This is a genomic window from Lentzea tibetensis (assembly GCF_007845675.1).
Taxonomy (GTDB): Bacteria; Actinomycetota; Actinomycetes; order Mycobacteriales; family Pseudonocardiaceae; genus Lentzea; species Lentzea tibetensis.
Genome location: NZ_VOBR01000004.1, coordinates 310,832 through 422,073, shown reverse-complemented (window position 1 = coordinate 422,073; position 111,242 = coordinate 310,832). Strand labels below are relative to the sequence as shown.

The 111,242-nt window shown below is 69.4% G+C and carries 117 protein-coding genes and 2 pseudogenes (1 of these 119 cut by a window edge); 44 read left to right on the top strand and 75 right to left on the bottom strand.

The genetic code is table 11. The features are described from left to right. Together purM and purF are read right to left on the bottom strand one after the other, a co-directional pair. Positions 1–58, bottom strand: partial view of a phosphoribosylformylglycinamidine cyclo-ligase gene (purM, locus tag FKR81_RS08420; protein WP_146350346.1) — the start only. The gene continues 998 nt to the left of window position 1, outside the view; 58 of the gene's 1,056 nt are visible here — the first part of the coding sequence; the start codon lies at positions 56–58; its stop codon lies beyond the left edge, outside the window. Positions 59–78: 20 nt separating this feature from the next. Then, positions 79–1,584: an amidophosphoribosyltransferase gene (gene purF, locus FKR81_RS08415; RefSeq protein WP_146350345.1), complete on the bottom strand. Its 1,506-nt coding sequence runs from the start codon at positions 1,582–1,584 to the stop codon at positions 79–81. Positions 1,585–1,865: 281 nt separating this feature from the next. On the opposite strand from purF, the gene FKR81_RS43400 reads away from it, so the two are divergent. Further along, complete coding sequence (locus tag FKR81_RS43400; protein ID WP_186762841.1) at positions 1,866–3,710, top strand: ATP-binding protein; 1,845 nt, start codon at positions 1,866–1,868, stop codon at positions 3,708–3,710. After that, on the top strand, positions 3,664–4,119 hold the full coding sequence (locus FKR81_RS08410) for a helix-turn-helix transcriptional regulator (RefSeq protein ID WP_186762840.1): 456 nt from the start codon (positions 3,664–3,666) through the stop codon (positions 4,117–4,119). The genes FKR81_RS43400 and FKR81_RS08410 overlap by 47 nt, the downstream gene beginning before the upstream one ends. 3 nt (positions 4,120–4,122) lie before the next feature. Here FKR81_RS08410 and FKR81_RS08405 read toward each other — a convergent pair whose 3' ends face one another. Continuing rightward, positions 4,123–4,437, bottom strand: a complete 315-nt coding sequence (locus FKR81_RS08405) for a hypothetical protein (protein WP_146350343.1) — start codon at positions 4,435–4,437, stop codon at positions 4,123–4,125. Then, positions 4,437–5,183 carry a maleylpyruvate isomerase N-terminal domain-containing protein gene (locus tag FKR81_RS08400; protein WP_235921388.1) on the bottom strand — a complete coding sequence of 249 codons (747 nt, stop codon included), beginning with the start codon at positions 5,181–5,183 and terminating at the stop codon, positions 4,437–4,439. The genes FKR81_RS08405 and FKR81_RS08400 overlap by 1 nt, the downstream gene beginning before the upstream one ends. 95 nt (positions 5,184–5,278) lie before the next feature. Between FKR81_RS08400 and FKR81_RS08395 the strand changes: the two genes are divergently transcribed. Together FKR81_RS08395 and FKR81_RS08390 are read left to right on the top strand one after the other, a co-directional pair. Beyond that, positions 5,279–5,602, top strand: a complete 324-nt coding sequence (locus FKR81_RS08395) for a type VII secretion target (protein WP_146350342.1) — start codon at positions 5,279–5,281, stop codon at positions 5,600–5,602. Then, complete coding sequence (locus tag FKR81_RS08390) at positions 5,599–7,647, top strand: alpha/beta hydrolase (protein ID WP_146350341.1); 2,049 nt, start codon at positions 5,599–5,601, stop codon at positions 7,645–7,647. Before FKR81_RS08395 ends, FKR81_RS08390 begins: the two co-directional genes overlap by 4 nt. Here the strand turns inward: FKR81_RS08390 and FKR81_RS08385 are convergent. After that, entirely contained in the window at positions 7,644–8,021 is a 378-nt protein-coding gene (locus FKR81_RS08385) for a sterol carrier family protein (protein ID WP_146350340.1), read from the bottom strand. The two genes, FKR81_RS08390 and FKR81_RS08385, sit on opposite strands and share 4 nt — an antisense overlap. Positions 8,022–8,078: 57 nt before the next feature. Between FKR81_RS08385 and FKR81_RS08380 the strand changes: the two genes are divergently transcribed. Further along, positions 8,079–8,462 carry a hypothetical protein gene (locus tag FKR81_RS08380; protein WP_146350339.1) on the top strand — a complete coding sequence of 128 codons (384 nt, stop codon included), beginning with the start codon at positions 8,079–8,081 and terminating at the stop codon, positions 8,460–8,462. Here FKR81_RS08380 and FKR81_RS08375 read toward each other — a convergent pair. The 5 genes from FKR81_RS08375 to FKR81_RS08355 form a co-directional block, all read right to left on the bottom strand. Continuing rightward, the gene (locus tag FKR81_RS08375; RefSeq protein WP_146350338.1) at positions 8,457–10,106 is read right to left on the bottom strand and encodes a glycosyl hydrolase family 28-related protein; all 1,650 of its coding nucleotides are present in this window, start codon (positions 10,104–10,106) and stop codon (positions 8,457–8,459) included. The genes FKR81_RS08380 and FKR81_RS08375 overlap by 6 nt on opposite strands. Before the next feature lie 107 nt (positions 10,107–10,213). Beyond that, positions 10,214–11,017, bottom strand: coding sequence for an ESX secretion-associated protein EspG (locus tag FKR81_RS08370; protein WP_146350337.1), 804 nt, complete (start codon positions 11,015–11,017; stop codon positions 10,214–10,216). Next, positions 11,014–12,270, bottom strand: a complete 1,257-nt coding sequence (locus FKR81_RS08365; protein WP_146350336.1) for a PPE domain-containing protein — start codon at positions 12,268–12,270, stop codon at positions 11,014–11,016. Before FKR81_RS08365 ends, FKR81_RS08370 begins: the two co-directional genes overlap by 4 nt. 15 nt (positions 12,271–12,285) lie before the next feature. Then, entirely contained in the window at positions 12,286–12,654 is a 369-nt protein-coding gene (locus FKR81_RS08360) for a PE domain-containing protein (protein ID WP_146350335.1), read from the bottom strand. 103 nt (positions 12,655–12,757) lie between these two features. After that, the gene (locus tag FKR81_RS08355) at positions 12,758–13,330 is read right to left on the bottom strand and encodes a DUF3558 domain-containing protein (RefSeq protein ID WP_146350334.1); all 573 of its coding nucleotides are present in this window, start codon (positions 13,328–13,330) and stop codon (positions 12,758–12,760) included. A gap of 150 nt (positions 13,331–13,480) precedes the next feature. Between FKR81_RS08355 and FKR81_RS08350 the strand changes: the two genes are divergently transcribed. Next, the gene (locus FKR81_RS08350) at positions 13,481–16,132 is read left to right on the top strand and encodes a glycosyl hydrolase 2 galactose-binding domain-containing protein (RefSeq protein WP_146350333.1); all 2,652 of its coding nucleotides are present in this window, start codon (positions 13,481–13,483) and stop codon (positions 16,130–16,132) included. A gap of 132 nt (positions 16,133–16,264) precedes the next feature. Beyond that, positions 16,265–18,241 (top strand): beta-glucosidase family protein, encoded by a 1,977-nt coding sequence (locus FKR81_RS08345; protein ID WP_146350332.1) that lies wholly within the window; start codon positions 16,265–16,267, stop codon positions 18,239–18,241. Here the strand turns inward: FKR81_RS08345 and FKR81_RS08340 are convergent. The 3 genes from FKR81_RS08340 to FKR81_RS08330 form a co-directional block, all read right to left on the bottom strand. Then, positions 18,207–20,027 (bottom strand): glycoside hydrolase family 15 protein, encoded by a 1,821-nt coding sequence (locus FKR81_RS08340; protein ID WP_146350331.1) that lies wholly within the window; start codon positions 20,025–20,027, stop codon positions 18,207–18,209. The genes FKR81_RS08345 and FKR81_RS08340 overlap by 35 nt on opposite strands. A gap of 20 nt (positions 20,028–20,047) precedes the next feature. Then, complete coding sequence (locus tag FKR81_RS08335; protein WP_186762839.1) at positions 20,048–22,213, bottom strand: putative bifunctional diguanylate cyclase/phosphodiesterase; 2,166 nt, start codon at positions 22,211–22,213, stop codon at positions 20,048–20,050. 61 nt (positions 22,214–22,274) lie between these two features. Beyond that, positions 22,275–23,087, bottom strand: coding sequence for an SAM-dependent methyltransferase (locus tag FKR81_RS08330; protein WP_146350330.1), 813 nt, complete (start codon positions 23,085–23,087; stop codon positions 22,275–22,277). 92 nt (positions 23,088–23,179) lie between these two features. On the opposite strand from FKR81_RS08330, the gene FKR81_RS08325 reads away from it, so the two are divergent. After that, complete coding sequence (locus FKR81_RS08325) at positions 23,180–24,091, top strand: hypothetical protein (protein ID WP_146350329.1); 912 nt, start codon at positions 23,180–23,182, stop codon at positions 24,089–24,091. 893 nt (positions 24,092–24,984) lie between these two features. On the opposite strand, the gene FKR81_RS08315 is transcribed toward FKR81_RS08325, so the two are convergent. Continuing rightward, positions 24,985–25,878 carry a LysR family transcriptional regulator gene (locus FKR81_RS08315; protein ID WP_146350328.1) on the bottom strand — a complete coding sequence of 298 codons (894 nt, stop codon included), beginning with the start codon at positions 25,876–25,878 and terminating at the stop codon, positions 24,985–24,987. Positions 25,879–25,954: 76 nt separating this feature from the next. On the opposite strand from FKR81_RS08315, the gene FKR81_RS08310 reads away from it, so the two are divergent. Further along, entirely contained in the window at positions 25,955–26,794 is an 840-nt protein-coding gene (locus FKR81_RS08310; protein WP_146350327.1) for an aldo/keto reductase, read from the top strand. A 42-nt stretch (positions 26,795–26,836) separates the two neighbouring features. Beyond that, positions 26,837–27,646, top strand: coding sequence for a lysozyme (locus tag FKR81_RS08305; RefSeq protein WP_146350326.1), 810 nt, complete (start codon positions 26,837–26,839; stop codon positions 27,644–27,646). Between the two features lie 20 nt (positions 27,647–27,666). Here FKR81_RS08305 and purL read toward each other — a convergent pair whose 3' ends face one another. Genes purL through purS form a run of 3 tightly spaced genes read right to left on the bottom strand, consistent with a single transcriptional unit; the run spans position 27,667 to position 30,826 of the window. Next, on the bottom strand, positions 27,667–29,922 hold the full coding sequence (purL, locus tag FKR81_RS08300) for a phosphoribosylformylglycinamidine synthase subunit PurL (protein ID WP_146350325.1): 2,256 nt from the start codon (positions 29,920–29,922) through the stop codon (positions 27,667–27,669). After that, positions 29,919–30,590, bottom strand: a complete 672-nt coding sequence (gene purQ / locus FKR81_RS08295) for a phosphoribosylformylglycinamidine synthase subunit PurQ (RefSeq protein ID WP_146350324.1) — start codon at positions 30,588–30,590, stop codon at positions 29,919–29,921. The genes purL and purQ overlap by 4 nt, the downstream gene beginning before the upstream one ends. Then, positions 30,587–30,826: a phosphoribosylformylglycinamidine synthase subunit PurS gene (gene purS / locus FKR81_RS08290; protein ID WP_146350323.1), complete on the bottom strand. Its 240-nt coding sequence runs from the start codon at positions 30,824–30,826 to the stop codon at positions 30,587–30,589. Before purS ends, purQ begins: the two co-directional genes overlap by 4 nt. Before the next feature lie 216 nt (positions 30,827–31,042). On the opposite strand from purS, the gene FKR81_RS08285 reads away from it, so the two are divergent. Next, complete coding sequence (locus tag FKR81_RS08285; protein ID WP_146350322.1) at positions 31,043–32,026, top strand: NAD-dependent epimerase/dehydratase family protein; 984 nt, start codon at positions 31,043–31,045, stop codon at positions 32,024–32,026. Here FKR81_RS08285 and FKR81_RS08280 read toward each other — a convergent pair whose 3' ends face one another. Further along, complete coding sequence (locus FKR81_RS08280) at positions 32,027–33,136, bottom strand: trypsin-like serine peptidase (protein ID WP_146350321.1); 1,110 nt, start codon at positions 33,134–33,136, stop codon at positions 32,027–32,029. 100 nt (positions 33,137–33,236) lie between these two features. Here FKR81_RS08280 and FKR81_RS08275 point away from each other — a divergent pair, with 100 nt between their 5' ends. Further along, positions 33,237–33,863, top strand: a complete 627-nt coding sequence (locus FKR81_RS08275; RefSeq protein WP_146350320.1) for an MBL fold metallo-hydrolase — start codon at positions 33,237–33,239, stop codon at positions 33,861–33,863. Here the strand turns inward: FKR81_RS08275 and FKR81_RS08270 are convergent. Beyond that, the gene (locus FKR81_RS08270; protein ID WP_186762837.1) at positions 33,826–34,470 is read right to left on the bottom strand and encodes a polysaccharide deacetylase family protein; all 645 of its coding nucleotides are present in this window, start codon (positions 34,468–34,470) and stop codon (positions 33,826–33,828) included. The genes FKR81_RS08275 and FKR81_RS08270 overlap by 38 nt on opposite strands. A gap of 50 nt (positions 34,471–34,520) precedes the next feature. Next, entirely contained in the window at positions 34,521–35,390 is an 870-nt protein-coding gene (locus FKR81_RS08265) for a phosphoribosylaminoimidazolesuccinocarboxamide synthase (RefSeq protein ID WP_146350319.1), read from the bottom strand. Between the two features lie 57 nt (positions 35,391–35,447). Between FKR81_RS08265 and FKR81_RS08260 the strand changes: the two genes are divergently transcribed. Further along, positions 35,448–35,867, top strand: a complete 420-nt coding sequence (locus FKR81_RS08260; protein ID WP_146350318.1) for a hypothetical protein — start codon at positions 35,448–35,450, stop codon at positions 35,865–35,867. Positions 35,868–36,175: 308 nt separating this feature from the next. Here FKR81_RS08260 and FKR81_RS08255 read toward each other — a convergent pair whose 3' ends face one another. From FKR81_RS08255 to FKR81_RS08225, 7 genes are read right to left on the bottom strand one after another with little or no spacing between them, the layout of a single operon-like run. Continuing rightward, the gene (locus FKR81_RS08255) at positions 36,176–36,979 is read right to left on the bottom strand and encodes an MOSC domain-containing protein (RefSeq protein WP_222598197.1); all 804 of its coding nucleotides are present in this window, start codon (positions 36,977–36,979) and stop codon (positions 36,176–36,178) included. After that, complete coding sequence (gene purB / locus FKR81_RS08250) at positions 36,976–38,403, bottom strand: adenylosuccinate lyase (protein WP_146350317.1); 1,428 nt, start codon at positions 38,401–38,403, stop codon at positions 36,976–36,978. Before purB ends, FKR81_RS08255 begins: the two co-directional genes overlap by 4 nt. Before the next feature lie 9 nt (positions 38,404–38,412). Continuing rightward, complete coding sequence (locus FKR81_RS08245; protein ID WP_146350316.1) at positions 38,413–39,150, bottom strand: hypothetical protein; 738 nt, start codon at positions 39,148–39,150, stop codon at positions 38,413–38,415. After that, the gene (locus FKR81_RS08240; protein ID WP_146350315.1) at positions 39,147–39,683 is read right to left on the bottom strand and encodes an RNA polymerase sigma factor; all 537 of its coding nucleotides are present in this window, start codon (positions 39,681–39,683) and stop codon (positions 39,147–39,149) included. The genes FKR81_RS08245 and FKR81_RS08240 overlap by 4 nt, the downstream gene beginning before the upstream one ends. Positions 39,684–39,740: 57 nt before the next feature. Next, the gene (locus FKR81_RS08235) at positions 39,741–40,322 is read right to left on the bottom strand and encodes a TetR/AcrR family transcriptional regulator (RefSeq protein WP_146350314.1); all 582 of its coding nucleotides are present in this window, start codon (positions 40,320–40,322) and stop codon (positions 39,741–39,743) included. A gap of 29 nt (positions 40,323–40,351) precedes the next feature. Next, positions 40,352–41,038, bottom strand: coding sequence for a hypothetical protein (locus FKR81_RS08230; RefSeq protein ID WP_146350313.1), 687 nt, complete (start codon positions 41,036–41,038; stop codon positions 40,352–40,354). A gap of 17 nt (positions 41,039–41,055) precedes the next feature. Further along, positions 41,056–41,574, bottom strand: a complete 519-nt coding sequence (locus FKR81_RS08225; RefSeq protein ID WP_146350312.1) for a SigE family RNA polymerase sigma factor — start codon at positions 41,572–41,574, stop codon at positions 41,056–41,058. A gap of 119 nt (positions 41,575–41,693) precedes the next feature. Between FKR81_RS08225 and FKR81_RS08220 the strand changes: the two genes are divergently transcribed. After that, positions 41,694–42,692: a threonine aldolase family protein gene (locus FKR81_RS08220; protein WP_146350428.1), complete on the top strand. Its 999-nt coding sequence runs from the start codon at positions 41,694–41,696 to the stop codon at positions 42,690–42,692. Between the two features lies 1 nt (position 42,693). Next, entirely contained in the window at positions 42,694–43,290 is a 597-nt protein-coding gene (locus FKR81_RS08215) for an HAD-IA family hydrolase (protein WP_186762836.1), read from the top strand. Here the strand turns inward: FKR81_RS08215 and FKR81_RS08210 are convergent. From FKR81_RS08210 to FKR81_RS08155, 13 genes are all read right to left on the bottom strand, one after another. Then, positions 43,207–43,965: a potassium channel family protein gene (locus FKR81_RS08210; RefSeq protein ID WP_235921387.1), complete on the bottom strand. Its 759-nt coding sequence runs from the start codon at positions 43,963–43,965 to the stop codon at positions 43,207–43,209. The genes FKR81_RS08215 and FKR81_RS08210 overlap by 84 nt on opposite strands. A 40-nt stretch (positions 43,966–44,005) precedes the next feature. Next, positions 44,006–44,155, bottom strand: coding sequence for a hypothetical protein (locus FKR81_RS43395; RefSeq protein ID WP_186762835.1), 150 nt, complete (start codon positions 44,153–44,155; stop codon positions 44,006–44,008). 83 nt (positions 44,156–44,238) lie between these two features. Beyond that, a complete protein-coding gene (locus FKR81_RS08205; protein ID WP_146350311.1) occupies positions 44,239–45,372 on the bottom strand; it encodes a pyridoxal phosphate-dependent aminotransferase in 1,134 nt (377 codons plus the stop codon). A 199-nt stretch (positions 45,373–45,571) separates the two neighbouring features. Further along, on the bottom strand, positions 45,572–46,741 hold the full coding sequence (locus FKR81_RS08200; RefSeq protein WP_146350310.1) for a transglycosylase SLT domain-containing protein: 1,170 nt from the start codon (positions 46,739–46,741) through the stop codon (positions 45,572–45,574). A 4-nt stretch (positions 46,742–46,745) separates the two neighbouring features. Beyond that, positions 46,746–47,051: a hypothetical protein gene (locus tag FKR81_RS08195; protein ID WP_146350309.1), complete on the bottom strand. Its 306-nt coding sequence runs from the start codon at positions 47,049–47,051 to the stop codon at positions 46,746–46,748. A 21-nt stretch (positions 47,052–47,072) separates the two neighbouring features. Then, complete coding sequence (locus tag FKR81_RS08190) at positions 47,073–47,576, bottom strand: ESX secretion-associated protein EspG (protein ID WP_146350308.1); 504 nt, start codon at positions 47,574–47,576, stop codon at positions 47,073–47,075. 89 nt (positions 47,577–47,665) lie between these two features. After that, complete coding sequence (locus tag FKR81_RS08185; protein WP_146350307.1) at positions 47,666–48,421, bottom strand: ESX secretion-associated protein EspG; 756 nt, start codon at positions 48,419–48,421, stop codon at positions 47,666–47,668. 5 nt (positions 48,422–48,426) lie between these two features. Beyond that, positions 48,427–49,668 (bottom strand): hypothetical protein, encoded by a 1,242-nt coding sequence (locus FKR81_RS08180; RefSeq protein WP_146350306.1) that lies wholly within the window; start codon positions 49,666–49,668, stop codon positions 48,427–48,429. 9 nt (positions 49,669–49,677) lie between these two features. Then, positions 49,678–50,232 (bottom strand): DUF3558 domain-containing protein, encoded by a 555-nt coding sequence (locus FKR81_RS08175; protein WP_222598196.1) that lies wholly within the window; start codon positions 50,230–50,232, stop codon positions 49,678–49,680. Positions 50,233–50,257: 25 nt separating this feature from the next. After that, positions 50,258–50,707: a hypothetical protein gene (locus tag FKR81_RS08170; protein ID WP_146350304.1), complete on the bottom strand. Its 450-nt coding sequence runs from the start codon at positions 50,705–50,707 to the stop codon at positions 50,258–50,260. Positions 50,708–50,866: 159 nt separating this feature from the next. Continuing rightward, entirely contained in the window at positions 50,867–52,126 is a 1,260-nt protein-coding gene (gene purD / locus FKR81_RS08165) for a phosphoribosylamine--glycine ligase (protein ID WP_146350303.1), read from the bottom strand. A 20-nt stretch (positions 52,127–52,146) separates the two neighbouring features. Beyond that, positions 52,147–53,121 carry a TAXI family TRAP transporter solute-binding subunit gene (locus tag FKR81_RS08160; RefSeq protein WP_146350302.1) on the bottom strand — a complete coding sequence of 325 codons (975 nt, stop codon included), beginning with the start codon at positions 53,119–53,121 and terminating at the stop codon, positions 52,147–52,149. Further along, positions 53,114–55,075: a TRAP transporter permease gene (locus tag FKR81_RS08155; RefSeq protein ID WP_235921386.1), complete on the bottom strand. Its 1,962-nt coding sequence runs from the start codon at positions 55,073–55,075 to the stop codon at positions 53,114–53,116. Before FKR81_RS08155 ends, FKR81_RS08160 begins: the two co-directional genes overlap by 8 nt. A gap of 78 nt (positions 55,076–55,153) precedes the next feature. On the opposite strand from FKR81_RS08155, the gene FKR81_RS08150 reads away from it, so the two are divergent. Further along, a complete protein-coding gene (locus FKR81_RS08150) occupies positions 55,154–56,743 on the top strand; it encodes a Na+/H+ antiporter (RefSeq protein ID WP_328593133.1) in 1,590 nt (529 codons plus the stop codon). A 68-nt stretch (positions 56,744–56,811) separates the two neighbouring features. Continuing rightward, on the top strand, positions 56,812–57,879 hold the full coding sequence (locus tag FKR81_RS08145; RefSeq protein ID WP_146350301.1) for a glycerophosphodiester phosphodiesterase: 1,068 nt from the start codon (positions 56,812–56,814) through the stop codon (positions 57,877–57,879). Here the strand turns inward: FKR81_RS08145 and FKR81_RS08140 are convergent. Continuing rightward, on the bottom strand, positions 57,818–58,321 hold the full coding sequence (locus FKR81_RS08140; RefSeq protein WP_186762834.1) for a class I SAM-dependent methyltransferase: 504 nt from the start codon (positions 58,319–58,321) through the stop codon (positions 57,818–57,820). The two genes, FKR81_RS08145 and FKR81_RS08140, sit on opposite strands and share 62 nt — an antisense overlap. Here FKR81_RS08140 and FKR81_RS43390 point away from each other — a divergent pair. From FKR81_RS43390 to FKR81_RS08130, 3 genes are read left to right on the top strand one after another with little or no spacing between them, the layout of a single operon-like run. Beyond that, a complete protein-coding gene (locus FKR81_RS43390; RefSeq protein WP_186762833.1) occupies positions 58,313–58,474 on the top strand; it encodes a hypothetical protein in 162 nt (53 codons plus the stop codon). The two genes, FKR81_RS08140 and FKR81_RS43390, sit on opposite strands and share 9 nt — an antisense overlap. Positions 58,475–58,505: 31 nt before the next feature. Beyond that, positions 58,506–58,949 carry a hypothetical protein gene (locus FKR81_RS08135; protein ID WP_146350299.1) on the top strand — a complete coding sequence of 148 codons (444 nt, stop codon included), beginning with the start codon at positions 58,506–58,508 and terminating at the stop codon, positions 58,947–58,949. After that, the gene (locus FKR81_RS08130) at positions 58,939–61,437 is read left to right on the top strand and encodes a M48 family metalloprotease (RefSeq protein ID WP_146350298.1); all 2,499 of its coding nucleotides are present in this window, start codon (positions 58,939–58,941) and stop codon (positions 61,435–61,437) included. The genes FKR81_RS08135 and FKR81_RS08130 overlap by 11 nt, the downstream gene beginning before the upstream one ends. Here the strand turns inward: FKR81_RS08130 and FKR81_RS08125 are convergent. The 6 genes from FKR81_RS08125 to FKR81_RS08100 all read right to left on the bottom strand — a co-directional run bounded on the left by FKR81_RS08125 (position 61,430) and on the right by FKR81_RS08100 (position 66,458). Further along, positions 61,430–62,566 carry an LLM class flavin-dependent oxidoreductase gene (locus FKR81_RS08125; RefSeq protein WP_146350297.1) on the bottom strand — a complete coding sequence of 379 codons (1,137 nt, stop codon included), beginning with the start codon at positions 62,564–62,566 and terminating at the stop codon, positions 61,430–61,432. The genes FKR81_RS08130 and FKR81_RS08125 overlap by 8 nt on opposite strands. Then, complete coding sequence (locus FKR81_RS08120; RefSeq protein WP_146350296.1) at positions 62,563–63,510, bottom strand: ABC transporter substrate-binding protein; 948 nt, start codon at positions 63,508–63,510, stop codon at positions 62,563–62,565. The genes FKR81_RS08125 and FKR81_RS08120 overlap by 4 nt, the downstream gene beginning before the upstream one ends. Continuing rightward, positions 63,494–64,195 carry an ABC transporter ATP-binding protein gene (locus tag FKR81_RS08115; protein WP_146350295.1) on the bottom strand — a complete coding sequence of 234 codons (702 nt, stop codon included), beginning with the start codon at positions 64,193–64,195 and terminating at the stop codon, positions 63,494–63,496. Before FKR81_RS08115 ends, FKR81_RS08120 begins: the two co-directional genes overlap by 17 nt. Continuing rightward, on the bottom strand, positions 64,180–64,986 hold the full coding sequence (locus FKR81_RS08110) for an ABC transporter permease (protein ID WP_146350294.1): 807 nt from the start codon (positions 64,984–64,986) through the stop codon (positions 64,180–64,182). The genes FKR81_RS08115 and FKR81_RS08110 overlap by 16 nt, the downstream gene beginning before the upstream one ends. A gap of 36 nt (positions 64,987–65,022) precedes the next feature. After that, positions 65,023–65,103, bottom strand: coding sequence for a putative leader peptide (locus FKR81_RS45950; RefSeq protein ID WP_146350423.1), 81 nt, complete (start codon positions 65,101–65,103; stop codon positions 65,023–65,025). A 65-nt stretch (positions 65,104–65,168) separates the two neighbouring features. Further along, the gene (locus FKR81_RS08100; RefSeq protein WP_146350293.1) at positions 65,169–66,458 is read right to left on the bottom strand and encodes an adenylosuccinate synthase; all 1,290 of its coding nucleotides are present in this window, start codon (positions 66,456–66,458) and stop codon (positions 65,169–65,171) included. 62 nt (positions 66,459–66,520) lie between these two features. Here FKR81_RS08100 and FKR81_RS08095 point away from each other — a divergent pair, with 62 nt between their 5' ends. The 3 genes from FKR81_RS08095 to FKR81_RS08085 all read left to right on the top strand — a co-directional run bounded on the left by FKR81_RS08095 (position 66,521) and on the right by FKR81_RS08085 (position 68,159). Beyond that, positions 66,521–67,186 carry a hypothetical protein gene (locus tag FKR81_RS08095; protein ID WP_407936507.1) on the top strand — a complete coding sequence of 222 codons (666 nt, stop codon included), beginning with the start codon at positions 66,521–66,523 and terminating at the stop codon, positions 67,184–67,186. A gap of 95 nt (positions 67,187–67,281) precedes the next feature. After that, positions 67,282–67,911 (top strand): HNH endonuclease family protein, encoded by a 630-nt coding sequence (locus FKR81_RS08090; RefSeq protein ID WP_186762848.1) that lies wholly within the window; start codon positions 67,282–67,284, stop codon positions 67,909–67,911. Further along, positions 67,911–68,159 (top strand): hypothetical protein, encoded by a 249-nt coding sequence (locus tag FKR81_RS08085; RefSeq protein WP_146350292.1) that lies wholly within the window; start codon positions 67,911–67,913, stop codon positions 68,157–68,159. The genes FKR81_RS08090 and FKR81_RS08085 overlap by 1 nt, the downstream gene beginning before the upstream one ends. Here FKR81_RS08085 and FKR81_RS08080 read toward each other — a convergent pair. From FKR81_RS08080 to FKR81_RS45605, 3 genes are all read right to left on the bottom strand, one after another. Next, entirely contained in the window at positions 68,140–69,222 is a 1,083-nt protein-coding gene (locus FKR81_RS08080) for an FUSC family protein (RefSeq protein ID WP_146350291.1), read from the bottom strand. The genes FKR81_RS08085 and FKR81_RS08080 overlap by 20 nt on opposite strands. Positions 69,223–69,608: 386 nt before the next feature. Further along, the gene (locus FKR81_RS08075) at positions 69,609–70,025 is read right to left on the bottom strand and encodes a DUF3151 domain-containing protein (protein ID WP_186762831.1); all 417 of its coding nucleotides are present in this window, start codon (positions 70,023–70,025) and stop codon (positions 69,609–69,611) included. Positions 70,026–70,052: 27 nt separating this feature from the next. Beyond that, the gene (locus FKR81_RS45605; protein WP_268891540.1) at positions 70,053–70,187 is read right to left on the bottom strand and encodes a hypothetical protein; all 135 of its coding nucleotides are present in this window, start codon (positions 70,185–70,187) and stop codon (positions 70,053–70,055) included. Between the two features lie 88 nt (positions 70,188–70,275). Between FKR81_RS45605 and FKR81_RS08070 the strand changes: the two genes are divergently transcribed. Next, complete coding sequence (locus tag FKR81_RS08070; RefSeq protein WP_146350289.1) at positions 70,276–71,391, top strand: hypothetical protein; 1,116 nt, start codon at positions 70,276–70,278, stop codon at positions 71,389–71,391. Positions 71,392–71,436: 45 nt separating this feature from the next. On the opposite strand, the gene fbaA is transcribed toward FKR81_RS08070, so the two are convergent. Together fbaA and FKR81_RS08060 are read right to left on the bottom strand one after the other, a co-directional pair. After that, positions 71,437–72,471 (bottom strand): class II fructose-bisphosphate aldolase, encoded by a 1,035-nt coding sequence (gene fbaA, locus FKR81_RS08065; RefSeq protein WP_146350288.1) that lies wholly within the window; start codon positions 72,469–72,471, stop codon positions 71,437–71,439. Positions 72,472–72,516: 45 nt separating this feature from the next. Continuing rightward, the gene (locus FKR81_RS08060; protein ID WP_146350287.1) at positions 72,517–73,305 is read right to left on the bottom strand and encodes an LLM class F420-dependent oxidoreductase; all 789 of its coding nucleotides are present in this window, start codon (positions 73,303–73,305) and stop codon (positions 72,517–72,519) included. 36 nt (positions 73,306–73,341) lie between these two features. On the opposite strand from FKR81_RS08060, the gene FKR81_RS08055 reads away from it, so the two are divergent. The 8 genes from FKR81_RS08055 (at position 73,342) to FKR81_RS08020 (ending at position 80,022) form a co-directional block, all read left to right on the top strand. Beyond that, a complete protein-coding gene (locus tag FKR81_RS08055) occupies positions 73,342–74,256 on the top strand; it encodes an aldo/keto reductase (RefSeq protein ID WP_146350286.1) in 915 nt (304 codons plus the stop codon). Positions 74,257–74,300: 44 nt separating this feature from the next. Beyond that, a complete protein-coding gene (locus tag FKR81_RS08050) occupies positions 74,301–75,155 on the top strand; it encodes an SDR family oxidoreductase (protein WP_146350285.1) in 855 nt (284 codons plus the stop codon). A 42-nt stretch (positions 75,156–75,197) separates the two neighbouring features. Then, complete coding sequence (locus FKR81_RS08045; protein WP_146350284.1) at positions 75,198–75,764, top strand: SigE family RNA polymerase sigma factor; 567 nt, start codon at positions 75,198–75,200, stop codon at positions 75,762–75,764. A 103-nt stretch (positions 75,765–75,867) separates the two neighbouring features. Next, a complete protein-coding gene (locus FKR81_RS08040; protein ID WP_235921385.1) occupies positions 75,868–76,782 on the top strand; it encodes an ROK family protein in 915 nt (304 codons plus the stop codon). Continuing rightward, positions 76,779–77,930, top strand: a complete 1,152-nt coding sequence (nagA, locus tag FKR81_RS08035; RefSeq protein WP_146350283.1) for an N-acetylglucosamine-6-phosphate deacetylase — start codon at positions 76,779–76,781, stop codon at positions 77,928–77,930. The genes FKR81_RS08040 and nagA overlap by 4 nt, the downstream gene beginning before the upstream one ends. A 7-nt stretch (positions 77,931–77,937) precedes the next feature. Beyond that, positions 77,938–78,129 (top strand): hypothetical protein, encoded by a 192-nt coding sequence (locus FKR81_RS08030; protein WP_146350282.1) that lies wholly within the window; start codon positions 77,938–77,940, stop codon positions 78,127–78,129. 17 nt (positions 78,130–78,146) lie between these two features. Beyond that, on the top strand, positions 78,147–78,806 hold the full coding sequence (locus tag FKR81_RS08025; RefSeq protein ID WP_235921384.1) for a DedA family protein: 660 nt from the start codon (positions 78,147–78,149) through the stop codon (positions 78,804–78,806). A 70-nt stretch (positions 78,807–78,876) separates the two neighbouring features. Then, a complete protein-coding gene (locus FKR81_RS08020) occupies positions 78,877–80,022 on the top strand; it encodes a glycoside hydrolase family 18 protein (protein WP_222598195.1) in 1,146 nt (381 codons plus the stop codon). Here FKR81_RS08020 and FKR81_RS08015 read toward each other — a convergent pair. From FKR81_RS08015 to FKR81_RS08005, 3 genes are read right to left on the bottom strand one after another with little or no spacing between them, the layout of a single operon-like run. Then, complete coding sequence (locus tag FKR81_RS08015) at positions 80,009–81,394, bottom strand: FAD-binding oxidoreductase (RefSeq protein ID WP_146350280.1); 1,386 nt, start codon at positions 81,392–81,394, stop codon at positions 80,009–80,011. The genes FKR81_RS08020 and FKR81_RS08015 overlap by 14 nt on opposite strands. Then, positions 81,375–81,563, bottom strand: coding sequence for a DUF397 domain-containing protein (locus FKR81_RS08010; protein WP_146350279.1), 189 nt, complete (start codon positions 81,561–81,563; stop codon positions 81,375–81,377). The genes FKR81_RS08015 and FKR81_RS08010 overlap by 20 nt, the downstream gene beginning before the upstream one ends. 8 nt (positions 81,564–81,571) lie before the next feature. Next, entirely contained in the window at positions 81,572–82,408 is an 837-nt protein-coding gene (locus FKR81_RS08005) for a DUF5753 domain-containing protein (protein WP_186762830.1), read from the bottom strand. A gap of 73 nt (positions 82,409–82,481) precedes the next feature. Between FKR81_RS08005 and FKR81_RS08000 the strand changes: the two genes are divergently transcribed. From FKR81_RS08000 to FKR81_RS07985, 4 genes are all read left to right on the top strand, one after another. Next, on the top strand, positions 82,482–82,763 hold the full coding sequence (locus FKR81_RS08000; protein ID WP_146350277.1) for a hypothetical protein: 282 nt from the start codon (positions 82,482–82,484) through the stop codon (positions 82,761–82,763). A 47-nt stretch (positions 82,764–82,810) separates the two neighbouring features. After that, positions 82,811–83,449 (top strand): DedA family protein, encoded by a 639-nt coding sequence (locus FKR81_RS07995; protein WP_235921383.1) that lies wholly within the window; start codon positions 82,811–82,813, stop codon positions 83,447–83,449. A gap of 89 nt (positions 83,450–83,538) precedes the next feature. Continuing rightward, entirely contained in the window at positions 83,539–83,928 is a 390-nt protein-coding gene (locus FKR81_RS07990; RefSeq protein ID WP_146350276.1) for a hypothetical protein, read from the top strand. Between the two features lie 58 nt (positions 83,929–83,986). Then, a complete protein-coding gene (locus FKR81_RS07985) occupies positions 83,987–84,457 on the top strand; it encodes a hypothetical protein (protein WP_146350275.1) in 471 nt (156 codons plus the stop codon). On the opposite strand, the gene FKR81_RS07980 is transcribed toward FKR81_RS07985, so the two are convergent. Beyond that, a complete protein-coding gene (locus FKR81_RS07980; protein ID WP_146350274.1) occupies positions 84,454–85,089 on the bottom strand; it encodes a nucleoside/nucleotide kinase family protein in 636 nt (211 codons plus the stop codon). The two genes, FKR81_RS07985 and FKR81_RS07980, sit on opposite strands and share 4 nt — an antisense overlap. Next, entirely contained in the window at positions 85,053–85,904 is an 852-nt protein-coding gene (locus FKR81_RS07975) for a PfkB family carbohydrate kinase (RefSeq protein ID WP_146350273.1), read from the bottom strand. Before FKR81_RS07975 ends, FKR81_RS07980 begins: the two co-directional genes overlap by 37 nt. Before the next feature lie 33 nt (positions 85,905–85,937). Between FKR81_RS07975 and FKR81_RS07970 the strand changes: the two genes are divergently transcribed. Together FKR81_RS07970 and FKR81_RS07965 are read left to right on the top strand one after the other, a co-directional pair. Continuing rightward, positions 85,938–86,912 carry a LacI family DNA-binding transcriptional regulator gene (locus FKR81_RS07970; RefSeq protein WP_146350272.1) on the top strand — a complete coding sequence of 325 codons (975 nt, stop codon included), beginning with the start codon at positions 85,938–85,940 and terminating at the stop codon, positions 86,910–86,912. After that, positions 86,906–87,637 (top strand): sugar phosphate isomerase/epimerase family protein, encoded by a 732-nt coding sequence (locus FKR81_RS07965; protein WP_146350271.1) that lies wholly within the window; start codon positions 86,906–86,908, stop codon positions 87,635–87,637. Before FKR81_RS07970 ends, FKR81_RS07965 begins: the two co-directional genes overlap by 7 nt. Here the strand turns inward: FKR81_RS07965 and FKR81_RS07960 are convergent. The 10 genes from FKR81_RS07960 to FKR81_RS07915 form a co-directional block, all read right to left on the bottom strand. Further along, entirely contained in the window at positions 87,619–88,719 is a 1,101-nt protein-coding gene (locus FKR81_RS07960) for a glycoside hydrolase family 76 protein (RefSeq protein ID WP_146350270.1), read from the bottom strand. The genes FKR81_RS07965 and FKR81_RS07960 overlap by 19 nt on opposite strands. 25 nt (positions 88,720–88,744) lie before the next feature. Beyond that, positions 88,745–89,413 (bottom strand): TrmH family RNA methyltransferase, encoded by a 669-nt coding sequence (locus tag FKR81_RS07955; protein ID WP_235921382.1) that lies wholly within the window; start codon positions 89,411–89,413, stop codon positions 88,745–88,747. Next, positions 89,385–89,753: a DUF2784 domain-containing protein gene (locus tag FKR81_RS07950; protein WP_146350268.1), complete on the bottom strand. Its 369-nt coding sequence runs from the start codon at positions 89,751–89,753 to the stop codon at positions 89,385–89,387. Before FKR81_RS07950 ends, FKR81_RS07955 begins: the two co-directional genes overlap by 29 nt. A gap of 57 nt (positions 89,754–89,810) precedes the next feature. Continuing rightward, positions 89,811–90,362, bottom strand: coding sequence for an orotate phosphoribosyltransferase (gene pyrE / locus FKR81_RS07945; protein WP_146350417.1), 552 nt, complete (start codon positions 90,360–90,362; stop codon positions 89,811–89,813). 272 nt (positions 90,363–90,634) lie between these two features. Next, on the bottom strand, positions 90,635–91,078 hold the full coding sequence (locus FKR81_RS07940) for a hypothetical protein (RefSeq protein WP_146350267.1): 444 nt from the start codon (positions 91,076–91,078) through the stop codon (positions 90,635–90,637). Continuing rightward, positions 91,075–91,965, bottom strand: coding sequence for a WXG100 family type VII secretion target (locus FKR81_RS07935; RefSeq protein ID WP_146350266.1), 891 nt, complete (start codon positions 91,963–91,965; stop codon positions 91,075–91,077). The genes FKR81_RS07940 and FKR81_RS07935 overlap by 4 nt, the downstream gene beginning before the upstream one ends. Further along, the gene (locus tag FKR81_RS07930; RefSeq protein ID WP_186762829.1) at positions 91,962–92,297 is read right to left on the bottom strand and encodes a hypothetical protein; all 336 of its coding nucleotides are present in this window, start codon (positions 92,295–92,297) and stop codon (positions 91,962–91,964) included. Before FKR81_RS07930 ends, FKR81_RS07935 begins: the two co-directional genes overlap by 4 nt. Before the next feature lie 85 nt (positions 92,298–92,382). Further along, positions 92,383–93,156: an SDR family NAD(P)-dependent oxidoreductase gene (locus tag FKR81_RS07925; RefSeq protein ID WP_146350265.1), complete on the bottom strand. Its 774-nt coding sequence runs from the start codon at positions 93,154–93,156 to the stop codon at positions 92,383–92,385. 43 nt (positions 93,157–93,199) lie between these two features. Further along, the gene (locus FKR81_RS07920; RefSeq protein ID WP_146350264.1) at positions 93,200–93,379 is read right to left on the bottom strand and encodes a peptidase; all 180 of its coding nucleotides are present in this window, start codon (positions 93,377–93,379) and stop codon (positions 93,200–93,202) included. Positions 93,380–93,561: 182 nt separating this feature from the next. Further along, positions 93,562–94,302 (bottom strand): type III secretion system chaperone family protein, encoded by a 741-nt coding sequence (locus tag FKR81_RS07915; protein ID WP_146350263.1) that lies wholly within the window; start codon positions 94,300–94,302, stop codon positions 93,562–93,564. A gap of 186 nt (positions 94,303–94,488) precedes the next feature. Between FKR81_RS07915 and FKR81_RS07910 the strand changes: the two genes are divergently transcribed. Then, on the top strand, positions 94,489–95,652 hold the full coding sequence (locus FKR81_RS07910) for a cytochrome P450 (protein ID WP_146350262.1): 1,164 nt from the start codon (positions 94,489–94,491) through the stop codon (positions 95,650–95,652). Here FKR81_RS07910 and clpB read toward each other — a convergent pair. Then, positions 95,627–98,227, bottom strand: a complete 2,601-nt coding sequence (gene clpB / locus FKR81_RS07905; protein ID WP_146350261.1) for an ATP-dependent chaperone ClpB — start codon at positions 98,225–98,227, stop codon at positions 95,627–95,629. The genes FKR81_RS07910 and clpB overlap by 26 nt on opposite strands. A 126-nt stretch (positions 98,228–98,353) precedes the next feature. Between clpB and FKR81_RS07900 the strand changes: the two genes are divergently transcribed. Next, a complete protein-coding gene (locus tag FKR81_RS07900; RefSeq protein ID WP_146350260.1) occupies positions 98,354–100,996 on the top strand; it encodes an ATP-binding protein in 2,643 nt (880 codons plus the stop codon). Here FKR81_RS07900 and FKR81_RS07895 read toward each other — a convergent pair. Further along, on the bottom strand, positions 100,965–102,320 hold the full coding sequence (locus tag FKR81_RS07895; protein ID WP_146350259.1) for a chondroitinase-B domain-containing protein: 1,356 nt from the start codon (positions 102,318–102,320) through the stop codon (positions 100,965–100,967). The genes FKR81_RS07900 and FKR81_RS07895 overlap by 32 nt on opposite strands. A gap of 58 nt (positions 102,321–102,378) precedes the next feature. Between FKR81_RS07895 and FKR81_RS07890 the strand changes: the two genes are divergently transcribed. Beyond that, on the top strand, positions 102,379–102,759 hold the full coding sequence (locus FKR81_RS07890) for a VOC family protein (RefSeq protein WP_146350258.1): 381 nt from the start codon (positions 102,379–102,381) through the stop codon (positions 102,757–102,759). A 147-nt stretch (positions 102,760–102,906) separates the two neighbouring features. On the opposite strand, the gene FKR81_RS07885 is transcribed toward FKR81_RS07890, so the two are convergent. Both FKR81_RS07885 and FKR81_RS07880 read right to left on the bottom strand, forming a co-directional pair. After that, entirely contained in the window at positions 102,907–104,115 is a 1,209-nt protein-coding gene (locus tag FKR81_RS07885) for a helix-turn-helix domain-containing protein (RefSeq protein ID WP_268891543.1), read from the bottom strand. A gap of 65 nt (positions 104,116–104,180) precedes the next feature. Beyond that, positions 104,181–104,741 carry a hypothetical protein gene (locus FKR81_RS07880; protein ID WP_146350256.1) on the bottom strand — a complete coding sequence of 187 codons (561 nt, stop codon included), beginning with the start codon at positions 104,739–104,741 and terminating at the stop codon, positions 104,181–104,183. A 144-nt stretch (positions 104,742–104,885) separates the two neighbouring features. On the opposite strand from FKR81_RS07880, the pseudogene FKR81_RS44895 reads away from it, so the two are divergent. Beyond that, a pseudogene (locus tag FKR81_RS44895) lies at positions 104,886–105,038 on the top strand (VOC family protein); the annotation flags it as partial. A 332-nt stretch (positions 105,039–105,370) separates the two neighbouring features. Here FKR81_RS44895 and FKR81_RS07870 read toward each other — a convergent pair. Together FKR81_RS07870 and FKR81_RS07865 are read right to left on the bottom strand one after the other, a co-directional pair. Next, positions 105,371–106,591: pseudogene (locus FKR81_RS07870) on the bottom strand (MFS transporter); the annotation flags it as partial. A gap of 70 nt (positions 106,592–106,661) precedes the next feature. Beyond that, on the bottom strand, positions 106,662–107,117 hold the full coding sequence (locus FKR81_RS07865; protein ID WP_328593132.1) for a pyridoxamine 5'-phosphate oxidase family protein: 456 nt from the start codon (positions 107,115–107,117) through the stop codon (positions 106,662–106,664). A 456-nt stretch (positions 107,118–107,573) separates the two neighbouring features. Here FKR81_RS07865 and FKR81_RS07860 point away from each other — a divergent pair, with 456 nt between their 5' ends. Next, entirely contained in the window at positions 107,574–108,677 is a 1,104-nt protein-coding gene (locus tag FKR81_RS07860) for an FAD-binding oxidoreductase (RefSeq protein ID WP_146350416.1), read from the top strand. After that, positions 108,677–109,300 (top strand): class I SAM-dependent DNA methyltransferase, encoded by a 624-nt coding sequence (locus tag FKR81_RS07855; protein ID WP_146350254.1) that lies wholly within the window; start codon positions 108,677–108,679, stop codon positions 109,298–109,300. The genes FKR81_RS07860 and FKR81_RS07855 overlap by 1 nt, the downstream gene beginning before the upstream one ends. A gap of 324 nt (positions 109,301–109,624) precedes the next feature. Here FKR81_RS07855 and FKR81_RS07850 read toward each other — a convergent pair whose 3' ends face one another. Together FKR81_RS07850 and dnaJ are read right to left on the bottom strand one after the other, a co-directional pair. After that, entirely contained in the window at positions 109,625–110,053 is a 429-nt protein-coding gene (locus FKR81_RS07850; protein ID WP_146350253.1) for a heat shock protein transcriptional repressor HspR, read from the bottom strand. 2 nt (positions 110,054–110,055) lie between these two features. Then, positions 110,056–111,228: a molecular chaperone DnaJ gene (gene dnaJ / locus FKR81_RS07845; protein WP_146350252.1), complete on the bottom strand. Its 1,173-nt coding sequence runs from the start codon at positions 111,226–111,228 to the stop codon at positions 110,056–110,058. Between the last annotated feature and the right edge of the window lie 14 nt (positions 111,229–111,242).

Here is a 111,242-nt window from a genome sequence, read left to right as displayed (position 1 = left end):
CACCCGCGGCGATACTCACTCCGGCTGCTGCGTAGGTGGCCTTGGCGCTGTCGGTCACGTCAACTTCTTCCACTTGTTTCAGGGCCTGCGAAGGGCGTCTTCGGCACCGTACCCGTTCGCCAGAACGGGAGCCGCTGAGCCCGCGACACCCTTCAGGCCCTCGAGCAGGTGCTTGCCCATGAGCGCGTCGGCGGGCAGCGGGATCGGGTAGTCGCCGTCGAAACACGCTGAACAGAGGCGCGTCTTCGGCTGCTCGGTCGCGGCGACCAGCTGCTCCAGCGACACGTAGCCCAGCGAGTCCGCGCCGACCGAGCGGCGGATGCCGTCGTCGTCCAGACCGTTCGCGATGAGCTCGGCGCGGGACGCGAAGTCGATGCCGTAGAAGCACGGCCACTTCACCGGCGGCGACGCGATGCGCACGTGCACCTCGAGCGCACCGGCCTCGCGCAGCATGCGCACGAGCGCGCGCTGCGTGTTGCCGCGCACGATCGAGTCGTCGACGACGACGAGCCGCTTGCCGCGGATGATGTCGCGCAGCGGGTTGAGCTTCAGCCGGATGCCCAGCTGGCGGATCGTCTGCGACGGCTGGATGAACGTTCGGCCGACGTAGGCGTTCTTGACCAGGCCGGTCCCGTACGGGATGCCGGACGCCTGGGCGTAGCCGATGGCGGCGGGCGTGCCGGACTCCGGCACCGGGATCACCAGGTCCGCCTCGGCCGGGTGCTCCTTGGCGAGCCTGCGGCCGATCTCCACGCGCGTGGCGTGCACGGAACGGCCGGAGATCGTCGTGTCCGGGCGCGCCAGGTAGACGTACTCGAAGACGCAGCCCTTGGGCTCGGGGTTGGCGAACCTGCTGGACCGCAGGCCGTCCGCGTCGATGGCGATCAGCTCGCCCGGCTCGACCTCGCGGACGAACGACGCGCCGACGATGTCCAGCGCGGCCGTCTCCGACGCCACGACCCAGCCGCGCTCGAGGCGGCCGAGCACGAGCGGGCGGACGCCGTGCGGGTCGCGCGCCGCGTACAACGTGGACTCGTCGGAGAACGTGAGGCAGAAGGCGCCGCGCAACGTGGGCAGCAGCTCCAGCGCGGCCTGCTCGATGCCCTTGTCCGCCGCGGCGTGCGCGAGCAGTCCGCAGACGATGTCCGAGTCCGTGGTGGCGCCGTTGCGCTCGACGATGCCCAGTTCCTTGGCCTTCGCGAGCAGCTCGGCGGTGTTGACCAGGTTGCCGTTGTGCCCGAGCGACAGGCCGCTGCCCGCCGCGGTGGTGCGGAACGTCGGCTGGGCGTTCTCCCAGGTCGTGCTGCCGGTCGTCGAGTAGCGGCAGTGGCCGACGGCGACGTGGCCGCGCAGCGACTGGAGCACCTGCTCGTCGAAGACCTGGCTGACGAGACCGAGGTCCTTGAAGACGACGACCTGCGAGCCGTCGCCGACCGAGATCCCCGCCGCCTCCTGGCCGCGGTGCTGCAGTGCGTAGAGGCCGTAGTAGGTGAGCTTGGAAACATCTTCACCGGGAGCCCAGACGCCGAAGACGCCGCACTCCTCACGAGGTTCCGGATCGGGCTGGGAATGGTCGGCGACCACCGAGGGGCTCCCTCACGACGGGGGCAGGCTGCTCCCGCGAGTGTAAGTGGAGCAGGGGGTCAACCACCCCCATCGGCACCCGCTCGACGTGACGAAACGCACGTCTGGTGGACCCGCTTGACACTGCCGGTGGTTGTCGGCGACCGCACGGTAGCGCACGCTCCGGTCCGGGGAATACGAGCGGTAATCCGACAAAACCCATTGTTGAGAATGACGGCACCTGGTCCGGAAAATGCGTCGCGTTACGTTTCAAATGGTCACCCTCCGATACGCTCCCGGCCATGTCCTGCCCGGTCTGCGGTGAGCGCCTGCCCGCGGCGCCCGTCCGGGCGGGCCGCAAAGCGCAGTACTGCTCTCCTGGGTGCAAGCAGCGCGCGTACCGGCGGCGGCAGGCCACGCCGGTGGTGGGCAACCTCGTGCCCCGGCTCGACAGCTTCGTGGGCCGCGTCCCCGAACGGGTGGCGCTCGCCCGGCTCGTCCGGTCGCAGCGGCTCGTCACCGTCGTCGGATCGCCCGGCGCGGGCAAGACGCGGCTGGCCGTCGAGGTCGCGGGCACCATGACGTTCCCCGGCGGCACCTGGTTCGTCGACCTGGCCGCGGTGCCCGATCCCGATCAGGTGGACCAGGCCGTCACGGCGGCCATCCGGGCGGAGCACGGTGACGGCGCGGCGCGCGACACGCTCGCCGCACACCTGGCCGGGCAGCGGGTGCTGCTCGTGCTGGACAACTGCGAGCACGTTGTCGAGCGGTGCGCGGACCTGGTGACCTGGCTGCTGCCGAGGTGCCCGAACGTGCGGGTGCTCGCGACCAGCCGCGAGGCGTTGCGGGTCAACGGCGAGCACGTCTACACGCTGGGCCCGCTGCCCGTGTCGTCGGACGCGGTGCACCTGTTCGCCGACCGCGCGGCGGCCGTCGACCACGCGTTCCAGCTCACCCGCGACATCGAGGACCTGTGCCGCAGGCTCGACGGCCTGCCGCTGGCGATCGAGCTGGCCGCGCGCCGGGTGCGGCACCTGCCGACGGCCGGCCTCGCCGAGCTGCTGCGCACCGGTGAGCGCACGGCGAGCAGGCACCGCAGCCTCGACACCGCCATCACCTGGAGCTACGAGCTGCTCGACCCGCGCGAGCAGGAGGTGCTGCGCAGGCTGTCCGTGCTGGCCGGGCCGTTCAGCGCCGAGCTGGCCGCGGCCGTGTGCGGTGCGGACGTGCTGGACCAGCTCATCAGCCTCACGGCGAAGTCGCTGGTGGTCACCGAGGACTCCAGGTACCGGCTGCTGGAGGCGATCCGGATCTTCGGGCTCGCCCGGCTGCGCGACCACGACGAGCTCGACGCGGCCTACGGTGCGCTGCTGACCTGGTACACGGGCCTGTGGGAGCCGGAGGCGCCCCGGTTCTACCCGGACATCAAGCAGGTCAGATCGGCGTCCGAGCAGGTCAACACGCTCGGTGCCGTCACCGACTGGGCCGCCCGGTCCGGTGCTCCCACCGCCGCGCTGCTGACGTGGGGGCTCAGCATGGTGTGGGTGCGACTCGGCCACATCGCCGAGGCCAAGGCGCTCGTGCTGCGGGCACTCGACCGGAGGCCGCCCGCCGTGTACGGAGCTCCACTGATGTCCGTGCTCGCCAGCCTCGAGATCTGGATGGGCCGCACGGCCGAGGGAGTGTCGCTGTTCCGGCACGTGCTCGAGCTGGAGGGCGAGCTCGGCAGGCCGGGGCGGCAGGCCCGTGCGCTCGCCGGGATCGGCAGCGCGCTGGAGCAGACGGGCGAGTTCGACGGTGCCCGCAGCAACTGGTCAGCGGCACTCGTGCTGCTCCGCGAGGCGGGCGAGCTCCCCCGCGGTGGGGAACCTGCTGAACCTCCTCGCCTGCCTCGCGCTGCGCGTCGGCGACCTCGACGCCGCCGAGGCCGACCTCCAGGAGGCGCGCGCACTGGTGGCCGAGCACGAGCTGTCCACGACGGCCACCGCGGGCATGTGGCACACCTTCGGCGAGCTCGAGATCGCCCGCGGCAACCACGACGAGGCCGAACAGCACTTCGTCCGCTCACTGCGCATCGAGCCGGACCTTCCGCAGCAGGTCGTGCACGGCCTCGTGGGACTCGCCGAGGTCGCGTGCGCACGCGGTGACGACGAACGCGGGCTGCGGCTCGTCGGGAGCGCGACGGCGATCCAGGACGACATCAGCGCACCCGACCACGCCTGGCAGCAGCAGGTCGACTCGGTCACCGCGCTCGCGACGGGCCGGTTGGGTCACGCCCGTGCGCAGGCCGCGCGCTCGGCAGGCAGGCGGATGACCATCGCGCACGCCGTGCACTACGCGCTCGACGGTGTGCGCGAGGCCGAGTCACCGCTGAGCCTGCGGCAGCTGGAGATCTCCCGGTCCGTCGCAAAAGGACAGACGGACCGGCAGATCGCCCGCGAGCTGGGCGTGTCGACGCGGACGATCAACACCTACCTGGAGGAGATCCGCACCGTGCTCGGCCTGCGGTCGCGCGCCGAGCTGGCCGCGTGGATCACCCGCTACGACCACCCGTGACCGTCAGGCCTTGCGGCAGCCGCTGATCTCAGTCTTGATCGTGTTGGTCTGCCCCGCTCCGATCGAGTGCTGCTTGGCGGTGCACACGACCTCGTCGCCCACCGCGACCTCGCCACCGGAGATCTCGCTCGGCGACAGGATCTCGCTCTTGAAGTACTTCTTCTCCAGTGCGTCGTCCGGCAGCTCGCCGACGAGCTCGAGCCAGATCTCCTGGGGGTTCTCGATCTTGTCGACCCTCAGCCGCACCTGGCCCTCCCAGTCGGAGGCGCATCCGCCCAGCGCGAGGCAGGACAGCAGGACCACCGCGATCTTGCGCATCAGTGACCCCTTCCGACCTGCAGCAGCCCGAGGATCGAGCGGTCGCCGGCCACCGAGTCCAGCGTCATCCGGTTCCACAGCCAGTAGTAGATCATCGCGGCCTCGCCGGTGACCCGGGCGTCGCCCTCCTCACCGGGGGCCGCGGCGCGCACCTCGGGTGCCTCACCCGCGGTGAGGGAGAAGAACCACGCCTCGGGCACGTCGGCCGGGCGCACGACGGCGGTGCCGGAGATGGTGTTCGGGACGTCGCCGTCGATCTTCGCGGCGACGATGGTGGTCAGCACCTCGTCGATGCCGTCGACGGCGAGGTCCGGACCGGTCGCCACCAGCGCGCGGATGGTGGCCTGCGCGTCGAACCGGCGCAGCGTCATCTCGTGCGCGATGCGCCGGTGCCACACCCACGCGAGGTCCGGCGCGGCGGGCGAGAACGTCCAGACCGGCCGGTTGCCGGGCACGGCGGGCAGCACCTCGTTGGCCTCGGTGAGCTGGATGTCGAGGTACTCCAGCGGGGTGAGGTCACCCGGTGCGGGAGGCGGGCCGATCGGGTTGCGGCTGCCGGTGCGCAGGTAGGCGGTCGAGGTCTCGAGGAACCGCGCGACGTGCAGCACCAGCTCGCGGACCGTCCACCCAGGACGCGTCGGCACGGCGGTCGCGAGGTCGGCGTCACCGACGGCCTTGCGGAACATCTCCGCCTGCTCGGCGAACGCTGCCGTCCACCGCTGGGCGGTCCATCCTGTCTGCACCATGCGCGTCATCGTGCCCGAAACGATCCACGGGTGCGGCGGGAACCGGTCATGATGCTCTTGCGTCGCAAGTGCATAGCGAACCGATGGGGGTGGCGATGTTCGGCGTTGAGCCAGAGTTGCTGCGCAACGCGTCCAAGGAGTTCAGCAGCGGCTCCGACGCGGTGCGCGAGGCGGCCGAGATGATCTCGATGCTCCGGCTCGACGCGGGCGCGCTCGGCGAGGTCGACGCGGCCGCCGAGTTCGCGGACGCGCTGTCGAAGTTCGTCGGCACCCATTCGGATGATCTTCGCAAGGGCTCGGAGTGGTTCACCGACGCCGCCGAGGGCCTCATCTCGAACGCCGACGCCTACCAGCGCGCCGACGACGACAACGGCATCAGCTTCTCCGACATCTTCAACGCGCTGGGGGGCGGCAAGTGAGCATTGCGGACCCGGAGGTCTTGTACGCGCGGCTCGCCGCAGGCGACTCCGGCCGCATCGCCGCCGCGGCCGACCCGATCACCGGTGCCATCAGCGCCGTCGGACGCGCGGGCGAGTCGGTCGTGAACGGCGCCCGCACGGCCGTGAGCAGCTGGACCGGCGACGCGTCCGACAAGTTCAGCGCGCGCGGCGAGCTGTCCGCGACCGCGGCTCGTGCGGCCGGTGACCGGCTCGGCGCCGGCGTGGACATCGTGCAGGCCGCGTCCCGCGCGTACGGGCAGATGCGGTCCGCCGCCGATCACGCGATCGGCGTGTGGCGCGGCCGTCCGGCCGGGCTGGACGAGGAGCAGACTCGTCAGCTGGCCGGCCAGGTCAACGACTCGCTCACCAGGGTGAAGTCGAGCTACGAGGGCGTGCTGCGCTCGTACGCGGGCGCGCTCGGCAAGATCACGCCCGGTTTCGGCGACACCGCGATGTCCGACTGCGGCTGGAGCCGCGCGGCCGAGCGAGGTCCCTCGCTCCCGCCGGTGCCGCCGCCCGGCACGGACCCGAAGGCCGTCGCCGACTGGTGGAAGTCGCTCTCCCAGCCGGAGCGCGACGCGCTGCTGGCCAGCAAGTACCAGGAGCTCGGTCAGCTGCGCGGACTCCCGGCCGACGTGCTGGACACCGCCAACCGGCAGCGGATCAACGAGGACGTGACGCGCTTCAACCAGCAGAGCGCGCAGCTGAAGGACCAGATCGCGGAACGGGCGCGTGAGCTCGGCGTCGACCCGAACACCGAGGACGGCCGCAACAAGCTGATGAACGACCCGCGCGGGTCGCAGCTCGTCGCGCAGCAGGCCGAGGCGGAACGCCGGGCCACCAACGCCGAGAACGCGGCCGAGGAGCTGAAGAACGCCAAGAAGAACTCCGTCGACCTCGCAGGTGGCAAGCAGCCCTTCGTCCTCTACTACAGCCCGGACGGTCCCGGCGCCAAGGAGGGCGCGCTGGCCATCGCGTACGGCAACCCGGACGACGCGGACAACGTCGCCGTGTGCGTGCCCGGCACGACGTCCAGGCTGGGCGAGAACGGCTTCAGCCAGGAGCAGGCAGCCGCGCTGAGCGGGAAGATGGGGCCGAACGGCGTCGCGATCCAGTGGCTCGGCTACGACGCGCCGGAGTTCTCGCTCGGCCAGGTCAACGACCCGGCGCAGGCCAAGGAGGGCGCGGCGATCCTCGCGCAGGACGTCGAGGGCTATCGCGTGGCCGGCAAGGAAGGCGCGCACGTCACGGTCATCGGCCACAGCTACGGCAGCACGGTCGTCGGCTACGCGGCGATGGACCACGGGCTGAAGGCGGACGACATCGCGTTCGTCGGCTCACCCGGCGTGGGAGCGTCCACTGTGGACCAGCTGTCCGCGGGACGCGGCCACGTCTACGTCGGCGCGACCGAGCACGACCCGGTCGTGCAGGGCACCAGCGGCGACTGGTTCACCCAGGACGGCTCGTCCACCGGCCCGTACGACTCGAAGTTCGGCGCGAAGACCTTCGGCACGCCGGACGAGACCGGCATCGGCGGTGCGCATTCGCAGTACTACGCGCCCAACTCCGAGTCGCTCGACAACCTCGCCAAGATCGCGACCGGCCGCGGCGACGAGGTCACCGAGCAGCGCTGGCAGGACAGCCCGACGCCGCGCGACGTGGTGCCCGGCTCCGACCTGCCGGTCGTCGGCCCGGTGGTCGACTGGGGCACCAACACGGCCAAGGAGGTCGTCGACATCGGCGAGGACGTGTGGCACGGCGGTGGCCAGGTGGTCGACGACGTGTCGCGCGGCGACTTCGGCGGCGCGGCGGGCCACGCGTGGGACACCACGAAGGAGGTCGCCAGCGACGTCGGCGACTGGGCCGTCGACACCGTCGGCAACGTCGGTGAGCTGGGCAAGGACGTGTACGAGGGCGGCAAGGCCGTCGTCGAGGGCGGTGTCGAGGTCGTGAAGGACGTCGGCGGCGCCATCTCGGACGGTGCGAAGTCCGTCTACGACAACACCATCGGCTCCTGGTTCTAGAAGCGCACCACGGGCAGCAGGGCCGAGATGTCCGCCCTGCTCCCGGACGCGCTGACCTTGGCGCCGTCGACCGCGTCCGTCCACTCCAGACGGCCGGTGGCCAGCTCGAGCCAGGTGCGCGGGTCGGTCTCCACGACGTTCGGCGGCGTGCCCCTGGTGTGCCGCGGACCCGCGACGCACTGGACGGCGGCGAACGGCGGCACCCGCACCTCGACGCTGCGGCCCGGCGCGACCTGCTCCAGGGTGCGCAGGCTCAGCCGCACGGCCGCGGCGAGCGTCGGCCGGTCCGGCTGCTCGGCCGCGCCGTCCAGCCACGGCAGCACCGCCTCGACGGCGGAGCGCAGCTCTTTCGGGTCAACGGGTTTGGCCGGCACCTGGGCAGATTAGCGAAGCGACAGCCCGCCTCTTGCGCGTGTTGGTATACCAGTGCGGTGATCGAGAACCTCGCACTCGTCGGGCCCGAGCCTGCCACCAGGCAACGGCTGCACGCGATGCTCACCACCTCGACGGCCTCGGTCTACCGGATCGGCCGCGGCGCGGTGCCGCTCCCGGTGACGGCGACGTTCGACCCGTCCGACCAGCCGGGCAGCAGGAGCCTGCTCGACTGGTTCGAACGCGAGGTGCTCGACGGCAGGCGCGACGCGGTGCTCGTCGTCGACGACTGGGCGTTGTGCGAGGAGCAGGACGCCGGGCTGGACTTCGTGGTGCAGTGGATCGCCGCGTTCGGACCCCGGCGCGGGATGCGGGTGGTCGTCACCGCTCGGGAGTGGGACGAGATCCCGCGCCGGGTCCGCACGCTGGTCACGAGGTCATGACCAGCGACGCAGCTTCTTCTGCGCGTCGTACAGGTTGCGCGGCACGACGTCCGTGGTGCCGTAGGACTCCAGCCTGGAGTTCAGCGGCCCGGTGAAGTCGGGCTTGTCGATCTGTCCGAAGTCGCGCACCTCCGAGATCGCGACCGTCGCGCTGCACGGCGCCACCTGGTCGATGCGCACGTTGCCGGCGCGCTGGTTCGAGACGGTGATGTTCCAGTGCGCGAACCTGGCCCCGTACAGGGGACCCGCGTTCGCACTGCCGCCGTGCGAGCCGACGTTGTTGATGGTGATCTCGGTGCGCACGTTGCCGAACGGCAGGCCGCGGTGGGTGTCGAACACGTCGACCTCCATCGTGCCGCGCGTCCAGACGTTGCCGCAGGACAGGCCCTCCACGTTCAGGCCGTGGTTGCCAGCGCCCGACTGGGACGGCTCGGAGAACGCCTTGATGCTGAACGTGTCGAAGAGGTTGTCGTGCGACTGCTCGCGCGTGGCGTAGGCGTGGTGGTGACCGCGGCCGGAGACCTTGGTGTTCTTGAGCGTGATCCCCTTGGCGGACACCAGGAGGAAGCCGTTGTCGACGTCCACCGCGGAGACGTCGTCGGCCCAGCAGTCCCACGCGCACTGGAACACGAGGCCGTTGTGCCCCTTGTCCTGCAGGTGCTTCGGGTGCGGCACCTTCGTCGGCTGGATGGTGATGCCCTCCACGCCCGCGCCGGTGATCACCGGTGCCATGGTGGTGAGCCTGGGCTTCCAGTTCGCGCGGACCTCGACCGGCAGCGGCTGCGCCAGCTTGACCCGCTTGCCGCGCACCCACTCGATGCGCACCGGCCACAGGAACGGGAAGTAGGACAGCAGCTTGTCCTTGTCGTCCCACTTGTACGTGGTGGTGCCGGGGATGTCGCCGCACATGTGCTTCGGCAGGCTGTACTGGTCGTCGTCCAGCCGCAGCAGCACCCGCTGGCCGGGCCGCAGCCTGCGCGCGTTGTCGACGGTCAGCGTGAACGCCCCGCGCGGCGCCGGAGCGGTGACGGTCGTCAGCGTCTCGCCGAGCTCCAGCTCGTTGCCCGTCCAGCCCTCGAACGGCCACTTCTTCGCCTTGATCGCGTCGACCAGCGGCTGGTAGCGGTCGCGGTGGCAGACCCAGACGAGGCCGCCCGACCAGCTCCACGCCGAGTTCTCCGAGCCGTAGCGGCTGCGGTTGATGCCGACGATCTCCTCGAGGGACCTGGTCGCGAAGAACTTCGTGCGGTCGCTGCCCGCGCCGCGCAGCACGACGTTGTCGTAGCCGATGCGGATGATGTCGTCGATGCGGTAGGTGCCCGCGGGCACGAGCACCGTGCCGCCGCCCCACCTGCCGACGTGCTGGATCGCGCGGTTGATGGCGGGTGCCGCGTCAGCCGACCCGTCGCGCTTCGCGCCGAACGCGAGCACGTTGGCCAGCACGGGACGACGCGGTAGTCGCTCGCCGGTTCGGTACCCGGCGTACGCCACGTTCGGGATCTGCGGATGGTTGTAGGGGTTCTTGACGAACTCCTGCCACAGCGTCGCCGTCGCCGACTCCGCCTGCGCGGGGGTGGCGAACACCGACGTGCCAAGGAAGGCAGCTCCTGTAGCCAGCAAGAACTGCCGTCGCTCGATGCTCATTTCGCCGTCTCCAAGGGGTCTTGGCCACGGCGGCGGTGTTCAGATCAAACATGCTGAAGGGCGCCTCGCGCAACGGCTGGCGTTGCGAAGGCGCCCTTCAGGACCTGTCAGACGCCTGCGGTGCGCACGGCCTCCGCCAACAGCTCGTCCACCTGGTGCATGAGCCGGCGCGCGTCGGTCGGCGAGAAGGTGCTCCACGCCTCGGCGCCGTTGGACGAGCGCCGTTGCTGCAGGTAGCGCCCCTCCTCGGTGTCGAGGAACGCGACGACCCGCTCGGGGCGCCAGCGCTTGCCGTAGCGGTCACGTGCGGCGGCACCGAAGTTTCCGGTGTGCACGAGGCCGGTGAACATCTTCACCAGCGCCTTGGCGTCGTCCTCGCGCAGGCCGATGCCGCGGAACGCCGCCTCGAGACCCTTGGGCGAGCCGTCCGAGCTCTGGACGGCCTTCTCCAGGTCGACGCTCGGCAGCGTCACCGAGATGCCGGTGCCCGCCGGGTGCTGCGGCAGCGAGGCGAGCACGGCCGACGGCAGGCCGCTGCCCGCGCACGGCTTGAACGACAGCTGCTCGCCGTCCTTCAACGCGAGTGCGCCGTAGTCGCCGTTCGCGACGGCCAGCACGCGGACGCTGCGGCCGACCCAGACGCGGCCGTCCACCTCGCGCTCGGGGCGGACGAACATCCGGAGCAGGCCTTCGAGCTCGGGGTGCAGTCCACGCGCGTTGCCGAGGCCTCTCGCGTCGAGCGCCTGCCAGACCCGGTCTTCGAGCTGGCGGCGTTCCTGCCGCGACTTCCCTGGCGACGGCACCTTGATGACCAGGGGCATCGGCTCACCGATGCGCTCCCAGACGACGTCGAACTCCTCAGCGGAGAGGGTGATGGGCTCCCTCTCCGCTGGGCCGCCGAAGTAGCTCACGCCTCCGGACTTCCACCGATCACGGGCGGCGCGACGAGCCGCTCGTCGCCGAACACGTCCTCGGTCTCGACCAGGTAGTCCGCGGTCTGGTGCTCGATGTCCTCTTCGCCCTGCCCCTGGCCACGACCGCCGGCACCACCGGCGCCCGCACCGGCCGCGCCACCCTTGCCCGCCGCACCAGCGGCGCCGCCGCGGTTGGCCGGGTGGTGACCGTCGTCCATCGCGCCGGCCATGCCGCCGGGACCGGACATGCCGGGCATGCCCTTGGAGCCACCGGCGAGCGAACCGGACATCGAGCCGAACGGCTTGCCGCCGGGGCCACCGGGACCACGGCCGGCACCGCCACCGCCGGGGCCGCGACCTGCGCCGGAGCCCTCGGGACGGGTGAAGATCGGCGGGAGGACCGGGCCGCCGCCCTTGATCGGGGGCTGGCCGCCCTTGTCGATCGGGGCGGGCGGAAGCGTCGTGGGCGGGTTGACCGGAGGCTGCGGCTTCGGGTCGGCCCAGGACGTCTTGGTGCCGTCGGTCGGCGGCTGGTTGACCGTGCCGGTCTGGTGCGCGGGCGGGCCGGACGGCGGCTCGGTCCACGACGTGTTCGTGGTGCCGGTGTTGCCGCTGCTGAAGCCCGAGGTCTGGCCGTGGCTGTAGCCGACGTTCGCGTTCGGGTCAGTGGTGCCCGACGGCGGCGGCGTGTCGATCACGACCTGCGGCGGCTCGTTGAACGTGCCGAGCGTCTCGCGGTTCCACGTGCTCTCGGACTCGTAGTCCTCCATGACCTTGATCGCCTGCTGCTGCGCGTTCTCCTGCGCGGCTTCCTGGCGCTCGTGGTCCTGCTGCTGGTTGATCACGTCCATCGCGCCGAACGGACCGGTCATCGCGCCCAGCGCGATGTCGAACCCGGACGGAGCCTCGGTCGTGACCTTGAGCGGCTCCGGCATCTTCTTGCGCGCGTCCGCGATGTTGTCGGCCTGGATGACGGCCGAGCTCTTCATCACCTCGGAGCCCTGTGCCGCGTCGGCGGCCCACTGGGCGAGCGGCGAGAGAGCTGCCGTGGTCGCCTCGGCCGTGCTGCCCTCCCAGTCAGCGCCGACCTTGCCGAGCGCCTTGTTGAGGTCGTCGTCGATGCGCGTGAGCGAGTCGGCGAGCTTCTTCCACTTGCGCTCGAGCTCGTGCGACGCGGAGACACCAGGGCCGCCGTTGATCATGGCGTGCAGCTGCTCGTGCGGGTAGCCGCGCCAGCGGTGGTCAGACATGCCTCAGTTCCCCCCTCAGCGGTGGTGCTTGCCCCAGAGGGCTTCGTTGTCGCCCTCGGTCATCCGGTACTGCTCCTCGATGGCCTTGAGCTGGTCGACCACGCCCGCGAGCTGCGCGCGGTAGCCGGTGAGCGCCATCAGCGCCTTGTCGTGCGTCTCGACGTTGAACTGCTTCGCCGTCTCGCCACTGACCGGGTCGTCGGCCCACGGCCGCGCCATGAGGGCGGGCCCGGCGTCGCTCATTTCCTTGTCCAGCTCGTCCAGCGCGTGCTGGAACGCGGCCTTCGCCTGGGGGATCGCTGATGGATCGACCTTGAGCTTCTTCTGACCGCTGTAGTCAGGCGGAAGCGCCTGGCCGGAGCCCCCACCATCCGCGATGAACACGGCACACCCTCCCGAACGTCTGCGTGTGCATTTGGAACGACTGTATCTCTGATGTATGACGCGAGTGGACGGTTCCCACCGAATTCGAGCAGTACTACTCGGTTCAGCTACCGGCCAGAACCGCCTCTGACATGGCCTTGACCTTCGGGCAGAAGATCTGCGGGTCCTTGGCTGACGGCTCGAACGCCATCATCATCAGCATCTGGCCGTCCGCGACGTCGATCGCGAGAGTGCAGGCCTTCAGCACGTCGTCCGTCTTCTGGTAGGCGGTGAACCCGGCGACCTGTTCCTTCGTGACGCCCGCACCCGAGCTGTACTTGGGTTCGACACCCTCGGACACGATGGCCGTGTGGATGTACAGGGCCGACCGGTCCTCGGTGCTCGCGCCGCACGCCTTGGCCCCCGGCCACAGCCCGGTCTGGTCCGAGACGTTGATGTTGCGGAGCCCGAACTGCGTCTGGACGGCGGCCGGGTAGAAGAAGGCGCACGGGTCGCCCAGCGTCTTGAGGTCGATCTTCTTCGGGCGGGTGACCGGCGCCTTCGAGCTGGTCGGCGCCTTGGTCGACGAGGAGCCCGCGGTCGGCGTCTCACCGCCGGCACTGGGCGTGCCCGTCGTCGTCTCCGAGCATCCGGTCAGCACGGCAGCCAGCGCGAACAAGAGCACCACACGACGCATGCGGGCCAAACTATCGGATCACCGCGCACGGAGTGTGGCTAACGGAGTGGCCCGCGTCACCCGTAAGGCGCATTGCCGTACCTGAATTAAACAGGAAACCTTCTTTACGATCCCCGGAAGCGCCGCCGCCCCGATGCGTCGAGGAGCGACATGCTGCGCAAACGGCCAATTCCCTGGCTGGTCGTGGCGGCGATGGGCCTGGCAGTCATCGTGCCGGACGCCGCTGCCAACGCCGGCCCAGCGCCGGACCCAGGCAAGGCGCTGAACGTGGCGTCCGCGCCCGGACAGACCTCCACCATCCCCGACTGGCGACTGCAGAGCAGTGCCAAGGCGACACAGGCGGGCGATGTCATCTCGGCACCGTCCTACTCGGACGCGGGCTGGCTCACGGTGCCCGCCCGTTCGACCGTCCTCGCCGGTCTGATCGCGAACAACAAGTACGCGGACGTCAACTTCTCGAACAACCTGAGCAAGGTCAACCGCGCGGACTTCCAGGTCCCGTGGTGGTACCGCAAGGTGTTCCAGGCCGACCCGCAGCCGGGCGTCAACACGTTCCTCAAGCTCAACGGCGGCGTGATCTCGCGCGGTGAGATCTGGGTCAACGGCAAGAAGGTCGCGGGCACGGACACCGTGATCGGCGCCTACCCGACGTTCGAGTTCAACGTGACGGGGTTGCTCAAGAAGGGCGACAACGCCATCGCGATCAAGGCGTCGCCGTCCGACCCCGGCAAGGACCTGGTCATCCACTTCATCGACTGGTCCCAGCTGCCGCCCGACCGCAACCAGGGCATCTTCCGCCACGTCGACCTGGTGCAGAGCGGCGCGGTCTCGCTGCGCGGCCTGCACGTGCTGACCGACCTGCCGCTGCCGAACCTGAACAGCGCCACGGTCACGGTGAAGGTCGACGCGCGCAACAACACCGGCAGCGCGGTCACCACGACCGTCGCCGGCAGCGCGGCCGGCCAGAACTACAGCCAGAACGTGAGCCTCGCGGCCAACGAGACGAAGACGGTGACGTTCACGCTGAACGTCAGCAACCCGCAGGTCTGGTGGCCGTTCCAGATGGGCGGCCAGCCGCTCTACGACGCGACGGCGACCGCGACCGTGGGCGGCGCGAAGACCGACGAGCAGAAGGAGACCTTCGGCATCCGCGAGGTCACCTCGAAGATGATCAGCGGCAACCGGCAGTACCAGATCAACGGCAAGCCGTTCCTGGTGCGCGGCGGCGGCTGGGCGTCGGACCTGTTCCTGCGCACCAACGTGCAGAAGCTCGCCGACGAGATGATGCTCACGAAGTCCATGGGCCTCAACACGATCCGGCTCGAGGGCAAGCCGGAGAACGACGAGATCTACGACATGGCCGACCGCATGGGCATCATGCTCATGACCGGCTGGGAATGCTGCTCGAAGTGGCAGAACACCGGCGGGTTCTCGGCCGAGGACAAGAAGGTCGCCGGCGCGTCCGCCGAGGGCGAGGCCAAGCGGATCCGCAACCACCCCAGCGTGTTCACGTTCCTGATCGGCTCTGACGAGGCTCCGGTGAGCGCCGTCGAGACGATCTACCTGGACGCGTTGAAGCGGGCCGACTGGCAGACGCCGATCGTCACCGCGGCCGCGCGGCGCAGCTCGCCCCAGCTCGGTGCGTCCGGCATGAAGATGGACGGTCCGTACTGGTGGGAGCCTCCGGTCTACTGGTACAACAACCAGAAGGGCGGCTCGGCGGGCTTCGCGTCGGAGATCGGCCCCGGCCCGGCGATCCCGGAGATGGACGAGCTGAAGAAGTTCCTCAGCCAGGGCGAGATCAACAAGCTGACGGACTACAACGCCTCGCAGTACCACCTGTCCCCGTCGAGCACGTTCAGCAAGCTCGGCTTCTGGGGCACGGCGCTGGACAACCGGTACGGCAAGCCGTCCAACGTGGACGACTTCGTGAAGAAGGCGCAGCTGCAGCAGTACGAGACGAACCGCGCGCAGTTCGAGGCGTTCGGCCGGGACTTCTCCGACACGGGCGGCAACCAGGCGCAGGGCGTCATCTACTGGATGCAGAACGACCCGTGGCCGAAGCTCTACTGGCACCTCTACAACTACAACCTCGCCACCGCGGGGTCGTACTTCGGTGCCAAGACTGCCAACAAGGCGCTGCACGTGCAGTACTCCTACGACGACAAGTCGCTCGCCGTGGTGAACATGGGCCTGCAGGACGTGCAGGGGCTCAGCGTGCAGGTGACCGTCTTCAACTCGGACGGCACGCAGAAGGCGGACGAGACGCGTCCGGTCACCGCGAAGGCCAACGGCTCGGTGCGGGTGGGCAACCTCCCGCAGCCGGCGGGCCTGTCCACGGCGTACTTCACGCGACTGCTGCTGAAGGACTCCAGCGGCAAGGTGGTCGACCGCAACGTGTACTGGCTGTCCACCAAGGCGGACACGCTGAACTACGGCGGCGGTGACTGGTACTACACGCCGCAGTCGGCCTACACCGACCTGAAGGGCGTCAGCAGCCTGAAGGCGGGCCAGGTCTCGGTGACCAGCGCGACCACGCCGGGCTCCGGCGAGGGCAAGCTGGCCACGCACGTGACGATCAAGAACACCGGCACGAGCGTCGCGTTCTTCCTGCGGGCGTCCGTGCGCAAGGGCTCCGGCGGTGCCGAGGTCCTGCCGGTCGACTGGACCGACAACTACATCACGCTGTTCCCCGGCGAGACGGAAATCCTGCGGGGCGAGTACCGCGAGGCCGACCTCGGCGGTGCCACGCCGGTGGTCGAGCTCTCCGGCCACAACGTGGCGAAGAAGTCCATCAAGTAGTCCGACCGGCCCGAACGAGGGAGTGCTCCTTGTGAGCGCTCCCTCGTTTGCGCTATACATCGGAGGTCTGCCGCCGCCAGCCAGACTGCAGAGCTGGAGGACGCGGTGCGCAAGACCTTCACAGCGGCTTTAGTGATCGGATCACTGATCCAACCTGCCGCGGCTCACGCGATACCCCCCGACGCGGTCGCCCGCGCCAAGATGATCGTCGCGCAGATGACGCTGGACGAGAAGATCGACCAGATGCACGGCATCAAGACCGCGACGCAGTACCGCGTCGTGCCGGGCAACGACCGGCTGAAGATCCCACCGCTGCTGGTCACCAACGGCCCGTCGGGCGTCGGCCCCGGTGACGTCGTGCAGCCGTCGGCGACCGCGCTGCCCGCACCGATCTCGCTCGCGGCCACGTGGGACGTCGGCGCGTCCCGGCGGTTCGGCGACATCATCGGCTCGGAGACGGTCAACGTCGGCCGCAACCTGATGGAGGCGCCGACGATCAACATCGCGCGCGTCCCGACCAACGGCCGCACGTTCGAGGGCTACGGCGAGGACCCGTACCTGGTCGGCAAGCTGGCTGTCGCGAACATCCAGGCCATCCAGGACCACAAGGTGCTCGCGAACGTGAAGCACTACATCGCGAACAACCAGGAGACCAACCGCTTCAAGGTGAACGAGGTGATCGACGAGCGCACCCTGCGCGAGATCTACCTCCCCGCCTTCGAGGCGTCCATGAAGGAGGGCAAGTCGGCCTCCGCGATGTGCGCGTTCCCGAAGATCAACGGCACGTTCAGCTGCGAGCACCCGTGGCTGCTCACCGGGCTGGCCCGCGACGAGTGGAAGTGGGACGGCTTCTACACGTCCGACTTCGGCGCCGTGCACAGCACCGTCGAGTCGTCCAAGGCCGGGCTGGACCTCGAGATGCCGACCGGCAAGTTCTTCGGCGACGAGCTGAAGAAGGCCGTCGCGGACGGCAAGGTCACCGTCGAGGAGATCGACGCCAAGCTGGTGCGCCGCTTCGCGAAGATGATCGAGTTCGGCATCTTCGACCGGCCGATCACGCAGACGCCCATCCCCGCCGAGAAGAACGGCGCAGTGGCGCGCGCGCTCGCGCAGGAGGGCATGGTGCTGCTGAAGAACAACGGCAACCTGCTCCCGCTGGACCCCAAAGCGCTGAAGTCCATCGCGTTGATCGGCCCGTACGCTGGTGCCGCGATGACCGGCGGTGGCGGCAGCTCCAAGGTCAAGCCGCTCTACACCGTGAAGCCCTTGGACGGCTTGAAGTCCCGGACGACGGCGCCGATCTCCTACGTGGACGGTGCGGACATCGACGCGGCGGTGGCAGCGGCGAAGGCCGCCGAGGTCGCGATCGTGATGGTCGGCGACAACGCCACCGAGGGCAAGGACCGGCCGTCGCTCGCGCTGGACGGCAACCAGGACGCGCTCGTCGAGGCGGTCGTGGCGGCCAACCCGAAGACGGTCGTCGTGCTCAAGTCCGGCGGCCCGGTGCTGATGCCGTGGCTGAACAAGACACCCGCGCTGCTCGAGGCCTGGTACCCCGGCGAGGAGGACGGCAACGCCGTGGCGGGCGTGCTGTTCGGCGAGGTCAACCCGTCCGGCAAGCTGCCGATCACGTTCCCCAGGGCACCCGGTGACGTGCCCGCGAACACGCCCGCGCAGTACCCCGGCATCGACGGCACCGCCACCTACTCCGAGGGCGTCTTCGTCGGCTACCGGCACTACGACGCGCGCAAGATCGCGCCGCTCTTCCCGTTCGGCTACGGCCTGTCGTACACGAGGTTCTCGGTCAACGCGAAGATCGTGGGCAACGTCGTGCACGTCCAGGTGATCAACACCGGCAAGCGCGAGGGCAGCGAGGTCGTGCAGGTGTACGTGGGCAGCCCGTCCACGCCGACGCTCCAGGAGGCGCCGCGCGAGCTGGGCGCGTTCGCCAAGGTCTCGCTGAAGCCCGGTGAGCGCAGGATGGTCTACCTCACCCTGGACGACCGGGCGTTCAGCCACTGGGACACCCCGTCCCACAACTGGAAGATCACGCCCGGCCAGCACAAGATCAGCGTCAACGGCAGGCCGGTCGGCTCGATACGCCGCTGACGTAACGACAGGCGACGACGTCGGGCCGCTCCACCGGGCGGCCCGCGTCGATCGACCAGGCGAGCCGCACGTACTGGGCGTGCGTCCAGGCGAGCGGCGTCGCCGAGGTCGTGCCGGTGAACGTCGTCTCCCACACCTGCTCGGGCAGCATGCGGCCGCTGTTCGCGGTGCGTGCGATGTCGCGCAGCCGCGGCCGCGCATCCCGTCCCAGCAGCAGTTCGTACTCGCCGCGTTCGCCGGAGAAGATCGGCCACAGCCGCCCGTGCGTGCGGGTGGGCGTCGGCCAGTTGATGTTCCACGGCCTGCCGTCCGCGGTCTCGCCGTACCCGTCAGCGGTGAACCGGTGCCAGTACCGGCCGACGCGCAGCTGCTGGTCCACCACGGCCACCGAGTTCGCGACGACCGGGTCGGACGCGTCCTTCACACCCAGTCGCACCAGCTCGAGGAAGCTGGGGTCGACGACCGCGCGCTGGTCGGCGTCACCGGGGTTGTTGTCGCCCAGGTTGTACCGCGTGCCCACGTCCGGCCGCCCGTCCTTGGTGAGCCGCAGGTAGTACGGGTCCTTCGAGAACGGCCCGGTGCGCGTGACGGTCCACGACTCGACGCGGGCCTGCCACTCGTCGGCCACCTTCAGGTAGGCGGTGCCGTCCTGTCCGGTGCGCCGCAACAGGTCCGCGTAGCAGACGAGCCCGGCGACCGCGGACGCGATCGTGGCGGGCGAGTACCCGCTCTGGTTCTCCCAGCGCTCCTGCTCCGTCACCGGGCCGTGCGCGACCAGGAAGTCGGCCGCCCGGCGCAGCGCGTCCATCGTGGACTGGTCTGTGCGGCCGAGCTGCCAGGCCAGCAGCATCGGGGCGGCGGTCTCGTCGAGCTGGACGCTGGTCCAGTACGGCGTCCCGTCGACGCGGGTGTTCTGCGCCAGGTGTCCGTCCGGCTGCTGCTGACGCCGCAGCATGAAGTCCAGCGCCCGGTCCGCCATCCCGCGGTCGCCGGCGGCGATCATGGCCGTCGCCACGTGGTAGAGGTCGCGCGGCCACACCAGCGCGTACGGGCCGAGCTCGGGTGCGATGGTCCGGTCGAACCCGAACGCCCACGGGAAGCTCGGCGACGCGATCAGCGCGCCGGGGTTGCGCTTGTCCTCGGTCGCGGCCAGCACCATCACCGACGTGTCGTACAGCCGCCGGTCGGCGGACCGCGGCCTGCGCAGCCCGGACAGGTACTCGTGCCAGCCACGTGCGTAGTCCCGTGCCACCGCGGGGAATCCGCGCCGCAGCGACTCCTCGGCCACGGCACGCGCGTCGTCACCGAAGCCGACCGCGAACGTCGCGTGCCGGTTCCGCACGCCGTCCAGCCGCAGATCACCCACGACGACCGACGTGGGCTTCATCGGCACGTGCCGGACGGACACCCGCACCGGACGGTGCGACGACAGGGACACGTCCGCGAGCACGGTTGCCCGCGCCGGGTCGGTCACGTAGGTGACGGTCGCCGTCCACCCCTTGCCGCGCAACGACTGCCGGAACGTGAGGCTGCGGTCGTCCGCGGGTTCGGTGCGCGACGACTCGGCGGGAGAGCCGTCGACCAGCAGCGTCGTCTCGCGCGTCGCGGGCGTGCTCAGGTCCGGGTAGAAGATCTCCGACAGGCCCTGGTGGCCGACCGTGAACCAGACCGGGCTCGATCGCTCACGAGCCGTGCCGAACGCCTGCTTGTCCGCGGGAAGGGGAACGACGTCCGCCGCGGGCACGGGCACCACCGCCAACACGAGAGCGACCACCAGTGACTTCATGCCACCGGGGATGCCCCGTGTTAGAGATCACCACGCAACAGGCTGTCGATGGCGTCGGGCGGGCCGGGACGGGCGAAGAACCAGCCCTGACCGGTGTCGCACCCGATGCGGTGCAGTCGCTTGGCCTGCGCGGGGGTTTCGACGCCCTCCGCGGTCACGCCGAGGCGCAGCGCGTGGGCCAGCTGCACCAGCGTGGCGACGATCTGCGAGTCGACGGGGTCTTCCTCGTCGGCCGCCCGCAGGCCCTCCATGAACGATCCGGCGATCTTCAGCTCGTGCACCGGCAGGTGCTTCAGGTACGCGAGGTTCGAGTACCCGGTGCCGAAGTCGTCGATCGCGATCTTGATCCCCATGTCCGACAACGCCCGCAGCGACTCGAGCGGCTCGTCGGCGGTGCCCATGATGGCGCTCTCCGTGAGCTCCAGCTGCAGGTGGTGCGGGGGTAAGGCGCACTCGTCGAGGATCCGCTTCACGTCGCGGACCAGCTCGGGGTCGCGGGACTGGCGCACGGCCAGGTTCACCGACACGAACGGCGCCGCGTCACCGAACTCGACGAGCCAGCGGCGGGCCTCCTCGCACGCCTTGCGCAGCACCCACCGGCCGAGCGGCACGATGAGGCCGGTCTCCTCGGCCAGCTCGATGAACCGGTCCGGCGCGAGCCGGCCGAACTCGGGGTGCTGCCAGCGGACCAGCGCCTCGACGCCGACGACCGTGCTGTCCTCGAGCCGCACCAGCGGCTGGTACTCGACGTAGAACTCGTCGCGTTCCAACGCGCGTGGCATCGTCGCGGACAGGGTGAACCTGGCGACCTCGCGGGCGTTGCGCTCCGGGTCGTACAGCGCCCAGCGCGACTTGCCGTCCGCCTTGGCCCAGTAGAGCGTGATGTCCGCGTCCCGCATCAGGTCCGCGGCGGTCGTGCCCGCCAGCGGGCGTTCGACGATGCCGATGGACGCCGAGACGGACAGCTCGTGCCCGCTGATCCGGATCGGAGCCTCCATCTCGCGCAGCACCCGATCCGCGACCTGCACGATGTCGTCCGTGCCGCTCGAGCCCTCGACGAGGATCACGAACTCGTCGCCGCCCATCCGTGCGACGAGCTTGCCCTCGCCGGACACCGAGTGGTCGAGCCGCCTGCCGACCTCGACGAGCAGCTGGTCGCCGATGTCGTGGCCGAGCGAGTCGTTGATGACCTTGAAGCCGTCCAGGTCCAGGTAGCAGAGCCCGGCGCGCCTGCGCTTGCCGCGGTTGTTGAACACGCGGCCCAGCCGTTCGAGGAACAGCGCGCGGTTCGGCAGCCCGGTCAGCGGGTCGTGCAGCGCCTGGTAGCGCAGCCGGTTCTGCAGCAGGTGGCGATCGGTGACGTCCTCGATCATCGCGACCTGGTACTGCGGCTCGCCGTGGTCGTCGCGCACCAGCGACAGCGTGAGGTGCGTCCACACCTGCTCGCCGTCCGCGCGGTGGAACCGCTTCTCGGCGCGGTAGTGGTCGCACTCGCCCGCGATGAGCTGGTCGTAGAGCCGCCAGACGCTGCCCGCGTCCTCCGGGTGCATCAGGTCGCGGACGTTGTACTGGCGCATCTCCTCGACGCTGAAGCCGAGCATGTCCTGCAACGCCTGGTTGACGTCCAGTATCCGGCCCTCGATGTCCGCGATGCCGATGCCGATCGCGGCCTCGGTGAACATGGCGCGGAACCGGGCCTCCGAGGCGCGCAGCGCGGCCTCGGCCTGGTCGCGGGCGTCGAGCACGGCGGCGCGGATGGCCTCCTGCTCGGCGAGGGTGCGTTCGCGCAGCGCGCGGGCGTAGCCGGCCGACAGCGCGCCCTGGAGCGCGGCGAGCCGGGAGCGGAGCCGGTCGTCGCTGTCGGCGCCCAGCTCGACGAGCAGGTCGTCGCCGACGAGCTGGATGGTGCGGCCGAGCGTGTCCGTGCCGGTGAAGTGCGCGTCGACGAGGCGCGCGCCGATCTCGTAGCCGGGCGCGGTGCGGAACGGGGTCGCGTACAGCGCCTCGACCAGCATCTCCGTGAGGTCTTGGAGGTGCTGCGCGACCTCGGCCCTCGTCATCGGGACGTAGCTGCTGCCGATGACGGCGGTGGCCCAGCTGCGCGCGAAGGACTCGGCCCCGGCAAGCACTGCCGGGTCCAGATGAGATCGGTCGTCACGCACCCGGTGGTCAACCCGTTCGGTCATGTCGCTGGCCCTACCGCCACGAACGCGCAGCATACGGGCGGTCGCGCTGTGGAGTCGACTTTCACGCCTTCCGTCCGACCGCTCCGAAGCCGAGGAACGTGGCCGCGTCGTCGCCGACGTCGTCCGGTGAGTCCGGCTGCCACAGCGGCAGCCTCGCCACACCGGGCTCGACCAGCTCGAACCCGTCGAACATCGAGATGATCTCGGCCTTGGTCCGGTAGGTCATCTGCTGGACGTTGCTGTTGTAGGCGGTCCGGGCGGCGTTCCAGTTGGGGTCCCACTCGCCCGGCTCGTAGCCCGCGTGCGACATCGCGAGGTAGCTGCCGGCCGGCAGCGCGTCGCGGTAGGCCGCGATGATCTCGCGCGGATGCTCGCCGTCCGGCACGAAGTGCAGCAGGGCGACCATCAGCACCGCGATCGGCTGGTCGAAGTCCAGCAGCTCGGTGACCTCGGGCGACTTGAGCACCACGGCAGCGTCGCGGACGTCGGTCTGCAGGACGTTCACCTGGTCGTTGTCCAGCAGCAGCGACCGGCTGTGCGCGACCGCGACCGGGTCGATGTCCACGTAGACGACCTTCGAGGTCGGGTCGGCGCCCTGCGCGATCTCGTGCACGTTCCCCACGGTCGGGATGCCCGAGCCGAGGTCGAGGAACTGCCGCACGCCCACCGACACCAGGTGCTTGACCGCACGGCGCAGGAAGGAGCGGTGGTTCACGATCACCCCGCGCAGGTGCGGCACGTCCTCCAGGATGCGCTGCGCCACGGCGCGGTCGGCGGCGAAGTTGTGCGCGCCGCCCAGCCAGTAGTCGTAGACCCGTGCGACGCTCGGCCTCTCCAGGTCGATGTCTCCCGGCGCCCAGTTCGGCCGCTCCACGCCCTCACCTCATCCGCGTTCGGACCCGTTCGGAACATCATGGGCCAATTCGTCGGCCAGGCACACCGTCTGGTTGGCAGAATGCCGGTCTCGTGAGGTTCCTCTGGATCGTTGGTGCCGTTGTCGTAGTTGTGGCACTCGTCGCACTGCTGCGCAAGCACCAACGCAGGGAAAGCCTCCTCGTGCCGTCAATACTCGGCTCGCTCGGCCTGTTCCTGCTGGTAGGAGGCTTCCTGCTGGTGGTGGACCCCGGCACTCCGAAGAGCGAGGCCATCAAAACCGGCGGCCTGGCGGGCGGCGCGGTCATCGCGCTGTACGCCCTTTGGCTGAACGACCGGCGGCGCCGAACGGACGAGGCCCGTCAGGTGATCGAGAAGGACCGTCAGCTCCTCGAGGACCAACGCGCGGAGCACGACCGGTCCCGCGTCGCCGACGAGCGGTTCGCGCGCGCCATCGAGCTGCTGGGGCACGAGACGACCCAGGTGCGCGTGGGCGCGATGCACGCGCTGGCGGGGCTGGCGCGGTCGCGGGCCGAGTACACCCAGACCGTGCTCGACATCCTCTGCGCGTACCTGCGGCGGCCGTACGCGCAGGACGAGGCCGAGCTGGAGGTCAGGCTGACGTCGCAGCGGCTGATCGCCGAGCTCCTGCCGCACGTGTCGGACGAGGGTGCGCCGCTGTACGACCTGAACCTCACCAAGGCGCACCTGGAGTACTTCGACCTCTCCTACCGGCAGGTCGGCGACCTGGTCGCACGGGTCGCCAGGCTGGTGGAGTCGAACGCGTTCCACCACATGAAGATCCACGGCGACCTGTACCTGACCGAGGCGACGTCGTCCGGGCGCTTCTTCATGCACCACAGCGAGATCTCCGGCCGGGCGTGGTTCAGCCGGTTCAAGGCCGAGGACGTGGCGGTGTTCACCGGCACGAAGTTCCTCGGTGAGACGAAGTTCGACAGGTCCAGTTGGGCGAAGGAACCGGAGGGGCTCGAGTGCGCTGGCTGATGGCGGTGCTGACGGCGGTCGTGGTGACCGTCGGCACCGGCGTGGGGATCCTCCTGTGGGACAAGAACACCCCCAAGATCGACATCGTGAAGACCGCGGGCGTCGCGGGCGGTGCGGTCGTCGCGCTGTACGCGTTGTGGCTCAACGACCGGCGCCGCCAGACGGACGAGGCCCGGCAGGCGATCGAGAAGGCCAAGCACGGGCTGGAGACCGACAAGATCGCCGACGAGCGGTTCGCCCGCGCGGTCGAGATGCTCGGCCACGACGCGGACCAGGTGCGGCTCGGCGCGATGCACGCGCTGGGCGGGCTGGCCGAGTCCACGCCGCGCTACAAGCAGACCGTGCTGGACGTCCTGTGCGCGTACCTGCGCCGGCCGTTCACCCATCCCTCGTTCGACGAGGGTTCGGCGGACCCGGATCGGCACCACCTGGGCAACGTGCACGAGAACGACCACGAGCGGATGGTGCGCCAGACCGCGCAACGGCTGATCACGGATCTGCTGCCGTGGGGCGACGACCGGCACTCCGGCCCGATGTACGACCTGGACCTCAGCGGTGCTTCGCTCGAGTACTTCCGGCTGGAGGGCAGGCGGATCGGCTGGCTCACCGCGCGCCGCGCCCAGTTCTACGGCTACAGCCGGTTCCGCGGGCTGCACACGTGCCGTCCCGCGCTGTTCTCCGGCGCGACGTTCCACGGCAGGCTCCAGCTGGGCGAGGCCGAGCTGATGGGCGGGGTCTCGTTCCAGGAGGTCACGTTCAAGACCGAGGTCGAGCTGACCGGCGCCAAGGTCGGCATGTTCTTCCACCCCAGCAACGAGCCACCGGCCGAGCAGATCGGCGCGCTGGAGGTGTTGCCGGACACCGACTTCCGGACGGACACGACCGGGTGGGCGCTAACCGGCGACGCGGACGCGGCCGGACTTCGCTTCAAGAACTATGTCCACCAGGGCGGAGGCGGCCGCGCTGACCGCGTTGCTCGTGACGACAACGGTCTCGACCGAGGGCGCGTCGCCGGCGAGTCCGACGAAGTGCGCCCGCGTGGGCTTGACGGCGAACGACTGCGGAACGAGTGCGACGCCGAGCCCGAAGCCGACGAAGTCAAGAAGTGAGTGCACGTCGTTGACCTCGACCGCGACGTGCCGCTCGACACCGGCCCGCGCGAGCCTGCGGTCGACCTCGTCGCGGGTGCCCCAGTCCGGGTTGAAGTCCACGAAGGACTGACCGGCCAGCTCGTCGAGCGAGACGGACTCCCGTCCGGCGAAAGGGCTTTCCGGCGCGCACGCGAGCACCAGCGGTTCCGAGGCCAGAGTGGACACCCGCACGTCGTCGGCCGTCTTCGGCTGGCGGGTGACGAACGCGATGTCGAGGTGCCCAGCGCGGACCTCCTCGACGAGCTCGCCGCACCCGGCCTGGCGCATGCGGATCTCGACGCCGGGGTGCTGCTCGTGGAACCGCGCCAGCACGGCGGGCAGGTGCACCACGTGCAGGCACTGGAGCGAGCCGACGGACAGCGTGCCGCGCAGCAGGCCCTGCACGGCGGCGACCGCGTCGCGCGCCGACTCGATCGTGCCGAGCGCGCGCCGCGCCTCGGGCAGCAGCGCGCGGCCGGCCTGGGTCAGCTCGACCTGGCGGGTGGTGCGCAGGAAGAGCGGTGCGCCCAGTTCGACCTCGAGCGCTCTGATGGACGCCGACAGACCCGACTGGGCGACGTGCATCCGGCGCGCGGCACGCGTGAAATGGCACTCCTCGGCGACCGCGACGAAGTATTCGAGCTGGCGAAGTTCCACATTCATCACCCGTAGCGCTCAATGGCATCAGTTCTTTGCGTTGGACAGCTTAATCGCCAGGCGGCACAGTGGACACATGCAACTGCGTCGCATCGGAGAGACCGAGGTCAGCGCGATCGGGCTGGGCGGCATGCCCATCTCGATCGAGGGCAGGCCGGACCGGGCCCAGGCCGTCAACACGATCCACGCCGCGATCGACGCGGGCGTCACCCTGATCGACACCGCCGACGCGTACTCGCTCGACGACACGGACTTCGGGCACAACGAGGAGCTCATCGCCGACGCGCTGGACGGCATGGCGGCCGAGGTGTACGTCGCGACCAAGGGCGGCCACACCCGCACGCCCGGCGGCGGCTGGGCGCTCGACGGCAGGCCCGAGTACCTGAAGAAGGCGGTCGAGGGGTCGCTGCGGCGGCTCGACGTCGACGAGATCTTCCTCTACCAGTTCCACCGGCCGGACCCGAATGTCCCGGTCGGGGAGTCGGTCGGCGCGCTCGCCGAGCTGCTGGACGAGGGCAAGATCCGCTACGCGGGCGTGTCCAACTTCAACCCGGCGGAGATCGTCGAGGCCAACGAGATCCTCGGCGGACGGCTCGCGGCCGTGCAGAACCAGTTCTCCCCGTCGTTCCGGTCGAGCGAGCCCGAGCTGGAGCTGTGCGCGAAGCTCGGCATCGCGTTCCTGCCGTGGAGCCCGCTCGGCGGCATCAGCAGCGCGGGCGGCCTCGCCGGAGGGTTCAAGGAGATCGGCGACGCGCACGGCGTGAGCCCGCAGCAGGTGTGCCTGGCGTGGATGCTCGCGAAGGCGCCGGTCGTCATCCCGATCCCCGGCTCGTCGCGCCCGGCCAGCATCCGCGACTCGGCCGCGGCCACCCACCTGGAGTTGACCGCGGAGGAGCTAACCCGCCTGGACGGGTGAGTCCAGTGGCCAATTAGGACAAACGGTCGGACGATCTAGTCCATGCGGACTTTGATCATTGCTGCACTCGTCGCAAGCATGCAGCCCACACCGGCGTCCGCGGCGCCCTTGCCGGAGGGCTCCGCGGACCACTACGCGGGTTCGGAGATCGCCAGGCACGAAGGCGACGGCCAGGAGGCGCGGCTGACCCGGACCGGCGAGGAACCGCCGCTCGAGGGCAAGGTTCCCGGCATGGACGTCAGCAGCCACCAGGGTGACGTCGACTGGAAGAAGTCCTGGGACGACGGCGCCCGGTTCGCCTACGTGAAGGCCACCGAGGGCGTGAAGTACAAGAACCCGAAGTTCGCGCAGCAGTACAACGGGTCGTACGGCGTCGGCATGATCCGCGGCGCCTACCACTTCGCGCTGCCGGATCGGTCGAACGGCGTCGACCAGGCGAACTTCTTCGTGGACAACGGCGGCGGCTGGTCGAACGACGGCAAGACGCTGCCGCCCGCGCTGGACATGGAGTACAACCCGTACGGCGAGACCTGCTACGGCATGAACCAGGACGTCATGACGACGTGGGTGCAGGAGTTCAGCGACCGGGTCTTCGCGCGCACCAAGCGGCATCCGACGATCTACACGTCGACGAGCTGGTGGAACAAGTGCGTCGGCGGCAAGGTGAAGTTCGGGGAGAACAACCCGCTGTGGGTCGCGCGGTACGGCGACACGCTGGAGTCACCTGGCACGCTGCCCGCCGGGTTCGAGTTCCACACGATCTGGCAGTGGCGGGCCGCCGGCAAGTTCCCCGGCGACCAGAACATCTTCAACGGCAAGCCCGACCAGCTGCTGCGCATCGCCACGGGGTGATGCGCAGCAGCCGCTGTTGATCAGTCGAACAGGGCGGGGAGGGTGCCCTCCCAGGCCGCGCGCAGCTCCGCGAGCGGCAGCTGACCGAGGTCCTGGATCTCCAGCGAGTCGGACTCCGGGTCGACCACGCCGACCTTGCGCCACGGCAGCTGACGCGCCGTGCACATGTCGGTGAAGCGCTGCTCCTCGGTGCGCGGGACGGCGACCAGCACGCGTCCGGCGGACTCGCTGAACAGCTCGGTGAACAGGTCGCCGTCGAGGAACACCCGCGCGCCGGTCTCACCGATCAGGCAGGTCTCCACGAGCGCCTGCGCCAGGCCGCCCTCGGACAGGTCGTGCGCGGCGGACAGCATGCCGTCGCGCGAACCCGCGACGAGCACCTCGCCGAGCAGCTTCTCCCGCTGGAGGTCGACCTTCGGCGGGAGGCCGCCGAGGTGGCCGTGCACGTGGTGCGCCCACTCCGAGCCGCCGAACTCCGCCCGCGTCTCACCGAGCAGCAGCAGCGTCTCGCCCGCCTCGGCACCGATCCCCGTGGGGGTGCGGCGCCGCACGTCGTCGATCACGCCCAGCACGCCCACGACCGGCGTCGGCAGGATCGCCGTGGAACCGGTCTGGTTGTAGAAGCTGACGTTGCCGCCGGTCACCGGGATGCCCAGCTCGACGCAGCCGTCCGCGAGGCCCTTCACGGCCTGCTCGAACTGCCACATGACACCGGGGTCCTCCGGCGAACCGAAGTTCATGCAATTCGTCACCGCGACCGGCGTGGCACCGGACGCCGCGACGTTGCGGTACGCCTCGGCCAGCGCCAGCTGCGCGCCCGTGTACGGGTCGAGCTTGGTGTACCGGCCGTTGCAGTCCGTCGAGAGCGCCACACCGCGGTGCGTCTTCTCGTCGATGCGGATCATGCCCGCGTCCGACGGCTGCGCGAGCACCGTGCCGCCGCGCACGTAGCGGTCGTACTGGTCGGTGACCCACTTGCGGGACGCCAGGTTCGGCGACGCCACCATGGTCTTGATCAGGTCGAGCACGTTCTCCGGGCGCGGCAGGCTGTCCGGCGTGTCGGCCTGCAACGCGTCCTGGTCGGCCGGGCGCTGGATCGGCCGGTGGTAGACCGGGCCCTCGTGCGCGACGGTGCGCGGCGGCACGTCCACGACGACCTCGTCGTGCCACGTGATCACCAGGCGGTCGCCTTCGGTCACCTCACCGATCTCGGTGGCGATGACGTCCCACTTGCGGCAGACCTCCATGAACGCGTCCACGTTGTGCGGCTCGACGACCGCGCACATGCGTTCCTGCGACTCGCTGGAGAGGACCTCCGCGGGCGTCATGCCGCTGGCGCGCAGCGGAACCCGGTCGAGCCACACGTGCATGCCGCCGTCACCGGCGGACGCCAGCTCGCTCGTCGCGCAGGACAGGCCCGCGCCGCCGAGGTCCTGGATGCCGACGACGATGCCCTTCTGGAAGAGCTCCAGCGAGCACTCGATCAGCACCTTCTCGGTGAACGGGTCGCCGACCTGCACGCTCGGCAGCTTCTTGCGCTTGCCTGCCGTGTCGTCGAACGTCTCGCTCGCGAGCACGCTGACCCCGCCGATGCCGTCGAGGCCGGTGCGCGCGCCGTACAGGATGACCTTGTTGCCGGCACCGGACGCGTGCGCCAGGTGCAGGTCCTCGACCCGCATCGCACCCACGCACAGCGCGTTGACCAGCGGGTTGCCGATGTAGGTCGGGTCGAACACGACCTCGCCGCCGATGTTCGGCAGGCCCAGGCAGTTCCCGTAGCCGCCGACGCCCGCGACGATGCCGGGCAGCACGCGGCGGGTGTCCGGCGCGTCGGCGGGGCCGAAGCGCAGCGGGTCCATGACCGCGAGCGGACGGGCACCCATCGCGAGGATGTCGCGCACGATGCCGCCGACGCCCGTCGCCGCACCCTGGTAGGGCTCGACGTACGACGGGTGGTTGTGGCTCTCCGCCTTGAAGGTGATCGCCCAGCCGTCACCGATGTCGACGACGCCCGCGTTCTCGCCGATGCCGGCGAGCATCTTCGAGCGCATCTCGTCGGTGGTCGTGTCGCTGAAGTACTTCAGGTGGACCTTCGACGACTTGTACGAGCAGTGCTCGCTCCACATGACGGAGTACATGGCCAGCTCGGCGCCCGTCGGTCTGCGGCCGAGGATCTCCTTGATGCGGGCGTACTCGTCGTCCTTCAGTCCCAGCTCCTTGTAGGGCTGGTCCTGGTCGGGCGTGCTCTCCGCGTTCTTGACGGTGTCGATGCTCATGCCTTCACCACCGAGTCGACGAGCGAGAGGAACATCCCGAGGCCGTCGTCCGTCGGACCGGTCAGCGCCTCGATGGCGTGCTCCGGGTGCGGCATGAGACCCACGATCCGGCCGTTGGCGCTGGTGATGCCCGCGATGTTGTTGCGGCTGCCGTTCGGGTTCTCGCCCACGTACCGGAACACCACGCGACCTTCGCCCTCCAGCTCGTCCAGGGTGTGCTGGTCGGCCTGGTAGCCGCCCTCACCGGACTTGAGCGGGACGAGGATCTCGGCGTCCTTGTCGTACCTCGTGGTCCAGGCCGTCTGGTTGTTCTCGACCTTGAGCCACTGGTCGCGGCACACGAAGTGCAGCTTCGAGTTGCGGGTGAGGGCACCCGGCAGCAGATGCGCCTCGCAGAGGATCTGGAAGCCGTTGCAGATGCCCAGCACGGGCATCCCCTTGTTCGCGGCCTCGATCACCTCCTGCATGACCGGCGCGAACCGGGCGATCGCACCGCAGCGCAGGTAGTCGCCGTAGGAGAAGCCTCCCGGCACGATGACGGCGTCCACGCCCTTGAGGTCGTGGTCGGCGTGCCACAGCGGCACCGCCTCCGCGTCCGCGTACTTGACCGCACGCTGCGCGTCGACGTCGTCGAGGGTGCCGGGGAAGGTGATGACCCCGACCCTCATGCGTCGACCCTGCGCACGACCCAGTCCTCGATCACGGGGTTGGCGAGGAAGGTTTCGGCGATCTTGGCGAGCGTGGCGTCGTCGACGTCGTCGGCGACCTCCAGCTCGAAGTGCTTGCCCTGACGGACTTCGGTGATCCCGTCGAACCCGAGGCGGGGCAGGGCGTTCGCCACCGCCTGGCCTTGGGGGTCGAGAATCTCGGGCTTCGGCATGACGTCGACGACGACTCGGGCCACGACAGGCTGCTCCCTGGTTGGAGAGGGCTGGCGGTACTCGCGGAGCCTACCTGACCTGCCCGTTCATCAACTCGACAGGTGTTGCGGCCAACACCTTAGGTGGGAAGTTTCGCGTCCGTTCCCCGGTCAGACGGACCCGAACGACCATAGAGTGGGGGCGTTCGCCGTGCGCGAGATCAGTGGAAACCGAGTGCGCTCAGGGGGAGTGTGGAGATCATGAAGATCCTGGTGATCGGTGGCACGTTGTTCCTCAGCAAGACGGTCGCGGCCGAGGCGGTGTCCCGAGGCCACGACGTGCTGTGCGCGGCGCGGGGTGCGTCGGGCCGCGTGCCGGACGGCGCGGGCCTGGTCCACGTCGACCGGGACACCGAGAGCGCCTACGACAAGCTGCGCGGCGAACGGTTCGACGCCGTGGTCGACGTGGCGCGAACATCCGTGACCTGGGCGCGGGAGGCGGTCAGAGCCCTGGGCCAGGACGCGGGGCACTGGACGTTCGTCTCCAGCTGCTCGGTCTACTCCGACCACTCGGCACCGGGCAGACACGAGACGCTCGACCCGATCGAGGACGACCCGACTGCCGAGTTCACCTCGGAGCGGTACGGCGCGCAGAAGGTGGCCGCGGAGAACGCGGTCAGGGAGGCGCTGGACGATCGCGCGTTCATCCTCAGGGCGGGCCTGATCACCGGGCCCGGCGACCCGTCGGACCGGTTCGGCTACTGGCCGGCGCGGATGTCCGACGGCGGGCAGGTCGTGGTGCCGGACGTGCCGGACCAGGCGGCGCAGCACATCGACGTGCGCGACCTGGCGGCGTGGATCGTGGACGCGGCCGAGCAGCGGCTGACGGGCACGTTCGACGGAACCGGGCCGAGCGAGCCGCTCGGCATGCTGCTGGGTGAGATCGCCGGTGCGACCGCCGCGCAGGGCACCGAGCTGGTCCGCGTGCCGGAAGCCGTGCTGGACAGGGCGAACATCAACCCGTGGGCCGGGCCGCGCAGCCTGCCGCTGTGGTTGCCCGCGAGCCACCGGGCGATGATGTTCCGCGACGCCGGTCCGGCGCTGGCCGCGGGGCTCAAGACCCGGCCGGTGGCCGAGACCGCGCTCGACTCGCTGGAGTACGAGCGCGGCCTCGGGATCGACCGGCCCCGGAAGGCGGGGCTCACCCACGCCGAAGAGGCGGAGGTGCTCACCGCCGCGGGGTGATCAGAGCAGCGGGCCGATCGAAGCCGCCACCAGGTCGATGCGGACGCCCTGGTTCGGGCAGCCGCCGAAGTGGTGCAGGCCGATGACCTTGTGCGTGCGGCGGGACAGCACCGGTGAACCGGACGAGCCGCCCTCCGTGTCGCACATGTAGCTGATGTCGGACTGCGAGGAGCTGCCGTTCACGCGCACCGCGCGCACGACGCAGTTCCCGGCACCGTCCTTCAGCGACACCTTCTTGAGCTTCCCGGCGGGGTGGCCGATGACGTACATCTCCTCGCCGACCGCGGGCACCCGCGCGTCCAGCTCGAGGAAGCCGAACGAGCTGATCGCCGCGAAGTTGTTCACGGAGAAGAGCGTGTAGTCGAGTGCCGCGTTGGTCTTGAGGACCTGCGCGGCCAGCACCTTGGTCACCGGCGCGGTCGCCGTGCCACCGCAGGTCGGGCACTGGTAGTTGAACCACACCTCGATGCCGGTGGTGCTGGTGAAGCAGTGGTTGTTGGTCAGCAGCCGGTTGTTCGCACCGACCCGCCACGCGGTGCACAGCGAGCTGCCGTTGCGCAGCAGCTTCGCGACCGACTTCGACTTGGTGAACTCGGCCGGGTTGCTGGTTTGGTAGCAGACCGCGTCCTTGTAGTCGTTGGTGCCGCAGATGCTCTGCGTCGACACCTGGTCCGACATCTCGGCCGCGGTGTAGCCGCGGGCGAGCTTGTCGATCTTCGCGCGGCTGAACGGCGACGTCACGGTGACGACGGCTTTCTCGCCGCTGATCGACATGGCCCAGAAGCCGGTGCTGTCGATCGTGGCGGTGAGGGACGACTTCAGGTCGCGCGTGTAGGTGTACTTCTCGGTCCCGTCAGGGTTGGAGACCGTGAGCACGTCGCCCTTCATCAGCCGGACGTTCGTGAAGTGCAGCTTCACGTAGCCGGAGCCGGGACGTTCGACCGTCGTCGACTTCGCGGAGCCGCCAAGGCCGATCGAGACCGACTCCTCGGTGCCGATCTGCTGGGACTGGGGTAGTTGTTGTTGTGATTGAGCCACAGCCGACGCCGAACCGACCAGAGCCGGGATGACAAGGGCTGCCGCAGCGAGGAGTTGCAGGGTCCTCCGCACTGTGTCACCTCACCTAGTGAGCAGGGATAGTCACAAAAAGTGATACTTCCGACGTCACTCGGTCGTGTCAGCCCGCCAAACGTCGGTAATGGAGGAATCCATGCGACTTGTCCATTTCGGTCATGCCTGCGTGCTGATCGACACCGGCAACACCCGGCTGCTGATCGACCCCGGCACGTTCTCGACCGGGTTCGAGCAGGTCAGGAACGTTGACGCGGTGCTGGTGACGCACCAGCACTTCGACCACCTCGACCTCGACCGGCTGCCCGCGGTGCTGGCCGCGAACCCCGGCGCGCAGCTGATCGCCGATCCCGGCTCGGCCGAACAGCTCGGATCTCTGGCACGCGTCGCAGCGCCCGGCGAGGTCATCAAGGTCGGTGGCGCGACGGTGCGGGCGGTCGGCGGGCAGCACGCGGTGATCCACCGGGACATCCCGGTCATCCCGAACACCGGTTACGTGATCGACGACGGCGCGTTCTACCACCCCGGCGACGCGCTGTTCGTGCCGGACGAGGACGTCGACGTGCTCGGTCTGCCCACGGGCGCGCCGTGGATGCGCCTGGGCGAGGCCGTCGACTTCATGCGCGAGGTCGCGCCGCGGGTGGCGGTGCCGATCCACGAGGCGGTGCTGGCCCGCCCGCAGGCGGCCTACGCGCAGTTCGAGAACCTCAAGCCGGACGGCACGACCGTCAAGCCGCCGACGCCCGGCGAGGAGATGGAAGCCTGACGTAGGTCGTCGGCACGGCGGCGTGCGACAGCGCGGCGTCCACCGCGTCGAGCACGGCCTGCCGCGGCCCGATCCGGTCGAGGTCGGCCGCGTCGACGGCGATCCGCACGAGCCCGCCGCGCCGCGCGGTGCGGCCGGCCGAGTAGACGAGCGCGAGGCAGCGCAGCGACTCCACCCGGTCGCCGAGGGCGTGGACCTTGCCGTTCTGCTCGGTGCCGGTGCGCAGGTCGCGCACGGCGACCGCGTCCGCGCAGAGGCTGAACCGGTGCCTGCGCAACGCGGTCAGTGTTCCCGGTGACGCGATGCTGCACCGCGGGGCGAAGCAGTCCGCGTCGAGCCCGAGCGTCTCCATGGCCCGGCGGGCACCGGTGAGGAGGAGGTTCGCCTCGTGCGCCGGAACCCTCCGGCCGCCGAGGCCGTGCAGCAGGAGCGCGTCGCCGTTGCCTGCGCGTTCGCGCACCCAGCCCTGCGCCTGCCCGAGCTCGCGCGGTGCGACGAGCAGGGACAGCGGGACGTGCCGCCGGTCGAGTTCGGCGGCGAGGTCGGCGCACCGGTCCGCCGTGCGGGTACCGATGCCGGAGAGCGAGACCACCAGCTGTGAGCGCACCACATCAGTGCGCCACACCCGGATGACACGAACGTGACAGCCCGACGAACTCAGGCGAGCCAGTCGGCGAAAGCCCGGCCGGTGAGCCGCTCGTACGCCTCGACGTACTTGCTCCTGGTCGCCTCGACGACGTCCTGCGGCAGCGCGGGCGGCTGGGACTTCCCGTCCCAGCCGGACTCCGGGCCCGTCAGCCAGTTGCGCACGAACTGCTTGTCGAACGACGGCTGGACCTTGCCGGGCTCGTAGCCGTCGGCGGGCCAGTAGCGCGACGAGTCCGGCGTGAACACCTCGTCCGCGAGCACCAGTTCGCCGTCGCTGTCGTGCCCGAACTCGAACTTGGTGTCGGCGAGGATCAGCCCACGCGTCTTCGCGAACGTGCGCGCCTGCGCGTAGATCTCCAGCGTGCGGTCCTTGAGCTGGGTTGCCAGCTCCACGCCGTGCTTCTTCGCGATGACCTCGAAGCTCACGTTCTCGTCGTGCGCACCGATCTCCGCCTTCGTGGCCGGCGTGAAGATCGGCTCGGCGAGCTCGTCGGCCTCCCTCAGGTTCTCCGGGAGCTGGACGCCGCAGACCGCGCCGGTGCGCTGGTAGTCCTTGAGCCCGGACCCGGTCAGGTAGCCACGCGCCACGCACTCGACGTCGATCATCTTGAGCTTGCGCACCAGCAGCGCCCGCCCGCGGACCTCGGCGGGGATGCGCGGGTCGTCGTGCGCGACCAGGTGGTTCGGCTGGAACATCTCGAACCAGAAGACGCTCATCGCCGTCAGCACGCGGCCCTTGTCCGGGATCTCGGACGTCAGGACGTGGTCGTACGCGGAGATCCGGTCGGACGCGACGAACAGCAGCAGCTCGTCGTCCACGTCGTACAGGTCGCGGACCTTGCCGCGGGCGATGTGCTGGTAGTCAGCGAGCGTTGGCACGCTGGTCAGCGTACGTACGGCTTCATCGAACGGCGAACTGCCCTTACAGTGCACCCCGTGCTTTCCCGAAAGGCGCTGTGGATACCGGCCGCGGCCAGCGGCGTCCTGCTCGTCGTGCTGGCACTGACCGGCTGGGGCGGGTCCGACACCGCCGCACCACCCACGTCCGCGCCACCCACGAAGCGGACCACCGAGGTCGTGTCGGTGGTGCCGACCGTGGCCGCCATCGTGGTGAAGACCACCACGACCACGCCACCGCCGCCCGCGCCCACGACGACCACTGAGGACACCACCTCTCCCGAGGTGACCATTCCCGTCGTGCCGCCCACGTCGGCGTCCGAGACGCCTGACCGCGGGCTCATCGTGGTGGAAGGGGCGCCTTGCCGGCCTGAAGGGGCTATCGCGGTTAGTTCGCGCGGGAAGCCGCTCGTGTGCCGGAAGGGTGACAACGGGCGGTTGAGGTGGAACGAGGCGTGAGACGGCTCGTGGCCTGAGGAGGCACGGAGCCTGAGAGGGCGCTTGAGTTGTCCACAGGCGCCGAGTTGCCCCATGCGGCGAGTTGTCCACAGCCGCAGAGTTGTCCACAGGCCAGGCCTCACACGCCCCGAAATGTCGGTCCCAGCTGGGAGAATGAAATCCAGGGGTCCCCTGGCCGGGGACGCCTGTGCAGCCGGGCCGTGACCCGGAGATGCTGGGCGGCGGACCACTGGGCAACCGGACAACGGGCTGGGGATGCCTGCGCAACGAGGCCAGATCAACTCGCGGCCCGCGCACCAAGACCGAGATCAGATCTCGGCCGATCCCCACTCCTGCACGTCCACCTTGTCCCCGACGGCCAGCTCACCGGGCCGGATGACGGCCGCCTTCATCCCGAACGCCACCCCGCCATCGGGGTGCCGCCGGTAGGAGGCGAGCGTACGAGTCGGCTCAGGCCCGTCCTTCTCCCCGGTCTCCTGATCAACAGTCGGCACCGCGCACCGGATGCAGTCCCGCGCGTACCCGAGCTCGACGCTCCCGATGGTCACCCGCCGCACCCGGTCCTCGGTGTGCGCCTCGGCCCACCCGGACACGACGACGTTGGGCCGGAACCGGTCCATCGGCACGCCGGCCCCACCGCGCAGCACGATCCGCTCGTTCAGTCCGTCCAAAGAGGACAACGAGGTGATCAGCACGGCGTGCCCGTCGGCAAAGCCAACCAGCCCCGGCGTCGACCCGAACGACTCGCGGCGCAACGACGGCGGAACCCCGACCAGCCGAACCGCCTGTCCCAGCACGTCGGAGAAGTACGCGGCGGCCAGATCGCCCTGGTCGACGCCGGACCCGTCCCACGTGTGCACCCGGACCGGCACCTGAGGCCCATCGGCAACAACCGGGCACGAGAAATCGCCGACGGACAGCACAGACCCGGCCAGCGAAGGCCGGATGGCGGCCATCGCCGGCTCACGACGCTGGCTGAGGAACGTCCCCTCGGCATCGACCAGCATCAGCATCCGGTCGCCGACGAGACCCGTCGGCACCACGGCGGACGACGGCACCGCCACGCCGCCGCAACCCTTGATCGGGTAGTGGAACAGGGAGTGCACCTTCACAGGATGGGCTCCGGCACGTACCCCGACGCGGCCGGGAACTTCGCCAGCACGTCCTCCACCTGCGCCACCACGGACAGGACCTGGTCGGACGCCACGCCGGTGAACGACAGCCGGTCGGCCAGCAGCGCGTCGAGCGCGGCCCGGTCGAGCGGCAGCCGCGAGTCGGCGGCGAGGCGGTCGAGCAGGTCGTTCTCGACCAGGCCGTCCTCGCGCATCGCGAGTGCGACGGCGACGGCGTTCTCCTTGATCGCCTCGTGCGCGGTCTCACGGCCGACGCCCGCGCGCACGGCGCCCATCAGGACCTTGGTCGTCGCGAGGAACGGCAGGTAGCGGTCCAGCTCGCGGACGACGACGGCCGGGTACGCGCCGAACTCGTCCAGCACGGTGAGCAGCGTCTCCAGCAGGCCGTCGAACGCGAAGAACGCGTCCGGCAGCGCGACGCGGCGCACGACCGAGCACGACACGTCGCCCTCGTTCCACTGGTCACCGGCCAGCTCGCCGACCATCGACAGGTAGCCGCGCAGGATCACCGCGAAGCCGTTGACGCGCTCGCACGAGCGGGTGTTCATCTTGTGCGGCATCGCCGACGAGCCCACCTGGCCCGGCTTGAAGCCCTCGGTCACCAGCTCGTGCCCGGCCATCAGCCTGATCGTCTTCGCCAGCGACGACGGTGCCGCGGCCAGCTGGACCAGGCACGACAGCACGTCGAAGTCCAGCGACCTCGGGTACACCTGGCCGACGCTGGTCAGCACGCGTTCGAAGCCGAGGTGCCCGGCGACCGCCTGCTCGAGCGACGCCAGCTCGGACGGTGAACCCAGCAGGTCCAGCATGTCCTGCGCGGTGCCGACCGGGCCCTTGATGCCGCGCAGCGGGTAGCGCGCGATGAGCTCGTCGAGCCTGCGGAACGCCACCAGCAGCTCGTCGGCGGACGTCGCGAAGCGCTTGCCCAGCGTCGTGGCCTGCGCCGCGACGTTGTGCGACCGGCCCGCCATCACGAGGTCGGTGTGCTCGGCGGCGAGCCGCGCGAGGCGGGCCAGCACGGCCGCGGTCTTGCCGCGGACGAGTTCGAGCGAGCGCAGGATCTGCAGCTGCTCGACGTTCTCGGTGAGGTCGCGGGACGTCATGCCCTTGTGCACGTGCTCGTGCCCGGCGAGGGCGTTGAACTCCTCGATCCGCGCCTTCACGTCGTGCCGGGTGACCCGCTCGCGCGCGGCGATCGACTCGAGGTCGACCTGGTCCAGCACGCGGGCGTAGTCGTCCAGCGCCGACGACGGCACGTCGATGCCGGCGGCGGCCTGCGCGCGGAGCACGGCCAGCCACAGCTGGCGCTCCAGGACGATCTTGTGCTCGGCTGACCACAGGGTCACGAGCTCGGCGGAGGCGTAGCGGTTGGCCAGAACGTTCGCGATGCGGGGCTTGCTCACCCGGCCAGACTAGTCCCAGCTGATCTGCGGGTCCGTCGCCAGCACGCGCAGTCCGCCCGACCCGATCGGCACGGTCTTGCGGATCCCGCTGCCGGTCAGCGGGTTGTACGAGAACGAGGTGACCGTGACGGCCGTGCCGTTGGTGCGCACGTGCGTGACCATCGACTCGATCATCTCAGCGCCCTCGTAGTGCTCGGCGATGATGACCTTGCTGCCGTCGGACTCGGCCTCCTGTCTGCACGTCTCGAAGCCTCCGCAGTACTTCTCGTCGGTCATGTGCCCACCGATCTGCAGCTGGATCGCCGTCGGGCCGATGGTGTCCTCGAACCTGATGAACCAGCCGAACCGGCCGACCGCCATCGGCGGCACCGGCACCCCCCGGCCGTCGTCGACGTACTCGGGCACGACACCGATTGCCGAAGGCAGGATGAGGTGCAGGCGCTTCACGGCCTGAACGGCCACCTTCTCCACCTGCTGCGAGTTCGGGGCCGGTGGCGCCGTCACCGCCGACGAGCGGGTCGGTGACTCGGCCACGTTCGCCGAGTCCGGCCGCGACGGGCTGAACAACGTCGGCAGCGCGAACGCCGACACGACGACCAGCGCGGTCCCGACGCCCACGCTGACCAGCGCACGCCTGCGCGTGCGCACCTTCTCGGCCTGCGCGATCAGCGCGTCCGGGTCGAAGTCGAGCGGCGGCTCGTCCCAGACTGCGACCCGCAAACCCTCCCGGATCTCCTGCTCACTCATGACGCGACCCTCCCCGCGGTGCTGCTGTCCAGCTTCTCGACGGCGGCGCGCAGCGCGACGAGCCCGCGTGCCGTCTGACTCTTGACCGTCCCCTCGGTGCATCCCATGGCGACGGAGACCTCGGCGACCGACAGGTCCTCGAAGTAGCGCAGCACGAGCACCGCCCGTTGTCTGGGAGGGACCTGCAACAACGCCGCGTGCACCAGCTCGCGCGCCCACAGGCGGCTGCTGGTGAGGTCGGGGTCGGCGGTCGCGTCCGCGGTGTCCGGCAGCTCCCCGTCGTGCTGCTCGGCGCGGCGCCACGGCCTGCGCTTCTCGTCCAGCCAGGTGCGCAGCAGCACCTTGCGGGCGTACGCGGTGACGTTGTCCAGGTCCTTCGCCCGCTTCCAGGCGAGGTACATCTTCATCAGGCTGGCCTGCATCAGGTCCTCTGCCGTGTGCCAGTCACCGCAGAAGAGGTAGGCCGTGCGCCGGAGCGAGGCGGCATGCGACGCCGCGAACTCACGAAAGCCCTGTTCATCGGCCTTGCGCATGCATGCCCCTTCCACGTCTTCACTGAGGACGACGCCTCGAGGAGAGGGAAGGTTGCATCAGTCCTGACGGGACAGTGCGGTGCGCAACATCCGGCCGGCGACCCCGCGCGGGTCCGAGTCGACCTCGATCAGCGCGTTCACGACGGCGCCGTCGACGAGCGCGATGAGCTCCTCGACCCGTTCCCTGCCGAACCGGCGGCCGGACCTGGTGAAGATCTCGTAGATCAGCCCGCGCAGCTCGCCGCCGAGCGCGCGCATGAGCGGGCGGAGGTAGGGGCGGCGGCCGGTCGCGACGAGGCGTTCGTAGCGGAGCACGACGGCCTCGGCGTCCGCGCTCTGCCCGAGCAGCAGGTCGAGCACGAGGTCGGCGAGCACCTCGTCGTCACCGAGCCGGTCGGCGACCTCTTCCAGCCGTTTCGCGCCCCACACCAGCTCCTGGCGGGCGTGGAACTCGGTGGCGGCGACGATCAGCTCGTCGAGCGAGTCGAAGTAGTACGTGGTGGAGGCCAGCGGCAGGCCGGCGCGTTCGGCGACGGCGCGGTGCCTGACCGCGTCGAACCCGCCGTCGGCGAGCAGCTCCGCGGCGGCCTCGACGAGCGCCTGCCTGCGGCGCTCGCCCTTGGGAGTGGCTGCGGTCATGGTCGAGTCAGGGTAGTGCGTCCGGTCCGTCAGAACTGACCGATCAACGCACCCGCGATCGCCTGCACCCGATCGGCCGCCTGTCCGTCGGCCGGTTCGGCGAACACGTGCAGCGTGAGGCCGCTGGCCGTGGGCACCTGGGTGAACTTCGTGTTCGCCTCGTACTGCATGGCGGCGCCGCGCGGCGTCACGATCGCGGCGATCTTCTCGCCGTCGACGACGAACGCGGCGGCACGGGAGTCGGCCGGGCACGCGATGCCGACGGGGACCGCTTCTTGGCCGGCGGGGACCGAAAGCTCGACGGCGAGGGCGTCGGCGAGCTCCCGGTCCACCGTTCCGCACCCCTGCGGTGCGGAAGTGCCGGCGCTTGCGCCGACACTCCACGGTGGTGTGCCCCCCTGCGTAGGCACGCCACCGGGAAGTTCCTTGTTCAGCGAAGTGTCACTTCGGTCGACTTCGGCCGGAGCCTGCATGACCGTGTTGTCACCCTTCGCAGCACTTGTAGTAGCGGAATCGGGCCGCGCAATCAATCCGGTGGCCACAACTGCCCCACCCACGAGGAGCACAGCGGCCATCGTGGACCCCAGCGCGAGCTGGGTGCGGCGGCGTGCGGTGACGCGGCGGGACGCCGAACGGACGTCCCCCTCGTCGAAGGACGACGGCGGCGTGTCGCGCACCGCGTCGCGGAACAGCTCCGCGAGCTTGTGCTCGTCCACCTACCTCCACCTCCCGCTCATGACGCCGGTCGCAGGTCGTCGATCGCGTCACCCAAAGCTTCTCGCAGTGCTTCGAGTCCTCGTGCAGTCTGACTTTTCACAGTGCCTTCCGAACACCCGAGCACTTCCGCCGCCGAAGCGACGTCGAGTCCCTCGAGGAACCTCAGCACGAGCACCGCCCGTTGCCGGGGAGGAACCCGCTTCAAGCCCTTCATCAGCGCGTCGCGCGTCGCCACCGTGTCGCCGACCTCGTGGTCGCTCGACGGCGACTCGGGGAGCTCGTCCACGAACCGCTCCCGCCGCCACGGCCGGCGCGACTCGTCGATCACCGCGCGCACCAGCGTCCTGCGGACGTAGGCGTCGAGGGCCTGCTTGTCCCGGATCTTGCGCCACCTCCGATGCACGGCGACGAACGCCGTCTGCGCGAAGTCGTCCGCCCGGTGCCAGTCACCACAGAGCAGGTACGCCGTTCGGCGCACGGCCTCCCGGCGAGCCACGAAGTACTCCGCGAACTCCTGCTCGTCGCGCTGATCCACGCGGACTCTCTCCGCTCCTCGTGCTTGCACTTACCGGACGGTGCATCGGCCACCAACGGTTGCATGAACCTCTGGAGAGAGCTACATCACCCCATCGGTCGTGAGCCGAGTGTGATGTGATCCGATGCGTGACTCCCATCGACCTGCGCTCGGACACCGTCACCCGTCCAGATGACGAGATGCGGCGGGCGATGGCCGCGGCCGAGGTCGCCGACGACGTGCTCGACCACGACCCCACGATGCGCGCGCTCGAGGAGCGCGTCGCCGGCCTGCTGGGCGTCGAGGCGGCGCTGTGGGTGCCGACCGGGTCGATGGGCAACCTGATCGCGCTGACGCTGCACCTGTCGCGCGGTGATCGTTTCCTCGCCTCTCCCGGCGCGCACGTGCTGGACGCCGAGCTGGGGACCGCCGCGTGGCTCGCGGGCGGGATGCCGCACGCGGTGACGCTGACGCCGGACGCGGTGCGCGGGCTGGCCGGCGGTGAGTCGCCCTACTACGGGCTGCGCACGACGTTGTTGTGCCTGGAGAACACGCACAACTCGACCGGCGGCACGGTGACCTCGGTCGACTCCCACGTCGCACTGATCGCGGCCGCGCGGGACGCCGGGTTGAAGGTGCACCTCGACGGCGCGCGGCTGTGGAACGCGGCGGTCGCACTGGACGTGCCACCGGCGGCACTGGCGGCCGGTGTGGACACGGTGCAGGTGTGCCTGAGCAAGGGGCTGGGCGCGCCGGTCGGGTCCGTGGTCGCCGGGTCGGCCGCGTTCGCGGCCGAGGCGCGGCGGGTGCGCAAGATGCTCGGTGGTGGCGTGCGGCAGGGCGGCGTGCTCGCGGCGGCGGGGCTGGTCGGGCTGGACCGGATCTCCTCGCTGGCCGCCGACCACGCCAACGCGCGTGCGCTCGCCTCCGGGCTCGCGTCGCTGGGCTGGGACGTCGCGGCGCCGGAGACGAACATCGTGCTGGCCGGGGTGCCGGACATCGGCGTCGCGCTGAAGGAGCTCGAACGGGTCGGCGTGCTGGCCAGCCCGATGGCCGGGAAGATCAGATTCGTGACGCACCGGGACGTGTCGTCCGACGACGTGGCCGACGTGGTGCGGAGGATCGAGGGGGTCAGCTGACGTGCGCTGGATCGTGTTCGACTACGGCGAGGTCATCAGCCGCTACACCACGGCGCTGCCGACGCTCGCGTCGATGTACGGCGTCTCGGTGGCCGACTTCGAGCAGGCCTACTGGCCCGCGCGCGACGCGTACGACCGCGGCCAGTCCGATGTGGACTACTGGCGCGCGGTCGGCGAGCCGCTGGGGGTCGACGTCTCCGCTTCGATGGCCGAGTCGCTGACGGCGGCCGATGTCGCCGGGTGGCTGCACACCGACCCGTCGACCCTGTCGTTGCTGGAGTCGCTGGACTCGGCAGGCGTGCCGATGGCGTTGCTGTCGAACGCTCCCGTGTCGTTCGCGCGGGTGGCCGAGGAGCAGGAGTGGACCAAGCACTTCCGGCACCTGGTGTTCTCCGGCGACCTCGGGTGCGCGAAGCCGGACCGGCGGATCTGGGACCACCTGGTGTCCCTGTTGGACGCGGCGCCGGGTGACGTGGTGTTCCTCGACGACCGTCAGACCAACGTCGACGGCGCGCTAGCCGCGGGCATCGACGCCAGGCTGTGGGCCCCGCACGTCGGCCCTGAGCTCGGCGCGGAGTTCCGCCAGCTCGGCGCGTAGCTTCCTGACCTCGGCCGCGGTCTCCAGCTCGGCTTCCTCGACGCCCTTGAGCTTCTCGACGAGCCAGCTGGCGATCGTGCCGGTGATGACACCGAGCAGCGCGATGCCACCGACCATGAGCAGCGCGGCGACCAGCCTGCCCTCGGTGGTGACCGGGTAGCGGTCGCCGTAGCCGACCGTGGACATCGTGGTGAGCGTCCACCACAGAGCGTCGGGGAACGTCGTGATGGTCGCGTTCGCGTGGTGCCGCTCCGCGTCCAGCACCGCGAGGCTGGCGCACAACGACACGAGCACGGTGACGCCGCCGACGTAGATGCCGACGCGCTGGCGGATCTTGCCCTGGAACCGCTTGTTGAGGACCTTGAGCACGCTGACCAGCCGCAGCACGCGCAGCTGCCGAACCATCGGCAACAGCACGGCGAGCAGGTCGAACAGGTGCTGGACGACGAAGCGGCCCTTGTTCTCGGCGAGCTTGAACCGGGCGAGGTAGTCGACGAGGAAGACCGCCCACACGCCCCACAGCACGATCTCGAGCACGGCGTGCAGGCCGGTGGTGGCCTTGTCGTCGAGCACCTGCCAGGCGTAGGCCACCAGGAAGACCACGGCGAGGGCCGTCATCGGCCACTCGACGCGTGCCTCCCACCTGGCCAGGCGTGCCTCGTCGGACTGCAACACCGCTACATGGTGAACGTCTTCCGGCCGATATTCCAGTGCATCACCTGCGGCTCTTGATCGCGCCGTACGCGGCCGTGCCCGCCAGCAGGACGCCGCCGACGACCGCCAGCCAGAACAGTCCCTTCACCACCGCACCGACGACGGTGAGCACGAGCCAGATCGCGACGAGCCACCCGATGATCGCCCACATAGTTCCGCTCCCGTTTTTGTCGGACCCTCCCGGTACAACAGTGCCATGCCAGCCCGGCCCGCTGCCGTCCTCTGGCAGTGCGGCTAGGGCAGCCAGGCCTTCAGTCGCCGCAACGCTTCCTCGATGTCCTCAGTGGACCCGGCGAAGGACATCCTGATGAAGTGGTGCCCGTCGACGGGGTCGAAGTCGATGCCGGGGACGATCGCGACCCCGGTGTCGTCGAGCAGCTTCTTGCAGAAGCCCATTGAGTCGTCGGTGAGGTGCCGGACGTCGGCGTACGCGTAGAACGCGCCGTCAGCGGGCGCGAGCCTGTCGATGCCCAGCTCGTCGAGCCCGGCGAGCAGCAGGTCGCGGTTCGTCCGGTAGCGCAGGACGTGCTGCTCGATCTCGGCGTACGACTGGTGGCTGAACGCCTCGACCGCCGCGTACTGCGCCAACGCGGGCGGGCACAGCGTGAAGTTGCCGGTGAGGCAGTCGACCGCGCGCCGCAGCCTTTTCGGCAGCAACATCCACCCGAGCCGCCACCCGGTCATCGCGAACGCCTTGGAGAACGAGTTGACCACGATCGCCTCGCGGTCGGTCTCCCACGCGCAGTGCAGCGGGTCGCCGTAGCTGATCCCGTGGTAGATCTCGTCGCTGACGAGCTGCACCCCGTTCTCCGCGCACCACCCGGCGATCGGCCCGACGTCGACCACCGTGCCCGTCGGGTTGGCCGGACTGGCGACGATCACACCCTTGAGGCTCGGGTCGAGCATCTCCACCGTCGGCTGGAACCGCGTGTCCGGCCCGCACGGCAGCTCGACCACCTCGCACCCGAGCGCGCTCAGGATGTTCCGGTACGCCGGGTAGCCCGGCCGCGCCAGCGCGACCTTGTCCCCGGCGTCGAACGCGCTCAGGAACGCCAGCAGGAACGCACCCGACGACCCGGTCGTCACGACCACGTCGTCCGGGTGCACGTCCAGCTCGTACATCCGCTCGTAGTGCCCGGCGATGGCCTCGCGCAGCTCCAGGATGCCCAGTTGCTCGGTGTACCCGAGCGTCTGCTCCCGCAGCGCGCGCTCCGCCGCCTCCCGCACCGGCCGCGGCGCCGGGCTCGAGGGCTGCCCCGCGGCCAGCGACACCACGTCCCCGTGCGTCCGCTGCCTGCGCGCGGCTGCGGACAGCACGTCCATGACGTGGAACGGCGGGACAGCGGCCCTCGCGGCGACGGTCAGCATGCCGCCAGGTTAACCACCCGGCAGGCGGCGACGCCGTAGTCCGAGACGCCGTAGTCCGCTCAGCCTGCCCGCCGTGCCGATGGCGGTATCCCTGCCGCTGCCCCCGCGCGCTTCCTCGTTGCGCAACGATTTTCCCGCCCACTTCGTTCCGCCCACAACGGCGGAGGTCGAGTGAACGGCCCGTTCACCGCACCAGGCGTCAGTAGCCCTGGTAGCCGCCGCCCTGCGACATCGCCTTGAGACCGGGGTGGCCCTCGAAGCCGCCGTACCGCGAGAACGTGTACCGGACTCCGGCGATGATGTTGTCGACCGGATTCCAGATGTCGTCGTGGCCGGGCAGCTTGTGCGCCTGGAACGTCGGGTCGATGCACTGCATCAGCCCCTTCGACGGCGTTCCCTTGGCGGCGTTCGAGTCCCAGTCGTTGATGGCGTGCGGGTTTCCGCTCGACTCCTTCTCGATGATCTTCCAGATCTCGTCGATGTTCTCGTCGGTGACCGGGATGCCGTTGGCCTGCAGGATCTTGATGGCCTCGCGGATCCACTCCTCGACGTTGCCGGGCGGCGGGCTGCCGGACGGCGGGCCGCCGCTCGGGCCGAGGCCACCACCTCCGCCACCACCGGTGCCGCCGCCTCCGCCACCGGAACCACCACCATCGCCGGAACCACCGCCGGAACCACCGGAACCGCTTCCGGTGGACCCGCCGGTGCTCGGCTTCGGCTCGGCGCTGGACGGCTTGGTCGACTCGTCGGGCGGGGGCGTCGGCGCCCACTCGATCGACTTGCCCGGTGCCGGCGTGAAGGACTGCGAGGTCGGGTCCTCCATCGTGGAGAACTTCGGCGAGAGCCCGCCCGCGCGGCCGTTCAACGCACCCTGCGCATTGCTCAGTGCGCTGTCGGCCTGCGCGATGACGGGTTCCGCGTCGCTGGTCGCTTCCTGGCACATGCCGGCGATCGCGCTGTTCAGATCTTCCTCGGGGAAGTTCCGGTACTGCTGGCGCAATTGCCGAACCCGGCTCAGCAGGTCCTCACAGATGCGCGACATCGACGTCTTCGCGCTTTCCAGTGCGGACGCCGCGGCTTCGACATCGGTCGCCGCATTGTTGAGCGCCTCAGCCATCGCGGTGCCGCATTTGCCGAAGTTGCCCATGTACGCGACGAAACCGTCCGCCGAGCCGCCCTGCCACGCGCCGTCGAGCTGGTTGACCGACTGCTGCACGGTGTTGGTGTTGTCACCGCACTTGCCCGCGGCCTGACGCCAGCGGGTCGCGATCTCGCGCACGGCCTCGGGCTGCGCGGTCTCGACCTTGTCCGCGAGCGCGGCGAGCGGCGCCCCGCCGGGAAGTGCCGCGACCTCGTCCTTCGCACTCATCAGCTCACACCGTCCGGAACGACTGCACGTTGGACTCCTCGATGTCCGCGACGTTCTGCTGGACCGCGTCGAGCGTTCGCTCCACCTTGCCGAGCAAAGTCTCGGCGGCGGCGAACTCGCGTCCGGCGGCCTCGTCCATCGAGCTCACCGAACCGGACATCGAACCGGAAGCGGACAGCTTTCCGAAAATGTCCGGATTGCCATACTGATTGGAAAAGCCGTCCCCGATCGCGCCGAATTGCCCGGCCTGACTGCTCACGGTAGTGCGGCACTGTTCCATGGCTTCGGTGTTGAACTTCGCGACAGCCACGCCGGCCAACCCCCTTGGTCTCTACTTCTCGACGATAGAACGAATCGTGTCGACCATGGAGCCGATTCGCGCTTTCAGCGCCTCTTGGGTGACACCGTCGTTCGACGACCAGTCGACGACGTCGGCGGCACGCTGCCTGCGCCCACCCGCGTCGACGACGGCGGCCCCGAACTGCGCGCGCAACTCACCCGGCGCGTCAGGCAGGAGACCGACGAGCGCGTCGATCGGATCGTCGATCTCCCTGATCGTCATCGCGTCACGCGTGAGCACGGCGAGCACGTTGCTCGTGGCCAGCGCGCGCACCGAGGTGCTGCCGTACCCGAGCCGGAGGTCGATCGACAACGGTGGCGTGGCGATGAGCTTGAACGCCGCGGCGAGCCACGGATCGAGCTCGTTTCCCTGCATGTGTTCGGCGAGCTCTTCGGGCTCGCCGGGCTCCTCCACGTAGAGCACGATCGGCATGGCGCCGAGCTCGAGTTTCTCCCACGCGGAACGGTAAGCGGCTGGGCTGAGGACTGCTCTCAACGGACGTCTCCCAGATGGCAGCGGGCTTCACCCCTGGCCCCCCAGGCCCGCGACTCTTAAGACGACGCTGGTGCCCGTTAGGTTCCCGCCTAGACCTCCTGGAGCAACTCCCAGACGCTGCTTGCGAGCTTCTGGTTGCTCGCGGGCGTGACCGTGCTCCAGTTCCGCCCGTCCGAGCTGGGCCGCATCTGGTGCAGGAACCGCCCGTTCGGCGTGTCGTGGAACGCGACGACCCGGCCCGCCCGGTCCCGTCCGCGCTCGACCCCGAACTGCCCGCGCGTGCTCATGCCGTCGCACATGCGGGCGAGCTCCTGCGCGTCGCTGAGCGGGATGCCCCGCCGTTCCAGCGCGAGGAGGAACTTCTCCGCGTCCTTGCCCGCCTCGGCGGACGCGTCGCGCAGCGTGTCGTGCGGCAGGCTGATCGACCGCCCGTGCCCGGACGGCATGTCGCCTGCCACGGACACCGCGGCCTCGGCGAGCGCGCTGGCCCGAGCCTCGATCAGCCACACCTCGTTGCCGTCGACGACGGCGAGGATCGCTTCCTCACCGATCGAGGCCGCGAGCCCGGTGATCTGCCGGTCGGCCCAGATCCAGATGTCGATGCTCACCTGCGGGTTCGCCAGCAAGGCGAACCCGTCGGCGAGCTCCGGCACGACCCGGCCTCTGCTGGCCAGGCCGCGCCCCTCCAGCGATCCCCAGGCGCTCGCCACGAACTGCGCACGTTCGGTGTGCGTCGTACCGGGGCTGGGCACGTCGAGCGCGACGTTGCGCGCGGGGAGGCGCTGGGCCTCCCACGCGACGTCGAACTCCAATGTGGACAGAACCACAGAACCTGGAGAGCTCAAGGGATCTACTTGTCCTTCGGGTCTTCGCCGATGACCGACTGGACCACCATGCGCTCGTCACCGAACACGTCGTCCGAGTCGACCCCGTACTTCCGCACGTGCTCTTCGTCCTCGTCGCCCTCGCCCTTGGCCGCACCGGCCGCGGGAGACATCAGGCCAGAGCCGCCCTTGCCGGCAACACCGGCGCCACCCTTGGCACCAGGCCGGTTCGGACCGTGCTCGTCGGCAGCCCCGACACCCGCGGCGCCACCCTTGGTGGTGCCACTGCCGGTGCCCGTGCCACCGGCACCGATGGTGCTCGGCGCACCCTTCGGCCCAGCGGGAGCGATCGGCGTCTTGGGCGCCTGGCTCGGCCCACGCCCACCGCCGACGGTCTGACCAGGCCGCGCGGTCGCCGCGGCCGCACCGAGACCAGCCGCCGCGGCGGTCGCGATCCCGAGCCCGACGGGCAACGGCGAACCGAGCTTGCCGGGCAGACCGGGACCGGGCGGGATGGCGCCGGGCGGTGGCGTTCCGGGGAGCGTGCCGGTGGTGCCACCGGGCACGTTCGGCACGGGGCCGACCGGGTTGCCGCCCGTACCTGGGGGCAGGCCGGTCGAGCCGGGCGTGCCCGGCGTGCCGTGGAATCCGGGCGTGCCGACGCCGGGTTGCTGTGTGTGGCCGACCGGCGTGCTGACGCTCGACGTCGAGGTGACCTCGAAGTTCGGCGGGCGGCCGGGGTCCTGGAACCGGTTGATCGCGTCCTGCGAGTTCTGCGAGTAGCCGTTGAGGCTGTCGATCGCCTGCTGCCGGGCCGCGTTGGTCTCCTTGACCTCCTTGGCGCGATCGGTCTCGTGCCCGAAGAACCCGGCCACGTCGTCGACGATCCCGGTGGAGGTGGCGCCGCGAAGCTTCTGAGACTCCGGCATGGTGTTGCGGGCCTGGCTGTTGGCCTCGCTCTGCATCATCGTGGCCTGGGCGTTCTGCTTGGCCGCATCGCTGCTGTCGCCACCGTGCTTGGCCGACGCCTCGACGCTCTGCCCTGCGTTGTCGCCCGCGAGCCCCTGCCAGGAGATGTTCAGCTTGCCGAGCTCCCGGCGCAGGTCGTCATCGGTCTTCTCGAGCTGCAAGGACAGCTCGCGCAGCGCAGCAGACGCCTCGCCGAAAACGCGGGCGCCTCCGCTGGCCCGGAAGCCCTCGATCAGGTTGGCGAGGCCAGCGTTGTCATATCCCGCGTAGCGGGCGTCACCGAACGACTCGTTCGACATCGTTCCCCCTCACTGCAATGTCTTCAGTGTTTTAAGGGCGGACTCGGCCCCCTGCTTCGCCTTCTGGCACATCTGCTCTCGGGATTCTTTCTCCGTGGCCGGACGATATTCGACCATGAGCATTTTTCCGTCAGCCACGTCGAGCCAGTAAACGCATTCAGTGGTCACGCCGGTCAGATTCGTCTGCAACGCGGCGTACCCGGAAACTTCATCATCGTTGATGTCGAGGTTGCTGCCACCGGAACGCAGGTAGTCGATTCCCTTCGAGCCGACCAGTCCCACGCCGTAGGAGAAACGCGGAGCACTCGCCGTGGCGAAGTTGCACAACGGAATGTCCAAACCGATGATCTTGTTGGTCTCCGGAACAGTTCGCTGGACCTTGAGCGTCTGCATCTGTTCAGGCGTCAGGACCTTGCAGGCGTCGATCCCGTCGACCTTGAGGGCCTCCGGCCGATCTGGACGGTTCGCGCTGGATGAGGTGCTCGCGGGCGGTGGCGTTTCGCTCGAACCGCCTCCCGTACCGGGCACCTGCTGCGTGCAACCGGCCACGGCCAGAGCGACCACGACCGCAGCGAGAGGAAGGCTTACCCTACTGAACACCCTTGTCTCCGAACGCTGCTTGAACTTCATCCTCGGTGAAACCGTATTGCTTCGCAGCTTCTTTCAGCTGGCCGGCGAGGTTGTCGAGGCTGTTGATGTACTGCTGAATCCGGCCCGCATAAGACGACTCGCCGTTGACGAGCCTCGTGTTCCAGGCCGAGGCGATGGGCTTGTTCACATCGTCGTCGACCACGACTTCCAGTCGCTGGCCCGCATGCGAGAGAGCGTCCTGCAGCACGGTCGCCTGATCACTGATCACCTTGCCGGCCTGCAGGACCGTGCCCTTGTCGACCTCGAATTTCTGCCCCGATGCCCCGGCGAGCATTCTGCCGAGAGCCCCCTCAGCGGCGAACAGCGATCCGACAGCTGCACCCACCGCTCCACCGACACCAGCGACGGCGCCGAGGAGGGCCCCCGCTGCCGCGTTGTCCTCTGCCACGACGTCCTACCCCCGTACGTTCGGTAACGGTTCGGTCCCACTTCGCAGGCTACCAACGCCTGCGTGAGGCACACCTGTGGTTGGACGAAGACCACCCGGAGATGGTTCCCACCTGGACGCCCTGACGCCGCGTGCGCGTCAGCGGAGACCGCGCTCGCTCTAGGGGACCGTGATCGTGCCCTCGGCCGCCTTCAGCGCGATGTCCGACCGGTGATGCGAGCCGGTCAAGTGGATGCCATCGATCAACTTGTACGCCCGATCACGCGCCTTGTTGAGAGACTTCCCAGTCCCCACAACGGAAAGCACGCGCCCGCCGGTGGACACGACGGCGCCGTCCTCGCGGCGACGGGTGCCTGCGTGCAGCACGCCCTCGGCCTCGGCGCCGGTGATCACGTCACCGGTGCGCGGCCTGCCGGGGTAGCCCTCGGCAGCCACGACGACGGTCACCGCGTAGCCGGAGTCCCACTCCAGGGCGGGGAACTCGGTCAGGGCGCCGTTGGCGGCGGCGAGGAAGAGGCCGCCGAGAGGAGTCCTCAAGAGGGCCAGCACGGACTGGGTCTCCGGGTCGCCGAAGCGGCAGTTGAACTCGATGACCTGCGGGCCACCTGAGGACGTCAGCGCCAGACCGGCGTAGAGCAGGCCGGTGAACGGCGTGCCGCGGCGTGCGAGCTCGTCGACGACGGGCTGCACGCAGACAGACACGATGTCGGACACCAGGCCTGCCGGGGCCCACGGCAGCGGGGCGTAGGCGCCCATGCCGCCGGTGTTGGGGCCGTGGTCGCCGTCGCCCACGCGCTTGAAGTCCTGCGCGGGCAGCAGCGGGACGACGGTGACGCCGTCGGTGACGCAGAACAGGGACACCTCGGGGCCGTCGAGGAACGACTCCAGCAGCACCGGGTGGCCGCCGTCGAGCAGCGTCATCGCGTGGGCGCGGGCCGCGGCCAGGTCGGCCGTCACCACGACGCCCTTGCCCGCCGCGAGGCCGTCGTCCTTCACGACCCACGTCGGGCCGAAGCGGGCGAGGGCGGAGTCGAGGCGCGCCGGGTTGTCGACGACCTCGCTGTGCGCCGTCGGGACGCCCGCCGCGGTCATGACGTCCTTGGCGAACGCCTTGGAGCCTTCGATTCGGGCCGCGTCGCGGGACGGGCCGAAGCACGGGATGCCGGCGGCGCGGACCGCGTCTGCGGCCCCGGCAACCAGTGGTTGCTCGGGGCCGATGACGACGAGATCCGCGTCCCAGTCCTTGGCCAGCGCGGCTACCGCCGCGGGATCGGAGACATCCACCCCGTAGATCTCCGCGAGGCCCGAGATGCCGGCGTTGCCCGGCGCGCAGGCAAGCGCGGTCAGCTGAGGATCGCGTGACAACGCGAGGACAAGGGCATGTTCACGGGCGCCAGACCCGATGACCAGGACACGCACGATGCCCGAGCGTAGTTCATTCAGCCGAGTGCCTGCTTGGCGCCGGGGTGGAGTGGCACCGGGTCGGTCGCCGAGGCCTTGTCACGGGCGATGTCCTTGGTGGCCGGATGCACCTTTTCGAGGTCCGACTTCTTGTCGAACAGCAGCTTGGTGATGGCGCACGCGTTGTTCGCCGGGAAGTCGTCCTTCACCAGCAGGACGTTCGGCACCACGATGGTCGGCGCGTCGGCGGCCTGCGAGTACGTGGCCGCCGGGATGGTGCCGCGGTCGTAGACCGGGTTGACCTTCTTCAACGCGTCGAGCTGCGGCGTGATGTCGACGAACTTCACCTTCTCCTTCAACGACGTGGTGATGTCGGTGATCTGCGCGGTCGGCAGGCCACCGGACCACACGAGACCGTCGAGGCTGCCGTCCTTCATGCCGTCCGCGGTCTTCGCCAGGTCCAGCCGCTGCGCCTGCACGTCGGTGTCGATGGACAGGCCGGCCGCCTGCAGCAGCCGTCCGGCGATCACCTCGGTGCCGGACTTCGGCGAACCGGTCGAGATCCGCTTGCCCTTCATGTCCGCGACGCTGTTGATGCCGGAGTCCGCGCGCACGAGCACCTGCGTGTAGTTCGGGTAGATGCGCGACAGCGCGGACACCTTGACCGGCTTGCCGTCGAAGGCGCCCTTGCCCTGCACGGCGTCCGCCGCCGTGTCCGCCAGCGAGAACGCCACGTCGTAGCTGCCCGCGACGAGCTGCTGGATGTTCTGCACGGACGCGCCCGTCTCGGCGGCCGACGCCTTCAGCTTGGTGTTGTCGCTGATCAACTTCGCCAGTCCACCGCCGACGACGAAGTACACGCCGCCCGAGTTGCCGGTCGCGATCGTGATGCGACCGTCGGCCGCCTCACAGCCCGCGCCTCCGCCGGTGTCCGACGGCGATGCCGTCCGCTTGCCACCGCACCCCGAAACGACCACGGCGAGCGCGAGCAGGCCGATCGTCAACCTACGCATCTTGCGTCCTCCTACGAAGTACGAAATGCACGGCAACAGCGAGCACCAGGAACCCGATCCCGATGCCGATGGTCAGCGGCTGCAGGTAGAGCAGGAACAACGCGGCCGGCACGCACAGGAGCCGTTCCGGCCAGCGCGCCGCGCCGAGCAGCCAGCCGCTCGTCAGCACGGCCAGCGCGGCCACGCCAAGAGCGGACACGACGAACGTCCACAGCGAGTCGAACAGGGATCCCCGCAGCAGCAACGCGGAACCCTCGTCGGTGAGCACGAACGCGAGCGGCACGAGGAACGCGGGCAGCGTGTACTTCCACGTCTGCCACATGGTCTTCAGCACGTCGCCGCCGGTGATCGCGGCGGCCGCCACGGCGGCGAGCGCGGTCGGCGGCGTCACCTCGGACAGCACCGCGTAGTAGAAGATGAACATCGCCGTCTCGGCCTTGTCGACGCCGAGGTTGATCAGCGCGGGGCCGATCACGACCCACGAGATGATGAACGACGCGGTCACCGGAACGGCCAGTCCCAGCACCGAGACGGCGAGCGCCGAGAACACCGCGGTCAGCAACAGCACGATCGTCGCGTTCGACGCCATCAGCTCGGCCAGGTCGACGAGCGACGACGCGAGCTCCTGCCCCAGCCCGGTCTTGGTGATGGTCGACGTGATCACGCCGGCCGCCGCGCACACCGCGATCACCGGGAACGCCGAGCGCACGCCCGTCGACAGCGAGTCCGCCACCAGGTAGAGCCAGCCGCGGCGCTCCTTGAGCAACGCGAACAGAGCGGCGACGCCACTGGCGTAAACGACTGCGGCGTAAGGAGGGATGTCCAGCGCCAGGAACACGACGATGATGCCGAGCGACAGGAAGTGGTAGCCGCCCTGCTTGAGCAACGTCAGCGGCGACGGCGAGTCGATGTCGACCGGGCGGGCGCCGAACCGCCGCGCGTCGGCCTCCACGGCCAGCGCGATGCCCAGGTAGTACAGCAGGGTCGGGATGATCGCCCAGATCAGCACCTGCAGGTACGACGTCTCCAGGTACTCCGCGATGATGAACGCCGCGGCGCCCAGTGTCGGCGGCGACAGGATCGCGCCGATGCCGGACGCGGCGAGCAGGCCGCCCGCGTTCTCCTTGGGATATCCGGCTTTCCGCAGCATCGGCCACGTCACCGCGCCCAGCGACACCGTCGTCGCGGTGCCCGACCCGGAGACCGTGCCGAGCAGGAACCCGGCGGTCGCCGCGGTGCGGCCCGGCGCGGTGTGCGACCTGCGGAACGCGGCGAAGCTGATGTCCACGAAGAACTTGCCGGCGCCCGAGGCGTTCAGCACCGCGCCGTAGATCGTGAACAGCACGATGTAGGTCGCGGCGACGTCCAGCGGTGTGCCGTAGAAACCGCTGGCGTCGTTGTAGAAGCCGTTGATGATCTGCCCGAAGTCCACGCCCGCGTGCGCGATCCCCCAGCTGGGCGGCAGGTATCCGCCGTAGTAGGCGTAGGCGACGAAGCCGAGGCAGACGATCGGCAGCACCAGCCCGGTGGTGCGCCTGCACGCCTCCAGGATCAGCACGAGCAGCACCGCGCCCGCGGCGACGTCCAGCGGCGTGAGCTGGCCCTGCCGGTCGAGGAACGCGTCGAAGCCGCCGAGCAGCGGGTAGGCCGCGACAGCGAACGCCAGCGCCGCCAGCACCCAGTCGTACCAGGCTGGGTCGTCCTTCTCCGGCGCCTTGCCGCCCGGCCGGTAGCAGAGGAACACCAGCGGCAGCGTCACCGCCAGGAAGATCACCAGGTAGAACTGGTTTCCCTTGCTGAACGGGAAGAACACCTGCTTCAGCACGAGCAGCGCGACGGCGAGACCGGCGATCCACATCGCCCGTTCCCAGCGCGGCGACAGGGTGCGGCACGGCCGCTCCTCGTCGAACTCGGCGACGAGTTTCGCGACGTCCGGTGTCGGTTGTGCGGTCACCCCTGGACCGTACTGTGGTGCTGGTCACAGGCGCGCGGTAATCGTCTAAAGGGAATGTAAAGAACCCCGACTGTCCACATGGCACGCGCCGGGCCCGCCGTCGTGGCGCAAGATGAGCGCATGCACGGGCCGGAACTGCTGATGTTGCTGCTGGGTGCGCTGCTCGTCACAGCGCTGGCGAACCGACTGAACTGGTCGGCGCCGCTGCTGCTGGTGGCGGTGGGCCTGGGGGTGTCGTTCATCCCGGGGCTGCCCGCGTTCGACCTGGATCCGCACCTGATCCTCGTGCTGGTCCTGCCGCCGCTGCTCTACTCGGCCGCGCTGGACAGCTCGTACCTGAACATCCGCGCGAACCTGCGGCCGATCGGCTTCCTCGCGGTGGGACTCGTGCTGTTCACGACGGTCACCGTCGGCTGGGTCGCGCACCTCGTGATCCCGGACATGCCGCTGGCCGCCGCTCTCGTGCTGGGCGCGGTCGTCGCACCGCCGGACGCGGTCGCCGCCATCACCATCGGGCGGCGGCTGGGTCTGCCGCGCCGCGCGATGACGTTGCTGACCGGCGAGAGCCTGATCAACGACGCGACCGCGCTGACCGCGTACAAGGTCGCCGTCGCGGCCGCGGTCGGGACGGCGATGGGCTGGGGCGAAGGCGTGTTCGTGTTCCTGGCCGCGACCGTCGGCGGCATCGCGCTCGGCCTGGTCTTCGGGTTCCTGGTGCAACGGGTCCGCCGGATGTGCGGCGAAGGACTGCTGGACAGCGCGTTCGCCCTGCTGGTGCCGTTCGGCGCCTACCTGTTCGCGGAGAGCGTCGAGGCGTCCGGTGTGCTCGCCGTCGTGGTCGCGGGGCTCTACGTCGGCCACAACGCGCCGAGCACCGGCTACTCGACCCGGTTGCAGGACGCCGCGGTGTGGCGGTCGGTCGACGCGCTGCTGGAGGCGTTCGTCTTCGCGATCATCGGGCTCCAGGTCCGCAAGGTGCTCAGCGACGTGGACCTGAACTGGCAGCTCGTGCAGGCGGCGCTGCTGGTGCTGCTGGCGACGATCGTCGTGCGGTTCGTGTGGATGTACCCGGCGACGTACCTGCCGATCTGGCTGTCGAAACGGGTCCGCGAACGGGAGGGCATGCCGCACGTCGGCAAGGTCAACGTGATCGCGTGGGCCGGCATGCGCGGCGTGGTGTCCCTCGCCGCCGCGGCCGCGATCGACTCACGGGTCGAGGAGCGCAACGTGATCCTGTTCTGCACGTTCGTGGTCGTCGTCGGGACGCTGCTGATCCAGGGCACGACCCTGCCCTGGGTGATCCGCAAGATCGGGTTCGAGAACAACGAGGAGCGCGGGGACGCGCTCGCCGAGGCGCAGGTGCAGCACCGAGCCGCGCAGGCGTCGGTCGACCGGCTGGACGAGCTGGTCGGCGAGGACGTGCCGCCGCAGATCGTCGACCGGCTGCGGATCATCGCCGAGCACCGCGGCAACGCGGCGTGGGAGCGGTTGGGCAGGCAGGAGAGCGAAAGCCCCGCGGCGGCGTACCGGCGGTTGCGCCGGACGATGCTGGCGACCGAGCGCGAGGTGTTCGTGCAGGCCCGCGACGCCGGTGAGATCGACGACGAGGTGCTGTTCCGGGTGCTGCGGGAGCTGGATCTCGAGGAAGCGGCACTCGCCAGAGAGTGACCGTTCACCTGTTCTTCGTGTTTCGATGCTTGGGTGCCCCTTTCAGCGCGGAAACGGGAGGTCCAGCGATGTACCGAAGAGCTCTGGCAGCGACAGTCGTGGTGCTCGCGGCGGTGGTGGTTCCGTCGGGCGCGGCGACGGGCGGCAACGACGAACCGCTGGTGATCGGGCACCGCGGCGCGTCCGCGTACCGCCCCGAGCACACGCTGGCCTCGTACGAGCTCGCGGCGCGCATGGGCGCCGAGTACGTCGAGCCCGACCTGGTGTCCACGAAGGACGGCAAGCTGGTCGCGCGGCACGAGAACGAGATCGGCGGCACGACCGACGTCGCCACGCGCACCGAGTTCGCCGCGCGCAGGACCACGAAGACGATCGACGGCATCGCGGTCACCGGCTGGTTCACCGAGGACTTCACGCTGGCCGAGCTGAAGACGTTGCGCGCCAAGGAGCGCATCCCGGAGATCCGGCCGCGCAACACCCTGTACGACGGCCGGTTCGAGGTGCCGACCTTCCAGGAGGTCGTCGACCTCACGAGGCGGCTGTCCCGCGAGCTGCACCGGGAGATCGGCATCTACCCGGAGACCAAGCACCCGACCTACTTCAAGTCGATCGGGCTGGCGCTGGAGCCCAAGTTGGTCGACGCGCTCAACCGCAACGGGCTGAACCGGCGCAGCGCCAAGGTGTTCGTGCAGTCGTTCGAGGTCGGCAACCTCAAGGAGCTGAACCGGCAGCTGCGAGTGCCGATCGTGCAGCTGATCAACGCCGCGGGCGCGCCCTACGACTTCGTGGCGGGCGGCGACAAGCGGACGTACAGCGACATGATCACGCCCGCCGGGCTGAAGGAGATCGCCACCTACGCCGACGGCATCGGCGCGACGAAGGACCGGATCATCCCGCGCGACCCGGCCGGGTTCCTGCAGCAGCCGACGTCGCTGGTCAAGGACGCCCACCGGGCGCGGCTGGTCGTGCACGCGTGGACGTTCCGCAACGAGAACGCCTTCCTGCCCGCCGACTTCCGCTCCTCCGTCGACCCGGCCGCGTACGGCAGGGCGTTCGCCGAGTACGAGGTGTTCTTCAAGCAGGGCATCGACGGGCTGTTCGCCGACAACCCGGACACCGCTGTCGAGGCACGCTGAGCACCCAGCGCTCGTCCTCGGTGAGGTAGCGCTCCACGGCCAGCCCGTGCTCCTCCAGCAGCACGGGCAGGTCGTGGTCGCGCACCACGAAGTCCTCGGTCCACGTCGTGGCGCCGATCGTGTGGTCGACGGTGGCGGCGAGCAGGCCCGGTCCGGGGCGGGTGACGTCGCGGACCCCGGCCGGGTCGGCGAACCACGACGGCGGGTGCCGTTCGATCAGCACCACACCGCCCGCGTGCCTGCGACAGGAGTCCAGCAGCGCGCCCGGTTCCGGCCGGTTGACCAGGTGCGAGCCCAGCAGGACGACCGGGAAGCGGCGCCCCAGGTCCAGCTCCTCGATGCGGGCGCAGACCAGCTCCGCGCCGCGGATCCGGTCGAGCATGCGCGGATCCGAGTCGACGGCCACGACCGGGTGGCCGAGCGCGATCAGCTCGTGCGTCACGCGCCCGGCGCCGCTGCCCAGCTCGAGTATCTCGGCGCCGGCCGGGATCGCGCGTGGATGATCTCCGGCTCTCCGAAGGACGGCATCCGCGCGTACATCTCCACGAAGTCGCTCACCTCGCCGAGTGTGCCCGTCGTCCCAACGGACGAGTGACACAGCCGATCTGTCCACGCAGCATCTAGGGATGGATCACGAGGACTTCGTCAGTACCGTCGCACGCGAAGTGGTCGCGGCCGTCGCACCGGACGAGCTAGCGCTGTTCGAGCCGGTCAGCCGCGCGTACCTGCGTGATCCGGAGAAGGTGCTGGCGCAGCGCGGCAGGCCCGGCGAGGTCCTCGGCTCGGGCATCGACGTCGCCATCGCACTCGTCTCACCGGTCGCGCTCGCCATCGCCACCGCGACCTACAACCGGCTGGCCGACAAGACCGGTGAGGCGGTGGTCAACACCGGCAGCAGGCTGTGGAAACGCCTGCGTCGCAAGGAGCTGCCCGAAGGAACGATCACCGACGAGCAGCTCGACGAGCTGCACGCGATGGCGCGGGAGCGGGCACTGGAGCTGGGGCTCTCGGAAGAGCAGGCCACGAAGGTGGCCGACGCGCTGAGAGCCCAGCTCACACGTGAGAACTGACCTGCTGCGAGTGCCGTCCGGTACGACGCTGCGCTTCGCCACCCTCGTCGGGCTCGCGGTCGCGACCACGCTGCTGGTCTTCGGGCGGTACGCGGCGGTGTGGCCGACCGCCACCTCGCTGGACGACGCCCGCTGCCAGGTGCGCGCGGGCCTCTACTTCACCTCGGCCCTGGACGTCGACCCCGACCAGCGGAAGTGGGACGCCTACCGGGCCTGCATGTCCGTCTTCCTCGTGCCGCGCGCGGCGTGGCTGGCGGGCGGCGTGCTGCTGCTGTTCGCGGTCGCGCTGGTGATCTACCTCGCGCGGCCTGCCTGGCGGATCCGCCGGTCACGCCTGGTGCCGCTCGAAGGCGCGCTCGCCGACGAGCTGAGCGACACGCTGGCCGAGTTGGTGGTGCGGGCCGGGCTGCGCGAGGCGCCCGAGTTCGTGCTCGACCCGACGAGCCGGCGAGCGGGTGGCGTCGCGTTCGGGCACCACCGGCGCAAGATCGTGTGCCTCGACGCGGGCCTGGTCGCGTTGCACCGCCGCGATCCGGACTCGTTCCGGGCGATCGTGCTGCACGAGCTGGCGCACGTGCGCGGTGACGTGACGACGACGTACGCGACGCTCGCGGTGTGGCGCGCGTTCCTCATCACGGTGCTGGTGCCGTACGGGCTGGTGCTGGTCAACCCGATGCTGCTGTCCAAGACGCCGTGGCGGCTCCCGGACTTCTCCAGGCCCGGTGAGGGCGTCACGTGGGGCATCGCGTGGCGGCTGGCCGTCATGGTCGCGCTCGTCTACCTGGCGCGCACCGCGGTGCTGCGGTCACGCGAGAAGTACGCGGACGCGCTCGTCGTGCAGTGGACCGGTGCGGACGACCCGTACCGGAACCTGAGTCCGAGCAAGAACATCCGCCGGTGGATCGCGATCCACCCGACGCGCGCCGCACGGGCGGCGGCGATGCGGGACCCGAACTCCTTGCTGCGGCCGGGTTTCTGGGAGGTGCTGGTGAGCGCGCTCGCGGTGCAGATCGCGTGGTGGCACGCGGTCACCGGGCTGCGCGAGCTCACCTGGTACCGCGAGGGCAACGGGTCCATGCTCGTCATGCGGATCGTGTGGGCGGTGATCGCGGCGGCTCTGGTCGGCACGATCGCGTTCCGCGGCGCGGTGTTCCTGCGCACGGGCGGCGCGCACCGAGGTGTGTTCGCGCTGCCGGGCCTGGCGCTCGGCATCGGGTTCGTGCTCGGCGACCACCTCGACACGCAGGACCGGCAGCAGATCACCGTCCTCGGCGCGACCGCGTCGGTGCTGCTCGTGGTCACCGCGGTGCTGGTGTGCTCCTGGGTCGGCCACTGCGCGACACTCGCCCGCGTCCGGTGGCACGCGGTGCTGATCGCGGGGGCGACGGCCGTCGTCTGCTACAGCGCGCTCGGCTGGTTCACCGAGATCGGGGCGGCGGACGCGTTCTGGCACAACTACATGCGTCCCGTCGTGGAGCTGATGCGGAGCTACGGGACGTCCGCTGTGGACGACGCGGTGCTGAACGGCGCGATCGTCCCGTTCCTGCTCAACTTCGACCGGCTGACGACCGCGGCCGCGCTCGGCCTGCTGTGGCTGGTGCCGCTGGTGCTGCGCCGCGAGCTGCCCCGCTTCGCACTGCTGGCGGCACTGGTGGGCGCCGGAACCTGGCTGCTGATCATGGCGGCGGTCGCGGTGGCTGATCCGTCGCCCACGCTCGTGCGATCGGCGTGGGCGGTGCTCGCGGTCGCGGTGGTGCAGTTCGCGACCGCGACGGTCGTCGCACGACAGGTGGATCGCATCGCGGCGCTCCTGTCGGCGTGGCTGGTCGGGCTCATCGCGACGGTCGCCATCTGGATCATGCACCTGGACGGGTTCCCGCACGTCGACAGCGCGCTGGCCACCCGTCCGATGCAGGTGCTGCCGTTCCTCGGCACGGCCGCGGCGCTGCTCGGCGGCCTCGCGGCAACGGGAACACGCCCGGCAGGCAGACAGACGAAGCCGTGGGGACTCATCGCGATCGCGGTCGTGTCAGCGTTTCTCGTCGCGTGGTGGCCGACGGCGCCCAAGGCCTCGCCGCTGCAACCACCGCCGCCGTCGGGCGACACGGAGCTCAACCGCGACCAGGCGGTCAACATCTGGATCTACGGCGGCGGCTGGGACACCTACCTGTCGGTCATCAACAGCAACGGCCGGGTGTTCGACCAGGTCAGGGCCAACGATCCGGCCAAGATCGCGAGCGCGTGCGACGAGCTGCTGCCGGTGCTGCGCGACGCCGCGGCGTTCCCCGAACCACCGGAGGAACGCGTGCGCGGCAACTGGAAGGCCGCGCTGGGCTCGTTGGAGAACGGTGCGCGGGAGTGCGTGCTGGTCTTCCGGGACAGCTCGGGCAGCGCGGACGAGATGGGCAAGCAGTTCGTGCTGGGCCTCGACCAGCTCAAGGTCACGCAGACCATGCTGCTCGAGGCCCAGCAACGGGCGCTCAGCTGAAGGAAGGCGCGCCGGCGAGCGAGAGCTCTCGCTCGCCGGACAGCAGGCCGCGCTGGGCCAGGATCGGGCGCACGCCCTCCCCGAACCAGTAGGCCTCCTCCAGGTGCGGGTAGCCGGACAGGATGAACTCGCTGATGCCGATCGCGTGGTACTCCTCGATCAGGTCGGCGACCTCCTCGTGGCTGCCGACCAGTGCGGTACCGGCACCGCCGCGCACGAGCCCGACACCGGCCCACAGGTTCGGGTAGATCTCCAGGCCGCGGACGCCCCGGCTCAGGTCGCCGCCGTGCAGCGCGACCATGCGTTGCTGCCCAACGGACTCCGACGCCCGCAGCTGTGACTGGGCCTGCGCCACCGCGGCGGGGTCCAGCGCGTCGAGCAGCCGCTCCGCCGCGGCCCACGCCTCGGCGGAGCTGTCGCGGCTGATCGTGTGCAGCCGGATGCCGAAGCGGATCGGCCGATCGGTCAGCGCGCGCACCCGAGCGATCTTCGCCGCCACATCGGCTGGCGGCTCGCCCCAGGTCAGGTACACGTCGGCGCGTCGTGCCGCCACCGGAAGGGCCGCGTCCGACGAACCGCCGAAGTAGATCGGCGGCACCGGGTCCGGCGGTGCGAGCACCGTGGCGCCCTCGACCTTGTAGTGCCTGCCGTCGAACGAGAACGGCTTGCCCGACCACACTTCGCGCACGATCTGCAGGAACTCGTCGGTGCGGGAGTACCGCTCGTCCTTGTCCAGCCAGTCGCCGAACCGTTGCTGCTCAACGGCATCACCACCGGTCACGACGTTCAGCAGCAGCCGCCCGCGGGAGATCCGCTGGTAGGTCGCCGCCATCTGCGCCGCGAGCGTCGGCGACAGGACGCCTGGCCGGAACGCGACGAGGAACTTCAGCCGCGAGGTCTGCGCGATGAGCGCGGCGGTGGTGAGCCACGCGTCCTCGCACCACGTGCCGGTCGGCGTCAGCACGCCGGTGAACCCGACCTGCTCGGCGGTGCGCGCGATCTGCGCCAGGTAGTCGATGTCCGGCTCGCGGCGTGCGCCCGCGCTCGGCGCGCGGTTGGCGTGGAAGTGCTCCACGACCGTGCGCCCGTCGCCGGACGTCGGCAGGAACCAGTGCAGCGTGATGCTCATGAGAGATCTCCCTGGAACCTCGTGTCGACGAACTTCGCGAACTCGACCTCGCCGGGCAACGTCTTGTCCTCGGTGAAGGCGTCCGCGAGCTCCTGCTCGGACTTGATCACCGTGTCGTCGAGCCGCACCGGCAGGTCCGCCGCGCGTTCCACCGCGGCCCGCGCGACCTCGTACTTCAGTCCGGTCTCCTTGGACCACGCCTGCGCCCACTCGTCGCGGTGGCCGTCGGCCCAGCGCTGCGCCTTGTAGTAGCGGACGAGGAACTCCTTGATGGCGGGGTTCTTCGCCTGGTCGTCCAGCGCCTTGCGGCTCGCGACCTGGAAGCCGTAGCCGTTCGCCGAACCCTTGCCGTCGGCGAGCACCCGCGCCTGGACCTCCTGCTGCGCCTGCGCGGTGTAGGGGTCCCACACCGCCCACGCGTCGACCTTGCCCTGCGTGAACGCGCCGTACGCGTCCGACGGCTGCAGGAAGTTCAGCGTCACGTCCTTGGTCGTGAGACCGGCGCCGCGCAACGTCGTCAGCACCTGGCCGTGCGCCGAGCTGCCCTTCGCCACGGCGATGTTCTTGCCCTTCAGTTCCGCCACCGAACGCAGGGCCGACGAGGCGGGCACGAGGATCGCGTCGCTCTCGACGTTGCCCTTCGACGCACCCACCGCGGCGATCTTGGCGTTCGCCGCCGCGGCGAAGATCGGTGGCGTGTTGCCGACGCCGCCGACGTCGATCGCACCCGCCGACGCCGCTTCCAGCAGCGGCGGGCCGGAGGTGAACGTCGACCACTCGATCTTGTAAGGGAAGTCGTTCAGCAGACCGGCCGCGGTGAGCAGGGACTTCGCCCCGCCCTTCTGGTCACCGACCTTCAGCACGACCTCGCCGGGGGTCGACGCGGCCGCGCCGCACCCCGTGGTCAGCAGGATCGCGGCCAGCAGGCTAAGCAGCTTGCGCATCGTCAACTCCCAGATCAGCCAGCACGCGCACGCGCTGCTCCACGAACGACGCCCGGCGCCGCGGGCGTGGCAGGTCCACGAAGTGCGAGGCGACGACGCGCCCCTCGTCGAGCACGACGATCCGGTCGGCGAGGAGCAGCGCCTCGTCGACGTCGTGCGTGACCAGCAGCACCGCCGGGCGGTGCGCCTCCCACAGGTCCTCGACCAGCCGGTGCATCGCGAGCCTGGTCAACGCGTCGAGCGCGCCGAACGGCTCGTCCAGCAGCAGCACGTCCGGCTGCCGGACGAGTGCCCGCGCGAGCGAGACCCGTTGCGCCTCACCGCCCGACAGCGTCAGCGGCCACGCGTCGGCGTGGTCGGGCAGGCGCACCTCGTCCAGCGCCTTCCTGGCGACCTCGCGGCCGTCGACCCCGTGCAGCCCAAGGGAGACGTTGCGCCACACCCGTCGCCACGGCAGCAGCCTCGGCTGCTGGAACGCGATGGACACCGTGCCCGGCACCGAGAACGACCCGCGCACGTCCGAGTCCAACCCGGCGAGGATCCGCAGCAGCGTGGACTTCCCACAGCCGCTGCGTCCCAGCAGCGCGACGAACTCGCCGGGCGCGATCTCCAGGTCGACGCCGTCGAGCACGACCCGTGACCCGAAAGCCTTGTGCAGACCGCGAATGCTCACCGCGCTCGCCATCGCAGCACCCTCCTCTCGAGCAGCCGGACGAGGTAGTCCGTCGTCAGGCCGAGCAGCGCGTAGACCACCAGGCCCACCACGACGATGTCCGTGCGCAGGAACTCGCGGGCGTTGTTGATCAGGAAGCCGAGGCCCGCGTCGGCGTTGATCTGCTCGCCCACGATCAGCGAGAGCCACGCCGTGCCGAGCGCGATCCGCAGACCCACCAGGGATTGCGGCACGGCGGACGGCAGCACGACGTGCACCACGCGTTCGACGCGCGTGTAGCCGAGCACCTTCGCCGCCTCGACCAGGCCGGGGTCGGTCTGCCGGATGCCGGCGTGCAGGTTGAGGTACAGCGGGAAGGCGACGCCCGCCGCGACCAGCGCGAGCTTCGGCTCCTCCCCGATGCCGAACCACAGGATGAACAGCGGGATGAGGCCGAGGTGCGGCAACGTCCGCAGCATCTGCACCGGCGGGTCGAGCAGCGTCTCGCCCCAGCGCGAAAGCCCGGACACCAGGCCGAGAACGACGCCGACGACCCCGCCGAGCAGGAAGCCGAAGAACACCCGGCCGAGCGAGACGGCGAACGCCTCGCCGAGCTGGCCGTCGGCGATCAGCTCACCCGCCGAGGCGACGACGGTCAGCGGTGAGGCGAGCTTGTCCGGTGGCAGGACGCCGGTCGAACTGGCGGCCTGCCACAGCAGAACCAATGCGACCGGACTGATCCAGCGCAGCGGTAGGGAACGTTTTCGTGGGCGGGGTACGGCTGTTTTCGGGCGCGCGAGTACGCCCGCAACAGAAATCGACACGATTTCTCCCAGCGGCGAGCGAGAAGGTGGGTTTGATCAGCGCGTACGACAGATCGCGCTCGCCTGCCGCCGAAGATCGACGTGCAGGCGAGCCACCAGGATCTCGCGCTCACTCATGCCGCTGAGTACAGGCGAGCGTCAACCCGAAGTCAACGCCGCCCGAATTCTGGAAATAGCTCTGTCTAAGACAGAAAGTCGTGCCGGACGATCGTTTCGTCGCGGCCCGGTCCGACACCGATCGCGGACACCCGCGCGCCGATGATGCCCTCGAGGTACTCGACGTACGCGCGAGCGTTCGCCGGCAGCTCCTCGAACGTGCGGCAGCCGCTGATGTCCTCGAACCAGCCCGGCAGCTCCTCGTACACCGGGACGGCGTGGTGCACGTCGGTCTGCGTCATCGGCATCTCGTCGACGCGGCGACCGTCCACTTCGTACGCGACGCAGACCGGCACCTTCTCCAGGCCGGACAGCACGTCCAGCTTGGTGAGGAAGTAGTCCGTGATGCCGTTGACGCGCGAGGCGTAGCGGGCGATCGGCGCGTCGAACCAGCCGGTGCGCCGCGAACGGCCGGTGGTGACACCGAACTCGCCGCCGGTCTTGCGCAGGTGCTCGCCCATGTCGTCGTTCAGCTCGGTCGGGAACGGGCCGGAGCCGACGCGCGTGGTGTACGCCTTGAGGATGCCGATGACCGTGGTGATGCGGGTCGGGCCGATGCCGGAGCCGACGGCCGCGCCACCCGAGGTCGGGTTCGACGACGTGACGAACGGGTAGGTGCCGTGGTCGACGTCGAGCAGGGTGCCCTGCGAGCCTTCCAGCAGGACGGTCTCGCCGCGGTCGAGCGCGTCGTTGAGCAGCAGGCGGGTGTCCGCGATGCGCTGCACGAAGTGCGAGCCGTGCTCGAGCACGCTGTCCACGACCTGCTCGGCGTCGAGCGCCTTGCGGTTGTAGACCTTGACCAGCACCTGGTTCTTGAAGTCGAGCGCGGCCTCGACCTTCTGCCGCAGGATCTTCTCGTCGAGCAGGTCCTGCACGCGCACGCCGACGCGGGCGAGCTTGTCCTGGTAGGCGGGGCCGATGCCGCGACCGGTCGTACCGATCTTCGCCTTGCCCAGGTACCGCTCGGTCACCTTGTCGATGGCAACGTGGTACGGCATGATCAAGTGCGCGTCGGCCGAGATCAGCAGCTTGCTGGTGTCGACGCCCTTCGCCTCGAGCCCGGACAGCTCCTCGAGCAGCACACCGGGATCGACCACGACACCGTTGCCGATGACGTTGGTCACGCCAGGGGTGAGGATGCCGGAGGGGATCAGGTGCAGCGCGAAGTTCTGGCCGTCGGGCAAGACGACGGTGTGCCCCGCGTTGTTGCCACCCTGGTAGCGGACGACCCACTGGACGCGTTCACCGAGCAGGTCGGTGGCCTTGCCCTTGCCCTCATCGCCCCACTGGGCACCGATCAGCACGACGGCCGGCATGTGAAACTCCAAGCGCTTGGACTAGTTCGAGCGAATGCCGGTAAGCGAGGGTAGACCAGGAGATGACCGTGCGTGGAATCGTGCTGGCCTGCGGAAACACGCAGTTGCCGTTGATCACTGACGGTGACGGTTTCGAGGTCGTCCAGGTCCCGGAACGCCCCGGCAAGGACGACGTCGACCAGCACCTCGATCACGGTCGGCTGATCGTCGCCGGGACGGACACCGACCTGGCCGCCGTCGCGCTGCGCCTGCTGCGCAAGGAGCGGCTCGGCGACACGATCGTCGGCTACGTGCCGACCTCGCCGCGGTCCGCGGTCGCGTCGCTGTGGACGTTGCCCGTGAACGTCGCGGGCGCGCTGAAGCTCGCGATGAACGGCGACCCCGACCCGGTGCCGCTGGTGCGCGACGACGTCGGCGGAGTGCTTGTGGGGCTTGGGGTTCTGTCGCCGGTGCGCGGCGTCGGGTACTGCGACGCGGACAACGTGCTGCGCGGACAGGCGTCGCGGATCGAGGTCACGCCGGACCCGGAGGGCGGCCTCGGGCTGGTCGTCCGGGTGATCCACCGGCGGCTGATCGGGTCCAAGGTGAAGGAGCACCGGACCCGCGCGTTCCAGCTCGGCTGCCTGCCGACGACGCCGGTGCTCGACGGGCGGAAGCACCCCCGTCCGGTCGACAAGTGGACCTGGTACCGGCACACGGAGGACCTGCGACTCGTCCGCGGGCTTTAACTGTCAGCCATCCGGGTGTCACCCAGAGGTATTGCCTACGCCTAATTACTAGCCGACAGTGTTCCCGATCACTTCCAACCAGGAAGGTCGGGATGATGTCAACAGTTAACAAGGCCCTGGTCGCGTTCGGCGCTGCTCTCGCGCTGACGCTGGGGCTCGTTTCCCCTGCACTCGCGACACCGCCGAACATCCCCAGCAGCACCACCGCCAAGTCCGAGCTGGCGGGCCTCACGGTCAAGGCCGACGGCTCCATGACCGGCTACTCGCGGGACAAGTTCCCGCACTGGATCACGCAGTCGGGCGCCTGCAACACGCGTGAGGTCGTGCTGAAGCGCGACGGCACGAACGTGCAGCAGGACTCGTCGTGCGCCGCGGTCTCGGGCCGCTGGTTCAGCCCGTACGACGGCGCGACGTGGACCGCGGCGTCCGATGTGGACATCGACCACATCGTGCCGCTGGCGGCCGCCTGGCGTTCGGGCGCGTCGTCGTGGACGACGTCGCAACGGCAGTCGTTCGCGAACGACCTGACCGGTCCGCAGCTGATCGCGGTGACGGACAACGTGAACCAGGCCAAGGGCGACCAGACGCCGGCCACGTGGAAGCCGCCGCTGACGTCCTACTGGTGCACCTACGCCAAGATGTGGGTACACACCAAGTACCGCTGGAAGCTCAACGTGAACTCGGCGGAGAAGACGGCGTTGACGGACATGCTCGGAAGGTGCTGATGGCCGAACTCTCGTCCCTCTTCGTGGCAGGACCGGGCGGGATCATGACCGACGAGGTCGGCGTGGTCACCGGTGACCTGGAGCTCCGGACTCTCCTGGAGGACGGAACCCTGCGGTCGCTGGTCCGCTACGAAGGCGCTGACGAGTGGTACGGCATCACCGGCGGCACGGTCGCCCTGACTGATCCCCGTGATCACGAGGCCGTGCACGCACTCCTGCTGGGCGTGCTCAACCGCCCGTCAGGCTAGGCAGCGACTCGGCCGCCTCGGCTCGCGAGAGCCCGGTCGCCTGGAGCAGGTCGACGGCGATGCTCCGGATCTGCGCCAGCACGACCTTGGTCGAGAACCCGTCGCCCCCGAGGTGCCGCGCGGTCAGGTACTGCGCGGCATCTCGGATCGCCTTGCGCGTCTCCACCGGCGTGACACCCCGCGACAGCTCGGTCCTGAGCATGTCCACTGCGTCCGCGTAGCGCCGCAGGACGTCCGGGAGGGTCTCGGGCATGTCTTCCTTCGCGCGGAGCGCGGCGAGGGCTCTGCGGGCCAGCACGCGGGTGTTGCGCAGCGCGTAGTCGATCGGGGAGGCCGCCGTTTTGTAGCGGCCCAGCTCGTCTTTCGACCGCCAGCGAATCGGCGCGATGGTCGCGATCTCGCCGCCGGTCTTCAACGCGCCCTTGAAGTCGTCCACCGCGGTCTGGGTGCTGCGCAGCTGGGAGAGGACGCCCGCCGCCTTCACCAGGTCCTGTTCGGACACCGCGGTCGCGACGCCTCTCAAGGCGGTCGCGAGTTCACCGAACAGCTGTTTCGCCTGGCGCTGGGCGACGATGAGCGGGTTGGCCGGGAGCAGCGCCGTCACGGCCAGGCCCACCAGGCCACCGATGAGCGCGTCGACCATCCGGTCGAGGCCGCCGCCCGTCTCCGGTGGGAGGAGCGTGGCCACCAGGACCGCGCTGCTGCCCGCCTGGAGCGCGATCACCGCGCCGCCGTCGAGCAGGACGGCTCCGGACATCGCCAGCGCCACGACCAGCGCGATCTGCCACGGTCCCGAGCCGATCCAGCCGACCAGTGCGTCGCCTACGCCCACGCCCACCGACACGCCGACCACCAGCTCGCCGACGCGGCGCAGGCGCTGGCCCAGTGACACGCCGAGGCAGACGACCGCGGCGATCGGGGCGAAGAACGGGTGCTCGTGGCCGATCAGGCTGGTGGCGACCAGCCAGGCCAGACCCGCGGACAGCGCCGACTGCGCGATGGGCAGCGCGGTGCCGCGCCAGCGCTTGAGGCGGCGGGTGATCTCTTCGCGGACGGCGCCCACGGTCAGGTGCCTCGCGGAGCGCGGGGGGCGGGCGGAGCAGCCACCCGCGCCCCGTGCTTCCGGTCCGTCGAACGAACGGGTGCGGTCAGAAGTTCCATCGGTGACCGAGGGATGACAGCGCGTGGCGGCGCCACTGTGGACGATCGCCCGCCGGTCTGCACGGGCTTCGGCTCGCCGGGCTGCACACCGAATGGCTTCGCAGGGGTACCCGCCTGGGGGTCCCCTGTTTCAATCATCCCAGGCAGCACCGACAATTCCGGTCCCGCGCCGAACCGGCCGGTGGACGGGGAAGGCTTCGCAGGGGTCCCCCGCTGGGGGTCCCCTGATTCCATTCTCCCAGGCAGCACCGACAGTTCCGGGCCCCGAGACCGGCACTCATCCACAGGTCAGGCCAGGCCGAGAACCGAAGCGGCCTGCGGGTCGCTGTCCACCAGGAACTTGCGGCAGCGGTCGTACTCCTCGTCCTCGCCGATCTCCTGAGCGGCACGGGCGAGTGCGCCGAGAGCGCGGAGGAAGCCCTGGTTGGCGCGGTGCGTCCACGGCACGGGCCCGAAGCCCTTCCAGCCGGAACGGCGGAGCTGGTCGAGGCCGCGGTGGTAGCCGGTGCGGGCGTAGGCGTACGCGGCGACGGGGTCACCGGCGTGCAGCGCGCGTTCGGCGAGCAGTGCCCAGGCCTCGCTGAAGTCCGGGTACGCCCGGACGATCTTGGCGGGATCGGTGCCGCCGTCGGCGGCGGACTCGGCTTCCGGCCGCGCGGGCAGGCGGGTCGGTTCCGGGCCGAGGAGGTTCTCGTTCAGCGACATGCGGCCATCGTGCCGCACTCGGGACGATCAGGTCAGGAACACCCTGGTGACGGCGGCCACCACCATCAGCATGAGGGCGGAGACCAGTACGCCTGCGATGACCTTCTTGCTCATGGCCGTGCAGAGTGCCGCAGGTAGGCCGTTCAGAGCAACGGCACTCACCCGAACGTGAACACAATATGAAAACTTCAGGGTAAAACCAGGGCGGTTCGCACTACCTGACCATGCGAGGTCAGCTCATCATGGGCGAATGATCCAGGGGGTTAGGCAGTTCCGCGACCAGTACTGGGAGCGGGGCGAGCCGGGGAGAGAGACTCCGCGGCGGCTGGTCGAGCAGCTGTACGTGCTCTGGCTGGCCGGTCTGCTGTTGAAGATGCTCGGCTCGTCATGGGACGTGGCCTGGCACTTCAAGTGGTTGCGCGACGATCTGGCGCCGCCACACCTGATCAACACCGCTGGTTCCGTCATCGTGGTCGCGCTCACGCTCTTCCACACCTACACCGGTTACGGCGCGGACCGCGCCTCGCTGCGGCTGATGCAGTGGGGGTGCGGGATCTTCCTGGTCGCGCTGCCCATCGACGTCATCAACCACCGGATCAACGGCCTCGACATCACGTCGTGGAGCGGATCGCACGCCCTGCTGTACCTGGGCACCGCGATCATGCTGGCCGGCGCGATCCGCGGGTGGCTGAAGTACTTCCCCGAAGGTCGTGCGAGGACCTTCGGGCTCGTCGCGCTGTGGTTCTTCTTCCTGGAGAACATCTGGTTCCCCAACCAGCACCAGGAGTACGGCGTGCGGGCGCTGCAGGCGTGGGACGCGGGCTCGCCGGAAGCGGAGCCGATCCTGCTCAAGTTCGCGGCCGACCAGCTCGGGATCGCGGTCGGACGCGAGTCGACGGCGCGGTTCGCGTTGCCGATCGCGGACTGGGTGTACCCGCTGTGGGGCCTGGTCGCGGCCGGGCTCGTGCTCGTCATCGCCCGGCGGACGATCAACAAGCCGTGGGCGGCCACCGCGGTCGCGGGCGGCTACGTGGCGTACCGCTGCCTGGTGTGGCCGATCCTCCAGGGCATCGACTTCCCCGCTTCGGCGGTGCCGCTGTTCCTGGTGCTCGTCGGGCTGGTGATCGACGTGGTGCACCTGCTGAAGGTGTCGGTGCCGGTCGCGGCGCTGCTCGGTTCGGCGGCGGTCACGACCGTCGGGTACGTGGGCATCTGGACGCAGCAGGAGTACCTGCTCGCCCCGCCCATCTACTTCCCTTCGGCCGCGGCGACGTTCGTGCTGCTGGCCGTGCTGTGGACGGTCGGTGATCTCCTGATACACCGGCCGGAGGTCAAGACCGTCGCGGCGAGACTCCACCTCGTGTAGCGAAAAGGGCCCCCGGCGAACCGGGGGCCCTTTTCACGAGAACGGTCAGCCGGCGATCATGCGGCCGGACGACTTCAGGTGCTCGCACGCCTGGGCGATGCGCGCGGCCATGGACTGCTCGGCCGCCTTCAGGTAGCTGCGCGGGTCGTAGGCCTTCTTGTTGCCGACCTCGCCGTCCACCTTCAGCACGCCGTCGTAGTTCGCGAACATGTGCGCCGCGATCGGGCGCGTGAACGCGTACTGCGTGTCCGTGTCGATGTTCATCTTGATGACGCCGTACGAGACGGCCTCGTGGATCTCCTCGAGCAGCGAGCCGGAGCCGCCGTGGAAGACCAGGTCGAACGGCTTGGAGCCGGCCGCGAGGCCCAGCTTCTCCGCCACGACGTCCTGGCCCTGCTTGAGGATCTCCGGGCGGAGCTTGACGTTGCCCGGCTTGTAGACGCCGTGCACGTTGCCGAACGTCGCGGCCAGCAGGTACCGGCCCTTCTCGCCTGCGCCCAGCACCTCGACGGTCTTCAGGTAGTCCTCGGGCGTCGTGTAGAGCTTGTCGTTGATCTCGTTGTCGACGCCGTCCTCTTCGCCGCCGACGACACCGACCTCGATCTCGAGGACGATCTTCGCCTTGGCGGCCAGGTCGAGCAGTTCGCTGGCGATGGCGAGGTTCTCGTCCATCGGCACAGCGGAGCCGTCCCACATGTGCGACTGGAAGAGCGGGTTGCCGCCCTTGTCGACCCGCTCCTGGCTGATCGCGATCAGCGGGCGGACGTAGCCGTCGAGCTTGTCCTTCGGGCAGTGGTCCGTGTGCAGCGCGATGTTGACGGGGTACTTCTCCGCCACCACGTGCGCGAACTCGGCGAGGGCGACAGCTCCGGTCACCATGTCCTTGACCTTGGTGCCGGAGGCGAACTCCGCACCGCCGGTCGAGACCTGGATGATGCCGTCGCTCTCGGCCTCGGCGAACCCGCGCAGTGCCGCGTTGAGCGTCTCCGACGAGGTGACGTTGATCGCGGGGTAGGCGAACTCGTTCGCCTTGGCCCGGTCCAGCATCTCGTTGTAGACCTCGGGGGTTGCGATGGGCATCGGTGGTTCCTCCTCAGGTGCCCGGAACGCCTGGTCGCGGCAATCCTAGAAGAGGGCTTCGGCCAGCTCCGCATAGCGGCCGTTCAGCGACTGGATCGCGACGTGGTTCGCGCCCGCGTCGAGGTGCGAACGGAGCTTCGCGGCCACCTGTTCCGGCGATCCCCACGCGAACAGCGCGTCCACCAGGCGGTCCGAACCGTCGTTCGCGAAGTCGTCGGCCGTGAAACCGTGCCGGAGCAGGTTGCCCGTGTAGTTGGTCAGCGTGAGGTAGAAGCCGAGCATCTGCCGCGCGATCGCCCGCGCCGCCTCCGGGTCCTCCTCGACCACGGCGGTCACCTCGGGCGCGAGCACCCCGTCGCCCAGCACCGCACGGGCGTGCGCGGTGTGCGCGACCGGCACCAGGTACGGGTGCGAGCCCGCCGTGCGGTCGGCGGCCAGCTTCAGCGTCTTCGGGCCGAGCGCGGCGAGGACCACCTGCTCACGCGGCACGTCCAGCTCGTCGAGGTACGACACGAGCTTGGCGTACGGCTTCTCGTAGGCCTGGTCGAGCTGGCGGTGGCCGGGGCCGACGCCGAGCACGAACCGGTCGCTTCCCAGCCTGTGGAACGAGCGGCTGACTTCCGCGGCAGGCGAGTCCCAGACGTTGACGACACCGGTGGCGATCGTGATGTTCTTGGTGGCGTTCAGCAGACGCTCGGGGATGGCGAGGTCCGCACCAGGGGAGCCGCCGAGCCAGAACGTGCCGTAGCCCAGTCGCTCCAGCTCAGCGACCCGCTCCGGCTCGTCACCCCAGCCCTGTTGCCACGAGCCCCACACACCGAACGACCCGAACATGTCGACCCCTCACGTTGAAAGCGGTAGGTTCGTAGTATGCCGAAATTGAGTTCAACTGATCTTGACGTGTCCCGCCTCTGCCTCGGAGGCAACGTCTTCGGGTGGACCGCTGATTCCGAGCAGTCGTTCGCGGTGCTCGACGCGTACCACGAGCGGGGCGGCAACTTCATCGACACCGCGGACGTGTACTCGCAGTGGGGTGAGGGCAACTCCGGCGGCGAGTCCGAGGAGATCATCGGCCGCTGGCTGGCGACCAAGGACCGCGACGACGTCGTTCTCGCGACCAAGGTCGGCATGCTGAAGGGCTTCGACGACCAGAAGGCCACCACCATCGAGGCCGCCGCCGAGGCGTCGCTGAAGCGGCTCGGCGTCGACCACATCGACCTGTACTACGCGCACCGCGACGACCCGGAGACCCCGCTGGTCGAGTCGCTCGCGGCCTACGACCGGCTGGTGAAGGACGGCAAGGTCCGCTACATCGCGGCGTCCAACTACTCCGCCGCACGCCTTCAGGAGGCGCTGGAGATCTCCGAGCGCGAGGGCTTCGCGAAGTTCGTCGCGCTCCAGCCCGAGTACAACCTGGTGTCCCGCGCGCAGTACGAGGGCGACCTGGAGCGGGTCGTCCGGGAGAACGGGCTCGCCGCGGTGCCGTACTGGTCGCTCGCGAAGGGCTTCCTGACCGGCAAGTACCGGCCGGGCGTCGAGGTCGAGAGCGCGCGCAAGGTGGCGGCGTCGAAGTACCTCGACGAGCACGGGCTGAAGACGCTGGAGATCCTCGACGAGCTGGCCGAGCAGCACAGCACGACGGTCGCCGCCGTGGCGCTGGCGTGGCTCGCGAACCAGCCGACCGTGGCGGCGCCGATCGCCAGCGCGCGGACCGTCGAGCAGCTGGCCGACCTGCTGCCCGTGCTCGACCTGGAGATCGACACGACCAGGCTGAACGTAATTTAACTTGCCAGTAGCTTACTCAAAGTAAGTTGCGCTACCGTGACCTCATGGACGTCACGGGCAAGGTGGTACTGATCACCGGCGCGGCCAGGGGCATCGGCGCCGAGGTGGCGAGGCAACTGGCCGCGCGCGGGGCACGTCTCGCGCTCGTCGGACTCGAGAAGGACCAGCTCGACGAGGTCGCGGCCCAGACCGGTGGCAAGGCGTGGGAGGCCGACGTCACGAGCTGGGACGACCTCGAGCGCGCCGTCAGCGGGGCGAAGGAGCACTTCGGCGCGATCGACGTGGTCGTGGCGAACGCGGGCGTCGCGTCGACGGGGTTCGTCCGGTCCATGGACCCGAAGGCGTTCGAGCGGGTCATCGAGGTGAACCTGCTCGGCGTCTGGCGCACCGTCCGCGCGGCGCTGCCGCACGTCATCGACTCGCAGGGGTACGTGCTGGTCGTGTCGTCGCTGGCCGCCATCGCGCACACGCCGGGCATGGCGAACTACACGGCGGCCAAGGCGGGCTGCGAAGCGTTTGCGGACAGCCTGCGCGCCGAGGTCAAGCACCTCGGCGTCGACGTGGGCGTCGCCTACTTCTCGTGGATCTCCACGGACATGGTCAACAGCGCCGACGAGCACCCGGTGTTCGGCCCGATGCGCACGGCCATGCCCGGTCCGCTGGGCAAGAAGTACCCGGTGCAGGACGTCGGACGGGACGTCGTCCGCGGCATCGAGAGGCGCGCGAAGGCGGTGCACACGCCCGGCTGGGTCGGCGTCGTGAAGCTGTTCCGCGCGCTGCTCCCCGCGTTGATCGACCGGCAGGCGGCGAAGTCCGTGCCCGCCGCGGACAGGGCGATGGCCGACACGGACACGTCCGGCCTGGTAGGACCGGGCGGAAAGGCTGCGGCAAAGCAGTGAGCCTGGCGACTGCGCCCAGGCAAACACGGTACGGTCCTCTCTGTGGTTGGCGACCAGACTCCGAGCAGCGTGCAGGACACGCTGACCAACCTGCGGATCGCAGATGGCGTGGCAGCCCCTCCCACGGGGCCGTTGACGCTCGAAGACCTGTACAAGCAGCACCGCATGCGGCTCATCCGCCTGGCGCTGCTGCTGGTCGACGAGCCGGCGACGGCCGAGGACGTGGTGCAGGAGGCTTTCACCGGCCTGTACCGCAACTGGAAGGGACTGCGCGACGCCCAGGCGGCTGTCGGCTACCTGCGCACGGCCGTGGTGAACGGCTCGCGCAGCGTGCTCCGGCGCCGCAAGACCGCACGTGACTACACCCCGCCGCACGTCGCGAACGCCCGTTCGGCGGAGAGTCTCGCGATGCTGACGGCCGAGCACCAGGCCGTCGTGAAGGCGCTCCAGCAGCTGCCTCCGCGCCAGCGAGAGGTGCTCGTGCTGCGCTATTACGGCGACCTGTCGGAGGCCGAGATCGCCGAGGCGACCGGTATCTCGAAGGGCACCGTGAAGTCCACCGCGAGCCGCGCGCTGGACGCACTCCAGAAGATCATGGCGGGTCGCTGACACCCGTTTTGTCCGTGGCCGCGCTTCCACGGCGTGGACGCGCGGGCCCAATCCGGTACTTGGTATAGACCAATGGCGTGCTGATGCCTCAGGATCAGACCTCGTGGCACCCAGCAGACACGTGGTCGCCGTCGACATCGGCGGGACGGACACCAAAGCCGCGCTGGTCACCGGCACGCCGGAGGGCGTGACGGCGGTCAAGCACAGCCGCAGAGGCACGCCGAGACCGGTCGGCCCGATCCTCGACCTGGTCACCGAGCTCGTCGGCGAGCTGCGCCAATCGTCCGAGCACCCCGTTGACGCGGTCGGAGTGGTCGTGCCGGGCGTCGTCGACGAGGTCAACGGCATCGGCGTCTACTCCGCCAACCTCGGCTGGGAGGACTTCCCGTTCGCGGCCGAGCTGACCCAGCGCACCGGGTTGCCCGTCGCGTTCGGGCACGACGTTCGCGCAGGCGGTCTCGCGGAGCTCCGGATGGGAGCGGCCAGGGGTCTGCGGGACGCGGTGGTCCTGCCGATCGGCACGGGCATCGCCGGTGCGCTGGTGCTCGACGGCCGGCTCTACAGCGGCGGCGGGTACGCGGGCGAGATCGGGCACGTCGACGTCGGTCACGGCGAGCCGTGCGGTTGCGGTCAGACGGGGTGCGTGGAGACGGTCGCGTCGTCGGCCGCCATCGCGCGCCGCTACTCCATCCGAACCGGAAGACCCGTCAACGGCGCGGTGGAGGTCGCCGAACGGGTGCGTCTTGGCGACCAGGACGCGGTGGCCGTGTGGCACGAGGCGGTGGACGCGCTGGCCAGGGGCATCCTGGTACTGGCGACCCTGCTCGGGCCGGAAGCGGTGGTGCTCGGTGGCGGACTCGCCCTGGCAGGCGACCTGCTCATCGAGCCGTTGCGCGACAGGCTGGACGGTCTCATCGCCTTCCAGCGCCGACCTGAGCTGCGGCTGGCGGCTCTCGGTGACGAGGCCGGCTGCCTCGGTGCCGCCCTGCTGGCCATCGACATGCTGGAGGACAGATGAGCACGTGGGGCGGGCCCGTGGACGTGACCTTGACCGGCGGTCGGGTGGTCACGCCGGACGGGGTGCTCGAGTCGGGCTGGATCAGCGTGCGCGAGGGCCGCATCCAGGCCGTCGGCGACGGGGTGCCTCCCGACGGACCCACGACGGACGTGTCGGGCAACCTGGTGGTGCCCGGATTCGTCGACATCCACTGCCACGGCGGCGGCGGGCACGCGTTCACCAGCGACGACCCGGAGAAGGTCCGCAGGGCGGCCGCCGCGCACCGCAGGCACGGCACGACGACGCAGATCGCCTCGCTCGTGTCCCGGCCGATCCCCGAGCTCGCCGACCAGGTGTCCGCGCTGGCCGAGTTCGTGCAGGACGGCCTCATCGCGGGCATCCACCTCGAGGGCCCGTTCATGTCGCCCGCCCGCTGCGGCGCGCACGACCCGGCCATCCTGTGCCCGCCGGACGCGGACTCGGTGACCAAGCTGCTCGACGCGGGCAAGGGCACCGTCCGGATGATCACTCTCGCGCCCGAGCTGGAGGGCGCGGTCGCCGCCGTGCACCAGCTCGTCGACAACGGCGTGATCGCGGCCATCGGCCACACCGACGCGACGGAAGCGCAGGTCAGGCCCGCTGTCGACGCGGGGGCGTCGGTCGCGACGCACCTGTTCAACGGCATGCGCCCGCTGCATCACCGCGAGCCGGGCCCGATCGGCGCGCTGCTCGACGACGAGCGGGTGACCGTCGAGCTCATCTGCGACCTCGTGCACCTGCACCCGACCGCCGTCCGGCTGGCCGCGCGGCACGCGGGCATCGACCGCACGGTGCTGGTCACGGACGCCATCGCCGCAGCGGGCGTCGGCGACGGCGTGTACGACGTGGGCGGACTCGAGGTACGCGTGGTGGACGGCGTGCCGACGCTGGCCGGTGGCGCCGCGCTGGCGGGCAGCACGCTGACGATGGACATGGCGTTCCGCAATGCCATCAACTCGTGCGGGCTGTCGCTCGTGGAGGCCGTGCACGCGACGTCGACCCGCCCCGCGACGCTGCTCGGACTGCAGACCGGACAGCTGCGCGCCGGTTACGCGGCGGACCTAGTGGTGCTCGATGCAGAATTGAAGCCGAGGGACGTGCTGAGCAAGGGCGAGTGGGTCAAGGACTGAAGGACTGATGGACGATTCGGAGCGGGTGCTGACCGACGCGCTGCGCAGACAGGCGACCAGCACCAACGCGGGCATGACGCCGGTTCAGCCCGCTCCGGCACCTCGTACTGACCGCATGCCGGTGCTCTGGGTGCTGGTGCTGGCGTTGCTGCTGGGTCTGGCCGCGGGCACGGTGGCTGCGGTGATCACGCTGAGCTGACCTGTACCGTTGTGGCCGTGACGTTCGCTGACTTGCTGAATCCCGAAAAGCTCATCACGTTGCTCGACACGTGGGCGCTCGTCGGGGTGTGCCTGATCGTGTTCGTGGAGTGCGGTCTGCTGCTGTTCTTCCTCCCCGGCGACTCACTGCTCTTCACGGCGGGCCTGTTCATCGCGGCCGGCGCCATCAAGACCCCGCTGTGGCTGGCGTGCATCGTGCTGATCGCGTGCGCGATGCTCGGCAACGTCGTCGGCTACTGGATCGGCCACCGCGTCGGCCCCGCGCTGTTCAACCGGCCGGACTCGAAGATCTTCAAGCAGGAGTACGTCGACAAGACGCACGAGTTCTTCGAGAAGTACGGGGCCCGCGCGATCGTGCTGGCCCGCTTCGTGCCGATCGTGCGCACCTTCATCACCCTGGTCGCCGGTGTCGGCCGGATGGACGCGAAGAAGTTCTTCACGTACTCGTTCATCGGCGGCATCTTCTGGGCCGGTGGCCTGACCGTTCTCGGCTACTTCCTCGGCTCGGTCCCGATCATCCGCGAGAACCTCGAGCTGACCCTGATCGGCATCGTGTTCCTGTCGATCGTGCCGATCATCTTCGAGTACCTCAAGGCGCGCCGTGAGAAGAAGGCGCTGAACGGCGCCACCCAGGTCATGCCCCGCATCGAGGACTGACTTTCGTACCCTTGTGGCAGCAGGGCCTCCAGCCTTAGGTTTGGTCTAAACCAGTTGGCTGGAGGCCCTGATGTCGTTGTTCCGCAAGACTTTGGCGGTCGCGTTGACCGCACTGTCTGCGCTCTCCGTCTCGGTTGGTGTTGCCGACGCCGCTCCCCGCCGGATCGTCGGGGCCTACTACGGCAACTGGTACAGCGAGAGCTACCCCATCTCGGCGATCCCGTCCGACACGCCCATCACGCACCTGTTCTACGCGTTCTCGTTGATCGAGAACGGCAAGTGCGTGATGCCCGCGGCGACGGCTGCTCGCGATTTCGCGGACATCCGGGACCTGAAGAAGCGCAAGCGTTCCCTGAAGGCCCTGATCTCACTGGGCGGCTGGGGTGCGGGCGGTTTCTCCGACGCCGCTTTGACTTCCGCGTCCCGAACGGTGCTGGTGCAGTCCTGTGTGGACCTGTTCTTCCGCGACGGGACGTTCGACGGCATCGACATCGACTGGGAGTTCCCGGTCTACGGCGGTCCCGTCGAGATCAAGGACCGGCCCGAGGACCGGCACAACATGACGTTGCTGGCGCGCGACTTCCGGCGCGCTCTGGGTTCGCGTCTCGTGACGGCCGCGCTGCCGACCGGGCGTCTGCAGACCGATGGTCCTTACGACCCGGCCAAGTCGTTCGAGCTCGGTGAGCTGTCCCGGGTTTTGGACTTCATCAACGTGATGACCTACGACATGGGCACCGGGTTCTCGCCCGTGTCGACGTTCAACGCGCCGTTCCGCGAGGTGTCGTCGGACCCGATGCCGGCCGCGGATCGCAAGTGGAACAACGTGGTTCGCGCCGTCGACTTCTACCAGCGGCACGGGGTGTCGCCGCGCAAGATGGTGCTCGGGGTGCCGTTCTACGGACGCGGTTTCGTGGTCAAGCAGGAGGGTCCGCAGCACGGGCTCTACCAGCCGTACGAGAGCGCGTTCTGGGTCGACGGGTACGTCGAGGTGCAGCAGCTGCGCGCCACTCCGGGGTGGAAGGAGTACTGGCACCCCGTCGCGCAGTCCCCGTGGCTGTACAACGCCGCGGAGCGCAAGTTCGTGTCGTATGAGAACCCGCGCTCCATCGGCATCCGCGCGGACTTCGCGCGGTCACGCGGCCTGCTCGGCACGTTCATGTGGGAGCTCGGCCACGACGACGCGCAGCACTCGTTGCTGAAGGCTATGTCGCGCTGAACATCGAGCCGGGGTTGAACAGGTTCTCCGGGTCCAGCGCGCGCTTGATGTCGCGGTGGACCCGGAGACCGATCGGCCCGATCTCCTGCGCCAGCCAGTCCCGCTTGATCTTCCCGACCCCGTGCTCGCCGGTGACCGTGCCGCCGAGCGCGAGCCCGACGGCGAGGATGTCGTCGAACGCCTTGCGCGCGCGGGCGAACTCGTCAGGGCTCGTGGGGTCGTAGACGATCGTCGGGTGCATGTTGCCGTCGCCCGCGTGGCCGACGACGGCGATGCGCAGCCCGACCTCCCGGCTGATGTCCTCGCAGCCCTGGATCAGCTCGGCGATCCGGGTGCGCGGCACGCACACGTCGTCGGTGAGCCACGAGCCGTAGACCTCGAGCGCGGTGAGCACCGCCCGGCGCGCGGTGAGCAGGTCACGCCCCTCGCTCAGGTCGTGCGTCGCGTAGACCAGGTCGGCACCCGCGTCGTGGCAGACGGTGTCGATCTTGTTGAGCTCCCGCTGCGCCGCCTCGGCCCCCGCGTCCGACTGGCAGATCAGCAGCGCCGCGCAGCCGGGACCCGCGCCCAGCTCGGTCTTGAGGTAGCGCTCGACTGCCTCGATGGAGCTGCGGTCCATGATCTCCATCAGGGACGGCACGAGGCCCTCCTTGATGATCCGGCTGACCGCGGCACCTGCCTGCGCGGTCGTCGGAAAAGCCGCGACGAGAGTGCTCGGCGCCTGCGGCAACGGCCGCAGGGCGAGCGTGGCCTTGGTGATCACGCCCAGGGTGCCCTCGCTGCCGATGAACAGCTTGGTCAGGTCGTACCCCGCGACGCCCTTCACGGTGCGGCGCCCGGTCTTCAGCAGCTCGCCGTCGGCCAGCACGACCTCGATCCCCAGCACGGAGTCCGTGGTGACGCCGTACTTCACGCAGCACAGGCCACCCGCGTTGGTGGAGAGGTTGCCGCCGATCGTGCACCAGTCGTAGCTCGACGGGTCCGGCGGGTAGAACAGCCCGTGCTTCTCAACCGCGTCGCGCAGGTCGAGGTTGATCACGCCCGGTTCGACGACCGCCAGCCGGTTGTCCGCGTCGACCTCGATGATGTCGTTCATCTTCGTCATGACCAGGACGACGCAGCCGTCGATGGCGTTCGCGGCGCCGCTCAGGCCGCTGCCCGCGCCTCGGGGGACGATCGGTGTCTTGGCTTTGGCGCATGCTCGGACCACCGCCTGGACCTGCTCGGTGTTCGTCGGGAAGACGACGGCGAGCGGGGTGCCGTGCGGGGCCAGCGGCATCATGTCGCGCTGGTAGCTCGCGGTGACGTCGGTGTCCGTCAGGACGCCCGTGTCTCCTACGGCAGCGCGAAGTTCAGCGAGCAGCGTCTCCATACCGACACGCTAGCCCCACGAAAGCGCGGAAGCTGCTGCCGGAGAAGAAGATCGTCTCGGCTGGGTTCTTGGAGTCGCGGAGTACCGCGGTCGGGCCCGTGAAGTCGATCTCCACGCACTCCGAGTTGTCGGTCGCACCACTGCGGCTGCTCTTGCGCCACCGGCTCACACGACCTCCTAAAGCTCCGCCATGATCTGCTCGATCAGGACCCGCGAGTCCGCCATGCTCAATGCGATCGACCTCAGATACCCAAAGGTGAGCTTACAAGTGTCGACGTCGGCGGCGCGGTTCACGAAGGTCGGACCGGTGATGTGCTCGTAGTAGCCGATGGCAGGCTCCTCCGGGTCGGGGAACTCCAGTACGGAGAAGGATCCGAAGAAGCCGAGGTGCGCGCCGACCTCGGCGGGCAGCACCTGAATGGACGCTTCGGATTGGTCGAGCAGGTGCTGGAGCTGGGCACGCATGACATCGCGGCCGCCGACAAGTCTGCGCAGTGCGCTCTCGTCAATCACAGCCACCAGTTCCAGCGAGTCGTCGGGGTCGGCGAGCCGCCGCTGGCGGATCTTGCGGATCTCGACCTGATTGGCGACTTGGCTTTCGGTGCGGGGCGAGATGCTCGTGTGGAAGACCGCACGCATGTAGGCCTCGGTCTGGAGGAGCCCGTGGAGGTAGCCGAAACAGAAGGCCCAGATCACTGAGGCAGCGGTTTCGAGCGCGGTGTGATGCTTGTTCGTCAGACCGAATCGCGCCCACCACCCTTTCCTGTTGGCAATGCGAACCAACTCGAGGATGGGTTCCCACTCATCGGCTCCGACCCCGTACAGATCGAGCATCGACTTCGCGGTGTGGATGGTGACCTTGGTTTTGCCCAGTTCCATCCGATGCAAGGTGGTGTCCGACAGCTCCAACTGCCGGTGCGCCGCCTCCACCGAATATCCGGCCGCTCGCCGCAAGCGTCGAAGCTGCCGTCCGAGCGCCTTCCGGTAGTAGGCAGGGCTGTCGTCCACACCCACCCTGACCGCCTCCCCTTTGTAGCTGCCCAGTCACACAGCATGACAAGTGACACCGACAAAGTGACGTCGTCACTTGATCGTCGCCATCCGCACCATCAGAGAAATGGCACTTCACGACTACCGGCACCGCATCGAGTACAGGCGCGGCCATGAACTCGTTCACTCGGAAGAGGTGTTCGACCACGGCTGGTACATCAACGTCGGCCAGGAGTGGAAGGTCGAGTACACGACGGCCTGCGCGGCCGAGTACCTCCACGATCAACGGGGTACCTGGGTGGTGATGGTGTGGCGAGTCGACGAGGGCGGTTCACGTGGTGACTGTGTGTGCTCAATCCAGTATTCGTCGGCTCGTTAGGTCCATGTCGCCGACCTGGGCCAGCAGTTCGACGTAGGCTGCGACCCGTGGCGCACGCTTTTGCCTCGCTCGAGACCGCAGGCCCGGTGGCCGTGTGGCTCATCGTGCTGAGCTTCGTCTTCTTCGAGTGCGCATTCATCTTCGGCCTGTTCCTGCCGGGTGACTCGCTGCTGTTCGCGGCCGGGGTCGTGCTGGCGCAGCACGGCAACGAGCTCAGCGCGTGGGGTCTGTCGGGCGCGGCCATGGTCGTCGCCGTCGTGGGCAACTGGGTCGGGTACTACGTCGGCAGGCACACCGGCACGCGGCTGCTCGCGCGGCGTGGCGGCAAGGTGCTGAACCGGCGGAACCTGAACAAGGCCCGCGACTTCCTCGACCGCCGCGGCTTCTGGGCCGTCGTGCTGGCGCGCTGGCTGCCGTGGGTGCGCACGCTCGCCCCGATGATCGCCGGCGCGGCGCGCATGGACGTCAAGCGGTTCACCGCGGCCACCACGATCGGTGCACTCGCCTGGGTGCCAACACTGGTGCTCGCCGGGTACTACGCGGCAGGGTTGCTCACGTCCATCCCGTGGCTGGAGACGGCCGCGGTCGTCGTCAGCGTCGCGTTCTTCGTCGGAGGTACCGGGTGGGGCATCTGGCGCTACCGGCAGGAGATGCACAAGCCGGTCGACGACATGGTGGACGTCTAGTCGTCGCACTGGTCGCACTGGCCACATCTGCTCTGGTCGCGGCGTGCACGAGCACGCCCGCTGCCGCGCCACCTCAGTCGAGGGAACCCGTGGAACCGTTCGTGCTCGAGACGTCCGCCAAGGGCGTGCGGGAGTGGAAGACCGACGACGAGCACATCGGGTTCGTCTACCGGCAGCAGAGCATCGACATGATCCTGACGCTCGGCAACAACACCGACGTCCAGCAGGAGCGGACCGAGATCAAGTTCGCCGTGGAGAACCTCGACGGCGAGGGCGACCTGAACGTCGACGGTGACGGCTGGACGTGCGCTGGCGACACCGAGATCACCTGCACGAGCACGCGATTCGTCGAGCCCGGCGGGATCTGGCCCGCGCTGCCGTTCACCATGAGCCACACCAAGGGCGGGCAGACCGAGGTCACCATCACGTGGGGCGACCTCACGCGATCCGTGATGTTCCGCTACGACACCAGCACCTGACCCGGCGCACTCCCAGGCACAACACGGAGCCAACGCGGAACGCCGTACGGTGGCCGGCATGCGTCCTCAGGCGCCACTGGCAGCGATGCTCGCCTTACTGCTCACCGCGTGTGGCAGCGCGCCCGCGGCCACCCCGAAGAACCCCGTGGAGAAGTTCTCGCTCGACACCGACGTGCCGGACGCGCGGCGGTTGTGGTCCGACGACACGCACATGGGGTTCGTCTACGACGAGCAGCCCATCGCGTTCCGGCTGAAGCTCGGCAACACGACCTCCGCACGGCAGGACAAGGCCCACGTCACGTTCAAGAGCGAGTACCCCGACGGCCAGGGCGACATCGTGGTCGGGGGCGAGGGCTGGCAGTGCACGGGCGACGCGTTCGTGAACACGTGCGACAGCACCGTTCAGGTCGAGCCCGACACCGCGTGGCCCGCTCTGTTGTTCACGATGCACCACACGAAAAAAGGGCAGAACCAGGTGACGATCACCTGGGGCGACATCACCAAGTACGTGTCTTTTCGGTACTCCTAGAGCACCTCGGTGATCAGCAGGTCCGCCGAGCCCTTCGACGAGTTGACCATCAGCGCGTTCACGTGGTCGGTGCCGTGCAGCACCCGCTCCTCGGCCTCGGACAGCGTCCGCCCGTACCGCAGGTGCCGGTCGATCAGCCGCTGCACCCGCACGTCCTCGTCGATGAACAGGAACCACGCCTCGTCCAGGATCATCCGGACGCGCTTCCACTTGTCGTAGTTGAGCAGCAGGTAGTTGCCCTCGGTCACGACGAGCGGGATCTCCGGCGGCACGGGTACCGCACCCGCGATGGGTTCCTCGATCTCGCGGCGGAACTCCGGCGCGTAGATCAGGTCGGGGCCTGCGGCCTTCAACCTGGCGAGCAGGTCGACGTAGCCGGGGATGTCGAACGTGTCGGGCGCGCCCTTGCGCTCCACCAGCCTCAACCGCTCCAGCTCGCGCTGCGCGAGGTGGAAGCCGTCCATCTCGACGAGCACCGCCGAGCCGTCGAGCGCCTCGACGAGACGGCGCGCGAGTGTGGACTTGCCGGAGCCGGGGGCTCCGCCGATGCCGAGGATCTTGCGTTCACCGGACACCGCCAATGCGCGTGCCCGGCCTAGCAGCTCGTCGAACCTGACCTGCTGTCCTGCCACCGTGCCAGCTCCCTAACCCAGTCCCCGACCGCACTGCCGACCCGAACCGCCGCGGCAGCGGACGCAGGCCCGATCGCCGCGACCGGGTCCGTTCCGCGGGCCAGTTCGAGCGCGTAGGCGCCGTGCCAGACGTCGCCTGCGCCGTTCGTGTCCTTCACGTCGACCGACGGGACCGGCACGGCACCCGTCACGCCGGAACGCGACCAGGTGACCGGGGCGGAGCCGTGGGTCCTGATCACCAGCGGCACGCCGCGGGCGTGCAGCTCGTCCTCCGAACGTTCGAAGTTCGACGAGCAGGCAGCCACGTCCACCAGCGGCAACAGGTGATCGAGGACAGGTTTCCAGCTCCCGGCGTCCAACACCACAGTCAGACCGCACCGTTTTGCGGACAAAGCAGCGGAAAGCGCCAGCGCAGGGTGGTGGCCGTCGACCAGCACGACGTCCGCGCGCGCCACCAGAGCGTCCGAATCGTCCACATGCGCCTCATGGGAACCGGCGTTGTGGGACACGACGACGCGCTCGCCGTCCGACTCCCGCACGACCACCATGCTCACCGGGGTGATACCCGTCACAGCACGCACGTCGACGGGTGCGAGTGCCGACACGACCGCCCCCGCGAGCGGGTCGTCGCCGAGCGCGGTCAGCAGCGTCGCCGACCCGCCGAGGGCCGCCACGGTGCGCGCCGCGTTGGCGGCCGGTCCGCCGGGCGCGTAGGACACCGACGACGACTGCACCTTCCGGCCGGGAGCGGGGAAGTCCGCGACCGTCTGGACGACGTCCAGAGTTGCCAGCCCGACACACAGCACGGCAGCCATCTGGCGATCCTCCAAACGGGTAAGGTCCCGCGCATGGTCACCATGCGGGATGTCGCGGCTCTCGCGGGGGTCTCCATCACCACGGTGTCACACGTGATCAACGAGACCAGATCGGTCGCGCTGGACACGCGCGACCGGGTCCAGAAGGCGATCGACGAGACCGGGTACACGGGCGACGCCATCGCGAGATCGCTGGTCATGGGCGGCACCAAGTCGTTGGGGCTCGCCGTTTCACTCGTGTCGCACCCGTACTTCGCCGAGCTGATCGCGGCCATCGAGAGCGAGGCGACCCTCAACGGGTACACGCTCGTGCTCATGGACACCCGTGACACACCGGAGTCCGAGCAGGCGGCCGTCCGCAAGCTCAGAGGCCGCCGCGTCGACGGGCTGCTGCTCACCCCGTCCGCGGGCGCCAGCGGCGTGGTGCTGCCGGAGCTGAAGCGGCTCGGCATCCCGACCGTGCTGGTCGACCGACTCACCGTCGCGAAGGACATCGACCAGGTCGGCCCGGAGAACGTGCAGGCGACGTCGTCGCTCGTCAGACACCTCGCCGAGCTGGGCCACCGGCGGATCGGCATCGTCTGCGGCAAGGCCGGTGTCGCGACGACCGAGGAGCGCATCCTCGGCTACCGGCTCGGACTCGGCCGCGCCGGACTCAAGTGGGACGAGGCGCTGGTGTCCAGCAACGGCTGGCTGGCGCCTCTGCTCGACCTCGAAGAACCCGCGACCGCAGTCGTCGCCGCTGATCACCTCGTGACGGTCGGCATGCTGCACGAGGCGCGGGCGCGCGGCCTGAAACTCGGCCACGACCTCGCGGTCGTCGCGTACGACGAGGTGGAGTGGGCGACGCTGATCGACCCGCCGCTGACGACGCTGGCGCAGCCCGTCGAGGAGATCGGCCGCACCGCCGTGCGACTGCTGCTGTCCCGCATCGCCGACCCCGACCGGCCGCCGGAGACGATCCGGCTCTCGCCGTCGTTGATGCACCGCCAGTCCTGCGGATGCTGATCACGGGCCTGGTCTCGGTGACCTTCCGCCAGCTGTCGGTCGAGGAGATCGGCGAGCTGGCCGCGGAGTGCGGGTTGCAGGCCGTCGAGTGGGGTGCGGACGTGCACGTGCCGCCGGGCGACTTCGCGGCCGCGCGCAGGGCGCTGGACACCGGGCTGAAGGTCGCCGCGTACGGCTCGTACTACCGCGCCGGTGTCACCGACCGGGCCGAGTTACCGGCGATTCTGGAGACCGCGGCCGAGCTGGACGCGCCGCTCGTCCGCGTGTGGGCGGGCACCTCGGGTTCCGAGGACGCCGAGCGCGGGCCGGTGATCGAGGCGTTGCAGCACGCCGTCGAGCACGCCGACGCGATGGGCACGAAGATCGCGCTGGAGTACCACCGCAACACGCTGACCGACACGCTCGACTCGACCGTGCAGCTGCTCGAAGAGGTTCCGGGCGTCGTGCCGTACTGGCAGCCGCGCGGTGGGCAGGACGTGTTCTCCGCGGTGCACGAGGTGCGCACGCTGGAACCCGTGACGGCGCACGTGTTCTCGTGGGGCCCCGGTGGCGGCAAGGACCGCCTGCCGCTGGCCGCGCGCAAGGACATGTGGCGCCCGGTGCTCACCGAGCTCGCGCGCGACGGCATCGACCGCAACGCGCTGCTGGAGTTCGTCGTCAACGACGACCCGGACCTGTTCCGCCAGGACGCCAAGGCGCTGCTGAGCTACATCCGCACGTCGTGACGTTCGAGCAGCGCCGCTGCTTCGAGGCACATCCAGCCACCGAGCTGTACGGACAGATCGCGCGCGTCCCGATCCACGGTCGGCTGCGCCCAGTCCGGCCCGAACAACGGCCCGCTGACGGCCATGGACCTGTTGAGCCACGCGGCTTCCGCTGACTGGTACACGAGTTCGGCGGCAAGACTGCCGACCTCACCCCGTTGCGGATCGAGCTCGGGGATCACGAGCGCCGCTTGTGCCAGGTAGCGCACGAGGATCCCGGCGAACAGCCCGCCGTCGCCGCCGCCGGCACCCTTGACCACGCCGTTGGTCGCCAGGTGGTCGTGCACCCCGGTGACCACGCGCGCGGCCCGGTCGAGCCACACCTCCGGCTGTCCGGACCGGCCGATCTCCACGCAGGCGCCGAGCAGAACCCCTTGGCAGTACGTGTAAACGTTCTTCTCGATCTCCCTGATCTCGCCGCTCGGGTGCACGTGCAGCCCGTCCCACGCGAGCCCAGTTCCCGGATCGACGAGGTGCTCCTCGATCCAGTCCACAGTGGACCGCGCTCTGGTGAGATCGCTGCGTTCACCGCCCGCGTTGGCGAGCCTGGCGAGGAAGATCGCGGCGGGCCCGTTGGCGGGGACGTTCTTGAAGTCGTCGTTGCGCCTCCACCAGATCCCGCCGCCCGCGTGGTCGGTCCAGCCGTCGCGGAGACGCCGCGCGATCGCGTCGATCGCCTTGGGCCTGACGACGTCGACCTCCTTGGCGGCGCGCAGCAGCGCCAGCCCGAGCCATGCGACGTCGTCGTAGAAGTCGTTGGTCCAGCTCGTGAGGTTCCGCACCCGGATGCCGCGCACGAGCCGCTGGACCACGTCCTTGCGCGCCCCGGTCGGCTTGCGGAGGTAGGCGTCGACCATGCAGTCCAGCAGGTGCGCCTGCCACCAGTAGTTGAACCGCACGTGCGTCCGGTCCCGCCAGTTCGGCGGCCACGCACCGGTGCCGAGCAACGTGCCCGGCATCCCCCACACGCGGCGCAGGTGCCTCGACTGCACCGCCCGCTCCGCAACGCCGGCTCGCGCCGCAAGCAGTTTCGCGATCACCACCGGGTCATCGTCGTCGCTTGAACGGTCAAGACGCCCGGTGAATCACCCAGTGGTACAGCGCCATCGCGACCGACGTCGTCAGGTTGTAGCTGGAAACCTTGTCCCGCATGGGAAGGCTGACGATCCGGTCGGCCCTGTGCCTCACTCGTTCGGACAGCCCGTGGCGCTCGCTGCCGAACGCGAGCACCGCGTCGTCCGGGATCGTGCCCTTCAGCAGTTCGCCGTCCGCGTCGAACGCGATCAGCTCTCGGTTGAGGTCGAGGCTCTCGGTCCTGGCCACCGGGAGCGCGAAGTGCAGACCGGCCGAGCCGCGCAGGACGTTGGGGTGCCACGGGTCCACGTCGCCGATCGACAGCACGCCTCCCGCGTCCAGCCCCGCGGCCACGCGGATCGCCGCGCCGAAGTTGCCCAGGTTGCGCGGGTTGTCCAGCAGGACGATCGGGGCGTTGCGGTCGAACGGCAGGTCCGGGCGTTCGGCGAAGCCCGCCACTCCGGTGGGGTGGGTGCGGCCGACGGTTTTCTTGAACTCGACCTCGTCGACCTCGGTGGCTCTCGTGGTGAGCTCGTCGAGCAGATCGGGTGCGTGCGACTCGGCGAGCTTCAGCAGGCCCGGCAGGCTCGTGGTGAGCAGGGGCCGCACGTCGCCGCCGAAGCGGAGCGCGTGCTTAACAGCGTGAAAGCCTTCGAGCAGCACGGGCGCCAGCATAGAAGCCGACCCACGAGATGATCACGATCGTGCCGAGCACGAGCTGGACGGTCACCGACGCGCTCTCCGGGTACCAGACACCGTCGATGTAGTGGTCGATGAACCCGGTCTCCAGCACCGGCATACCGGCGCGAGCGCGGAAGAAGTTCTCCCACACGGTGAGCGGACAGGTGACGTCGACCAACAGGCTGAGGATCGCCCACGCGCCGATCGCGAGATGCGGGTAGATCACGCCCCGCCACCGCCAGGCGAAGAAGCCGCCCAGCACGAGGAATGCCAGCAACGCGAAGTGCAGAGCCATGACCAGCTCGGCGAGCACTCGGGCCATCCGCACCACCCCTTCTCCAGGGTAGAGCGGATGGCCTGGAAGTGCTCTCGAGAAACCTCAGAGACCCAGATCGGCGAGATCGAGCAGGTAGCGGTAGGGCAGGCCCTCGGCCTCGATCGCCTCGCGGGCACCGGTGTTGCGGTCGACGACGGTCGCGACGCCCACCACGTTGGCGCCCGCCTCGCGCAGCGCCGACACGGCCGTCAGCACCGAGCTGCCGGTCGTCGAGGTGTCCTCGACGGCGAGCACGCGCTGGCCCGCCACGTCGATGCCCTCGATCTGGCGCTGCATGCCGTGCGCCTTGGCCGACTTGCGGACGACGAACGCGTCCAGCACGTCGCCTGCCGAGGCGGCGGCGTGCATCATCGCGTAGGCCACCGGGTCGGCGCCGAGCGTGAGACCGCCGACGGCGACGAAGTCCCAGTCGGTCGTGAGCTGGCGGAGCAACCTGCCGATCAGGGGCGCGGCCGCGTGGTGCAGCGTCGCCCGACGCAGGTCGATGTAGTAGTCCGCCTCTTTGCCGGAAGACAGGGTCACCTTGCCGTGCACGACGGCCAACTCGCTCACCAGGCGGGCCAGTTCGGCCTTCGCGCCCGCATCCAAGACCACTTCAGTACGCACAGGTCGTGAGCTTCGCACACGAAAGCATCTGGCGCCCGCATCGCCTCGTGCGACGTGACCCTTATCGCCCGCTGGGACTTCCGCGCCCTCGTTGTCCGCCGCCGTACGCGCCCACCAGCCCGCGCCGCAAGCCGTGCTCACGCAAGGGTCCCCGCCCAGGGGCACCCTGATTCCATTCTCCCAGCGAGCACCGACAATTCCGGCCCCTCACGCAGCGAGAGGCCGAAATTGGAGGAAAAGTCCAGCCACGGACCAGAGGCCTAGAAGGCGTCCTCGGTGAAGTCGCTCGGCGCGTCGTCGTCGAAGTCGCCGCGCGACCGCCGGGTGCGCGACTGGCCGGCCGCGACGATCTCGTCGAGGTTCTGGCCCTCCTTGATCGCCGTGTACGCGCGCTTCAGCGACGGCATGCTGCCGCGCATCGCCCGTTGCACCTCGGGATCGTTGACGGCCTTGCCGGACGCGATGTCCCGCCAGGACATCTCGCCCGAGTCCACCTTGCGCTGCAGGTCTTTCAGCGCGTTCGGCGCGGCGGACGAACGCGCGTACTTCTCGATCTCCGCCACGTCCGAAGGAGACAGGTCGGCGCCGCGGGTCTGCACCTTGGACGCTTCGAGAGCGACCTTCTCCAGCTGCGCGCCCTTGGCGTCGAGATCTTCCTGCCACGACTGCAACTGCTGACGCGCACTGTCGTACGGGAACGTCATTCCCCACCGCCCGAACTCGAAGAAGAGGGACTGTCCGCCCAGCGCGGTTCCTTCTCCGCGTCCTTGAACTTGCTGCGCGCCTTGTAGCCGTTCTTGGCGATGCCCCAGGCACCGCTGCCGACCGCGGACGTGCCGTCGCTGAACTTCTCCCTGCCGTCCTGGAACGCGTCGACCACGTCGAAGAAGTCGTTGGCGTCCCGCACGTCGGGGATCCGGGCCAGCGCGGTGCCCATCATCTTGATGCCGTTGATCATGCCCTTGACGCCCTCGATGAGCGTCTGGATCGACTGGATGATCTTGCGGATCTGGTCGACGATGTTGACCACGTCGTAGACCATCCACACCGCGCGGCCCCAGCCGACGATGGGGATCCACGCGGTCATCGCGGCCTTCATCAGCTTGTCGCAGACCTTGTCGAGCAGGCCCAGCGCGAGCTTCGCGGCCGACCGGCAGGTGCTCGCCATGTTCTTGAACCGGTCGCCGATGAACTTCGCGACCTGCGAGTCCCACTCGATCGCCGTCGTCCACGTGCGGCGCATCCGGTTCTCGAAGCTCTGCGCCGCGCCGCCGTCCCAGTGCGGCGAGAGCTCCTCGATGCCGTTGTTCACGTTGTGCCGCACGGCGTCCAGCGACTTGGCGATGCGGTCCCACGCGGCCGCGTTGGCGTCGATCTTCTCGAAGTCGCCGGTGAGCGGCATGATCAGATCGCGGATGAGGTCGTCGCCGGTGACCTCCTGGTAGATCCAGTTGACGCCCTGGATCTTCCATCCGGCGGCCTCGATCAGCTCCTTGACGGTCTGCCGTCCCGGCCGGTCCTCGGCGGGCGCGCGCAGCGCGACGTTCGGATCCTCGAGGTCCTGATAGCCGTTGCAGACTCCGCCAGTCACTGGCCCACCCCCAGGAAGCGCTCCAGCCAGGACGGGGCCTCCATCTTGCCGCCGGCGGTGTCGATCAGGCAGACGCCGATCTCGTCCGCCTTCTCGTAGGCGTTGGCCGACTTCACCAGCGTTTCGGCGTCCTGGGTCATCTTCTTGTTGGCGGCCTCCAGGGTCTCGCCGTAGAGCTGCGCCACCCCGATCACGACGGGGTCGAGCAGCGACAGCAGCCCGGTGAACCCGGACGTGTCCCCACCCTTGACGATCGCGTGCTCGCGGATCGTCAGGAAGTGCTCAGCCTGACGTTCGAGCAGCCCGCTGTACCCGCGCAGCTCATCAGGCACGACTCTGAAAGCTTCGTCCATGGGCCCTCAGACGCCTGACCTCTATGTGTGGTTCCTTCGCATTTGGCCCAATAATGTCCGTTTATCAGGTACGGCCGCGACCACCGGCGAAGCGTGAGGCCATTCGGCGTACGAGCGCCCGCGGCAGGACCTTCGTGATGGTCACGATCGCCTTGTACTGGAAGCCGGGGATCGACAGGACCTTGCCCTTGCGCAGGTCGAGCAGCGCCTGGTGCACGAGCCGGTCGGCGTCGACGTACAGCCAGGACGGGGTCGACGACATGTCGATGTTCGCGCGCTTGTGGAACTCGGTGCGCACGAAGCCGGGGCAGAGCGCCATGATCCGCACACCGGAGTCGCCGACGGCGAGCGACATGCCCTCGGAGAACGACGTCACCCACGCCTTGTCCGCGCTGTAGCTGGTGCCGCGGCCCGGCAGGAACGACGCGACGCTGGACACGTTGATCACGTCACCGCGGCGGCGCTCGACCATGCCGGGGATCGCGGCGCGGCACAGCCGCAGGACGGTCGCGACGTTGACGTCGAGCTGGGCCTGGAGCTTCTCCACGTCGGCCGCGAAGAACTCGCCCGAGTTCGCGAAGCCGGCGTTGTTCACGAGGAGGTCGACGGGCGACTCGGCGAGCCTGGCCTCGACCTTGGCCCGGTCGGTCGCGTCGGACAGGTCGGCGGGCAGCACGTCGACGTGCACGCCGTGCCGTTCGCGGAGCTGGGCGGCGAGGTCCTCGAGGCTCGACGCCGTGCGGGCGACCAGCACCAGGTCGTTCCCCTCGGCGGCAAGCCGCCTCGCGAATGCCGCTCCGATCCCGACGGTCGCTCCGGTTACCAGCGCAGTAGGCATGCCCTGACGCTAATGGAGAGACCGCCGGGTTCGAAGCGTGCGGTCATCTCCGGATCTGCTTCGCCGGACGGCGAAGAACCGCGACGCGCAGCATCAGACCGGAGATGAGCAGTGCGGCGCCACCGAAGAGCATCCAGCCGACAGACGCACCGGTGTTCGCCAGGACCACAACGGATCCGGTCCCGGCTGCGGCCGGGACGGTGATGACTTTTGCTCCGTACATCGTGGTTCCTCCAACGGGTCAGTAGGACTCACGACGGCGTGCGAGTACTACGCCTGAGGCGTCACCCGGCGGGGCGACATCCCGGGCAAGGGGCATCCGCACGGACTATCTGTTTTGGAAGCTAATCTTTTACACAGGGTTAACTGTGATCCAGGTCACATTCGACCGGGTGAGGTTAGAACTCAACTCTGCTTGCGGCCGAACGAGGGACGGTAGATCTCCCCGCCGGGCTCGTTGTCCGGCTCGACGTCCACGTCCACGTCGACGGCCACCTCGGGCTCGGCCTCCGCGTCGAACGGGTCGACGACGTCGGCGAGCTCACCCAGGTCGCGCAGCAGGCGTTCGATCCTGGCCGGACTGGAGTTGGGTGCCGCGGCGGCGAGGACCCAGTCGCCCTCGAACCAGACCACGGTCACGTCGCCGCCGATCTCCTCGGCCGCGTCGATCAGGTCGGGCGTGATCAGCTTGCGCGCGGCGGGCACGTCCGTGACGAACGCGTACCGCGAGCCGACCGGCCCGAGCAGGTCCGGCATCTTCTCGCGCTGGAACGGCACGGTGGACAGCCACAGCTCGATGACCACGGGCAGAGCGCGCCGGCAGCGGACGCCGACCAGCACGGAGTTGACCTTGCCGCCGGTCTCGTGGTCCAGGACGTACACGCCACGACGGCCGTCCGCGGTGAAGGTCGAGCCCGCGACGACGTCCCGCGCGAGGCCGGTGCCGTAGTAGGCGATCGCCCCCGCTTCCCACCGTGTTGGCAGCACGTGGTCCGTTTCCTCGAACTGCCAGCCGCGCAACGCCGCCCACCGGCGCCGCTCGCGATTGCGAGCGGTGCGCTGTGCACGGTCGGTCGCGAGCAGCGCGAAACCCGCGACGCCAGCTACGGCGGCGACGGTGAACCAGACCCACGCCGGAATGCCCACACGTGGAGGGTAGTGGTTGCGGGCCTCAATACGAAGATCACTTTCCCGCGTGGTGCGCGAAGTCGTTACCCGAGGTGGCGCGAGCCGACTGTCGCGTATGGAGACGCCGCGGTACCCCATTGGTGCTTTTCGGCGGTATCGCGCAGGTGAGGCGAACGCGATCGGCACGCGGTCCGTTGTGCTGACATGACCGCCACCTTCCCCTTCACCACACCGCACACCCTCGACGAAGATCCCGAAGCACTCCGGCTGCTGGAGCAGGGGCCGGTCGTGCTCGCTCGGATGGGCCCGACCGAGATCCACCTCGCGCTCAGCTACCACGCCGTCCGCCAGGTGCTGACCGACAACCGGTTCAGCCGCGAGGAGGCCACGAAACCGGGCGGGCCGGTCTACATCCCGTCCGCGTCGAACCCGCTGGTGCTCACGAGCCTCGACCCGCCGCGGCACAACCGGGTGCGCAAGCTGATGGCGCAGACGTTCAGCCCGCGCATGGTCGACGGGCTCGCGCCGCGGGTCCAGTCCATCGTCGACGAACTGCTCGACGCGCTCGAGTCGCCCGCCGACCTCGTGCAAGGTCTCACCAGGCCGTTGCCGATCATGGTCATCTGCGAGTTGCTCGGCGTGCCGTACACCGACCGGCAGAAGATCCACGTCTGGTCGCAGACGCTGATGAGCGTCACGCTGCCGCCGGACGAGCTCAAGACGGCCGAGCGGGAGATCCAGGCGTACCTGCTGGAGCAGGCCGAGGTGAAGCGGCACGAGCCGGACGGCGCGCTGATCTCGGAGCTGGTGCGGGTCAACGACGCGGAAGGCCACCTCACGAACGACGAGATGGCGTCGAACCTGCAGATGCTGCTCTCGGCGGGACACGAGACGACGGTCAACCAGATCGGCAGCTTCACCGCGACGCTGCTGCGCCACCCCGACCAGCTCCAGCTGCTGCGCGACGACCCGTCGCTGATCGGCAAGGCGGTCGAGGAGCTGCTGCGCTTCGCCCGCCTCACGAGCGCGCTGCTGCCGAGGGTCACCACGGAGGACGTGGTGCTGGAGGGCGTCGAGATCCCGAAGGGCGCGGCGGTGCTGCCGATCATCGCGGCCGCGAATCGCGACCCTTCCGTCTACCCGGAGCCGCACCAGCTGGACATCCGGCGGGACGGACCCGCGCCGCACACCGCGCTCGGCCACGGGCCGCACTTCTGCCTCGGCGCCCACCTGGCCAGGCTGGAGATCCGGACCGCGCTCACGACGTTGTTCCGGCGCTTCCCGAACCTCGCACTGGCGACGGACGACCTGCCCTACGACGAACGCAGGGCAGGCCGCACGCTCACGGCGTTGCCGGTGACCTGGTAGCACCCACGATCAGGCCCGAGTTGTCGTCGAGCACGTCGACCCTGACCGTGTCGCCGTCGCGGACCTCGCCGGCGAGCAGCTCCTTCGCGAGCTGGTCGCCGATCGAGGACTGCACCAGCCTGCGCAACGGCCGCGCCCCGTAGACGGGGTCGAAACCGTTGAGCGCCAACCAGTCCCGCGCGGACGGCGTGACGTCCAGCGTCAGCCTCCGCGCGGACAGGCGCTTGCCGAGCCGCTCGATCTGGATGTCCACGATGGACGTCAGCTCCTCGGTCGCGAGCGAGTGGAACACCACGACGTCGTCGAGCCGGTTGAGGAACTCGGGCTTGAAGTGCCGCTGCACCACGGCCATCACGGCGTCGCGGCGCTCCAGCTCGTCGAGCGACGGGTCGGCGATGGCCAGCGAGCCGAGGTTCGACGTCAGCACCAGGATGGTGTTGCGGAAGTCGACCGTTCGGCCCTGGCCGTCGGTGAGACGACCGTCGTCCAGCACCTGGAGCAGCACGTCGAACACGTCCGGGTGCGCCTTCTCCACCTCGTCCAGCAGCACGACCGAGTACGGCCTGCGCCGGACGGACTCGGTGAGCTGGCCGCCCTGGTCGTAGCCGACGTAGCCGGGAGGCGCGCCGAGCAGCCGCGCGACCGAGTGCTTCTCGGAGTACTCGCTCATGTCGATGCGGATCATCGCCCGCTCGTCGTCGAACAGGAACTCCGCCAGCGCCTTCGCCAGCTCGGTCTTGCCGACGCCGGTCGGGCCGAGGAACAGGAACGAGCCGGTCGGCCGGTCCGGGTCCGCGACACCGGCGCGCGACCGGCGCACCGCGTCCGACACCACGCGCACGGCCTCGGCCTGCCCGATGACGCGGCGGGCCAGCTCGTCCTCCATGCGCAGCAGTTTGACGGTCTCGCCCTCCAGCAGCCTGCCTGCCGGGATGCCGGTCCACGCCGACACGACGTCCGCGACGTCGTCCGGGCCGACCTCCTCCTTCAGCATCACCGAATCGTCCTGAGTGGACTGGGTGGCGACCTCGAGCTCCTTCTCCAGCGCGGGAATCCGGCCGTAGCGCAGCTCGGCGGCACGGCCGAGGTCGCCGTCGCGCTCGGCGCGTTCCGACTCGCCGCGCAGCGACTCCAGCTGTCCCTTCAGCACGCGGACCTTGTCGATCGAGCCCTTCTCGTTCTGCCAGCGCGCGGTCAGCCCGGACAGCGTCTCGCGCTTCTCCGCCAGCTCCTGGCGCAACGCCGTCAGCCGTTGCATCGACGCCGGGTCGGACTCCTTCGCCAGCGCCATCTCCTCGATCTCGAGGCGGCGCACGGCGCGTTCCACCGTGTCGATCTCCACCGGCCGCGAGTCGATCTCCATGCGCAGCCGGGACGCGGCCTCGTCGACGAGGTCGATCGCCTTGTCCGGCAGGAAGCGCGCGGTGATGTAGCGGTCGGACAGCGTCGCGGCGGCGACCAGCGCGGCGTCGGTGATGCGCACGCCGTGGTGCACCTCGTAGCGCTCCTTGAGGCCGCGCAGGATGCCGACGGTGTCCTCGACGCTCGGCTCGCCGACCAGCACCTGCTGGAACCGCCGCTCCAGCGCCGGGTCCTTCTCGATGCGCTCGCGGTACTCGTCCAGCGTCGTCGCGCCGACCATCCGCAGCTCGCCGCGGGCGAGCATCGGCTTGATCATGTTGCCGGCGTCCATCGCGCTCTCGCCCGTGGCGCCCGCACCGACGATCGTGTGCAGCTCGTCGATGAACGTGATGACCTGGCCCGCGGAGTCGGTGATCTCCTTGAGCACGGCCTTCAGCCGCTCCTCGAACTCGCCGCGGTACTTGGCGCCCGCGACCATCGAGCCGAGGTCGAGCGAGACGACCTTCTTGCCGCGCAACGACTCCGGCACGTCACCCGCGACGACGCGCTGCGCGAGGCCCTCGACGATGGCGGTCTTGCCGACGCCGGGCTCGCCGATGAGGACCGGGTTGTTCTTGGTGCGCCGGGACAGCACCTGCACGACGCGGCGGATCTCCGCGTCCCTGCCGATCACCGGGTCGAGCTCGCCCTTGCGGGCCCGCTCGGTGAGGTCGACGCCGTACTTGTCCAGCGCGCGGAAGGTGCCTTCTGGGTCCGGCGACGACACCCGGCCCGAACCGCGGACGTGCACGAACGCCTCGCGGATCGCCTCCGGCGTCGCGCCGTGCCTGCGCAGCAGGTCCGCCACCTGGCCGCCGTACTGCGCGAGCCCGGCGAGCAGGTGCTCGGTCGAGACGTACTCGTCGCCCATCTCGGTGGCGAGCTCCTGCGCCCTGCTCAGCACGCGCGCGGCGTCGCGGGACAGCTGGGGAGCCGAGACCGTGGTGCCGGACGCGCTCGGCAACGACCGGGACAGCTGCTCCAGCTCCTTGCGCACGAGCGTGGGATCAGCGCCGACCGCGGACAGCAGCGGCGCGGTCAGCCCGTCGGTCTGGGCGAGCAGCGCGCTGAGCAGGTGCACGGAGCTGACGTCCGGGTGCCCGCCGACCGTCGCCGCCTGCACCGCGGCCGACACGGCCTGCTGGGTCTTCGTCGTCGGGTTGAAAGCGTCCATTCCTCCACCTCGTGGTCAGCCTTGCGCAAGCACCGTCATCCCGCACAACGTCAGAAAAGTTGAGTCAGTTCCACTCAACTATGAAGAAGTGACCGAGGTGACTCTCGGTTCCCATATCCTTACCCGATGTCGGACGGCCACCACCGGGAAGCCGTGCGGGAACTGACGGCATTGATCAAGCGCTTCCCGCTGGACGAGCGGCCCGTCGAACAGCTGATGCGGACCTACCAGCGGCTCGGGCAGCGCAGGGAGGCGCTGGACGCCTTCCACCGGCTGCAGGCCAGGCTGGCGCTCGACAGCGGCCGCGCGCCGAGCGCCCGGCTGCGGCGGCTGCACGACGAGATCCAGGACGACGAGATCCCGGTGCTGGACCAGCTGCCCGCGGACGTCGCGCACTTCGTCGGGCGCACCGAGCTGCTGGAGCGGCTGGACGCGCCCACCGGGGCCACGGTGATCACCGGGCAGGCCGGCGTCGGCAAGACGGCGCTCGCCGTGCACTGGGCGAACCGGTTCCGCAGCGCCTTCCCCGGTGGCCAGCTGTACCTGAACCTGCACGGCTACGACAACGGTGAGCCGCTCAGCGCCGCGGACGCGCTGAAGCTCTCCCTGCACGCGCTGGGCGTGCCGCCGGCCATGGTCCCGGACGCGGTGCAGGCCCGCGCGACGCTGTTCCGGTCGCTGCTCGCCAGACGGCGCGTGCTGGTCGTGCTCGACAACGCCGCACGTGCCGACCAGGTCCTGCCGCTGCTGGTCGCACCGCACGAGAACGCCGTCGTGATCACCAGCCGCGACCCGCTCGGCTCGCTGCCGGACGTCAGCCACATCCACCTGGGCCTGCTCGAGGTCCACGAGTCGCAGCTGCTGCTCAAGCACCTGCTCGGCGCGAGCCGGGTCGACGCGGAGCCGGAGGCCGCCGACGAGCTGGCGTGGGCGTGCGGCCACCTGCCGCTGGCGCTGCGGGTCGTCGCGGGCGAGCTCGCGGCCACGCCGGACCGGCTGATCGCCGATGCCGTGGCGGAGCTGGCTCGCTCCACCGCGGACCGGACGGCGGCCGCGCTGGACCTCGCGTACGACAGGCTGCCCGCGGGAGCGCGCACATTGCTGCGGTGCATCGGGTGCGCGCCGATCGCCGACGTCACGGTCGAAGCCGCGTCCGCGCTGCTCGGGGCACCCGCGTCCCGGCCGCTGGCCACGTTGTCCGACACGCACTTCGTCACGCTGCACCAACCCGGCCGGTACCGGGTGCACGACCTCGTGCACGTGTTCGCGGCCGCCCGGTCCGCGGCCGAGGACAGCAGAGCGGACCAGGACGCCGCGCTCGCCCGCTGGCTCGACCACCAGACCGCCGCCGTCGACGCGGCGGGCACCGCGCTGTCGCCGACGTTCAAGCGGCTGCCGCGGCCTCGTGCGGCGGACGCACCGGCGTTCCCCGACGGGAAGAGCGCGTCGGCCTGGTTGGCGGACGAGCACCAGAACCTGATGGGTGCCGTCACGTGGGCGGGCGGCAACGGCTTCGACGCGGCGTGCGCCCACCTGGTCGACGCGCTGCGGGGCTGCTTCTGGCTGACGCAGGATCTGACGGACTGGATTCGCGCGGGCGAGACGGGGCTGGCGGCGGCCGAACGCGACGGCGACCCCCGGCTGCGAGCCGCCATGCACCGCAACCTCGGGCTCGCGACGTACGCGCTCGGCAGGATCGACGAGTCGACCGATCACCACGACCGGGCGTTGGCGCTGTTCGAGCAGCTCGACGACCGGCCGGGCATCACGTCCACCCTGATCAGCCTCTGCCTCGGCGACAAGGGCGCCAACCTGGCGGCGGCGCGGCGACTCGAAAGGGCCATCGCCATCGCCGTCGAGGACGGCAACGTCACCACCCAGATCATCGCGTTGGGCAACCTGGGGATCACCCAGCTGCGGCTGGGCACGCCGCAGCTGATCATCGACACCGCGCGGCGGTGCATGGAGCTCTGCTCGCCCGCCGAACCCCGGCAGTGGGCATCGGGGCTGCAAATTCTGGGATGGGCGCATCTCGACCTGGGAGGTCTCGAACGAGCGCAGGACCACCTGCACGAGGCGCTCGAGATCCACAGCGCCTGCGGCAACCGCACCGACGGGCTGCACTGCCTCACCACGCTCGGGCTGGTGCTCCTGCGCGCGGGCGACACCGACCGCGCGGTGGCGTTGTTCCGGCTGGCGCTCGAGGAGACCGAGCAGCTCGGCGCGCGCCGCCGGGTCGCGAACGCGCTCGGCGGGCTCGCCGAGGCGCAGGTCTTCACGAACCCCGCGGAGGCGCTCGACCTGGCCGAACAGGCGTTGCGCCTCTACCGCGACCTCTCGGACATCGGCAACCTGGTCGGCACCCTCGTCGTGCTCACCGACGTCCACCTGGCGCTCGCTGATCCGGACGCGGCCGCCGGCTGCGCCGAGGAAGCGGTCGTGCTGACCGAGAAGTACGAGGTCGGCAGGCACACCGGTCGTGCGCTGCACGCACGGGCGGCCGTCGCGCTCGCGCGGCAGGACCACGAACAGGCGCGGACAGCGGTGTCACGCGCGCTCGACCGGCACCGGAGCACCGGCCAGCGGCTGCACGAGGTCGACGACCTCATGCTGCTCGCCGAGGTGCTCCGGCTGACCGGGGACGGACGTGCGGCCGACGAGCACGAGGCCGCGGCGAGCCGGCTGTGCGCTGAGGCGGCCGGCTCGCACGCGCCCGGTGTGCTGCGTGCCGCGTGGGTCAGGACCAGGGGCCGACTTCAGCCGTGGTGAGCGGGGCCCGCCGCGGGTGCGCCCACCACGCCGACGCCTCGATCGCGCCGATGTCCGGCGGGGACAAGCGCTTGCGGCCCTGCACGTCCTCGCGCGGATAGCCGGATGCACCCGCGCGCAGCGCCGGGCTGTGCCAGCCAGGCCGGAGCAGTCCGTCCCTGCGCACCAGCTTCGGGTCGGCCTGCAGGAAGCCCGGTCCCGTGACGCCCGGCTCGCCGCCGAACAGCAGGTTGCCCCGGTAGGTCGGCGTGGTGACGGTCGCCGCGTTGCCGATGTTCAGCCCGCCCGCGTGGACCAGGTTGTTGACGAACGTCAGGTTGTCCGGCGGCTTCACACCACCGCCGAAGTCGACGGCGCGCCCGGTGGTGATGAACGTGTTGCCCGCGACGAGCGCGTTGCGCACCTGCGCGTGCCCGGTGAACGGGCCCGACGGCGGCACGCCCGGCGGCGGGTTGCCCGGCTTCTCGTCGCCGGGGAACAGCAGGAAGGCGTCCTCGACGGTCTCCACGTAGTTGTTGTAGATCTTGTGGTCGTCCTCGCTGAGCCGGATGCCGTGCGCGGCCTTCACGCCGTCCGCGAAGATGAAGTTGCCGTAGATCTCGTTGGACTGACCGGCCCTGATGTTGATCTCGCCGGTGGACGCGCGCACGGTGTTGTAGCGGAAGACGTTCGCCGAGCTCTTGAGCGACAGGACCTCCTGGTCGCCGTTGCAGCGGACGATCAGGTTGTACTCGAACACGGTGAGCGCGTGGAAGTAGTCGCCGGGCGGGCCGAAGCCGCCGACCCGCAGCGCCTCGCCGCCCTGGATGCCGTCCGCGAGGTCGTGCAGGTAGTTGTGGTCGACCCGCGTGCGCGTCGGCGTGTACGGGTTCTTGCCTATCTGGATCATGTGGCCCATCTGCGCCTTCGGGCCCATCTCGTTGTGGTCGACCCGGTTCCGGTCGCCCTTCTGCCCGTGCAGCTGCACGTACTCGGCGGCCGACGAGGTGAACTTGCTGCGGGTGATCCGCGAGCCGACCGTGTCCGCCAGGCGGAAGTTCGCGCTGCCGGTGAAGGTGAAGCCCTCCACCGTCACGTTCGAGCCGGTGACGATGACCGTGCCCGCGGCGAAGCCCGCGCCCAAGCGCTTGCGCGCCTTGAGGTGCACGCCTTCCGCGGCGATCGTCAGCGCGGTGTACGTCCCGTTCTCGGCGATCACGCAGTTGCCGGGTTTCGCGGTTTCGGCGGCGAGTGCGGCGTCCGTCGACACGGCCGTGCAACGGCCTGCCTGTGCGGTACCGGGGATGAGGAGACTTGCGAGGATCGCGGCTGCCAACAGCCTCATGTCACGCCCTCTCACAAAAGAGGTGGCGGTGCGGCCAGGCTAGCGCATGATCAGGCTCATGACGTCTGAGATCCACAGCTTCACGATCGACTGCTCGAACGCCTACGAACTCGGCACCTGGTGGAGCGAGGTGCTCGACAAGCCGCTCGCCGACGACGACCACCCCGGCGACCCCGAGGTGCTGATCGCGATGCCGGCCGGCCCGCCACTGCTGTTCATCGAGGTGCCGGAGCGCAAGACGGTGAAGAACCGCCTCCACCTCGACCTGCAGCCGCTGGTTCCCCGTGATCAGGAGGTCGAACGGGTGCTGGCGCTCGGCGCGACCGTCGTGGACGACCAGCGCAAGCCCGACGGCACGGGCTGGGTCGTGATGGCGGACCCGGAGGGCAACGAGTTCTGCATCTTGCGCAGCGCAGCCGAACGCGCCGCGACCTCCTGATTACCGTCAGCCGTGCGCCGCTTCACTTCCATTCCAAAGGTGGCGCGGTGCACAGCTGATTCACGCCTGATGGCGCAAATGCCCCGAACGGGTCACAAGCTTCGCGGTCCTCCGCTTAGCCGGGGTAAACCGCGGTTTCACCCTTGGTCACGTGGCTGGTTTGGGCCGCATCTTGGTGCGACTCCGATGCGAGGAAAGCATCGATACGACTGCGGCCTTGGATCGTGGCGCCTGAGTAGTTGTTGATCGCTCACCAAATGTCGATGTAACCACGTCGGCGAGTTCCGCTGGGACTGGAGGGGACCAGTTGGTCCAACGGTCCAAATGCCCGCGATCAAGCCCTACAATGTGCGCAGCGCTCGCAACAGGGTCAATTGTGCCACGCATGGCCTTTTCGATTGCCTTAATGAACCAAATTGCCTGCTCAGTACCAACCGGTACTGGTTCCTTTTTGTTCCAACCTCGTGCGGATATCTGCTTGAACAGGCTGCGCGCATGGTCAGCATCGATCACACCAAGGCTCCGGAAGCGGGTCACCAAGGCCTTGATTGAGATCCCCCAGTGTTCCTTGATTCGAGCGAGGGTCTGCAGGGTCACTCGCCCACCGAGACGTTCAAGCGCTTCGAGCATTGCATCTCCAGGAGCAAGAAAAGCACCTGCGAATGCGTTTGCTTGCTTCTCGATCTGACTTGCTTCCTCGGCGCTCGTTGGAGCGCTCTGACTCATGTGAAGAGCTAGATGACCGAGTTCGTGGGCAACTGTCCATCGCTGCCGATCTCCCGGAACCGGTACTCCGTCAGAGGTCAAACGCCCTAGACAGATCATGCCGATGCGATTAGCACGCACCGAAAGCCCAATATGACGTCCCACTTCATCAGACATCGGTAGAACAACGCAACCTAGCCGTTCTGCAGCACGAATCGAGTTGCCGACTACATCACCTTCACCAAGTCCAGCCGCAACACGAACTTCCATGGCGAATTCCTCGATCGCAGACTGATCCATGAGATCGCCCGTGAAATGGGGAATTGAATCTTGCAGGAGCTTCAGATCCAGCCCGACGATGGCTTCCATCGCCGTGGTGCAATCATCAACAATCTGATCGACAGTGCGCTTAGGTGCGTCAGCATAGGCCCGCAACCACGGTCGCGTCGTCGGAGCTAGCTCCACGGCCGAAGTCAGGAAGTTTGGCGTACACCCCAGCACCTCACCAATGCCCGATAGAACATCACCGGGTATCGACATGCGGCCGTTCTCCAACTTTGATACCGAACCCGAAGCGATTCCGACCCTCTTGGCGAAATCGTCTTGCCCTAGGCCCGACACGTGCCGCAACCGTCGGATGCGCTGTCCCACGAGTGCCTGCGACACCACGGTGAATCATCCCCTCTTGATCACGATGACTAACGAGGCCGAGTTTGTCACGCTCCAAGATCGTCCCGAGCGTCGCCCATGTCCTCGTCGTCCACATCAAGGTCCAGACCTTCGTCAGACGGTGTGAAGCCGCCGCCAAAGGGACTTCCACCACCGAGCAGCAACGGGCGCCCGAGCAAGAGCCGCCCAGGACTCCCAGGTTCGATGCCGTAGATTTCGGCGACAAAGACGTCCGCGATCAAGCCGTCGTCGCCGGGGACCCAGCCGAACACCCACGACTCCAGAGGGAAGAGACTCTCCTCCTCCACCACGCCGAGGCTGGACTCGGTCGACACTGTGACGACGAAGCTCTCGCTTGCGTCTCGGTGCGCCTTGCGCACCCGGTAGCGGTGTCGCTCTCCAATCAGTTCGCGCCCACTGCCGTTCACAGGGTTGAAGCTGAGGCTGACCTGACTCGCAGCGCTGCCGATAGCGTCCAGGACCATATCGCGCAGCAGCGCGCTCCGTGTTGCACCGCTACCGAAAGATGAATCTGCTTCGAGTGCAACATCGACCCGGTACCCGCGCTCCTCAACCGCCTCGCGAAGGTCGAGGGCGATGACGTCCAACTGTCGACGCTCGCCATCACTAGGGAGTGACATAGTCGATGAGCATATTCTGACGAATGTCACTCGTCAACTCGGCGCGCCGCACGAGTTGATTGTCGCCGGCAGACACGCTCGATCGTCTCCTCGATCACGATCAGGGTGCACGATCAGGAGGTCGAACGGGTGCTGGCGCTCGGCGCGACCGTCGTGGACGACCAGCGCAAGCCCGACGGCACGGGCTGGGTCGTGATGGCGGACCCGGAGGGCAACGAGTTCTGCATCTTGCGCAGCGCAGCCGAACGCGCCGCGACCTCCTGATTACCGTCACCCACACGTACCAACAGCTTGTCCACAGCGGTTGCGGAGTTGTCCACAATCCGCAGTTCGGCATCCACAGGTGAAGCAAGCTCAGTGTCCACTGTGCGTGCACCAGCCCCCGGCTGGGTGACATCGACCGACGTCCGGAGTGGTGACTCCTTGATCAACAGGACCGCGATGACGGTGAGCACGGCCAGGCCGGCGGCGATGAGGAAGAGCTCGCCCATCGCGTCGCCGTAGTCGTCGCGCACCTCGGCGGTCAGAGAGCCGAGCGTCTTCGTGCTCACGTGGCTCGCGAGGATCGCGCCGAGCACGGAGACGCCGGCCGTCCCGCCGAGCGAGCGGAGGAACGTCGCGGTCGAGCTGGCGACGCCCAGGTCGGACAGGCTGACGCCGTTCTGCACGGCCAGCACGAGGTTCTGCATCGTCAACCCGACCCCGACGCCCACCAGCAGCAGGTAGCCGCCCATCAGCACGAGGTTCGTGCGGTGGTCGATCGTGCCGAGCAGCGCGAGTCCGACGACCAGCGAGAACGCGCCGGTGACCAGGTAGCCCTTCCACCTGCCGTGCTTGGAGATCAGCTGGCCGGACACCGTCGACGAGATGCTCAGCCCGAGCACCAGCGGCACGGTCAGCAGACCCGCCTTCGTCGGCGAGAAGCCGCGGGAGATCTGGAAGTACTGCCCCATGAACACGCTCGCGCCGAACATGGCCGTGCCGACCGCGATGCCGCCGAGCATCGCGAGCAGCACCGCGCGGTTGCGGAACAGGTGCAGCGGGATGACCGGTGAGCTGGCCCGGCGTTCGACGAAGTAGGCGAGCACGAGCAGCGCGGCCGCAGCCGTGACGTAGCCGAGGCTCTTGGCAGACATCCAGGCGAAGTCCTTGCCCGCGAAGCTGACCCAGAGGAGCAAGAGGCTGACGGCGCCGGTGATGAGCGTGGCGCCCAGGTAGTCGATCTTGACGTGCCGCTTGGTGGTCGGGAGGTGCAGGGTGCGCGCGAGGATGGTGAGCGCGCCGATCGAGAGCGGGACGCAGACGAAGAAGCACCAGCGCCAGCCCAGCCACGGCGAGTCGACCAGGAAGCCGCCCACCAGCGGGCCGCCCACGGTGCCCGCGGCGATGACCATGCCGGTGTAGCCGCTGTAGCGACCCCGTTCCCGCGGGCTGATCATCGCGCCGACGATCACCTGGGCCAGCGCCTGGACGCCGCCCATGCCGAGGCCCTGGACCGTGCGGAACGCGATCAGCTGGGTCATGTCCTGGCTGAAGCCGGCGAGCACCGAGCCGATCGTGAAGATCGTGATGCTGACCTGCATCAGGAGCTTCTTGCTGAACAGGTCGGACAGCTTGCCCCAGATCGGCGTGCTCGCCGTGGAAGCCAGGAGCATCGCGGTGATCACCCAGGTGTACTGGGTCTGGGTACCGCCCAGCTCAGCCAGGATCGTCGGGAGCGCGTTGGCGACGATCGTCGAGCTCAGGATCGCGACCAGCAGGGCGACCCAGAGGCCCGACAGCGCCTCGCGGATCTCCCGATGCCTGTTCAAGCACACACCTCCGGTTAGTTCGTGTGAAACAACTATATCCGGAGATAGTTAGCTAGGGCAACTTGTTGTGGGTCACTTACCGGTCGGCCTTCACCCCGAAGTAGTCGCCACCCTTGCGCTTGACGTCGTCCGTGCCCCAGTCGCGGGTCCGGTCGACGGCCACCATGCGCGGGATGTGCTTGCGGCAGTGGATGTACGCCTCCTGAATCTCGACGACGACCCACCGCTCGGCCTTCGGGTCCGCCCGGCCGGTGAACTCGGCGGCCTCGACGATGCGCGCACGTCCGTTCACGTGCAGCCCGATGAGGTCCCGCGTGAAGTCGACCATGAGCATGCCGACGTGCGGGTTCTCCTTGATGTTGCCGAGGCTCGCCATGACGCCGTTGCCGCGGTACTCCGGGTAGGCCACGCGCCGGTCGTCCAGCACCTGGATGAACCCCGGTTGCCCCGATCTCAAGGTCGCGTCGCACTCCCCGTCCGCGTCGGCTGTGGAGATGAACGCCAGCTCCATCCTGCGGATGAAGGTGGCCATCGCCGGGTTGAGCCGATCCAGAACCTGGTCCGCGTAGAACTTTGTGGCGCGCTCCTCCGTATTAAAGGCAGATTGGAGGAAATGCTCGCCCAGCGAACCGGGTCGGACGGCGCAGTCGGGTGAGGTGGTGGCAGTCAGGTCAGACGGGGACACACGCGTGAGCGTCGCACGCAAGGCTCGATCAAGGTACTTCTCGCATCGCATAATCAACCAGTTGCGGGAACAACCAACTGCGGAGCGTAACCAGACTGCACTCGAAGGTGGCATCAAGGACCCACAGGCCTGTTCGACGGGTTACTGTCCACCCTGTCGGGGGACGGATGCTTGACGAGGACTATCGCGCCTTGCTGGCGCCAATCAGAACGTGGAGACTGCGCGCGGACCATGACTGCGAACGCTGTGCTGAGCCCCATCCCGACCCCGCCACACCGCGAGCCGCCACCCGGTGTCACCGCAATGGTGCGCATGATCCGGGAGAGCTTCGCGGTGGTGGAGCCGCATGCTGAAGAGGTAGCGAAGTTCTTCTACGGCATGCTCTTCTCCCTGTCGCCCGCCACCCGCGAGATGTTCCCCGCGAACATGGAGGTGCAGCGCAGCCGCCTGCTGCGCGCCCTCGTGCACGTGGTGCAGATGGTGGACCGCCCGGACGACCTCATCCCCTTCCTCCGCCAACTCGGCCGCGACCACCGCAAGTTCGGTGTGGTCAGCGCCCACTACGAAGCCGTCGGCACCGCCCTGCTGTCGGCGGTCAAGAAGTTCGCGGGCGCCTCGTGGACGCCGAAGGTCGAGATGGCCTGGGCCGAGGCCTACACGATCATGGCCCGCGCCATGCAGGAGGCCGCCGAGGCCGACAACGGCCCCGCCTACTGGCACGCGACGGTGCTGGAGCACCAGCGCGTCTCGTGGGACCTCGCGGTCGTGCGCCTGCAGCCCGACCACCCGGTGTCCTACCGCGCCGGTCAGTACGTCTCGGTCGAGACACCGCAGCGCAAGCGCCTGTGGCGTTACTACTCACCCGCCAACGCACCGCGCGAGGACGGGATCATCGAGTTCCACGTGCGCTCCGTCGACGGCGGCTGGGTGTCGCGCTCGGTCGTCGGCCACACGCAGGCCGGTGACACGTGGCGCATCGGCCCGCCGATGGGCCGCCTGTCGGTCGACCGGACCGCGGGCACCGACATCCTGATGGTCGCGGGCGGCACCGGTGTCGCACCGATGCACGCGATCATCGACGAGATGGCGCAGTTCGGCGAGAACCCGCGCGTGCACCTGTTCTACGGCGGACGAACACGCGAGGACCTCTACGACCTGGACAACCTGCAGCGGATCGCCACCACCAACCCGTGGCTGACGGTCGTACCGGTGCTGGAGTCCGACCCCGGTGCCCGCGGGGTCGAACAGGGCACGCTGGCCGACGTCGTGACGCGGTACGGCGCGTGGGAGGAGCGGGACGTGCTCGTGTGCGGCTCGCCGGCCATGATCCGTTCGACGGTGTCGCGCATGCTGGTCGCGGGCACGCCTCTCGACAAGATCAAGTACGACCCCTTCACACTGGACTGATGGATTTCCTGGACACGACACGAGCGGGCTGGGACACCGCGGCTGTCGGGTATGCGGAGATGTACGCCGGAGAGCTCGAAGGCATGCCGCTGTGGCGCGCTTTGTTCGCCGCGTTCGCCGAACTCGTCGACGGCCCAGTCGTCGAGGTCGGCAGCGGCCCCGGATGCACGACCGCGCACCTCAGCTCGCTCGGGCTGGACGTGTCCGGCATCGACCTGTCGCCGGAGATGGTGGCCGTCGCCTCCCGGCAGCACCCCGATCTGCGCTTCACCGTGGGCTCGATGACCGCGCTGGACCTGCCGGACGCCGGCCTGGCCGGGCTGGTGGCGTGGTACTCGATCATCAACATCCCGCCCGTGCACCTGCCGGGCGTGTTCGCCGAGTTCCACCGCGTGCTGGCGCCCGGCGGGCACGTGCTGCTGGGGTTTCAGGTTCGCGATGAGCCCAAGCACCTGACGTCGGCGTTCGGGCACGAGATTTCGCTGGTGTTCCAGGCGTTGTCGCCCGAGTTCGTCGTGCCGATGCTCGTTGATGCCGGGTTCGTCGAGGTGGCCCGGATGTTGTGCGCGCCCGACGAGAAGATCGCGACGCCGACCGCGCATCTGTTGTTCCGCAAGGGGTAGCGCCGCGGGACATCACGCGCGTGGGCAGGCCTGCCGTGCCTCGCCTGCGCCCGCGCCCCGCACCACCCGCACACGCGCGAGCGCCCGCGCATCACGCGCGACCTGCCGCGCCCGCGTCACGCCTGCCGCGTCGTGCCCGCGTCACGCGTCACCGCTGCACCCAACGCCGCCAACTGCTTCGGCCTCGGCACCACTCCGCCGCAACGCCCTGCCCGGTCCGCCTCACCACTCGAGCCATCCGCCATCCCCGCTCCGCCGCCCGCGATTTCCGTATTCACGGGAGCGCCGAACAAGCCGAATCGGGACACGGTTCACCCGACTGGGTTACTTGCGAGGCTTGGGCTTCCAGACGACGAGCGCGGTCTCCTGGCGCAGCGGCACCAGGTCACGGCGGTAGGAGGCGTGCACGGTGGCGGCGGTCTGCTCGGCCACCGCCAGGGCGTGAGCCAGTTCCTCGGTCAGCTCGACGACCTTGGCGCGCAGGGCGTCGACCTCGTTCTCGAGTTCGATGATGCGCTTGATGCCCGCCAGGTTGACGCCGTCCTCCTGGGAGAGGCGCTGGACCTCGCGGAGCAGGACGATGTCGCGCATCGAGTAGCGGCGGCCGCCGCCGGAGGTGCGCCCTGGCGAGACCAGGCCCAGACGGTCGTAGGACCGCAGGGTCTGGGCGTGCAGGCCGGAGAGCTGCGCTGCCACCGAGATCACGAAGAACGGGGTGTCCTCGTTGGTGCCGGGCGGGAACGGGAAGCTCACGGCTACCTCCCCTCGAGCAGGGCGTTCAGGTCGGCGCGGGGGTCGTGGTCGGCGGTGGCCTCGGCGTAGGCCGCGAGTGCGTCGCGGGCCTTGCCGTCCAGGTTCTGCGGCACCGCGACCTCCAGGGTGATCAGCAGATCGCCCGAGGAACCGTCCCGGCGCGTGATGCCCTTGCCGCGGGCGCGCAGCACGCGCCCGCTGGTCGTTCCCGCGGGCACCTTCAAGGTCACCTTGCCGTCGAGGGTCGGCACGGTCAACGTCGTGCCGAGCGTCAGCTCGGGGTAGGTGACCGGGACGGTGATGGTGAGGTTGTTGCCGTTGCGGCCGAACACCGGGTGCGGGTTGACGTGCACGCGGACGAACAGGTCGCCCGAGGGTGCGCCGTTGCGGCCCGGTTCGCCCTGGCCCGCCAGGCGGATGCGCTGGCCGTCGTCGACGCCCGCCGGGATGCGGACGGTGAGCTTGCGGGTCTTGGTGCTGACGCCCTCGCCGCCGCACTCGGGGCACGGGTCGTCGATGATCTTGCCGGTGCCGCGGCAGTCGCGGCACGGCTCGCTGAACGCGAACGCGCCCTGGCTGCGGGTCACCAGGCCCGAGCCGCTGCACGTCGCGCAGGTGTGCGGCGTGGTGCCGGGCTTCGCGCCGGAACCGTGGCACGTGCCGCACGCCGCGGGCGACGACAGGCGCAGCGGAACGGTCGCGCCCTGCACGGCCTCGGTGAAGTCGATGCGGACGTCGGTCTCGACGTCGTCGCCGCGGCGCGGGCGGGCCGCGGACGACGCGGTGCCGCCGCGGCGGTTGAACAGGCCGCCGAGCAGGTCGCCGAGGCCGCCCATACCGCCCTGCGCGCCGCCCTGTTGCGCGGCGCGGCCGAACAGGTCGTTCATGTCGAAGCCGCCCTGGCCGAACCCGCCCGCGCCGGGGAAGCCGCCGCCGCCCGCGAACAGGCGGCGGGCCTCGTCGTACTGCTTGCGCTTGGCCGGGTCGTTCAGCACGCCGTAGGCCTCGGACACGGACTTGAACCGCGCCTCGGCCTTGGCGTCGCCCGGATTCGCGTCGGGGTGCAGCTCGCGGGCGAGCTTGCGATACGCCTTCTTGATCTCGTCCGCGGAAGCGTCGGAGGAGACGCCCAGCTCGCAGTAGAAGTCCTTTTCGATCCAGTCCCTCGAACTCATGCGGACGTCTCCTC

Excerpts from the sequence above, each read along its gene's own strand:
- FKR81_RS43400 (WP_186762841.1), top strand. The coding sequence starts at position 1,866 with ATGTCCTGCCCGGTCTGCGGTGAGCGCCTGCCCGCGGCGCCCGTCCGG.
- FKR81_RS08405 (WP_146350343.1), bottom strand. The coding sequence starts at position 4,437 with ATGCGCAAGATCGCGGTGGTCCTGCTGTCCTGCCTCGCGCTGGGCGGA.
- FKR81_RS08400 (WP_235921388.1), bottom strand. The coding sequence starts at position 5,183 with ATGGTGCAGACAGGATGGACCGCCCAGCGGTGGACGGCAGCGTTCGCC.
- FKR81_RS08395 (WP_146350342.1), top strand. The coding sequence starts at position 5,279 with ATGTTCGGCGTTGAGCCAGAGTTGCTGCGCAACGCGTCCAAGGAGTTC.
- FKR81_RS08375 (WP_146350338.1), bottom strand. The coding sequence starts at position 10,106 with ATGAGCATCGAGCGACGGCAGTTCTTGCTGGCTACAGGAGCTGCCTTC.
- FKR81_RS08365 (WP_146350336.1), bottom strand. The coding sequence starts at position 12,270 with ATGTCTGACCACCGCTGGCGCGGCTACCCGCACGAGCAGCTGCACGCC.
- FKR81_RS08355 (WP_146350334.1), bottom strand. The coding sequence starts at position 13,330 with ATGCGTCGTGTGGTGCTCTTGTTCGCGCTGGCTGCCGTGCTGACCGGA.
- FKR81_RS08350 (WP_146350333.1), top strand. The coding sequence starts at position 13,481 with ATGCTGCGCAAACGGCCAATTCCCTGGCTGGTCGTGGCGGCGATGGGC.
- FKR81_RS08340 (WP_146350331.1), bottom strand. The coding sequence starts at position 20,027 with ATGAAGTCACTGGTGGTCGCTCTCGTGTTGGCGGTGGTGCCCGTGCCC.
- FKR81_RS08335 (WP_186762839.1), bottom strand. The coding sequence starts at position 22,213 with ATGACCGAACGGGTTGACCACCGGGTGCGTGACGACCGATCTCATCTG.
- FKR81_RS08310 (WP_146350327.1), top strand. The coding sequence starts at position 25,955 with ATGCAACTGCGTCGCATCGGAGAGACCGAGGTCAGCGCGATCGGGCTG.
- FKR81_RS08305 (WP_146350326.1), top strand. The coding sequence starts at position 26,837 with ATGCGGACTTTGATCATTGCTGCACTCGTCGCAAGCATGCAGCCCACA.
- purL (WP_146350325.1), bottom strand. The coding sequence starts at position 29,922 with ATGAGCATCGACACCGTCAAGAACGCGGAGAGCACGCCCGACCAGGAC.
- purQ (WP_146350324.1), bottom strand. The coding sequence starts at position 30,590 with ATGAGGGTCGGGGTCATCACCTTCCCCGGCACCCTCGACGACGTCGAC.
- FKR81_RS08285 (WP_146350322.1), top strand. The coding sequence starts at position 31,043 with ATGAAGATCCTGGTGATCGGTGGCACGTTGTTCCTCAGCAAGACGGTC.
- FKR81_RS08275 (WP_146350320.1), top strand. The coding sequence starts at position 33,237 with ATGCGACTTGTCCATTTCGGTCATGCCTGCGTGCTGATCGACACCGGC.
- FKR81_RS08245 (WP_146350316.1), bottom strand. The coding sequence starts at position 39,150 with ATGAGTGAGCAGGAGATCCGGGAGGGTTTGCGGGTCGCAGTCTGGGAC.
- FKR81_RS08240 (WP_146350315.1), bottom strand. The coding sequence starts at position 39,683 with ATGCGCAAGGCCGATGAACAGGGCTTTCGTGAGTTCGCGGCGTCGCAT.
- FKR81_RS08235 (WP_146350314.1), bottom strand. The coding sequence starts at position 40,322 with ATGACCGCAGCCACTCCCAAGGGCGAGCGCCGCAGGCAGGCGCTCGTC.
- FKR81_RS43395 (WP_186762835.1), bottom strand. The coding sequence starts at position 44,155 with ATGTGGGCGATCATCGGGTGGCTCGTCGCGATCTGGCTCGTGCTCACC.
- FKR81_RS08205 (WP_146350311.1), bottom strand. The coding sequence starts at position 45,372 with ATGCTGACCGTCGCCGCGAGGGCCGCTGTCCCGCCGTTCCACGTCATG.
- FKR81_RS08200 (WP_146350310.1), bottom strand. The coding sequence starts at position 46,741 with ATGAGTGCGAAGGACGAGGTCGCGGCACTTCCCGGCGGGGCGCCGCTC.
- FKR81_RS08180 (WP_146350306.1), bottom strand. The coding sequence starts at position 49,668 with ATGTCGAACGAGTCGTTCGGTGACGCCCGCTACGCGGGATATGACAAC.
- FKR81_RS08160 (WP_146350302.1), bottom strand. The coding sequence starts at position 53,121 with ATGCGTAGGTTGACGATCGGCCTGCTCGCGCTCGCCGTGGTCGTTTCG.
- FKR81_RS08150 (WP_328593133.1), top strand. The coding sequence starts at position 55,154 with ATGGCACGCGCCGGGCCCGCCGTCGTGGCGCAAGATGAGCGCATGCAC.
- FKR81_RS08145 (WP_146350301.1), top strand. The coding sequence starts at position 56,812 with ATGTACCGAAGAGCTCTGGCAGCGACAGTCGTGGTGCTCGCGGCGGTG.
- FKR81_RS08135 (WP_146350299.1), top strand. The coding sequence starts at position 58,506 with ATGGATCACGAGGACTTCGTCAGTACCGTCGCACGCGAAGTGGTCGCG.
- FKR81_RS08125 (WP_146350297.1), bottom strand. The coding sequence starts at position 62,566 with ATGAGCATCACGCTGCACTGGTTCCTGCCGACGTCCGGCGACGGGCGC.
- FKR81_RS08120 (WP_146350296.1), bottom strand. The coding sequence starts at position 63,510 with ATGCGCAAGCTGCTTAGCCTGCTGGCCGCGATCCTGCTGACCACGGGG.
- FKR81_RS08115 (WP_146350295.1), bottom strand. The coding sequence starts at position 64,195 with ATGGCGAGCGCGGTGAGCATTCGCGGTCTGCACAAGGCTTTCGGGTCA.
- FKR81_RS45950 (WP_146350423.1), bottom strand. The coding sequence starts at position 65,103 with ATGAGTGAGCGCGAGATCCTGGTGGCTCGCCTGCACGTCGATCTTCGG.
- FKR81_RS08100 (WP_146350293.1), bottom strand. The coding sequence starts at position 66,458 with ATGCCGGCCGTCGTGCTGATCGGTGCCCAGTGGGGCGATGAGGGCAAG.
- FKR81_RS08095 (WP_407936507.1), top strand. The coding sequence starts at position 66,521 with ATGACCGTGCGTGGAATCGTGCTGGCCTGCGGAAACACGCAGTTGCCG.
- FKR81_RS08090 (WP_186762848.1), top strand. The coding sequence starts at position 67,282 with ATGTCAACAGTTAACAAGGCCCTGGTCGCGTTCGGCGCTGCTCTCGCG.
- FKR81_RS08085 (WP_146350292.1), top strand. The coding sequence starts at position 67,911 with ATGGCCGAACTCTCGTCCCTCTTCGTGGCAGGACCGGGCGGGATCATG.
- FKR81_RS08075 (WP_186762831.1), bottom strand. The coding sequence starts at position 70,025 with ATGTCGCTGAACGAGAACCTCCTCGGCCCGGAACCGACCCGCCTGCCC.
- FKR81_RS08070 (WP_146350289.1), top strand. The coding sequence starts at position 70,276 with ATGATCCAGGGGGTTAGGCAGTTCCGCGACCAGTACTGGGAGCGGGGC.
- fbaA (WP_146350288.1), bottom strand. The coding sequence starts at position 72,471 with ATGCCCATCGCAACCCCCGAGGTCTACAACGAGATGCTGGACCGGGCC.
- FKR81_RS08060 (WP_146350287.1), bottom strand. The coding sequence starts at position 73,305 with ATGTTCGGGTCGTTCGGTGTGTGGGGCTCGTGGCAACAGGGCTGGGGT.
- FKR81_RS08055 (WP_146350286.1), top strand. The coding sequence starts at position 73,342 with ATGCCGAAATTGAGTTCAACTGATCTTGACGTGTCCCGCCTCTGCCTC.
- FKR81_RS08050 (WP_146350285.1), top strand. The coding sequence starts at position 74,301 with ATGGACGTCACGGGCAAGGTGGTACTGATCACCGGCGCGGCCAGGGGC.
- nagA (WP_146350283.1), top strand. The coding sequence starts at position 76,779 with ATGAGCACGTGGGGCGGGCCCGTGGACGTGACCTTGACCGGCGGTCGG.
- FKR81_RS08030 (WP_146350282.1), top strand. The coding sequence starts at position 77,938 with ATGGACGATTCGGAGCGGGTGCTGACCGACGCGCTGCGCAGACAGGCG.
- FKR81_RS08020 (WP_222598195.1), top strand. The coding sequence starts at position 78,877 with ATGTCGTTGTTCCGCAAGACTTTGGCGGTCGCGTTGACCGCACTGTCT.
- FKR81_RS08015 (WP_146350280.1), bottom strand. The coding sequence starts at position 81,394 with ATGGAGACGCTGCTCGCTGAACTTCGCGCTGCCGTAGGAGACACGGGC.
- FKR81_RS07985 (WP_146350275.1), top strand. The coding sequence starts at position 83,987 with ATGCGTCCTCAGGCGCCACTGGCAGCGATGCTCGCCTTACTGCTCACC.
- FKR81_RS07975 (WP_146350273.1), bottom strand. The coding sequence starts at position 85,904 with ATGGCTGCCGTGCTGTGTGTCGGGCTGGCAACTCTGGACGTCGTCCAG.
- FKR81_RS07970 (WP_146350272.1), top strand. The coding sequence starts at position 85,938 with ATGGTCACCATGCGGGATGTCGCGGCTCTCGCGGGGGTCTCCATCACC.
- FKR81_RS07965 (WP_146350271.1), top strand. The coding sequence starts at position 86,906 with ATGCTGATCACGGGCCTGGTCTCGGTGACCTTCCGCCAGCTGTCGGTC.
- FKR81_RS07950 (WP_146350268.1), bottom strand. The coding sequence starts at position 89,753 with ATGGCCCGAGTGCTCGCCGAGCTGGTCATGGCTCTGCACTTCGCGTTG.
- FKR81_RS07940 (WP_146350267.1), bottom strand. The coding sequence starts at position 91,078 with ATGACGTTCCCGTACGACAGTGCGCGTCAGCAGTTGCAGTCGTGGCAG.
- FKR81_RS07925 (WP_146350265.1), bottom strand. The coding sequence starts at position 93,156 with ATGCCTACTGCGCTGGTAACCGGAGCGACCGTCGGGATCGGAGCGGCA.
- FKR81_RS07920 (WP_146350264.1), bottom strand. The coding sequence starts at position 93,379 with ATGTACGGAGCAAAAGTCATCACCGTCCCGGCCGCAGCCGGGACCGGA.
- FKR81_RS07910 (WP_146350262.1), top strand. The coding sequence starts at position 94,489 with ATGACCGCCACCTTCCCCTTCACCACACCGCACACCCTCGACGAAGAT.
- clpB (WP_146350261.1), bottom strand. The coding sequence starts at position 98,227 with ATGGACGCTTTCAACCCGACGACGAAGACCCAGCAGGCCGTGTCGGCC.
- FKR81_RS07900 (WP_146350260.1), top strand. The coding sequence starts at position 98,354 with ATGTCGGACGGCCACCACCGGGAAGCCGTGCGGGAACTGACGGCATTG.
- FKR81_RS07895 (WP_146350259.1), bottom strand. The coding sequence starts at position 102,320 with ATGAGGCTGTTGGCAGCCGCGATCCTCGCAAGTCTCCTCATCCCCGGT.
- FKR81_RS07890 (WP_146350258.1), top strand. The coding sequence starts at position 102,379 with ATGACGTCTGAGATCCACAGCTTCACGATCGACTGCTCGAACGCCTAC.
- FKR81_RS07865 (WP_328593132.1), bottom strand. The coding sequence starts at position 107,117 with ATGGCCACCTTCATCCGCAGGATGGAGCTGGCGTTCATCTCCACAGCC.
- FKR81_RS07860 (WP_146350416.1), top strand. The coding sequence starts at position 107,574 with ATGGTGCGCATGATCCGGGAGAGCTTCGCGGTGGTGGAGCCGCATGCT.
- FKR81_RS07855 (WP_146350254.1), top strand. The coding sequence starts at position 108,677 with ATGGATTTCCTGGACACGACACGAGCGGGCTGGGACACCGCGGCTGTC.
- dnaJ (WP_146350252.1), bottom strand. The coding sequence starts at position 111,228 with ATGAGTTCGAGGGACTGGATCGAAAAGGACTTCTACTGCGAGCTGGGC.